Source organism: Roseateles sp., assembly GCF_039595295.1.
Taxonomy (GTDB): domain Bacteria; phylum Pseudomonadota; class Gammaproteobacteria; order Burkholderiales; family Burkholderiaceae_C; genus Roseateles.
This window is the reverse complement of record NZ_JBCNLU010000012.1, coordinates 1-113,992: the sequence shown is the minus strand read 5'-3', so window position 1 is coordinate 113,992 and position 113,992 is coordinate 1. Positions and strand designations below refer to the sequence as shown.

The following is a 113,992-nucleotide window of genomic DNA, read 5'->3' as shown; positions in this document are numbered from 1 at the left end:
CGCGCCGCCGCGCGCGCTGCGCGTCCAGCTCGGCGGCCTGCGCCAGGATGGCGGCGGACAGCGCGTTGATGGCCTCGGCGTCGTGGCTGAGCGCAGCGTAGAACTGGCGCTCCAGCAGCTCGCGCAGTGCGGCGTAACCGTGCAGATCGGCGGTCAGGCCGATGCTCAGCTGACGCAGCATCTCGACGGCGCTGCCGGTCGATGCGCGGCGACGCGGGGTCGTTGCGCTCAGGACTGCGCTCACGAGCGGCCTCCGTGGAAGCGCTGGATCAGCTGCGCGAGGCGATTCGCATCGAAGCGGATCTCGCCCTTGGCCAACGCGTCGCGCAGCGCGGCGACCTTGGTCTGGTCGACATCGGGCATCGCGGCCAGGTCGGCTTGCGCGGGCTTGAGCAGATCGGTTTCCAGCGCGGCCGCTTGCAGCGCGGGACTGGCGACACCGGCACCCGCGGCGACTGTGACGCGGTCGGTGGACTCGACCTGCGCGGTGGACGCGCCGGTCACGGGATTCAGCGGGCCGGAGGACGTGATCTTCATTCGTTCACCCTTGGATCTGGTACGCATGCGGGGCCTCTTCAGCGAGAGGCCGCCGGCGCGGCGGGCTGGGCCACGGAGGCTGTGTGAGGGGCGGCGTTCCTCGCGGCGGGCGGGATCGAGCCACGGATCTGGTCCGCCGGATCCAGCGCGGGATCGCGCAGACCGGCCGGCCCGTACAGCGCGGCGATGGACTGCGCCTGCGCGCTGGTCAGCAGCATCAGCTCGATGCGGCGGTTCACCGCCGCCGTCGGATGCAGCGCATCCAGCGGTGCGGCGTCGGCCATGCCGCTGACCTGCAGCACGCTGGACTCGGGCATGCCGCCGGCCAGCAGCTCATGACGAGCGGCCATGGCGCGGTGGCTGGACAGCGCCCAGTTGGTGAAGGCGCCGGGCCCTTTGTCCTGATACATCGTCGCGTCGGTGTGGCCGACGATCAGCAGCTGGTTGCGGATCTGAGCCAGCATCGGTCCCAGCTTGCGCAGCAGCGCGCGCAGCGGCGCGGCCGGTTGCGCGCTGCCGCGCTCGAACATGCCGCTGGCTTCGGTGTCGTGCAACTGCAGACGCAGGCCTTGCGGCGTGACCGCCGTGCGCAGGTGCCCCTGCAGGCCCTCTTCCGCGGCCAGGCCGGCGATGCGGCGCGCCAGCGATTGCAGCTGCTCGGGCGAGTCCAGGCTGGGCCGGCCGACGCGCGCATCGGTCGAGCCGTGCTGCGGATCGCCGGCGCTGGGGTCCTCGCTGCGAGCCGGCACCGGATGGCGCTCGATCATGCTGCCGCGCGAGCCCGCCGCCAGCGAGTTGGTCAGGCCCTGGCCGTCCTCGATCAGATTGGCGCCGGCGTTCTGCAGCACCACCTGCATGCGCTCCGAGTTGCGCGAGGCCAGCAACCACAGCACCAGGAACAGGCACAGCAGCGCCAGGCAGAAGTCGGCGAAGGCGACCTTCCACGCGCCGCCATGTCCCTCGTCCTCATGCCGCCGCGAGGACCGCTTGACGATGGTGGGATGCGCCTCGCCGCGAACGGCGCGGCCGCCTTGGGTCGCGAGTTCAGGCTGCACGGCGCTCTCCCTGATCGCCCGGACGGCGACGCGATCCGGCGTCGTCGCCGCTGTCGTTGAGCGCGTCGATCCAGCCCTCCAGCTGCGCAAAGCTGGGCTTGATGTTCAGCTGCACCAGGCGGCGGCCCGCATCGATGGCCAGCAGCGGCGGCTTGCCCGCCACGTGCGTGACCAGCACCACCTTGACCGATTCCAGCGAGGCCAGCTCGGCGTGCACCAGCTGCTTCATCATGTTGGAGACCGGGTCCATTACCCCGTAGCAGAAGAAGATGCCGATGAAGGTGCCGACCATCGCGGTCGCGACCATCACCGCGATCTCGCCGGTGCTGGCGCCTTCGGCGACATGGTTCATCGCCATCACGATGCCCAGCACCGCGGCCAGGATGCCGAAGCCCGGCATCGCCTCGGCGATCTTGTGCAGCGACTTGGAGGGCTGCATCAGCTCATCGTGGATGGCCTCGAGCTCCTGCTCCAGCACGCCCTCCAGCTCATGCGCGTTGATCTTGCCCATCGCCATCAGACGGAAGTTGTCGACGATGAAGTGCAGCAGCTTGCTGTTGTCCAGGATCAGCGGATAGCGCTGGAACAGCGGGCTCTCGTGCGGCGCCTCGACGTGCGCGTCCAGCGCCTTCAAGCCGCCCGCGGCGGCTTGCAGCAGCTCGTACATCAGCAGCAGCAGCTGGCGCTGGAACTCCTGGCCGTGGCTGTTGCGGCGCACCAGCTTGCGCAGCTGCAGCAGCATCTCCGACAGCACGTGGCCCGGGTTGCCCAGCACGATGGCGCCGACCGCGGCGCCCACGATGATCAGCAGCTCCACCGGCTGCCAGATCACCTTGAACGAGCCGCCGTGGATCATGAAGCCGCCAAAGACGCAGCCCAGCACGATGAGGATTCCGACGAGAGCTTGCATGTCCGTACTCCGGCCCTCAGGCCTGCTGCAGGAAGGCGCGCATCTTGGCGAGCGCCGCCTTGTTGATCTGGGAGACGCGCGCCTCGGTGAGATCGAGCACCGCGGCGATCTCCTTGAGGCTGGCGTCGAATTCGTAATAGAGCTGGATGACCTTCTGCTCGCGCTCGTTCAGCGCCGACAGCGCCTGCGCGATCGAGCGCGTCACCATCAGCTGCGCTTCCGGGCTGCGGTGGTCGCTGGGCAGCTGGGCCAGTTCCTCGACCAGCTCGTCGAAGCTGGCCAGCTCCTCGGCCACCTCGGCCTGCAGGAAGTCCTGGTACTGCTGCGGCGTCAGCTTCAGATGCGCCAGCACCTCGGCCTCGGCCGGCTCGCGGCCCAGTTGACGTGTGAGCGCGCGCAGCGCGTCGCGCTGGCGGTGGCTGTCCTGGCGCACCGTGCGCGGACGCCAGTCCTGCCGGCGCAGCTCATCCAGGATGGCGCCGCGCACGCGCAGCGCCGCGAAGGCGCCGAAGCCCGCGTCGGGCATCCCGTAGCGGCGCAGCGCCTCCAGCAAGCCCATCAGGCCGATCTGCTCCATGTCCTCGCGGTCCATCACCGCGCTGGCCTGCGCCGAGAGCTGTCGCACCACGCGCTTGACCAACGGCGCGTACTCGCGCAGCGTGCGCTGCTCGATGTCGGCGCCGGGTCCGGCGGTGGCGACGGCGCCCCATTCGGCGTAGGCGTGCTGCACGGTCGGGCTCCGCTTACTCGATGATCAGCTTGCCGATCAGCGCTTCGGCGAAAGGCGCCTCGCGCCGGTCCGCCGCGTAGCTCTCGGCATAGGCCTTGTTGAGCAGCTGAGCGAAGTCCTCGACGCTCATCGCCTGCGCCCCGTCGAGCGTGTAGGCCGATAGCGCCTTGACCGCCACCGTGCGCAGCAGCGGCAGGTGGTCCTTGGTGCGCTTCTCCTGGTCGGGCAAGGTCTTGAAGACGATGTCCACCGCCATGTAATGCGAGACCGCCGCCCCGTTGGGACCGCGCAGCATCACCAGCACCTTGTCCAGCGTCACGTACTTGTAGTCGGGCGCGGGCTTCTCGTCCTTGACCTCGACCTTGACGTCCTTGCCGTCCGCGCCCTTGGCGCCGGCCTTGTCATGCTGCATCCACCATACGGCGACACCAGCGCCGCCCGCGGCCAGCAGGGCCACCGCCGCGACGATGGCGATCAGCTTGGCTTTGCTCTTCATCGCGTGTTCCTCGTGTTGCCGGCCAGCGCGTCGGCGAAGGCCATCGCGCCGGCGCCGGACGACCCTGTCGTCCCGGCGTTGTCTTCATCGCCCAGGCCGCGGCCCGGCTGGCGTTGGCCCTCTCGCGGCTGCCCGCCGGCGTGCGACTGGCCCGATGCGCCGTCGCGGCCGCGACCGTCGCCGGCCGCCTGCGCGCCAGTCGCCACCTGCACCGACACCTCGCCCGCATGGCGCTGCACCAGCTCGTGGCGCAGCGGCTCGGCGATCTGGCGCAGCTGCTGGCGGACCTCGTCGTTGCTGGCGGTCAGCTGCACTTGCAGCGCGCCGCCTTGCTGACGGATGTCGATCTCGATGCGGCCCAGCTGCGGCGGCTCCAGGTGCAGGCGCGCGCTGTCGCTGCGCTGCGCGATCTGGAGTTGCAGACGATCGCCCAGCGCCTGCATCAGCGGCTGCTGCCAGGCGTCGCGCGAGCCCGGCAGGCTCAGCGTCGAGGCGGATGGAGCGGGCGTTCCAGTGCTCGTTCCGGCGGTCGGCGTCGGCGTCGACGAAGCCGACGGCGCCATCGCGGCCATCAGGTCGGCGCTCCAGCGCTGCAGGCCTTGCCAGGCGCCGTCGTCGCCGGCGGCCACGGTCGCGGGATTGAGGGCGGCGGCGGTCGACGAGGCGTCGGCCAAGGTCACGCCCTGCGCCTGCAATGACAACAGCCGCGCCGGATCGGTCGCCAGCGCGGACGCGGTCGAGGCCTGCCCCGTCGCGGCGCCGGACGGGCTCGAGCCGTCCCGCGTCGCCACCGGTGCCGGCGGCATGGCCGTCGGCAACAGCGTGGGCATCAGCATCGACATCAGCGCCGCGGGCGTCGATCCGGCCGGCAGTTGATCGTCGTCGGAAGTCCGGGCGGCGTCATGATCGCCCTCGGCGCCCGCGCCGACGATGCCGATCGCGGCGGACTCGCCCGCGGCGAGCGCGGTGTCGCGTCCCAGCAGCCCGTCCAGCGCGCGCATCAGCTCGGCGTCGAGGACATCGATGGCGTTCGCATCGCCCTGTTCATCGAGCTTGCCGGCGTTCTCGGCGTCCTTCGGGCTCATGGCACGCGCGGTCGCGGCCTCGTCGGCCGGCGCCATCAGGCGCGCGAACGGGCCCGCGTCCTTCGCGGACGTCTTGCCCGATCCGGCGTTGGCCGAGCTGTCGGTGGTGCTATTGCCGCTGGCCGGGGCGGCCTTCGCGTTGGCGGGCTTGGCCGCGGCGGCGTTCAGCACGTCGGCGGCTGCGGTGTTCGCCGCGGTCGCGCGCGGGGTCGTCGTCATCGTCATGCTTGCGCCTCCATGCCCCAGGCCTGGCTTTCCGCATAGGCGGACCAGCCCTGGCGCTGCTGCTGCATCTGGTCCAGGGTCTGGCGCACGCGTTCGAGCTCGCGCTCGCAGTCGCCGCGCACCTGCGCATGCAGGCGGCGCAGCTGTTGCAGCGCGCCGCGCTCGCCCGGGCTGAGCTGGGAGGTGTCCAGACCGCCCAGCAGCGTCGCCAGCTCGGCGTCGGTGCGGGCGACGGCCGTCCAGTTGCGCGCGCCGCAGGCTTCGCGCAGGCGCTCGCCCAGCATCTGCAGACGGGCGGTGACGGGAGAGGAAATCGGCATCGCGCGTCCCTCCTCAAGCGCCGCGGGCCAGCACGCCCTGCCAGCCGCCACGGATCTGCGTCAGCAGGGTGCGGACCTCGTCCACCGGCGCGATGTCCAGCTCCACGCCGGCGCGGTACAGCCGCTCGGCGCAGTAGTCGTAGAGCCGCGCCAGGTTGGCGACGACCTCGCCGCCGGCCTCCAGGTCGAGCGCGCTCGACAGGCCGTTGATGATCGCGACGCACTTCTCCAGGCTGGCCGCCTTGAGCTCGAAGCGGCGCGCCTCGATGTGGGCGCGGGCGCGGGCCAGCTCGTCGAGCAGGCCGTCCATCAGCACCAGCACCAGCTGGAGCGGCGAGGCCTGCGCGGTCTGCGCATGCAGGTTGACGGTCTGGTAGCTCTGGTAGGCGTCGTGACTCATCGGAGGGGACTCGTCTTCCCGGCTCTCAGGCCGAGACGGCGTCGAACATGCTGCTCGTCCCCGACAGTTGCGACTGCAGGTTCTGCAGCTGCGTGAACTGTTGGAGATAGCGCTGGTACGCCTGGTTGTATTGATCCGTCAGACGGGTCTGGCGGTCGGTGATGCTCTTCTGCTGCGCCTGCACCGTGGTCTGGCGCTGCTTGATCTGACCGCTGGAGCTGTTGGTCCAGCCGTCGGCCAGCTTGTCCAGCGCGCCCAGCACGCCCGACGAGTTGCTCAAGGCGGTGGAGCCCATCACCTTGTCCAGCGCGTCCGGCGTGGCGGCCAGCGCCTTGCTCAGCTTGGCGCTGTCCAGGCTGAGCGAGCCGTCGCGCGCGACGGACACGCCCAGCGTGCGCAGGTTGCTGCCGCCGTAATCGGCGCGCAGCAGGTTGCCGATGCGGTCGCGCATCGCGCGCACGCCGGCGTCGCTGGCGAAGGCGCCGTTGGCCGCGCCTTCCTTGCCGACCTGCGTCAGGCCGTCCAGCGTCTTCTCCAGCGTGTTGTAGGCGTCGATGAAGTTCTGCAGCTTGGTCGTGGTGGCGCTGTCGTCGCGGGCGACGGCCAGGGTCACCGGCGAGTCGCCGGTGGTCTGCGCCTTCTTCAGCGTGATGGTCACGCCCTGGATCGCGGTGACGGTGTTGCTGGCCTGCTGCAGCCGCACGCCGGTGCCCTGCGCGCCCAGCCACACGACCGCGTCCTGCGCGCCGACCAGCTCCTTGCGCTTGGACGTGTCGTCCAGCGCCGTCTTGAGCGGGCCGGACAGGCCGGAGGTGTCGATGGTCAGCTTGCCGCCCGCGCCGCTGACGCCGGAGGTCAGCATCAGCTGCGTCGCGCCGCCCACCGTCACGACCATGGCCGTGGCGTTGCCGCTGGCGGCGGTGTTGATGGCGCGCGCGATCTCGGTCTGCGACAGCGTGCCGTCGCCGTCGGCGTCGGCGCTGGCCAGATCGACGTTGAAGCTGGTCCCGTTGGCCAGCTGGATGGACATGCTGCCCGGGCCGGCCGGCACCGCCGGCAGGTCCTGGAAGGCGACCTGGTTGGTGGTGGCGAGCTGCTCGACGAACAGCGGCGTGCTGGTCGGCTGCGCGCCCGAGGCCGCCGTGGCCGTCATGTAGGACGTGTCGCTGGGCGTGGCGCTGTACTGCGTGACGCTCTGACCCGGCTTGGACGACAGCGCGGCCAGCGCGGTCTTGAAGGTGCTGAGCGCGCTCTGCAGCTGGGTCAGTCCGGTCGACGCGGCCTGGGCCGCCTTGGATTGGGCGTCCAGCAGCGCCTGCGCCGGCGCCGTGTAGGCGGTGGCCAGGCTGGTGGCGGTCGAGGTGGGATCGAAACTAGTGGCCATGACGGGCTCCTCCACGGATTCCAGGGTTGAGACTTCCCTGGTGGAAGACGACCGCCGCCGGCCGGGACTTAAACCGCGCGCGCTCAGCCATGGCGACCTCGCGTGGCCTTGAGCGCCGTCAGCGCGCCGAAGGCGCTCAGACCACCGAAGGCGCTGTCGTTGCGGGCGCCAGACGCCCCACCGCCGCCGACCTGGCTGGCGATCTCGTCCTGCCCCTTCTGCTCGCGGCGCGCCTGCTCGGTGCGGGCCTTGGCGTCGGCGCGCTCGACCAGCTGGCGCAGGGTCTCCTGCTTGCGCGCGGCGGCCAGGGTCTCGGCGCGGACGACTTCCAGCTCGGCCTGGCCGCGGGCCAGTTCCTCGCGCTGACGGTCGGCCCAGCCCAGCATGGCCTGCTTGTAGGCGGCGCTGTTCTGCGCCAGGCCCGGCAGCTGCGCGCCGGCCAGCGTGGCGTGGGCGCCCAGCGCCTCCAGGCGCTCGACCGTGCCCTGCACGCGGCGGCACAGCTGCTGCTGCGCGACCAGCTTGGCCTGCTGACGGTCCAGCTGCAGCTGCTGCAGCTCGGCCAGACGGCCCAGGCTGCGGCGCAGCGAATCCTTGTCGGCGCTCATGCCAGCAACTCCTTGAGTTGATCCAGGGTCCGCGCCAGCGGCGCGCCCTCGTGCGTGCCCTGGTGCAGGAACTGCTCGATGCGCGGCCACAGCGCGACGGCCCGATCGGTGGCCGGATCGGCGCCGGGCACGTAGGCGCCCAGCGGCATCAGCTCGCGCACCTGCTCGAAGCGCGCCATCAGCTGCTTGAGCTCGCGCGCCTGCTGTTGCTGAGGGCGGTCCGCCACCAGCGCCATGCAGCGGCTGATGGACTGGGCCACGTCGATGGCCGGATAGTGGCCGCGCTCGGCCAACGCCCGCGACAGCACGATGTGGCCGTCCAGGATGGCGCGCGCGGTGTCGACCACCGGATCCTGCTGGTCGTCGCCCTCGGCGAGCACGGTGTAGATGGCGCTCATGCTGCCCTCGCCCTCGCCGTTGCCGGCGCTCTCGACGAGTTCCGGCAGCAGGCTGAAGACCGACGGCGGATAGCCGCGGGTGGCGGGCGGCTCGCCCAGCGCGAGCGCGACCTCGCGCCGCGCCATCGCATAGCGGGTCAGCGAGTCCACCAGCAGCAGCACATGCTGGCCCTGGTCACGGTAATGGGCGGCGATGCTGTGGCACAGCTCGGTGGCGCGCAGACGCATCAGCGGCGACTCGTCGGCCGGGGCGACCACGACGACGGCGCGGGACAGGCCCTGGGCGCCCAGCGACAGGTCGATGAACTCGCGCACCTCGCGGCCGCGCTCGCCGATCAGACCGACGACGACCACGTCCGCGACGGTGTTGCGGGTGATCAGGCCCAGCAGCACGCTCTTGCCCACGCCGGAGCCGGCCATCAGGCCCACGCGTTGTCCGCGGCCCAGCGTCAGCAGGCCGTTGATCGCGCGCACGCCGACGTCCAGCGGCTCGTCGACCGGCTTCTTGCGCAGCGGATTGACCTTGGGCGGCACCATCTGCAGCGGCTGATCGCCGCTCAGGCGGCCGAGACCGTCGATGGGCTCGCCCAGTCCGTTGACGATGCGCCCCATCCACTGCGGACCGATCATCAGCGAGGACCGCTCCGGCGCCGGCAGCACGCGGGCGCCGGCGGCCAGGCCGTCGGGCTTCTTGAACGGCATCAGATAGGCGATCTGGTCGCGGAAGCCCACGACCTGCGCGGCCAGCCAGTCGCCGGTCGAGCCCTCGCCCTGCGCCTCGATCAGGCAGCGCTGACCGGTGCGCAGCACGCAGCCGGTCGCCTCCAGCAACAGGCCGGAGGCGCCGACCAGACGGCCGGTGGGCGTGGCCACCGGCACGTCGTCGAGCTCGACCCGGCGCAGGGCGTTGCTGATCACGGCGTGATCTCCCCGTCAGTAGCGGCCGCGGCACCGGCCATGTTGACGGCGTCGCCCAGTTCGGCGGGGTCAGGCCTTGCCTGACCGTCCAGCGTCGTCTCGGGCATCAGCTGGCCGCGGACCTGCGCCATCGTGGCGGCCAGGCGCTGACGGCAGCCGGCATCGGCCTCGCGACCGCCGGCGATGACGCGGCACTCGCCCGGATCCAGCGCGGCGTCGGCGCGCAGCGTCCATTCGCGGATGCGCTCCGGACCCAGCTCCAGCAGGCGCTGACGGTCCTCGGGATTCAGGAAGACCTCGACGCCGTCGTGCGACGGCGGCATCGAGGACAGGGTCTCGTCGACCAGCGCCATCAGCTGCGACGGACGCAGCGTCAGCTCGGCGCGGATGACCTGGCGCGCAACGCGCTCGACCAGCTCCACCACCTCGCGGCGCATCGCCGATTGATAGTCCTGCTGCAGCTGGCAGAGATGGCTGAGCAGCGTGTCGACGGCGGCGACCGGGCTGGTCAGCAGCACCTTGGCGTCCTCGCGGCCGGCGGCCAACCCCTGCGCATGACCGGCCGCCTCGGCGGCGGCGCGGGCCTCGTCGGTGCCGGTGCGCAGCCCGCTCGCATAGCCTTCCTCGTAGCCCTTGGCCAGGCCCTCCTGGAAGCCCTGCGCCAGGCTGGCCTGCAGCTGCGCGCCGGCCTGCCCGTCCAGGGCGGCCGAGGCGCGGCCGACTTGCGCCAGCGGCGGGAAGCGATGCGGGCGCGTGGTCTTCATTCGACGACGTCCTCGGCGAACAGCTGCACCTGGATCTCGCCCGCGTCGGCCAAGGCCTTGACCTGGGCCATGATCTCGCCGCGCGCCTGCTCGACGCGGCTCAGCGGCATGGGGCCGCCGCGACGCATCAGGTCCTCGAAGCTCTGCGCCTGACGGCGCGGCATCGCGGCCAGCAGCGCATCGCGCACCGGCGGCTCGGCGCCCTTGAGCGCGACCGCCCACAGCTCGATCGGCACCTCCTCGATGAGGCGGGTGAGCGTGGCCTCGCTCTGGCGCGAGAGCATGAAGAACTCGTACATCGAAGTCTCGATCTCGGCGACCACCGCGGCGTCGTGCGCGCGCAGCAGCTCCACCATCTCTTGGCGCTGGCCGGGCAGACGGTTCAGGATCTCGGCGACCTGCTTGACGCCCTCGACCGCGGCGCCCTGCTGGCCCAGACCGGACAGGCAACGCTCGACCAGCTCCTCGAGCTCGGCCAGCAGCTCGGCGTCGACCTCCGACAGCCGGGCCATCTGCAGCAGCACGCGATCGCGGCCGCCGGCGGCGTTCTCGGGCAGCGCGGCCAGCACCTCGCTGGCCAGCGTGCTGGGCAGGAAGGCCAGGAACACGGCCTGCATGCGCTGGTGCTCATGGCTGATCTGCTCGGCCAGCCACTTGGGCGAGGCCCATTGCAGGCGCTGCATCTTGGGACGGATGGCGTCCCCATAGATGCTGTTGAGCACGCTGGACGCGATCTGGCCGCCCAAGGCCAGGTCCAGCGAGCGCTTGAGGTAGCTGCGCGACGCGCCGTGCACGCCGCTCTGCTCGCGGTAATCGTCGAAGAAGCCTTGCAGGGCCGTCTTCACCCAATCGACCTTGATGCCCGACAGGCGCGACATCACTTGCGTGACGTCCAGCAGCTCCTCGCGCGACAGGCAGCGCAGCACCGCGGCCGCGGGCTCCTCGCCCATGCTCAGCAGCACGATGGCGGCCCGTTCCACCGGACTCAGCGACGCGGCGCTGCCGGGCGGAATGAAATCACTCGCTTCGGCCATTTTTCTTCTGCACCCATTGCTTGACGACTTCCGCCACCCGCTCCGGCTCCTTGGCCGCGAGCACCTTCAGGTGGTCCACCAGCACGTCGACCGGCGATCCCGGCGGCGGCAGCTCAAAGTTCTCCAGCAGCGGCGTCACGGCCGAGCCGGATTGCGGTGCCGTGGCGGCCAGGCCGGGAAGACCCGGCAGGCCCAGCGCAGGACCGCTGTCGGCGCCCAGCACGCCGGCCGTCGCGGACGACCCGGCCGCTGCGCCGCCGCTGCCCGGCAGCGGCTCCAGCGGTGTGATCTCGGGCTGGCCCGGACGACGCTCGGCCACGCGCGGCGCGCCGGCCTTCGCGGCCTTGGCGCCGCCCATGCCCATCGCTTGCTGGCCCATGCGCAGCAGCGGACGCGCCAGCAGGAAGTAGCCCAGCGCCGCGGCCAGCGCGTACACGCCCCAGCCGCCGAACTCGACGAGGTTGTCGCGCTGCTGGTACCAGGGCTCGGCCACCGGCGCCTGCGGGAAGGCCAGCGTGGAGACGCTCAGCTTGTCGCCGCGCGTGGTGTTCATGCCCAGGCCGCCGTTGAGCAGACGCTCGATCTTGGCGATGTCGGCGGGCGCCCAGTCCTTGGCGCCGCCGGGCGCGGCGGCGGTGTTCAGCAGCACCGCGACGCTCAGCCGCTCCAGACGGCCGCGGCTCTTCTTCACCTGCGTGATGCTGCGGTCGTAGGCGTACTGGCGGGTGGACGCGTTCTTGCGCGCGGTGTTGCTGTTGCCCGCGCCGTTGGGATCCTCGCCCTGCGCGGCCGATGCGGCGGCGGCGGCCAGCGCGGCCGGCGGGCGGTTGCTCAACGAGCCCGGCACGCCCAGCGCGATGCGCTCGCGGTCCTGCTCCTCGCGCATGGCCTCGTTGGTCAGCTTGGGCGCGTCGCCGTACTGCTCGCGGGTTTCCTGCACGCGGTCGTTGTTGACCTCGGCGGTGACGCTGAGGCGATAGTTCTGCTCGCCCAGCACCGGGGCCAGCAGCTCATGCACATTGCGGCGGACCTCGTCCTGGATGCGGCGCTGCGCCTCGTTGCCCTGCGCGCCGCCGTCGAAGCCCTCGCTCATGTCGACGCGCGCCGACAGCAGATTGCCCTGCTGATCGACGAGGCTCACGCGGGCGGGATCCAGATTGGCCACCGATCCGGCGACCAGGTTGATCGCTGCGGCGATCTGCTCGTTGCCCAGCGTGCGGCCCGGTTTGAGCGTCAGCACCACCGAGGCCGAGCTCTTCTGCCCGTCGTTCAGGACGAAAGAGCTGCTCTTGGCGATGGACAGGTGCACGCGGGCCGACTCGACGGCGTCCAGCGCCATCATGCTTTGCGCGAGCTCGCCCTCCAGGCCGCGACGGAAGCGCACGTCCTGCACGAACTGGCTCACGCCCAGCGGGTCGTTCTTGTCCATCAGCTCCAGGCCGGCGGGCAGCTTGGCGACCACGCCCTTGGCGGCGAGCAGCATGCGCGCGCGACCCAGCTCGGCATCGGGCACCAGCACCTGACCGCTGTCGGGATGCAGGCGATAGCCGATGTGCTCGGCGTCGAGCACGGCCAGCACGTCGGCGGTGGGCACGTGCTCGCGCTGACCGAAGACCGGCTTGTAGCCGGCCTGGTCGCGCCACAGCAGCGTGAGCACCAGCGCGGTGACGACGGCGGCCAGCACCAGCAGCGGCGCGGCGCCGCGCAGTCCGGCACCGGCGGCCGGCGCGGCGTTGCCCAGGCCGCTGAGCAAGCCGCCCAGGCGGCGTCGCCAGGCGGGCTGCTCGGCGTTGCCGGCGGAGAGGGTCTGCAGATCGTTCATGGTCCTGGCGGCCTCAGAGCTGCAGCTTGATCAGCTCGTCCACGGCGCCGACGACCTTGTTCCGCACCTGCATCAGCATGGAGAAGGACAAGCCCGCTTCCTGGCTGGCCAGCATGGCGCCGACCAGGTCGTCGCTCTCGCCGCGCTCGACCGCCTCCATGCGCGCCGCGGCGGCCTGGTCGCGGTCGTCCACGCGCCGCAGCATCTGCTCGAAAGCAGGCATGGATGGGTTATCGCCCACGCCATGCGACAGCGACTGCGCATCACGCTGCAGGCGTACAGCGTCCTGGTTCAGCAGCGATTCCATGGCCGACTGGCCGATGGCCGAATTGAGCGTCGTGACCGACATTCCCTGGCTCCCGAGCGTTGACTGGTACGCCATTGGTTTTCACCAACGGCGCCTGGTGGGCTTGGATCGGACTGCTCCGATCACTCTTTCGGCGGGCCCCCATCACTTCTCGTCAATGGTTCATAACCCGCGCGCAACCCGCGCTTGATTCATCGATCCCCAAAAGGTCTGGAGATTTATCGCGGACTCGAATGTCGCCGCTTTATTTGACGCGTCCGTGTGACACGTATTTTGTATGCGACATATTCGGCGCTATTTACAGACAGTTTCAACCATGGACATTCAGGCGAAAGAATCCCCTCGCGCCGAGTTTTCAAATGCTCGGCAGCGATACCAACGCGGATTCAACGCGCGAATGTCAGGAAACCCCTGGGGCGCCGCGGCTGCGCAGCCGCGCGGAACCCCGGGCGCCATCCAGGTCGGACGGCACCAGCCGGATCAGGGGATGAAGAACTGTCGGTGAATGAGCATGTCCGTCCTCTCTCTCGCAAGTGTCTTGCTGATAAACGGGCAGCACCTCGGCGGCAGCCGAGCAGGTCACAACAGGCCCGGGTGGGGCCTGGCAGGCGAGCGCCTAAGAACCGCGCGTCACGCGGTCCACAGACTCAGGTCTGGCAACCCCGCTATCGTGATCCGGCGCGCTCTATCGAGAAGCGCCGAAAGGTAGACCGGAGGCTTTGCGACCCCGGCTTTCGCTCGGGTGTGCCCTGATGTGTCGGACTGTAGACCTTGTGTTCGTCCGCAACAAGAACCAATTGTGCACTGCGTCAAGACGCATTTAGCCAGCGTGAAGAAGTTCACGATGTGCAGCACCAAACCCGACGCCATTCGGACGCCCTGCGCCCGATCTGTATCGGTACTGATAAATATGAAAAATAAAATACCTGCGCTTCGCCAGGGTATGGCGACCCGTTTCGGTGCGGGCTTAAATCGCCTCCTCGGTGCACGTGCGAATCGCGGCAGCTTGTTTGTGATTTATTCCTGCAAGCGCTAACGTACACGTTTCCAACGCTGGTCGAAATCGCCATCGATTCCTAGAATCTGATGGTTATGGATTAATCCACCGGATTCACGGATGACCACCCAGTCCCGCCCCACTTCGGCACCTCGGCCCGCCGCGCTCGACACGCGCAGCCTGGGTCGTCCGGTGCATCTGCTGCCCCAGGTCGCGCAAGGTCTGCGCGAGGCGCTGCAGCGCGCGCTGGTCCAGCCGTGGAACCGCCGGTATCACAGCCGCTATGAACTGCAGGCGCTGACGCTGCGTCCCTTCGCGGCCGATCAGGACGCCACGCCCGCCACCGGCGCGGCGCCCCGATGGCTGCGCGCCAACGGTCCCGCCGGCCCGCTGGGCTGCCGCATCGACCGTCCGCTGGTGCTGGCGCTGATGGCGCGCCGCCTGGGACTGGGCGCGGACACCGCGCTCGCCACCGCCGACACGCCGCCCACCGCCACCGAGGACCGCCTGCTGCATCTGCTGGCCGGCCAGTTCGCGAGCCTGAGTCTGCAATGGCTGGCGCAAGCCGCCTTGCCCGACGACGCGGCCGCGCAAGACCTGACTCCGCTGGCCGATCTGCCGGCCTTGCAGTCCGGTCCCCTGCCCCCGATGAGCGACGCCTGGGCGATCACGGTGGCCATGCGCGACCTGACGCCCGCGATGCCGGCGCCGCTGCCCGCGAACGCGTCCTACAAGCAGGACGCCGACGGCGCCTATGAACAGGCGGATCCGGACGCGGCGGCCGAGCCCGCCCCGGCCGCGCCGACGCCCGCGCAAGACATGACCCTCAGCTTGATCCTGGACGGCGCCTATCTGCAGCCCTTGCTGCGCCGGTTGTCCGGCCAGCACCGCCCGGCGCGCGCGGCCTCGGCCGTGGGCGCGCCGCCGCTGGACCGCCGCCTGACGCTGACGCTGCAGGCGCGGCTGCTGGAACGCGAGCTCGACCTGGGCACCGTGCTGGACTTGGTGCCCGGCGCGCTGATCCCGATTCGCCTGGCCGACGCGACCGTGATGGTGCAGGGCTCGGCGCTGATGAGCGCGGCCGTGGCCGAGCACCAGGGCAAGTTGTGCCTGACCTCTTTCCAAGACCTGGAGTGATTGATGATGAGCGATACCGATCTGATCGCGGGCCTGCTGGATGAACCGGTGCAGGACCTGCCGGTGATCGAGCCCAAGCCGGCCGGTCGCGACCTGCCCGCGCTGATGCGCAAGATCCCGGTCACGCTGACGCTGGAAGTCGGCGAGGCGCGCCTGTCGCTGCACGACCTGGCGCAGCTGCAGGCCGACAGCGTGGTCGAGCTGGACACCCTGGCCGGCGCCCCCCTGGTCATCAAGGTCAACGGCACGGCCATCGGCCATGCGGAAGTCGTGGTCAGCGGCGACAGCCACGCGCTGCGCGTGCTGGACATCGACGGCCTGGACCTGGACCGGCTGGGCTCATGAACGCGTTGACCGCCGCCGGGCCGCGTCATGACGCCGACTCGCGCGACGCTCGGTCGCGCTCGACCGGCTCGCGCGTCACGATGCGTCTGGCGGCGCTCGCGCTGCCGGTGATGCTGGCGGCGGCCTCGGGCCCCGCGCAGGCGGCGATCCGCATTGCCGGCGCGGGCGCGGGCGGCGGCGACTTCACGCTGAAGACGCAGGTCCTGGTCATCATGACCCTGCTCGGGCTGCTGCCCGTGCTGGTGCTGATGATGACCAGCTTCACCCGCTTCGTGATCGTGCTGTCGCTGCTGCGGCAGGCGCTCGGTCTGCAGCAGGGCCTGCCGAATCGGCTGGTGACCGGCGTGGCGCTGATCCTGACCATCCTGGTGATGAAGCCCATCGGCACGCAGATCTGGGAGCAGGCCATGCAGCCCTACGACGCCGACAAGATCACGCTGGTGCAGGCGCTGCAGATCGCGGAGAAGCCGATCTCGCGCTTCATGCTGGCGCAGACCAGCAAGAGCGCCCTCGCCCAGATCGCGCAGCTGGCCGGTGAGACGAACGTCGCCAAGCCCGAGGAGCACAGCTTCCCGGTGAAGCTGGCGGCCTTCACGCTGTCGGAGCTCAAGACCGCGTTCCAGATCGGCTGCATGCTCTTCATCCCCTTCCTGGTGATCGACCTGGTCGTGTCCTCGGTGCTGATGGCGATGGGGATGATGATGCTGTCGCCGCTGGTGATTTCGCTGCCGCTGAAGCTGCTGCTCTTCGTGCTGGTCGACGGCTGGACGCTGACGGTGAACACGCTGGTGTCCAGCGTGCGCGGGGTGGCGGGATGACGCCGGAGATCGCCACCGACCTGATCGGCGAGAGCCTGCACCTGACCATGCTGCTGGTGCTGGTGCTGGTGCTCCCCGGGCTGATCATGGGTCTGCTGGTCGCGCTGTTCCAGGCCGCGACGCAGATTAACGAGCAGACGCTGGCGTTCCTGCCCCGCTTGATGGTGACCCTGCTGGTGCTGGGCGTGGCGGGCCGCTGGATGGTGGCGCTGCTGATGGACTTCTGCGTCTCGATCTTCGAGCGCGCGGCGCAGCTGGTCAGCTAGGACCCCATCGTGGAGATCGACTTCAGCCAGCTGACGCTCTGGCTCAGCGCGCTGTGGTGGCCCTTCTGCCGCGTCATCGCGATGCTGGCCGCGGCCCCCACCATCGGCGATGCCGGCATGCCGGTGTCCGCGCGCGTGCTGCTGTCGCTGGTGCTGGCGGTGGTGCTGATGCCGGTGTCGCAATCGACCGCGCTGCACATCCCGATCTTCTCGATGCAAGGCGTGCTCGCCGCGGCCGAGCAGGCGCTGCTGGGCCTGGCGATGGGCCTGACCTTCCATCTGGCGATGGCCGTCATCGGCGTGCTGGGCTTTCTGCTGTCCTCGCAGCTGGGCCTCGCGATGGCGGTGCTGAACGACCCGATCAACGGCAGCTCCTCCGACGTCGTCGGCGCGCTGCTGAACGTGCTGTGCGTGCTGGCCTTCTTCTCGATGGACGGCCATCTGCTGTTCACCGCGGTGCTCGGTGAAAGCTTCCGCGCCTGGCCCATCGGCGCGGGACTGTCGATGCTCACGCTGCAGAACCTGGCCTACAACCTCGCCTGGGTGTTCTCCGCCGCCCTGCTGCTGGCGCTGCCGGTGGTGGCCGCGACGCTGGTGGTGCAGCTGGGCATGGGCTTTCTCAACCGCGTGGCGCCGGCGCTGAACCTGTTCTCGCTGGGCTACTCGCTGGTGACGCTGTTCGGGCTGTTCATGCTCACGCAGGTGCTGGCGCATGTGCCCGAGCACTATCTGCGCATGACGCAGCAGCTGCTGCGCATGCTGGAGCAAGGCATGCGCGGCGTGCCCGAGATCGGAGGCGCCCGTGGCTGAGTCCGACACCGCCGACAAGACCGAGAAGCCCTCGGAGCAGAAGCTGCGCAAGGCGCGCGAGCAGGGCCAGGTCGCACGCAGCAAGGACCTCGGCGCGGCCATCGGGCTCTTCGCCGGGTTGAAGCTGCTGACCCTGGTCGCGCCGATGTACCTCGAGGACTTCGGGCGGCTGTTCCGCCTCGCGCTGGCGCCGATGGACGGCCCCGATGCGTTGGCCAGCCTGGACGGCCTGTGGGGCGAGGCCGCGCTGGAGTCGCTCTGGCTGCTGGTCAAGCTGCTGCTGCCGCTGCTGGCGCTGCCGGCGGCGGTGATCGTCGCGACGCAGCTGGGCGGCGGCATCGTGTTCACGACCAGCCTTTGGGCGCCCAAGTTCTCGCGCCTGAACCCGATGTCCAACCTGGGCCGCTTCTTCACGACCAAGCATTACAGCGAGCTTGCCGCGACGCTGCTCAAGACCTGCGGCGTGCTGGGCGTGCTGTATTGGGTGACGACGCGTTTCGCCTCGCAGTACGTGCAGCTGCAGGCCATGAGCCTGCCCGACGCGCTGTCGCAGGCCGCGGGGCTGGTGATGGATGCGCTGCTCACGCTGGCGGCGGTACTGATGGCTTATGCGCTGGTGGACGTGCCGCTGCAGCGCCTGTTCTTCATGCGCCAGCAGCGCATGAGCAAGCAGGAAGTCAAAGAGGAATACAAGCAGAACGAAGGCCGTCCCGAGGTCCGCCAGCGCATCCGCCAGCTGCAGCAGCAGCTGGCCAAGCGCAGCATCCGCAAGGCGGTGCCGGAGGCGGACGTGGTCATCGTCAACCCCGAGCATTACGCCGTCGCGCTGCGCTACGACAGCGCCAAGGCCGAGGCGCCCTACGTCGTCGCCAAGGGCGTGGACGAGATGGCGCTGTACATCCGCTCGCTCGCGCGCGAGCACCGCGTGCAGCTGCTGGAGCTGCCGCCGCTGGCGCGCGCGCTCTACAACACGTCTCAGGTGCAGCAGCAGATTCCCGCCTCGCTGTACCAGGCGGTGGCGCAGGTGCTGAGCTACGTCATGCAGCTGAAGGCCTTCCGCGCCGGCCGCCGTCCGACTGAACCGAGCCTGGCGGCGGAGCTGCCGGTGCCGCGACATCTCTCCGATCCGGAGTCCCCATGAAGCCCAAGACCCCCTCTTCCACGACCCCGGCCGGATCCGGGCTGGCGCGCCTGGGCGCGCAGCTGCGCGATCTGCGCGTGGCGGCGCCGCTGTTCCTGCTGGCGATCCTGGCGATGGTGATCCTGCCGCTGCCGCCGGTGCTGCTGGACGTGCTGTTCACCTTCAACATCGTGCTGGCGCTGGTGGTGATCCTGGTCAGCGTGAACAGCAAGCGGCCGCTGGACTTTTCGATCTTCCCCAGCGTGATCCTGGCGACGACGCTGATGCGCCTGTCGCTGAACGTCGCGTCGACGCGGGTGGTGCTGCTGCACGGCCATGAGGGCACGCATGCCGCGGGCAAGGTGATCGAGGCCTTCGGCAACGTGGTCATCGGCGGCAACTTCATCGTCGGTCTGGTGGTCTTCGTGATCCTGATGGTGGTGAACTTCATCGTCGTCACCAAGGGCGCGGAGCGGATCTCGGAGGTGTCGGCGCGCTTCACGCTGGACGCGCTGCCGGGCAAGCAGATGGCGATCGACGCCGACCTCAACGCCGGCCTGATCAATCAGGAGCAGGCGCAGAAGCGGCGGCAGGAGGTCGGGACCGAGGCGGACTTCTACGGCGCGATGGACGGCGCGAGCAAGTTCGTGCGCGGCGACGCGATCGCGTCCATCCTGATCCTGATCATCAACCTGGTGGGCGGCGTCGCGATCGGCGCCTTCATGCACGACGTCAGCCTGGGCGAAGCGATTCGCCAGTACGGGTTGCTGACGATCGGCGACGGGCTGGTCGCGCAGATCCCGGCCCTGCTGCTGTCGGCGGCCGCGGCCATCATCGTGACGCGGGTCAGCGACTCGGGCGAGTTCGAGCAACAGGTCAGCGAGCAGATGCTGGCCTCGCCGCAAGTGCTGTACAGCGCGGCGGGCGTGATGCTGGTGCTGGCGCTGATCCCCGGCATGCCGTGGATGGCCTTCAGCGCCTTCGCGGTGGCGCTGGCGTATGCGGCGTGGCGCATGGGCGAGCGCGCGAATCAGCGCGTCAAGCCGGCCGCGCCGCTGGAGGGCGCGCTGATCGCGGCGGCGCCGCCGGAGATCGACTGGCGCGCGCTGCCGGTCGTCGAGGCGGTGTCGGTGACGCTGGGCTACAAGCTGGTGAGCCTGATCGATCCGGCGCAGGGCGAGCCGCTGCGCACGCGGGTGCGAGGCATGCGGCAGTCGATGAGCGAGACGCTGGGCGTGCTGCTGCCGACGCTGTCGGTGCGGGACGATCTGTCGCTGAAGCCGAATCAGTATTCGATCTCGCTGAGCGGCGCCATCGTGGCGCAGGCGGAGGTCTATCCGGATCGGCTGATGGCGATCGCCTCGGGCCAGGTTTGGGGCGATCTGGACGGGATCCCCGGCTTCGACCCGGCGTATGCGATGCCGGTCACCTGGATCGAGCCGGAGCACAAGGCGCATGCGCTGGGGTTGGGGTATCAGGTCGTCGATGTGGCGAGCGTGGTGGCGACGCACGTGTCCAAGGTGCTGCGCGAGCAGATGCCGGAGCTGCTGAAGTTCGACGATGTCTCGGCGCTGCTGGAGCGCTTGAACGCGATCGCGCCCAAGCTGGGCGGCGCGCTGGACAAGGCGTTCACGCATGCGCAGCTGTTGAAGGTGCTGCGGTTGCTGCTGACGGAAGGCGTGGCGGTGAAGGACATTCAGACGATCGCGTCGACCTTGGTGGAGAACGCGGAGGCGACGAAGGATCCGGTGCTGCTGGCGGCGGAAGTGCGCTGCGCGTTGAAGCGGCAGATCGTGGCGCAGTTGCAGGGACCGCAGGGGGCGCTGGGCGCGCTGAAGGTGTTCAACCTGGGGAGCGAGCTGGAGAACCATCTGTTGAATGCGCTGAATCAGGCGCGTGCCGGTGGGGCGAAGGTCCAGCTGGACAGCTATCCGGTGGATCCGCAGCTGCTGTCGCAGTTGCAGCAGCACATGCCGGGGGCGAGGGATCAGATGAAGTCGCTGGGGACGGCGCCGGCGCTGCTGGTGATGCCGCAGGTGCGGCCGCTGCTGGCAAGGTATGCGCGGCTCTTCGCGCCGGGGCTGGCGGTGCTGTCGTACAACGAGGTGCCGGATCAGAAGGAGATCGCGGTGGTGGGGACGCTGGGATAAGCGCTCGGTCCCTCATGGCCCCTCGCCCGCTTCGCGGGAGAGGGCGGGGGGAGAGGGTCTCCGCAGGCCGCGGAGCGTCAATCGCAGGCAGCCAGGGGCAAGAGACGCTCCAGGTCCCCTTGAAGCGCTTCGTTCCCGCTGGATGCCTTGCCTTCGCGCCCCCCAGGCCTAGAGTCCAGCATGGCTCTCGCTCTCTCCCTGCAGCGGGAGCCAGGGAGAGCCCCATGAAGCGAGTCCTGAACATCGCCGCGTTCGTGCTGCTGATGCTGATCGGCCTGATGGCCACGCGTCCGGCGCACGCGGTCTCGGCGGTCACAGGCACGGTCAGCTACGACCCGGTGACCAAGCTCTACACCTACACCTACACCATCGATGCCAGTGTGCTCTCGTCGATCGGGCATGTGAGCTTCGCGATCCGGCAGAACGTCCAGATCAACTGGTCGGGGCCGCTGCCTACCACCTGGGGTCAGCCCGACGACTTCAACTTCGCGATCCTGTCCGGCGGCGGTGCGCCCGGACCGGTCGGGCTCTCGGGCTCGTACTGGGGATGGACCAGCTCCTTCCCGTACGGCGTGTACGACGAGGACCTCGTGTTCTGGTTCTCGACGACCCGCGGCGTGAGCACGGACACGGCCAACAACTTTTACCTGTTCTCGGGCGGCTACACCGGCGGCCCGCCCGGCTACGAGGGATTCGTGGACTTCGGGAACATCGTCGCGCCGGCGCTGGTCAACATCGAGGCGCCGCCGGGGATCGTGCCGGAGCCGGGCACGGCGCTGCTGTGGGCGATGGGGCTGCTGCCGGTGATGTGGGCGGTGGGGAGGAGGCGGGTGGGTTGAGGCCTCTGCTCAGCAGCCTTCCGTGAGCGCTCCAAGCGATAGCGCGCCGATCGGATGAGCTGTTCGTAAGAGAACGCCTGTCTACGGCAAGCATTGACGGGTCCGCTCACCATGAGCGACTCGCCCCTCAGATGCCGCGGCACGGAGTACCCGACGACGAACGCCGTGAACGTTGGGAGCGCGCGCAATGCCGCGCGCTCGCTCACTTCGCGAGCGTCCTCCCACACCTGGCGCAGGTCTTCCTGGTCAATCTCCAATCGCTCCACCTTGGTCGCGACCATCAGCACGTCCCGTCCGTCCGACATGCCAGATCCCGTCCGACATGGAAGCTCAATCGAGGTGATCGAGTACGACATGTTGGAGAGAAGTGCCAGGTCTTGACGATCATTTCGATCGACGGATGTCGCAGGCAGCATCCGATCCCGCAGGACACCGTGAGCAGCGGCCCAAAGGTCCTCGTGGGCCTGATATCCCGAACCCTCATATAGCGACCCGAACAGCCATCGGGACTGGGTCACCAATAGGTCGAGCTGCCGACGCTCGTCGCTTCCACGCTCTTCCAACAACTGCTCCATCGCCGAGACAACGCGAAGCCGATGCTCCAACTCTTCGCGCAGACAAGACGACTCTCGCTCCCTGCATCTTGCGAGCAGTCGCTCGACGGGATCTTGTTTCGCGACGAGGGTTGCGTCTTCGGATTCGGCGGTGTGGGTCAAGGCGATGCACTCCGTTGGTCCCTCCAGCTCGACGATCGCTCCGGACAGGGCGCTAGGATGCTGCGCTCACGCCAGCCGTCTGCCAGCCCTCCTGGATCTCTTATCGACACGGAGTTGACGATGCGCAAACCCTCCCGCGCCCTGCCCTTCCTCTTTGCCGGCGCGATGCTGGTTTCCGGCGCCGTTCATGCGGCGCCGACCGAGACCCGCGACCTCAAGCAAGAGGAAAGCAATCGCGCGTTGGTGGTCGACTTCTACGACCGCTTCTTCAACAAGCACGAGGTCGGCGCAGCGAGCGTCGTGGCCGACAGCTACAAGCAGCACAACCCCGAGGTGCCCGACGGCAAGGCGCCTTTCGTCTCCTACTTCAGCGGCTTCTTCAAGCAGCACCCGAAGACGAGTTCTCGGATCGTGAGGACGGCCACCTCCGGCGACCTGGTCTATCTGCACGTGCACTTCCGCGCGGAGCCGAGTGATCGCGGCTCCGCGGTGGTCGACATCTTCCGCGTCGAGAAGGGTCGGATCGTGGAGCACTGGGACGTCGTGCAGGACGTGCCGGAGAAGGCGGCGAATGGGAACACGATGTTCTGATTGCCGGCCGGGCCCATTGCCCTCCGCCTTAGCAAAGCGTGCCTGATTTTCGCTACGCCTTGCGCCTTCGCCCCGTCAATGCCTTGTTCCGCGAGGCAACAGATCGTCGCGCTGCATAGCTCGATTCAGGCGCGAGGGAGCATTGAAGATTGACCGTAGGGTGGCCATTCCTGCCGCCTTCAATGAATCAAGACCTTGTCGATCGAGGCGACAGCTGGATTTAGCGCGGTCCCGGCAGGTCTTGATTCGCATGGGGCAGCTGGCGTCGCGCGCACTCTTCAGGTTGCGGAGTTAATTCGGGTTCGTTTGCGCCTCCGCGCAAACACTTGTCGTCCCCGCGACACCGCGCGACCCCTCGATAGGTAGATACCCGAAGTCATACGACTTCTCCTTGAATCGCGGCATTGGTATCGCTACCATCAATTCCGATTGGTACCGCTACCAACACGTTCACCGCCACGATTCCTCCCGGAGACAAGTCCCGCCATGACCTCGCCCCAAGACCTCAAGACCACCATCTCCCACGGCCTGCTGTCCTTCCCGCTGACCGACTTCGACAGCCAGCTGAACTTCGCCCCCAAGGCCTACGCCGACCGCCTCGAATGGCTGATGCCCTACGGCGCCACCGCCCTCTTCGCCGCCGGCGGCACCGGCGAGTTCTTCTCGCTCGAGCCCAAGGAATACAGCGAGATCATCAAGGTCGCCGTCGAGACCTGCAAAGGCAAGATGCCCATCATCGCGGGCGCCGGCGGCCCCACCCGCGTCGCCATCCAATACGCGCAGGAGGCCGAGCGCCTCGGCGCCCAAGGCGTGCTGCTGCTGCCGCACTACCTGACCGAAGCCTCCCAAGAGGGCCTCGTCGCCCACGTCCAGGCCGTGTGCAAGAGCGTCAAGTTCGGCGTCATCGTCTACAACCGCGGCGCCTGCCGCCTGACGCCCGAATCGCTGCTCAAGCTGGCCGACACCTGCCCCAACCTGATCGGCTTCAAGGACGGCATCGGCGACATCGAATCCTTCGTCTCCATCCGCCAGCAACTGGGCGACCGCTTCAGCTATCTGGGCGGCCTGCCCACCGCCGAAGTCTTCGCCGGCGCCTACCGCGCCATGGGCTGCCCGGTGTACTCGTCGGCCGTCTTCAACTTCATCCCGAAGACCGCCATCGACTTCTACAACGCCCACGCCGCCGGCGACACCGCCACCACCGACCGCCTGATCCAGGAGTTCTTCCTGCCCTACATCGCCCTGCGCAACAAGGGCCACGGCTACGCGGTCTCCATCGTCAAGGCCGGCGCCACCCTGATCGGCCACACCGCCGGTCCGGTCCGCCCGCCCCTGTCCGACCTCAAGCCCGCCGAAGTCGACGAGCTGGGCGCGCTGATCTCCAAGCTTGGCCCGCAGTAAGCGCCCCGAGACGCAAGACGAGAGAGCAGTCCATGTTCAAGAACCTGATCAACGGCGAGTGGGTCGAAGGCCCGCGCGTTTCCCGCAACATCAACCCCAGCGACACGCGCGACGTGGTCGGCGAGTACGCCCAGGCCGACGTGGCCCAGACCCGCGACGCCATCGCCGCCGCGCGCGCCGCCTTCGGCAAGTGGAGCCTGTCCACGCCGCAGCAGCGCTTCGACATCCTCGACGCCGCCGGCAACGAAGTGCTGGCCCGCCGCGCCGAGCTCGGCGACCTGCTCGCCCGCGAAGAGGGCAAGACCCTGCCCGAAGCGATCGGCGAGGTGGTGCGCGCCGGCAACATCTTCAAGTTCTTCGCCGGCGAGGCGCTGCGCGTCGGCGGCGAGACGATCCCGTCCGTGCGCCCCGGCGTCGGCGTCGAGGTCACCCGCGAGCCCATCGGCGTCGTCGGCCTGATCACGCCCTGGAACTTCCCCATCGCCATCCCGACCTGGAAGCTCGCGCCCGCGCTGGCCTTCGGCAACACCGTCGTGCTCAAGCCGGCCGATCTGGTGCCGGGTTCCGCCTGGGCCCTGGCCGACATCCTCAAGCGCGCCGGCCTGCCGGACGGCGTGCTCAACCTGGTGATGGGACGCGGCTCCGAAGTCGGCGCCGAGTTGCTCGAGAACCGCGGCGTCGACGCGATCAGCTTCACCGGCAGCGTCGGCACCGGCCAGCGCGTCGCGGCCGCCGCCGTCGCGCGCGGCGCCAAGTTCCAGCTGGAGATGGGCGGCAAGAACCCGTTCGTGGTGCTGGACGACGCCGACCTGGACGTGGCCGTCGCGGCCGCCGTCAACAGCGGTTTCTTCTCCACCGGCCAGCGCTGCACCGCCTCCTCGCGCCTGATCGTGACCGAAGGCATCCACGACCGCTTCATCGACGCGGTCGTCGCCAAGATGAAGACGCTCAAGGTGGACGACGCCCGCAAGGCCGGCACCGACATCGGCCCCGTGGTCGACGAGCGCCAGCTGGCTCAGGACCTGGAGTACATCGCCATCGCCAAGGCCGAGGGCGCGACCCTGGCCGCCGGCGGCGAGGCGCTGCCGACCAACGCGGCGGGCGCGCCCGGCTTCTATCTGACGCCGGCGCTGTTCACCGAGACCGCGGCCTCCATGCGCATCAACCAGGAAGAGGTCTTCGGCCCCGTGGTCAGCGTGATCCGCGCCAAGGACTACGACGAAGCGCTGGCCCTGGCCAACGACACGCCCTTCGGCCTGGCCACCGGCATCGCCACCACCTCGCTCAAGCACGCGACGCACTTCAAGCGCCACGCGCAGGCCGGCATGGTGATGGTCAACCTGCCAACCGCGGGCGTCGATTACCACGTGCCTTTCGGCGGCCGCAAGTCGTCCAGCTACGGCCCGCGCGAGCAAGGCCGCCATGCCGCCGAGTTCTACACGACGGTGAAAACCGCCTACACCCAGGCGTGATGTAGACCTGATGCAGAACTGACCACGAGTCCGATCGCGCGCATCATCCGGGTCCAGTCCCGGCTCAAGAGGCGCGACGGACACGACGGGCCATGGGGCGCCTGTCGTTCGCTGACATGGAAGCCGGCTGGAGATCTCCGAATGCGGAGTCTCCCAAGAGACCGGCCCTCGAATCCGATCCGGAGACAACATGCAGTTATCCCTTTCCTCCTCCGCCGCCGGGACCGCCGGCCGCGTGCGCTACGGCGTGCTGGCGATGATCTTCATCGTCACGGTCCTGAACTACGCCGACCGCGCCACGGTCGGCGTCGCCGGCCCCGTCCTGTCCAAGGAACTGGGCATCGACGCGGTCCAGATGGGTTTCATCTTCTCGGCCTTCAGCTGGTCCTACGTGCTGGGCCAGTTGCCCGGCGGCTGGCTGCTGGACAAGTTCGGCGCCAGGCAGGTCTATGCCTGGAGCATCCTGCTGTGGTCGCTGTTCACGCTGCTGCAGGGCTCGGTCCATTACATGGGCATGGATTCGATGCTCTTCGGTCTGCCGCTGGCGGTGAGCGCGCTCTTCCTGATGCGCCTGCTGGTCGGTCTGGCCGAGTCCCCCTCCTTCCCCGCCAACGGCCGCATGGTCGCCGCCTGGTTCCCGGTGAAGGAACGCGGCACCGCGTCCGCCATCTTCAACTCGGCGCAGTACTTCGCCACCGTGCTGTTCGCGCCCATCATGGCTTGGATCGTCCATGCCATCGGCTGGTCCGAGGTCTTCTACTTCATGGGCGGCCTGGGCATCGTGATGAGCGTCATCTGGATGCGCACCATGCACAACAGCCCGGCCGATCATCCCGGCATCTCGGCCGCCGAGCGCGAGCACATCGAGGCCGGCGGCGCGCTGCTGTCGGGCAATGCGAAGTCCGGCAAGGCGGACAAGAAGGACTCGGGTCCCCAGCTCGCGTATCTGAAGCAGCTGCTGGGCAACCGCATGATGCTGGGCGTCTACATCGCGCAGTACTGCGTGAACGTCCTGACCTACTTCTTCCTGACCTGGTTCCCGATCTATCTGGTCAAGGAACGCGGCATGTCGCTGCTCAACGCCGGCTTCGTCGCGGCGCTGCCCGCGATCTGCGGCTTCGCCGGCGGCGTGCTGGGCGGGGTGATCTCCGACTGGCTGCTGCGCCGCGGTCATTCGCTGACCTTCGCCCGCAAGGTGCCCATCGTCGTGGGCATGCTGCTGTCGACCTCGATGATCGCCTGCAACTACGTGGGCATCGAGGCCGTGGTGGTCGGCATCATGGCGCTGGCCTTCTTCGGCAAGGGCCTGGGCGCGCTGGGCTGGGCGGTGATGTCGGACACCTCGCCCAAGGAGATCGCGGGCCTGTCGGGCGCGCTGTTCAACACCTTCGGCAACGTGGCCGGCATCGTGACGCCCATCGTCATCGGCTACATCGTGCAGACGACGCACTCGTTCAACGGCGCGCTGGTCTTCGTCGGCGCGCACGCGCTGATCGCGGTGCTGAGCTATCTGCTCATCGTCGGCGAGATCAAGCGCGTCGTGCTCAAGCCCGTCTGAACGACCGTCGCTTGAAACGCGCGCAAGTCCTGACCCTCCCCAGGTTGATCCGACCCAGGAACCTCCCATGATTTCCTCCCCGCTGACCATTCAGATGCACGAGGCCGACAACGTGGCCATCGTCGCCAACGACGGCGGACTACCCGAGGGCACGGTGCTGCCCTCCGGTCTGGTGCTGCGCAACCACGTGCCGCAAGGCCACAAGGTGGCGCTGGTCGACCTGCCGGTCGACGCGGCCGTGCTCCGCTACAACGTGCCCATCGGCTATGCGCTGCAGGCCATCCCGGCCGGCAGCTGGGTGCACGAGCGCCTGCTGCGCATGCCGCCGGCGCGCGAGCTCGAAGGCCTGCCCATCGCCACGGTGAAGGCACCGGTGATGGCGCCGCTGGAGGGCTACACCTTCCAGGGCTACCGCAATGCCGACGGCTCGGTGGGCACGCGCAACATCCTGGCCATCACGCAGACGGTGCAATGCGTGTCGGGCCTGGTGGAGTTCGCCGTCGAGCGCATCAAGCAGGAGTTGCTGCCCAAGTACCCCAACGTCGACGACGTGGTCGCGCTGGAGCACAGCTACGGTTGCGGCGTCGCGATCGACGCGCCGGACGCGGTGATCCCGATCCGCACGGTGCGCAACATCAGCCTCAACCCCAACTTCGGCGGCGAGGTGATGGTGGTGAGCCTGGGCTGCGAGAAGCTGCAGCCCGAGCGCCTGATGCCGCCGGGCTCCATCCCGATCGCGGATCGGCGCGGCGAGCCCACAGTCGCCGATGCGGCCGTTGCCGGCGGTCTGGACGTCGTCTGCCTGCAGGACGCGCGGCATGTGGGCTTCATGTCGATGATCGAGTCGGTGATGCGGCAGGCCAAGGTCCATCTGGAGCGTCTGAACGCGCGCCGTCGCGAGACGGTGCCCGCGTCGGAGCTGGTGGTGGGCGTGCAGTGCGGCGGCAGCGACGCCTTCTCCGGCGTGACGGCCAATCCGGCGGTGGGCTTCTGCGCCGACCTGCTGGTGCGGGCGGGCGCGACGGTGATGTTCAGCGAGAACACCGAGGTGCGGGACGGCATCGCGCAGCTGACTGCACGCGCGGCCTCGCCGGAAGTCGCGGACGCGATGATCCGCGAGATGGCCTGGTACGACGAGTATCTGAAGCGCGGGAGCGTGGACCGCAGCGCCAACACCACGCCGGGCAACAAGAAGGGCGGCTTGTCCAACATCGTGGAGAAGGCGATGGGCTCGATCGTGAAGAGCGGCAGCTCGCCGATCTCGGGCGTGCTGTCACCGGGGGAGAAGCTGCGCCGCGATCAGCGCGGGCTGATCTATGCGGCCACGCCGGCGAGCGACTTCATCTGCGGCACCTTGCAGCTGGCCGCGGGGATGAACCTGCACGTCTTCACGACGGGCCGGGGCACGCCTTATGGCTTGGCGGAATGCCCGGTGATCAAGGTCGCGACGCGCAGCGATCTGGCGCGCCGCTGGCACGACCTGATGGACATCAACGCCGGCGAGATCGCCGACGGGGAGAAGAGCATCCAGGAGACGGGTTGGGAGATGTTCCGGATGATGCTGGACGTGGCCTCCGGGCGCCGCACCTGGGCCGAGCGACACGGGCTGCACAACGCGCTGGTGTTGTTCAATCCGGCGCCGGTGACTTGAGATCCTCTCCCCCGCCTCACCGCGCGTCCGTCACCTGCCTGAACGACAGATCCAGAATCTCCGCCACCAGCCCCAGCAACTGCGACGCGTCGTCGCTCGGCAGCAGCTCCGCCTCGGGCGCCCGCGCGTCATGCACGCTCAGCAGCGCATGAAACGGCGTGCACCCCAACGCGCCCGCCGGTAGGTTCTCCCCCAGATACCGATCGTCATACGGCGCCACCGGACGCTCGGTCAGATCGACCATGGTCCCCAGCATCCGCTGCACATTCCCGCGGTGATCCCGCGCCACCACCCGCCCGCGCGACAGCACCGTCCGATAGCCCGACCCATTGCTCCGCAGCCGGAAGCGCTGTTCATACATGTCGGTGAAGCCGTCGAAATGCGCGCGCAGCGTCAGCATCATCGGCTCGAGGTCCTCCGGATGGACGCGGCAACGCCAGAACGCCGTGCTGTCCGGCTGTTCCGGATGCGGAAAGCCCAGATGTTCTTTCCAACGCGGCGAGTAATGCACCAGCTCCAGCGGTGGATTCAGGTCCCAGACGCCGAAGGCGCCCTGCTCCACCGCCCCTCGCCAGCGCCGGACCTCGTGATGACGGATCCCCATGGCGGGTGATCTTGCGCCCGCCCCCTGGAGCGGGTCAATGTGGCCTTCCCCCGTGAACGGGGAATAGTGCCCGCGCCCGAATCCGGCAAGTGCCGCTCAACCCAGCGCCGCCACCAGTTCCGCCGCCGCGGTCAGCAGCGCCGGCTCCGACCGCATCGGCGGAAACGGATCCACCGGCACCCACAGCGGCTGACGCCGCCAGGTCAGCTTCCTCAGCCGGAAGCCCGCCCGCACCAGCGCCGCCAGCACCCGGGCCAGCTCGGCCCGCAGCGCCGTCAGCACCGGTTCCTGCTCGGCCAGCACCGTGATCGAGAGCCCGGCCCGCGAGCCCTCCAGCTGCAATCCGATCGCCTCGCCGCGCCAGCGCAACAGCAAGCTCAGCGCGGGTTCGTCCGGCGCGGAGCCTGCCCCCGCGAAGGGCGAAGCCCCCTCCTGCGGTGGATGCCGTTCAGACGGCGCGGCATGGGCCGGCATCGGCCGGTCCTGCCTCACCCAGTACGGCAGCGGCAGCAGCCACAGGGGCTCGCCGCTCGGACCGGTGGGCACCTGCCCATGCGCGAGCGCGATCGTCCAGGCCGAGACCAGCGCCGCCGGCGTGCGCAGCGTCGGCGCCTCCAGCATGGGCGCGCTCAGCAACTGACGGCGCCATTGCGCCAGGTCGGCGCGCAGCGCGGAGAGCTGCCCCCAGGCGCTGGGCGCGACGCCGCTCCCGGCCCCGCCGGCGGTCCCACCTGACGACCGGCGCTCCATCACCTCAAGCTCCAGCCGCGGCGACACCGTGCGCACGCGCAGCAGCAGCTGGTCGCCGGGTTGCAGGTCGTCGAGCGGCGGCTCGATCAGCGTCAGCACCTGGCCGCTGTCCAGCGACTCCAGACGCCAGCCGGCCTCGGGCGCGCCGGGCATGGGCCCGCCGGCAAGACGCAGCACGCTGCCCGGCAGCAGGCCCGGCAGGTCGCGCAGCACGGGTTGCAGCCGCGCCGTCGCGGTCACCGCGCCGACGGGGCCAACCGCGCCAATCGCTCCGATGCCGCTCGCACCGCCCGATGTCGATCCGGAAGTCGCCATGTCCGCATCCGCAGCCGGAGCTGCTCCGGCGGTCCGCCCAGCCCAGACGGCTCAGCGGACGAGATCCAAAAAGAGAAAGGCCGGACGTCGCCGCCCGGCCTTGCCGTGTCGATGTCCACCGGAGGCCCGGCGCGCTCGCGGCACGCGGGGATCCGATGTCGATCGCGGACGATCAGCCCAGCAGGGACATGACCAGGCCGGACATGCTGTTGGACTGCTTCAGCATGGCGGTGCCCGATTGCATCAGCATCTGCTTGGTGGTCATCGTGGACGACTCGGTCGCGTAGTCCGTGTCCATAATCCGGCCCTTGGCGGCGGCCGTGTTGGTGCTCATGTTCTGCAGGTTGTTGTAGACATGGTCCAGACGGTTGGCGGCGGCGCCCAGCGAGGCGCGCATTTCGCCGACCTTGTCGATCGCGGTGCCGATGGTGGTCAGCAGCGTGTTCGTGGTGGCCGACAGTTCGGTACCGGCGGCCGGGGTGGCGGCGTACTGGGTCGAGATCGCGGCCAGCGAGGTCGTCAGGGCGGTCAGCTGGGTGCTGGCGTTGACGGACATCGATTCGCCGGCGGAGGCGCCGATCTGGAAGTTCATCGCGGCGGACATCTTGCCCAGCGTGCCGTCGATGGTCGTGCCGTTCGAGAACAGCTGCGTGCCGCCGAAGGACGTGTTCTTGATGATGTTGGTCAGTTCGGTGCCCAGCGCGTCGTACTCGCCTTGCATGGCGGTCTTGTCGGTGGCGGTCGAGGAGGCCGAGAAGGCTTCGGTGGCCAGGTCCTTCATGCGCAGCAGGATGTTGCTGACTTCGTTCAGGGCGCCTTCACCGGTCTGCAGCATCGAGATGCCGTTCTGGGTGTTGCGCTGGGCCACGGCCATGCCGCGGGTCTGGGAGTCCAGACGGGTGGCGATCTGCAGGCCGGCGGCGTCGTCCATCGCGCTGTTGACGCGGAAGCCGGTGCCCAGGCGGGTCATCGAGGTGGCCAGGCTCTTCTGCGAAGAGCTCAGCGAGTTCTGGGTCGACAGGGCCGCGGCGTTGGTGTGCAGGCTCAACATGGTGTTTCGCTCCTAGAGAGAGGGGTCAAGCGCCATCGCGCTTCGTTGGTCGGGGCATTCAGCTGCCCTCCCACTCACAGGACGACCGGGGGCGGGAGCAACTTAAATGCGATCCGAAAATAATCCGGGCCGGATCGCGCGCAGGCCGCACATCGGGTTCCGAGCATTCGAGCTCTGAAGGCTTCGCACAGACGGGACGCTTCAATCCACTCGACAGCTATTGAAATCAAAGTGGGGATAGCCGATCGAGGGCAACCGCTTGGCCCAATCGTCGATCACGCGGTCGACGGGCACCGTGCGACCTCGCTTTTGTTGTTCCCCCGTCCCCCACTCCTTGATCTCCCGGCAAATCGCCTTCTGGTCCCGCGACGCCACCAGGGCCGCCAACATGACAGGAAGGAACTGCGACAGGTTCTTGTTCGCCTTGGTCCACTCGTAGAACTGCAGGTACTGCGGCCGAGCTGCTTCGTCAAAGGCCGGCGCGAATCCCATGCCACTTTCATCCGCATGCAGTGCATAGACGAAGGGGAAGTACAGAGGCCCCTTCAGTTCACTAGGAAACTGATCGCGCCGAGTCACCAAGGTTGTGATGCGATCCTGCGCATCGATAACAAGCGGCGACGCTTGATCGAACGCATCGAGCGCCGTGCTTTCGAGTCCGCCGGCGCCCAGCCGGAAGACGCGATAGGTGAAATGGCGGCCACCAAGATGACCGCACAGCACCACGTATCGATCGGCAAGCGAAGCCAGCGCCGGGACCTCGCCGCAACCCGGTTCGAGCGGAGACAACTCCTTGAGGATCTCGTCACGGCCTCCGGTCCGGCCTCGCGTCACTTGGATCACGGCCCTCGGCACGAAGTCGCCGGACATCCTCTCGCCCTTCGCACGCCACGGCGCGAAACGTACCTCGTACTCGCCGAGCTTCCCCACCGTTTCAGCGACCGCCACGGGGCCTTGAAGCAAGGTGAATGCCAGGAACGTAGCCCTGAAGACCATCTTGCAGTTTCGACCCGACAACAACTTCTGTTTCATGCGGAGACCTAGCTCTGAATCGATGCCGAAACGTCGGCATTTGTGATCGCCGGACTCTAGGCAAGTTGAAGAGCGTTGGCCTCGGTGTCGGCACCTAGCGAATTTGAGTCAGATGACTGACCGGTTGAATAAGAACCCCGACTTGAAAAGGCCACCCCAGAGTGATGTCGGAACGCAGAACGGGGGGCGGGCATGGCGTCGCCTATCGCGCCTCGTACATATACCGCCTCGTCAACGGCACCGGCGCCACGCCGCCGTCGCGCTTGCTGGCCAGGATCTGGTACAGGCCCAGCTCGCCGGTCTCGAACTCCAGCGCCGAGGCCGCCATGTACAGCCGCCAGATGCGGAAGTGCGCCTCGTCGACGTACTGCAGCGCCTGCTCGTGGTGCTCCTCCAGCTTCGCCACCCAGGCCCGCAGCGTGCGCGCGTAATGCATGCGCAGCCCCTCGACGTCATGGAGCTCGAACTGCTGCTGCTCCATCACCCGCATCACGTTGCTGGCGCGGTCCAGCTCGCCGTCCGGGAAGACGTAGCGGTTGATGAACTTCGAGGACAAGGCCTGCCCCCAGCCGTCCTCCTCATGGGTGATGCCGTGGTTCAGGAACAGCCCGCCCGGCTTGAGCAGCCGATGCACGCTGCCGAAGTAGGTCGGCAGGTTCTTGAGCCCGACGTGCTCGAACATGCCGACGCTGGAGATCTTGTCGAATTGGCCCGTCATGTCGCGGTAGTCGCACAGCCGCACCTCCACCTGCCCTTGCAGACCCGCCGTGGCGATGCGCTCCTTGGCCAGATCCAGCTGCCGTTGCGACAGGGTGATGCCCGTCGCCTTCACGCCGTAATGACGCGCCGCATGCATCACCAGCGCGCCCCAGCCGCAGCCCACGTCCAGCAGCTCCTCGCCCGGCTGCAGCCGCAGCTTGCGGCAGATGTGGTCCAGCTTGGACCACTGCGCCTGCGCCAGCCCGGTGTCCTCGGTCTCGTAATAGGCGCAGGAATAGACCATCGCCGGGTCCAGCCACAGCGCATAGAAGTCGTTGGACAGGTCGTAATGGAAGGCGATGGCGGCCTTGTTCTCGGCCCGCGTGTGGCCGCGCACCTGGCCCGAACGCAGCTCCGGATCGCTCGCGCCGGGCGGGGGCGCCAGCAGCCGCACCGCCAGCCGCAGCCGGTCGCTCCAGGACAGCGTCAGCTCCGGCAGATGGTCCTTGAGCTGCAGCGCGGCGAAGAAATCGCCCTCGACGTCGATCTGCTGGGTGAAGTAAGCCTCCGCGAATCGCAGCGGGTCACGGCCCAGCAGCAGCTTGCGCAGCGCCGCCGGCTCATTGAGCACCAGGGTGAATGCTGGCGCGACGCCGCGCGACGCCTCCCGGCCCAGCTCGGTCTGCCAGCCGCCGAGCCGCAATCCCATGCTGCCGGGGTAGGCGGAGAACAGCCGCTGCAGCAGCGCCAGGCCGGACGGCGGCAACGGGGGCACGCCCGCAGCGCTGGCGATCGCCTCGGCGGCACGGGCGGCCGACGACGACGTGGGGGACAACAGTTCCTGATCCATGCACTTCCTCATCCGGAGAAGGTCGAAAGCATGTGGGTCGGAAGCGCCGCAGGGTCAGTTCTTGCCCCGCTCGGCGGCGACGGGCCCTGACCGGGCGCGGGCGGCCCGGGGTCGTGCGCCCATATTAGCCATGCCTCCTTCCCTTTGGGGATGCCACCCCACCGGCCCCGCCCGGACAGGGGACTTTGGGCGAGGCTCGCATCGCCCCTCCCCGGGAAGCCGTTGCTCGCTCGCACGGCTGCCCCAAACGAGTCATCACAGGGCAGCCCGCTCGCGCCACAATCGCCCCGATCCGGCCTCGCGAACAGTCCGTGAAGGACGCGCGAAGGGGCCGCGAACAAAAAGCCAAGGAGTAGCCATGCCTCACGCGTTTGCCAACACCCTCGCCAGCTTCAAGACCGCGTCCGGAACGACCGGCAAGTACTACTCGCTGCCCCAGCTGGCGGCGAAGTTCCCGAACGTGAACCGGTTGCCGGTGTCGATCCGGCTGGTGCTGGAATCGGTGCTGCGCAACTGCGACGGCAAGCGCGTCACCGCCGAGCACGTCGAGCAGCTCGCCAACTGGCAGCCCAACGCCCCGCGCAACGAGGAGATCCCCTTCGTCGTCGCCCGCGTGGTGCTGCAGGACTTCACCGGCGTCCCGCTGCTGGCCGATCTGGCCGCGATGCGCGACGTCGCCCTGAAGCAGGGCAAGGATCCCAAGACCATCGAGCCGCTGGTCCCCGTGGATCTGGTCGTCGACCACTCGGTCATGATCGATTACTTCGGCGACAAGAAAGCGCTGGACCTGAACATGAAGCTCGAGTTCCAGCGCAACCGCGAGCGCTACGAGTTCATGAAGTGGGGCATGCAGGCCTTCGACACCTTCGGCGTCGTGCCGCCCGGGTTCGGCATCGTCCACCAGGTCAACCTGGAATACCTGGCCCGCGGCGTGCACAAGACCTCCGGGGCCGACCCGGTCTACTACCCCGACACCTTGGTGGGCACCGACAGCCACACCACGATGATCAACGGCGTGGGCGTGGTCGGCTGGGGCGTGGGCGGTATCGAGGCCGAGGCCGGCATGCTGGGCCAGCCGGTCTACTTCCTGACGCCGGACGTGGTCGGCTTCGAGCTGACCGGCCGCCTGCGCGAAGGGGTCACCGCCACCGACCTGGTGCTGACGGTGACCGAGATCCTGCGCAAGGCGAAGGTGGTGGGCAAGTTCGTCGAGTTCTACGGCGAGGGTACGGAGTCGCTGTCCGTCCCGGACCGCGCCACCATCGGCAACATGGCGCCCGAGTACGGCGCCACGATGGGCTTCTTCCCCGTCGACGAACGCACCATCGACTACTTCAAGGGCACCGGCCGCACACAGGCGGAGATCGAGGCCTTCGAGTCGTATTTCCGCGCGCAAGGCCTGTTCGGCGTCCCCAAGGGCGGCGACATCCGATACAGCCAGGTCGTTTCGCTGGATCTGGGCGCGGTCGTCCCCTCGCTGGCCGGCCCCAAGCGCCCTCAGGACCGCATCGTCATCACCGATCTGGCCAAGACCTTCACCTCGCTGTACAGCAAGCCGGTGACCGAGAACGGTTTCAATCAGCCGGCCGAGAAGCTCGCGAAGCAGTTCCCGCTGGGTGGCGCGCAGCAGGGCCTGTCCATCGCGAACGGCGACGTGCTGATCGCCGCCATCACCTCCTGCACCAACACCTCCAATCCCAGCGTCCTGCTGGCGGCCGGTCTGCTGGCCAAGAAGGCGGTGGAGGCGGGGCTGAAGGTCCAGCCGCACATCAAGACCTCGCTGGCGCCCGGCTCGCGCATCGTCACCGAGTACCTGGAGAAGGCCGGCCTGCTCCCGTATCTGGAGAAGCTGGGCTTCACCGTCGCCGCCTACGGCTGCACGACCTGCATCGGCAACGCCGGCGACCTGACGCCCGAGATCAACGAGGCCATCACCAGCAACGACCTGATCTGCGCGGCGGTGCTGTCGGGCAACCGCAACTTCGAGGCCCGCATCCATCCCAACATCAAGGCCAACTTCCTGGCCAGCCCCCCGCTGGTCGTGGCCTACGCGATCGCCGGCAACGTCACCCGCGACCTGATGACCGAGCCCGTCGGCCACGGCAAGGGCGGCAAGGCGGTCTACCTGGGCGACATCTGGCCCACCAGCGACGAGATCAACGCGCTGCTCAAGCTGGCGCTCAATCCGGACGCCTTCCGCGCCAACTACGGCAAGGTCAAGGCCGAGCCGGGCAAGCTGTGGGAGAAGATCAAGGGCGTCACCGGCCAGGTCTACGAATGGCCGACCAGCACCTACATCGCGCAGCCGCCCTTCTTCGGCGGTTTCACGCAGATCCCCGAGGCCCAGGAAGCCGGCGTCAAGGGCGCCCGCGTGATGGCGCTGTTCGGGGACTCGATCACCACCGACCACATCTCCCCGGCCGGCGCGATCAAGGAAGCCTCGCCTGCAGGCTCGTACCTGAAGGCGCAGGGCGTGCTCAAGCCCGACTTCAACAGCTACGGCTCGCGCCGCGGCAACCATGAAGTCATGATGCGCGGCACCTTCGCCAACGTCCGGATCAAGAATTTGATGATCCCGGCCAAGCCCGACGGCGCGCGGGAGGAAGGCGGGCTGACCCTGTTCCAGCCCAGCGGCGAGAAGCGCTTCATCTACGACGCGGCCATGGACTACATCGCGGCCGGCATCCCGACGGTGATCTTCGCCGGCGAGGAGTACGGCACCGGCTCCAGCCGCGACTGGGCGGCCAAGGGCACGCAGTTGCTGGGCATCAAGGCCGTGGTGGCCAAGAGCTTCGAGCGCATCCACCGCTCCAACCTGGTCGGCATGGGCGTGCTGCCCCTGCAGTTCCGCGCCGGCGACAGCTGGGAGTCGCTGGGCCTGACCGGTCGCGAGCTGATCGACATCGAGCTGGGCGACGAGATCAAGCCGCAGTCCGAGGCGACGCTCGTGATCCGCGCCGAGGGCGCCGCCGAGCGCCGCGTCCCGCTGATCCTGCGCATCGACACCCCGATCGAGGTCGAGTACTACCGCCACGGCGGCATCCTGCCCTACGTGCTGCGGCAGCTGCTGGCGGCCTGAGGCCGCGAACGGCCGGTATCAGCAGATATCGGCTCGCCTGAAACGACAAGGGCGCTGACTTCGCGGTCAGCGCCCTTGTTCATTCAGCCGGATCGATGCCTTGGATCGATGCCTTGGATCGATTACTTGGTCGTGCCGGTGGTGTTGTTGGTCGTGGTCGCCTTCTTGGGGGCCGTCTTGGCGGCCGGCTTCGGCGCGGCCTTCGGGGCGGCGCCCTGGGCCTTGCCGTCGACTTCCTGCGACGCGGCGGTGGTGCCGCCCTGCACACCCAGTCGGCCGCCGGCGCCCAGGCCGCCCTTGACCGTCTGCGCCTTGTAGTTGCGCAGCGCCTTGACCATCTGGTTGTACGAGTCGGCGAAGGCGGTCACGATGACCTTGCCCGCCGGGGTCTTGCCGTAGGCACCGCCCGCGACGGCGGCGTTGCCGAAGAAGCTGGCGCCGCCGATGCCGAAGTCGAAGTTCTTGGCCGTACCTTCGGCCGCGGAGATCTGCACGCCCGAGCGGTTGTCCACCAGCAGCAGCGTGGTCGAGGCCTCGTTCTGGCTGATGTTGGCCGCCACCGCGGTCAGCAGGCCGATCGCGCCGGTGCCGATGCCGCCGCCACCGCCGCCGGTCTTGCCGGCGAACTGGATCTCGGGGCTCATCGTGTAGTCGGCGGCGACCATCTGACCTTGGCCGAAGTTGCTGCCGGCACGGGTCTCGCCGGACTGCATCAGGGCGCGTTCACGCTCCATGTTGGCGAAGGCGCGGCCGCGCTCGACGATGACGAAGCAGTTGGACTGCTGGACCATCAGGCGCAGCACCGGCAGGGTGGAGCCCAGCTGGCGCTCGCGCAGCTGCGCCCACCACGGGGCGTTCGTGTCCTCGAAGATGGCCAGCGTGCCCAGGGTCTCGTCGCAATGCTCGAGCTGGCTGTTCTTGTTCTCGGCCGTCGCGCCGCCGGCTGCGCCGGAGACGGTGCCCTTGTTCTCGCCCATGGTCGGCGCGGTGGCCAAGCAACCCGCCAGCAGCAGCGGGGACAGCAGGAGAGCGGACTTCAGCGCGGAGCTGGCAAGACGAGCGGGAGTGGCAAGCATGGAATCCTCCAGTTTTTATCGGAACGGGCGAGAGAAGCCGGGCCGGTCAGGGAGATGGCGGCACGGCCGGGGGAGCGGGTCGTCAAGGGCGCCAGGTCGTGGGAGAAGCCTGGGACGGGCGCGAGATTCGGTGCGGACGCTGTCGGCCGAGGGGTCGGCTTGGACGGCTCGATGGCCTCAATCGGCGGGCGTCGCCGGGGCGACGCCGTAATAGCCGCCGACCGGCTGGCCGTGCGGGTTGCCGATCCAGACGTTGGTGCCGAAGACGTCGGCACAGCCGCCCCAGGCGATTTCCAGCGCGCGGGGGTCTTCGTTGCGGGTCTGCGCGTAGAGCGAGACGGTGCTGTCGGAGGGGCCGATCGTGTAACAGACGCGGGCCCACACGGCGCGCGGGGCGGCGGAGATGACGGAAGCGGAACCTTCCGTGTCGCCATCGGAGGCCTTGGCGACCCACTTGGTGCCCCGGGTCGGACCGGGGTTGTACGTGAAAACGTACGGGACTTGGGCGATCGCGGCGATCGACGCGGCGAGCAGTCCGGCTGCCATCAGGCCTCTGGCCATCATTTTTTACTCCCCCTGCATGATTCTGTGATCAAAGGATGGCGCGGATTGTTCTGTGGCGCATCGGAAAAAGCGAGGCCCCCATCGTGGTGGATTCCCGGGAACCCTAGACGGAGGGATGGCGCGCGGGGCGCTCTTGAGGCTGCCGGGCGCGCTGGCCGCACAAGACACCGTACGGCATGACCTGACCCCGCGATCGCGAGGAACGATGCGGGTCGGCGAAGATCGCCGTGAGGGCCGATGGACACGGGGCCGACGCGGCCGGCCGAGCATCGCGGGGGGGCGGAAAAGAGCCCTGCTCACGTCGGGGCCATACCCGGCGCGCTCAGCGCACCGGGCTGTCCCCGACGGGGATGACTTTGGTCATGAAGTGTTGCGGAGAGGTCTCACTCGATCCCCAAATCCAGCCCCCGCTCCTTCGCGAAGAGCTTGAGCGCGGGCATCAGCGCGCCGATCTTCTCGGCCACCGCGTCGCGCACCGTGTCCACCACGACCTGCGTCTGGCGCTCGATCTCGATGTGGACCTGCGCGCCCACGCCCTTCTCGCCGAAGGTCGTCATCCGCAGGGTCTCGGGGATCAGCCAGACCTCGAACCAACCCGAGCCATCGGCCTCGCGGCCGGCCTCGGCCACGGTCAGGCTCGCGCCGTTCACCGCGATGTAGCCCTTGGCGAAGATGTAGCGCATCCAGGGGGCCGGGACGGCGAAGCGGATCACGTGGTTGTTGGCCGGCTGGCGCAGCGAGGCGATGGTCGCCATGAAATCCACATGGCCCGACAGCGGATGGCCGCCGATCTCCGCGCCGTCCTTGGCCGCGCGCTCGACGTTGATACGGCCGCCCTGCCCCAGCCCGCCCAGCGTGGTCAGGTTCAGGCTCTGCTGCATGACGTCGAAGTCGGCCTGGGTGTCGCCCTTGAGCGCGGTGACCGTCAGGCACACGCCGTCGCAGGCGACGCTCGCGCCGATCTCCAGGTCCTTGCAGAAGCCCTCGGGGAAGTCCAGCGTGAAGCTGCGCAGCCCCTCCTTGTCCGTGATCCGCGCGACGCTCGCGATGCCTTGGACGATGCCGGTGAACATGATGCGATCCTCCTGACGATCAGACGTGCGACGCGAACAGCTCGGGCGAGAAGCCCAGCGACAGCCGGCCGTCCGCCCACTCGACCACCGGGCGCTTGATCACGCTCGGTTGCTGGACCATCAGAGCCGCGGCGCTGGCGGCGTCGGTCACGCCGGCCTTGGTCGCGTCGTCCAGCTTGCGCCAGGTCGTGCCGGCGCGGTTCAGCACCTTGTCCCAGCCCAGCGCATTCATCCAGCCCGGCAGCTTGGCCGCGGGCACGCCCTGCTTCTTGTAATCGTGGAACTGGTAGGCGAGACCTTGCTCGTCGAGCCACGTGCGGGCGCGCTTCACGGTGTCGCAGTTCGGGATGCCGTAGACGGTGATCATGGGAGTCGGGACAGAGTCAGGGACAGCGGGGAACGAAGGCGGCACGCTACCATGAAGACGATGATCCCCTGGCTTGACGACGACTCTCTGGACTTCCCGCCGACGCGGCGCGCGCTGGGCCCGCGCAGCGACGCGCCGGGGCTGCTGGCCGCGGGCGGCGATCTGCGGCCCGCACGGCTGCGCGCGGCCTACGCCCACGGCATCTTCCCCTGGTACGGCGAGGGCCAACCCATCCTCTGGTGGACCACCGACCCGCGCATGGTGCTGCGCACCGAGGACTTCAGGCTGTCGCGCTCGCTGCGCAAGACGATCGCGAAGTTCATCCGCACGCCCGGCTGCGAGATCCGCGTCGACACCGCCACCGAGACCGTGCTGCGCGCCTGCGCCAGCACGCCGCGCGACGGCCAGGACGGGACCTGGATCGTCCAAGAGATGCAGCAGGCCTATCTGCAGCTCGCGCGGGAGGGGACCGTCCACAGCGTCGAGACCTGGATGGACGGCGAGCTCGCCGGCGGGCTGTACGGCGTCAACCTGGGCCGGATGTTCTTCGGCGAGTCCATGTTCATGCGCAGGACCGACGCTTCCAAGATCGCGCTGGCCGCGCTGATCTGCCTGTGCCGGGAGTTCGGCATCCCCTGGATCGACTGCCAGCAGCAGACGGCGCACCTGGCCTCCCTGGGCGCGGCGCCCGTCACGCGGACCACGTTCGAGGCCCATCTGGCCGCGCACACGGGCCTGCAGGCGCCCGGGGATTGGACCTATCATCCGCGCCTATGGGCCCACCTGGGCCTCACCGAACACGCCGACCCACCGTGACGCATCCCAAGGAACTCCCGCTGGCCGAGCTGCAGTTCTATGCGACCGCGCCCTACCCCTGCAGCTATCTGAGCGACCGCCAAGCGCGCTCGCAGGTCGCCACGCCCAGCCACCTCATCCACGCCGACGCCTATTCGAGCCTGGTCTCCGCGGGCTTCCGCCGCAGCGGCATGTTCACGTACAGGCCCTATTGCGACGGCTGCAAGGCCTGCGTGCCCATGCGCATCCCGGTGGCGGAGTTCCGCCCCAACCGCAGCCAGCGCCGTGCCTGGACCCAGCACGCCGACTTGCAAGCCCGCGTCATGCGCCTGGGCTACAGCGACGAGCATTACCAGCTCTATCTGCGCTACCAGGCCGGCCGGCATTCCGGCGGAGGCATGGACCACGACAGCGTCGACCAGTACACGCAGTTCCTGCTGCAGAGCCGCGTCAACTCGCGCCTGGTCGAGTTCCGCGACGCGGCCGGCGCGCTGAAGATGGTCTCCATCCTGGACATCCTGGGCGACGGGCTGTCGGCGGTCTATACGTTTTACGAGCCCGAGGCCGACGCCAGCTACGGCACCTTCAACGTGCTGTGGCAGTTGCGCCAGACGGCGGACCTCGGGCTGCCGAATCTCTACCTGGGCTACTGGATCGCGCAGAGCGACAAGATGGCCTACAAGGCCCGCTTCATGCCCCATGAACTGCTCCGGGAGGGGCAGTGGCAGCGCGTCTCGCGCTGAGAGTTGAGAGCTGAGCCGTCAATGCCCTCGATGAGCGGTCGAGCGCTCATCGCCCCCCTTCGCTGATGGCTCTCAAGCCCATCGCCGCCGTGCCCATCGACCCGTGAACCCGGTCACGTCGTGCGAACCGGCTTCGCCGCGCGATCCAAGCGACTTCCCACTCAGGCCGCTTCTTCGACTCGACCTCTGTCCGGGAGCGACCCATGGCCTTCCTCCGCGCCGCCGCCGCGACTGCCGCCGGCTCTTGTCTCCAAATCCGTCTCAGCCTGCACGTCGCCCGTTCGCCCCGCTGGTCCAAGGCCGCGATGCTGGTCGCGCTGGCGGGCAGCCTGGGCGTCCAGATCGCGGCACCCGCGCGCGCCACCTCGATCACGCCGCTGGTGCCGCTGGCGCAGATGCAGCAAGAGCACTGGCAGCTCGATCTCCGGCCCGCGCCCGCCGAGCCCGATCAGGCGCTGCAGCTGCGCAGCCTGCCGCCGCTGATCCATCGCCTGCCCGGCCTGTCGGGCCGTCCCCACAAGCTGGCGTCCATGCCGGACACCAGCCTGCCGCCGCTTGGCCGCGTGCCCGCCGACACCTTCGCCGCCGCGCTGCGGTGTGGCGCGCAGGCGCCTCGCCCGGAGTTCCAACTCGCGCTGAAGACACAGATCGGCGGATCGCAACTGGCCGTCTCCCCCGCCAGCAAAGGCCTGCGGTTTCGCCTGACTCGCTGGTTCTGAGCGCTCCGCGCCCCTCGATGGAACGCCCCGGGCGCGCGCCCGCGGGCAATCACTGGTCCCACATTGGTTTTCTCTACACCGCGTCGTCGTTCGACAGAGAAAACCTCCTCTTGGCCATCACTGACGCCAGTTGACGCCCAGGACGACATCATTACGGCCAGTTACTCGATGTCCGAGGGTTAACCTGAATGATTCATACGCTAGTGGTATCTACATTGCATACCACTATGAGATCACTGGCGGTATCGATCTCCTAGCCGCAGCGGGCGACCGCCGGCCGGCGCCAGTCCCCCGTGACGGCCCCCCCGGACGGAGGACACGACCCGCGGACAGCACGTCGAATGCGAGGAGTGACTTCCATGCCTGCACGCGCCCTTCCCCGGACCGCCCGCGGCGCTCCATGCGCCGATCGCGCCGATCGCACCCCAAGCGCTGCACGCGCCGCAAGTGCTCGCGCCGCCGCTTCCACCGCAGTGTCGTTCGCCCCCGAATGGCCGGCGTGACGCGCTCGCGTCCGGCCACCTTGGCCGGCTGACGCCTGTTCGGCCTCACGCCGATCAGCGCCACCGGCGCCTTTTCTTCCCTTCGAGCCCCCACCCCGTCGCGCTGCGCCGCAGCCGCGATGCGGCCTCGCTCATCCCGACTAGAGCCACAACATTTCAAGGAGACCCCATGAGAGCTCGTCCCGAGACGCATCGCGCCTGGCTGCCCCTGCCTCGCTCGTTCCCCTCGCTGCCATCGCTGCCGACCTTGCTGCCGCTGGTTCTGCCCGTCGCGCTGGCGATGGCGGGCGGCTCGGCGGCCGCGTACGACTGCACCGGCGTCGCTGACTGGAACGCCGCGACGGCCTACGGCGGCGCGTCTGTCGTCAAGCAGAACGGCACGGCCTATCAGGCCAAGTGGTGGACCCAGAACAATGCGCCGGCGACGAACTCCGGTCAGTGGGACGTGTGGAAGGTGCTGGGCGCCTGCGACACCGGCGGCGGTGGCGGCACGAATCAGGCGCCGACGGTCGCCCTGACGGCGCCCTCGGCGAGCGCCAGTCCCACGGCGGGTGACGTGGTCACACTGTCGGCCACCGCGGCGGACAGCGACGGCACGATCGCCAAGGTCGGCTTCTACGTGAATGGGGCGCTGGTCGCCGAGGACAGCACCGCGCCCTTCAGCGTGAACTGGACGGCCGGGGCCGGCGTGGTCGACATCACCGCGCGCGCCACCGACGACAAGGGCGCCGTCACCACCAGCGCCGCCGTGCGCATCACCGTGCAAGGCCAGGTCACCGGCGACGAGCGCTGCCGCCCCGAGGGCCTGATCACCACGGCCGGCACCGCGCCCGCCTACTGCAAGGTCTACGACGAGCAGGGCCGCGAGAAGATGGGCGCCGACAAGCCGCGCCGGATCATCGGTTACTTCACCAGCTGGCGCACCGGCAAAACCGGTCAGCCGGCCTTCCTCGCGCACCAGATCCCGTGGTCGCAGGTCACGCACATCAACTACGCGTTCGCGCATGTGGACGCGGCCAACAAGCTCTCCGTCGGCAACACCGCCGACGCCGCCAATCCCGCCACCGGCCTGACCTGGCCCGGCATCGCGGGCGCGGAGATGGATCCGGCCTATGCCTACAAGGGCCACTTCAATCTGCTGAACAAGCTCAAGAAGCAATACCCCAGCGTGAAGACGCTGATCTCCGTCGGCGGCTGGGCCGAGACGGGCGGCTTCTACACGATGACGACCAACGGCGACGGCTCGGCCAACACCGCCGGCATCAACGCCTTCGCGGACTCGGCCGTGGCCTTCCTGCGCCAGTACGGCTTCGACGGCGTGGACATCGACTACGAGTACCCCACCAGCATGAAGGACGCCGGCAACCCGGTGGACTTCGCCATCAGCAATGCGCGCCGCGCCGCGCTGATGAAGAACTACGTCGTGCTGATGCGCACGCTGCGCGCCAAGCTCGACGCGGCCAGCCAGACCGATCAGCGTCATTACCTGCTCACGATCGCGGCCCCCTCCTCCGGCTATCTGCTGCGCGGGATGGAGGCCTTCCAGGTTACGCAATACCTGGACTACGTGAACATCATGAGCTACGACCTGCACGGCGCCTGGAACCAGTTCGTCGGGCCGAACGCGGCGCTCTTCGACGACGGCAAGGACGCGGAGCTCACGGCCTGGAATTACTACTCGAGCAGCCAGTACGCGCGCATCGGCTACCTCAACACCGATTGGGCCTATCACTACTTCCGCGGCGCGATGCCGGCGGGCCGCATCAACATCGGCGTGCCCTACTACACCCGCGGCTGGCAGGGCGTGAGCGGCGGCACCAGCGGCCTGTGGGGCCAGGCCGCGCTGCCCGACCAGAGCAAGTGCCCGGCCGGCACCGGCGGCGGCACGGTGCAGAAGTGCGGCAACGGCGCGGTCGGCATCGACAACCTGTGGCACGACCTGGACGTGTCCAGCAAGGAGGTGCCCGCCGGCTCCAACCCGCTGTGGCACACGATGAACCTGGCCTCGGGTCGCGCGGGCAGCTACCTGGCCGCCTACGGCCTGAATCCGGCGAGCAATCCCGCCGATCAGCTCACCGGGACCTACGTCCGCAACTACGACGCGACCCTGGTCGCGCCCTGGCTGTGGAACGCGCAGAAGAAGGTGTTCCTCAGCATCGAGGACGAGCAGTCCCTGGGCGTGAAGGCGCAGTACGTCGCGGATCGCGGCATCGGCGGCGTGATGTTCTGGGAGTTCGCCGGCGATTACGCCTTCGACAGCGCTCGCAACGAGTACTTCATCGGCAACACGCTGACCGCGCTGCTCTACAACAAGCTCAAGACCGCGCCGGCCTACGGCAACCGACTGACGTCCGCGACGCTGCCGGCCGAGACGCTGGACATCGGCTTCGCGCTGGCCGGCTTCGCGCTGGGCGACAGCAACTACCCGATCACGCCCAAGCTCACGCTGACCAACAACAGCACGCTGACGCTGCCCGGCGGAACCGAGTTCCAGTTCGACGTCCCCACCGCCATTCCCTCGACCGTGACGGACCAGAGCGGCTTCGGCCTGGCGGTGATCAGCAACGGCTCGAATCCGTCGGGCAACAACGTCGGCGGGCTGAAGAGCGACTTCCATCGCGCCAGCTTCAAGCTGCCGAGCTGGCAAAGCCTGGCCCCCGGCGCCAGCGTCACGCTGACCGTCAACTATTACCTGCCCATGCCCATGCCCAGCAACTGGACCGTGAGCTTCAACGGTCGCAGCTATGCGCTGGCGCAGGAGGCGCGCCGCGGCGGCGTGCCCGCCTCGGCGGCATCGACGGCGGCCAAGGCCTCGACCGCCAAGTCGTCCGCGACGACGACCGTCCGCAAGTGATCCCAGTGAATCCAAGGACCTCCCACCCACCAACCCCGAAACCCAGGAGCTCGACATGACGAACCGATTGGCTCGCCTGCGCTGGATCGCGCTGGCCGCCGCAATGACGGCCGGCAGCGCCCACGCCTACGACTGCAGCGCCGTGCCCGAATGGAGCGCATCGGCGGTCTACACCGCCAACATGCTCGCCAAGCAGAACAACACGGCCTTCCAGGCCAAGTGGTGGACGCAGAACAACTCGCCCGCGACCAACTCGGGCCAGTGGGACGTGTGGAAGTCGCTCGGCGCCTGCGACGGCGGCGGCGGCGCCGACACCACGCCCCCTTCAGTGCCGGCCGGCCTGAGCGCCAGCGGCGCCACCACCAGCAGCATCACGCTGAGCTGGTCCGCATCGACCGACGCGGGCAGCGGCGTCGCCAACTACGAGCTGCTGCGCGGCGGCATGCTGGTGGCCTCGCCCACCGCGACGACCTACACCGACGGCGGCCTGAGCGCGGCCACCTCCTACAGCTACCAGGTCCGTGCGAAGGACAAGGCGGGCAATGTCTCGGCGCTGAGCACCGCGCTGCTGACCAGCACCGCCAGCGGCAGCTGCGCCACGGCCCCGAGCACGCCGGCCGGATTGAGCGCGCCGTCCAAGACCTCGACCAGCGTGAACCTGAGCTGGAACGCCGTCGCCGCCGGTCCGAACTGCACGGTGCAGTACCGCGTGAACCAGGGCGCGACGCAGGTGTCGCAAGGCGCGGCCACCAGCGCCAGCGTCGCCAACCTGACGCCCGACACCAGCTACAGCTTCACGGTGAGCGCCTTCAACCAGGCGGGCAGCTCGCAGCCCTCGGCCCCGATCACGGTGAAGACCGATGCGCAGGGCACGGGCGGCGACAAGGTGGTGCTGGGCTACTTCGCGCAGTGGGGCATCTACGGCCGCAACTATCACGTGAAGAACATCGACACCAGCGGCTCGGCGGCCAACCTCACGCACATCAACTACGCCTTCGGCAACGTGCGCAACAACCGCTGCGAAGTGGGCAAGGTGATCCCGAGCAACGAGACCACCGGGGAAGGCGGCGACGCCTTCGCGGATTACAGCAAGGCCTACGGCGCGGACCTGAGCGTCGACGGCAAGGCCGACACCTGGGATCAGCCGCTGCGCGGCAGCTGGAACCAGCTCAAGAAGCTCAAGGCCAAGTATCCGAAGCTGAAGGTGCTGATCTCGCTGGGCGGCTGGACCTGGTCGCGGGGATTCTCCAGCGCGGCGCGTCCTGAGAACCGCGTGGCCTTCGTGCAGAGCTGCGTGGACGCCTACATCAAGGGCAATTTGCCGGTCTCGGACGGCGCGGGCGGCGCGGGCGCGGCGCTGGGCGTGTTCGACGGCATCGACTTGGACTGGGAGTATCCCAACGCCTGTGGCCTGGCGTGCGGTCAGCCGGAGGACCGGGAGAACTTCACCGCGCTGCTGGCGGAGTTCCGCAAGCAGCTGGACGCGGTGCGCCCCGGGCTGCTGCTGTCGATCGCGTCGGGCGCGGGGGTCGACAAGATCCGCCAGTACGACCCGGACAAGGTGCATCCGTACCTGGACTTCATCAACGTCATGACCTACGACTTCCACGGCGGTTGGGACACGATCACCGGCTTCCACTCGGCGCTGTACGCGCCGGCCAATGATCCGTCCACCGGCGACGTGAAGAAGTACAACACCAACGACGCGATGCAGGCCTTCCTGGACAAGGGGGTGCCGGCGAAGAAGCTCAACGTGGGCATCGGCTTCTACGGCCGGGGTTGGACCAACGTGCCCAACGTCAACAACGGGCTGTACCAGAGCGGCACGCCGGCGCCGGGGACCTACGAGGCGGGCAATGAGGACTACAAGGTCCTGAAGAACCTGCAGGGCTACACCAGCCGCGTCGACGACGTGAGCAAGGCGCAGTGGATCTTCAACGGCTCGACCTTCTGGAGCTTCGACACGCCGGCGACCATCGCCATCAAGATGGCCTACGTGAAGTCCAAGGGCTTCGGCGGCGCCTTCTTCTGGGAGTTCTCCGGCGATGATCCGCAAGGCTCGCTGGCCAAGGCGGTCGGTACCGGGCTGAAGTGATCGCGCCATCACCCGACGAGGGCGGCTGATCCGCCCTTGCCTGCAGGCCTCGCGTTCGGGATCTCCGGCGCGAGGCCTTCTTCATTCCGGCGCGATCAGCGGCCAGCGCCCGAGCGCCACATGCGTCGACCGGCCCTGCAGGCTGTCGATCAGGTGGAAGTCGCTCGCGTCCCAGCCGGGAACGAAGAAGGGTTGGGGCTCGATGGGCGTGTTGTCGTAGAAGAGCGTGAGGTGCGGGGTGAAGTGCGGATCGATGCGCAGACCTGCGGCGTGCAGACGCTGACCGAGCGCGGCCCGCATGGCACGGACGGCATCGAGGCAGGCGCCGCCGCTGAGCACCAGTGGCAGGTTGCGCGGTTTGCGGCGGAAGCTGAGCAGCTCGTCGAAGTCAACCCGGGTCGGCTCGTGACGCAGCGCCTTGGCGGCGGACTCCGCGAGCGTCCGCACCTCGGCCATCGCGCCGGCCTGCTCGGCCACGGCGTCGTCGTACCAGCCGAGGTGATGCAGCGTCACGTGCAGACGCTCGGTTCGCGGCGGACGTACGCGCAACCCGAAGTTCAGCGCGATCTGATCGGAGACCTCGCTCAAACGCTGCGCCGTCGCGAGATCGGGTCGCAGGCAGAAGAAGAGCGCGTGGACGGTCACGAGGGGGTTCCGGATCAGGCGATCGAATGATCCGGAGGATAACGGCCGCGCTGCGGACAGGGCGACTCATCCAAGGAATCGCCGCTGTCAAAACATGGCACCTCGCGCGTGATCTGCACTCGTGTGGGCCGTGGTCATGGGGGAACGTGAGACCAAGAATGACAGCCTCTCAACCCAAGGAGGCCGCCATGCCTGCACCAACTGCCGAGCTCTCGCCGCGCCATCGCATTGAACTCCCCAAGGAGCTACGCAGCTCCTTGAACTGGAAACCCGGTCAGAAGCTGATGCTGGTCCAGCACAAGAACGGGGTCTTCGTCAGCCCGCTGATCTCCCCCGACGAAGTCTTCGGGATCGGCAAAGGCGCCAACACGGAGAGCTATCGTGATCGATCGGATCGGTACTAGCAGTCCGCCCGACGACGCTTCGGCGGCACAGTTCGTGGTCGACACGTCTGCATGGATCGAGTGGATCGCGGACTCTGACCTTGGCCGACTTTTCTCCCCGCGCCTGGCACGGCCCGAGCAATGTATCGTCCCGAAGATTGTTCAGCTCGAGCTGTCAAAGTGGGCTCGGCGCGAGTTGAGCGAAGAGCAGCACGACCGCATTCTTCAGCTGATGCAGCGCTGTCAAATTGAGCTCCTCGATAGCGAAACCGCTCTGCTGGCCGCCTCAGCCAACGCGGCGTACAAGCTGGCCACCGCTGACGCCGTCATCTATGCGACTGCCCTGCGCCTCGGTGTCCAGGTGCTCACTTGCGATGCTCATTTCAAGGAACTGCCAGCGGTGGTCTTCCATCCGAAATGTCCAGCACCCCGGCGGAGTCTGCCGGCAGCTTGTGAGCCACACGGGCATTGGGATGGCTGGCCCAAGTCAAGGCCCGCCGCCTTGTCCATGTCGAGCTCCGTGATCTGATCTCCAAACGCAAACAAGGGGCCCATGGGCCCCTTGTTCATTTCATCGCGACAGCGATGCTCATTCCCACTCGATCGTCGCGGGCGGCTTGCTCGACACGTCGTAGGTGACGCGGTTGATGCCGCGCACCTCGTTGATGATGCGGCCCGAGCAGCGCTTGAGCAGGCTGTAGGGCAGCTCCGCCCAGTCGGCCGTCATGAAGTCGCTGGTCTGCACCGCCCGCAGCGCCACCACGTAGTCGTAGGTCCGGCCGTCGCCCATCACGCCCACGCTCTTCACCGGCAGGAACACGGTGAAGGCCTGGCTGGTCAGCTCGTACCAGGTCTTGCCCGTCGCCTCGTCGCGGGTGTTGCGCAGTTCCTCGATGAAGATCGCATCGGCGCGGCGCAGCAGGTCCGCGTACTCCTTCTTGACCTCGCCCAGGATGCGAACGCCCAGGCCCGGTCCCGGGAACGGATGGCGGTAGACCATCTCCGGCGGCAGCCCCAGCGCCACGCCCAGCTCGCGGACCTCGTCCTTGAACAGCTCGCGCAGCGGCTCCAGCAGCTTCAGACCCAGCTGCTCCGGCAGCCCGCCCACGTTGTGGTGGCTCTTGATCGTCGTGGCCTTCTTGGTCTTGGTGCCACCGCTCTCCACCACGTCCGGGTAGATCGTGCCCTGCGCCAGGAAGGTCGCACCCTTGTGCCCTTGGCCGCTGCTCTTGAGCTTCTCGGCTTCCGCCTTGAACACGTCGACGAACAGGCCGCCGATGATCTTGCGCTTGCGCTCCGGATCGGTCACACCGGCCAGCTGGCCCAGGAAGAGATCGCTCGCGTCGACGCGGATCACCTTCGCGTGCAGCTTGCCCTCGAACATGTCCATCACCATGTCGCCCTCGTTCAGGCGCAGCAGGCCGTGATCGACGAAGACGCAGGTCAGCTGGTCACCAATCGCGCGATGGATCAGCGCCGCGGCCACCGACGAATCGACGCCGCCGGACAGGCCCAGGATGACTTCCTCATCGCCGACTTGCTCGCGGATCTTGGCAACGGCCTCGTCGATGTAGTTGCCCATGATCCAGTCGCCCTGGCAGCCGCCGATCTCGCGCACGAAGCGCGTGATGATGGCCGCGCCCTGCAGCGTGTGCGTCACCTCGGGGTGGAACTGGAAGGCGTAGTAGCCCTTGCCCTCGTTCGCCATGCCGGCGATCGGGCAGCTCGGCGTCGAGGCCATCAGCGTGAAGCCCGGCGGCAGCGCGGTGACCTTGTCGCCGTGGCTCATCCAGACCTTGAGCATGCCGTGGCCTTCGGGCGTGCCGAAGTCCTGGATGCCGTCCAGCAGCTTGGTATGGCCGTGCGCGCGGACCTCGGCGTAGCCGAACTCGCGGTGGTCGCTCCACTCGACCTTGCCGCCCAGCTGCACTGCCATGGTCTGCATGCCGTAGCAGATGCCCAGCACCGGCACGCCCAGGTCCCACACCGCCTGGGGAGCGCGCAGCTCATGGTCCTCGTAGGTCGATGCGTGGCTGCCGGACAGGATGATCGCCTTGGGCGCGAACGAACGGATGAAGTCGTCGCTGACGTCGTTGGGATGGATCTCGCAATAGACGTGGGCCTCGCGCACGCGCCGCGCGATCAGCTGCGTCACCTGGGAACCGAAATCGAGGATGAGGACTTTGTCGTGCATGGTCTTGTCTTGCGGATGCTTGGAGATCGGGAATCAGGTCGGCGGGAATCAGGTCGCCGGAAGTCAGGTCGCGGCTTCGGCCTCGGCTTTGGCCTGGGCTGTTGCACTGGGCTGGGCCGGCGCGTGGAAATGACGCCACGCGAAGAACAGCGACACCAGCTGCAGCAGGGCGCAGAGGTAGAACGGGGCGCCCAGGCGCCAGTCGGTTTTCGGGAGCTCGGCCACCAGCGCCATCAGGCCCAGGCCGCAGATCGGGGAGATCACCGCCATCAGGCTGTTGATCGCGGCCACCGCACCCATGGTCTCGCCCTGCGTGCGCGCGTCGGCGGAGTTGGAAATCAGGCCCTGCATCGCAGGCGTGGAGGCGATGCCGGCGATGTTCAGGAAGATCGCGCCCACCATCATCCAGGCCTCGGTCGACAGGCCCCAGACCAAGTTGGTCAGCACCGACGTGGCCAGGCCGATCAGCACCAGCTTGCGCGCGCCCAGCCAGCGCATCAGCGGCTGCAGCAGCACGCCCTGCACGATCACCGACATCAGGCCGACGACGAACAGCGACAGGCCGTTCTCGCGCGGGCCCCAGCCGAATTTGTGCTGGTTGTAGAGGACCCAGCTGGTCTGGATGACGAGCTGCGCCAGGCCCGAACAGGCGATCACGTAGATCAGCGGCCCCACGCCTTGCAGCTTGCGCAGGCGGCCCAGCGCCGCGACCGGGTTGGCCTTGCGCCAGTCGAAGGGGCGACGATGCTCGGGCGCCAGCGACTCGGGCAGCACGAAGAAGCCGTAGAGCCAGTTCAGCAGGGCCAGCGTGCCGGCGACGTAGAACGGCAGGTGCAGGTCGATGCTGCCCAGCAGCCCGCCCATCACCGGGCCCAGGATGAAGCCCATGCCGAAGGCCGCGCCCAGCATGCCGAAGCGCTTGGCGCGGTCGGCGGGCGGGGTGATGTCGGCGACATAGGCGTTGGCGACGGCGGCATTGGCCTGCATCGCGCCGGAGAACAGCCGGACCACGACCAGCATCCAGAGCGCGTCCGCCATCGCGGTGACGAAGAAGCTCAGCGCCAGGCCACTGAAGCCGATCAGCATCACCTTGCGGCGGCCAAAGCGGTCCGACAGGCCGCCCAGGATCGGGCTGCCGAAGAAGTTGGCGATGCCGAAGGCGAACGCCACGGCGAGTTGCGCCAGCGTGTGCTGGGTCTCGCTCTGCGTGAAGGTGCCTACCAGCGGGGGGAGCACCGGAATGATCAGACCGATCGACACCATGTCGATCAGCACCGCGATCAGGATGAACGACATGGCGGCCTTGCGGCCGCCATGTGCGTTCGGGATGGCGACGGCCTCAGGGCCGCCGCCGGTCTTCGCCGAGTCGGACAAGAGACTCACTCCAGACGGTAGTTGGGCGCTTCCTTCGTGATCTGCACGTCGTGGACGTGGCTCTCGCGAATGCCGGCCGAGGTGATCTCGACGAACTCGGCCTTGTCATGCATGTCGCTGATGCTGCCGCAACCGCAGTAGCCCATCGCCGCCCGCACGCCGCCCGCCATCTGGTGGACGATCGCGACCATCGAGCCCTTGTAGGGGACGCGACCTTCGATGCCCTCGGGGACCAGCTTGTCCGCGTTGGGGTTGGTGGTCTCGTCGTTCTCCTGGAAGTAGCGGTCGGCCGAGCCGGCCTTCATCGCGCCGATCGAGCCCATGCCGCGGTAGCTCTTGTAGCTGCGGCCCTGGTACAGGATCACTTCGCCCGGCGCTTCCTCGGTGCCGGCGAACATGCCGCCCATCATCACCGTGCTCGCGCCGGCCGCGATGGCCTTGGCGATGTCGCCCGAGTAGCGGATGCCGCCGTCCGCGATCAGCGGAACGCCGGTGCCCTTGAGCGCCGTGGCGACGAAGTCGATCGCGGCGATCTGCGGGACGCCGACGCCGGCGACGATGCGGGTGGTGCAGATCGAGCCCGGGCCGATGCCGACCTTGACCGCGTCCGCGCCGGCTTCCACCAGCGCCAGCGCCGCGGCGCCGGTGGCGATGTTGCCGCCGATGACCTGGACCTGCGGATAGTTCTTCTTGACCCAGCGCACGCGCTCGATCACGCCGGAGCTGTGGCCGTGGGCGGTGTCGACGACGATCGCGTCCACGCCGGCCTTGACCAGCAGGTCCACGCGCTCTTCCGTGCCATCGCCCACGCCGACCGCGGCGCCGACGCGCAGCTTGCCGTGGTCGTCACGGGCCGCGTTGGGGAAGTTGGTCTGCTTGGTGATGTCCTTGACGGTCATCAGGCCGCGCAGCTCGAACGCGTCGTTGACCACCAGCACGCGCTCGAGCTTGTGCTTGTGCATCAGCGCCTTGCCTTCGCTCAGCGAGGCGCCCTCGGAGACCGTGATCAGCCGCTCGGCCGGGGTCATGATCTCGGACACCGGGGCGTCCATGCGGGTCTCGAAGCGCAGGTCACGGCCGGTGACGATGCCGATGACCTTCTTGCCGTCCAGCACCGGAAAGCCCGAGATGCCGTGCTGCTCGCTGAGCTGCTTGACCTGTCGCACCGTGGTCGAGGCGGTGATGGTGATCGGGTCACGCAACACGCCGGACTCGTAACGCTTCACGCGGGCGACTTCAAAAGCCTGCTGCTGGGGGGTGAGGTTCTTGTGGACGATGCCGATGCCGCCCTCCTGCGCGATCGCGATCGCCAGACGGGCTTCGGTCACGGTGTCCATGGCGGCGGACACGAGGGGGAGGTTCAGTCGAATGCCACGCGTGAACTGCGTGGACAGGCTGGTGTCGCGCGGCAACACCTGGGAGAACGCCGGCACCAGCAACACGTCGTCGAAGGTGAGCGCTTTTCCGAGTAGGCGCATGAGGGAAGCTCCAGACGCAAAGGCGCATTATAGAGAGGCCGAGCGCTACACTCGCCGACGCCGGTAAATCCCACCGCAAAAAAGAGTCTTCCCCCCGCCATGACGCTTCATCGATTCCCGCGCCTCACGACCGGCTTGCTGTGCGCGTTCGCACTGCTGGCGCTGAGCCCGTCGGCGCAGGCGCAATGGAAATGGCGCGACGCCGACGGCCGTGTCCAGTACAGCGATCGCCCGCCCCCGCCCAGCGTGACCGACAAGGACATCCTGCAGCGCCCGTCCAACACCTCGCGTCCGATGGCCTCGCCCGCGGCGACCGCGGCGACGGGCTCCTCGGCTCCCGCCTCGGGCGCTTCCGCGCCGGGCCGGGCCGCGAGCGAGGCGTCCTCGCGCGAAAAGATCGAGCGCGAGCGCAAGGCCGCCGAGGAGAAGCAGCGCAGCGAGGCGATGGCCGAGAACTGCCGCAACGCGCAGAACCGCATGCGCGTGCTGGAGTCCGGCGTGCGTCTGCGCAGCGGCACGCAAGCCGGCGAGTCCCAGCCGATGACCGACCAGATGCGCCAGGACGAGATCCGCCAGATGCAGAGCGTCATCAGCGCCAACTGCAAGTAAGGCCGGCGCCACCCCGCTGAAACGACACGGCGACCTTTCGGTCGCCGTTCTTCATGGGGATGCCGGTGGACCGCGCGGCCTCAGGCCTTGCGGCCCAGCGGCCGGTGTCGCGTGACGATGCGCCTGCCGGTGTCCTTGTAGCGCTGGCGCCGCGCCTCCTTCGGGTCGACGGTCAGCGGCCGGTAGACCTCCACGCGATCGAGCTCGCGCAGCGGCGTGTCCAGCGGCTTGACGCGGCCCCAGATGCCGGCCTTCAGCCTGTCGATGGCCGACGGCTCGAACCACTGGCTCGCCAGCAGCGCCTGCCGCAGCGTACTGCCGGCGGGCAGGCTCAGGCGCTGCTCTCGCAGCTCACCGGCGGCCGGGCTCCAGAAGATCTCGATGACCAGCGGGACGGCCCCCGCGGCCGGCATCGACACCGCGGACGCGTCAAGCTCAGCGCGGTCCATAAACCTGCTCCGCCCGCTTCACGAAGGTGTCGACGAAGGTGTTGGCGATGCGGTCGAAGACCGGGCTGACCACGGCCTCCAGCGCGAAGCTGGAGAACGCATAGCGGAGCTCGAACTCGATCTTGCAGGCTTGCGGCTCGGCGCCGGGCGGGGTGCCGGGTCGGTTCAGCGGCAGGAACTGCCAGTCGCCGTCCAGCATGGAGAACGGGCCGTCGACCAGCTGCATGCGCACGCGGCGGTCGGTCTCGTGGCTGTTGCGGGTCGTGAACGCGTGGCGCAGGCCGGCGTAGGAGAGCGACAGCTTGGCCGTCATGCCATCGTCGTGGCGCTCCAGGACCTCCGCGGCGGAGCACCAGGGCAGGAACTCCGGGTAGCGCTCGACATGGGTGACCAGCTCGTACATCTCCCGCGGGGAATACCAGAGGAGGACTGTCTTGCGGACTTGCTTCATGGGGCTTCTTAGAATGGCGGGATTGTAGGCGGCCCGTTCGACCCCATCTGGTCGATCGCATCGCCGTCATCCGGGCGACGCTCGCACGAGTTCGACGAGCCCGCCCCACGCAGAAGAACACCGCACGCCATGTCCATCGCAGAAAACCGCCGCGCCCGATTCGAGTACCACATCGAGGAGCAGTACGAGGCCGGCCTGGTCCTGGAGGGCTGGGAGGTCAAGGCCATCCGCGCCGGCCAGGTGCAGCTTCCGGACGGCTACGTCGTGATCCGGGACGGCGAGCTGTTTCTCATCGGCTGCCGCATCAATCCGCTGCGCACCGCGTCGACCCATGTGCATCCGCAGGCGGACCGTACGAAGAAGCTCTTGATGAGCCGCGCCGACATTCGCCGGCTGATCGGCAAGGTGGAGCAGCGCGGCTTCACGCTGATCCCGCTGGACCTGCATTACAAGGGCGGCCGGGTGAAGGCGCAGATCGCGCTGGCCAAGGGCAAGGCGCAGCACGACAAGCGCGAGACCGAGAAGAAACGCGATTGGGAACGCGAGAAGGGCCGCCTGATGCGACACAAGGTCTCCGGGCCGGCGAAGGACTGACGCCTCCATATTCTTCCACCGCTCACGTGCGGGCCCGACTCACGGGTCTTTCAGCACGTGGAGCCATGAATGTCCTTCCCCCTGGGAGCCGGCCCTTCCCTGCCGGCCCCGCCCTGGGACGCGAGCCTGGACGGCTCATTCGACGACTCGTCCCTCCCCATCGACCCCGAGCAGGCGATGCACCTGTTGCGACGCCAACGGCAACTCGGCGCCGCCGAGGAGGCGGTGAGCCCCGCCGGACTGTGGTCCGGACGCACGACGTACACCCGCTCGCCGAGCGCCAGTTCGTCAGAGGATGGCGACGCTGACGACCTGGCCGCAGCGGCACGCTCGCCCCGTGGGCTTCCCCGCTACGTGCCCATGCCGCGAGCCGCGGTCCGGCACCCACCGGCGCCGACGCATGCCCGCATCCGCTCACTGCCCGATGAGGCCTCGAGCCTGCTGAGTCAACATCGCTTGAACGAGTCCGCAGCCGCGGTGCGGAGAGTCGAGCGCTCACTGCCCGACGAGCCCTCGAGCCTGCTGAGTCAGCATCGCTTGAACGAGCCCGCAGCCGCGGTGCAAAGAGTCGCGCGCTCGCTTCCGATCGGCTCGGATGGCAGTCTGGAGGTCCTGGTCCGGCTGCGGGCGATCGCTGCTCACTTGGCGGGAACTCCCGCAGAGGACCATGAGCGTCGCGCGCTCGCCCTGGCCTTGCTGAGCCGAGGCATGGTTTCGCACATGACGCAGATGAACCATGCGGAAGCGCATCGCATGCAATTCTCGGCCGCCTCCACCGATCACGGTGTCCAAGCGCGTGCCGCCTGGATGCGGCAAGACGCGGCCCAAAGCACGGTGAACGCCGTCTACATGTCGCTCCTGAGCCGGTTGTCGAACCAAGGCGTGCTGAGCCGCGAAGAGGTCTGGCGCGCCGTGATTGCGCCGCCGCGTCACGCCTTCCTGCCCAGTTACCTGTGCCGCACCGCCAGAACGCTCGCCGAGCGGCCTCCGCAACCTAGTCCGCACCAGCCCGACGCCATCGACATGCGTTATGCCTACGCATTCACGGAGCTCCTTCGCGCGGTTCTGCCGATGCCGACAGGGCCGGACGACCGGAGCAACTTCTTCCGGCTGGGCGGATCGAAGGACCCGGCTCGAAAGGGGGCCTCTCCGGGTCCGTTCTTCGAGAACCTGCTCGTGCTCCGGAGTCCGATCGGGCACGCTCCCCTGGCCTTCGTTTGCCGTGCGCTCCAGGAACTGGGCGCCGGCTTCGACCCGCCTCGGAAGTCTTGCATCCCTGCCCCCGCCTGCCTGGGAAGGACGTCCATGGATTGGGAGAAGCGTTTCGACGCCGCACTCGGCAGCGCGGGCGGATCGCCCGCCCCACGGCTGGCGCCGCCGGTGCCGGGACTCGGACAGCGACATGGCTACCAATGTCTGAGCGAAGATCTGGCTCGCACGCTCGATTTCGTCAGCACTCGACAGCGATGGGGTTTGCAGGACCTGGTGGCGAAGTCACCCGACTCCGACATCCTGTGGTGGGAAGAGAACCGGACCCGCCAAGCGGACACGCGGTGACGGCCACTCAGGACAGTCGCGACAACGCCTGCTCGATGTCGGCGCGCAGGTCCTCGACGTCCTCCAGACCGATCGCGAAGCGGACCAGCTGGCCGCCCTCCTCCGGCGTCCACGGCAGCCCCAGCGAACGGCTGCGGCTGAGGTCGTAGGGCACGACCAGGCTCATCGGCCCGGCCCACGAGTAGCCGATCCCGAAACACCGCAGCGCGTCGACGAAGGCGTCGACGCGTCGCTGCTCGTACTCGGGCTTGAACACGACCGAGAACAGACAGCCCGCCGCGTCCGGGCTCACCTGGCGCCAGAAGGCGTGACCGGGCGAGTTCTCCATCGCCGGATGCAGCACCCGCGCGACCTCTGGCCGGCCCTGCATCCATCGCGCCAGCACTCGCGTCGCCGCGTCCTGCGCGCGATAGCGCAGCGCGATGCTGGGCAGACCGCGCAGCACCATCTCGACGTCGTTCTGGCCCAGGCCGTAGCCGAGGAACTCGTGCATCTCGACCAGCCGGCGATGCAGCGCGAGGTCGCGCGTGCAGACCGCGCCCATCAGCAGATCGGCGCCGCCCGACGGGAACTTGGTCAGCGCATGCATCGCGATGTCGGCGCCCAGGCCCGGCGCCAGCGCAGGCGCGACCTCGAAGGAGTTGAAGGCAAGACCGCCGCCCCAGGTGTCGTCGATCGCGGTCAGCACGCCGCGGGCGCGGCAGGCCCGGATCAGGCCGATCAGATCGGGGAACTCCAGTGTGATGGATCCTGCGGCCTCCAGCCACACGAGCTTGGTCCGTTCCGACAGCATGGCCTCGAAGGCCGCGGCGTCGAGCGGATCGTAGAAGCGATGCGTGATGCCGAGCCGGCTCAGCAGGCCGGCGGTGACGTAGCGGTTCTGGCCGTAGACGTTGTCGGGCAGCAGCACCTCGTCGCCGGGCTGCAGGAAGGCCATGCTGGTCAGCGTCACCGCCGACACGCCGCTGGGCGTGAGCACGCAGTGCTCGGCATGCTCGAGCGTCGCGATGCGTGCGGCCAACGTGTAGGTGGTCGGCGTCCCGGGCAGGCCGTAGCGATAGCTGATGCCGTCGCGCGGCCGCGGCGCGTGCAACTCGGCGGTGTCCTTGAAGAGCACCGTCGAGGCCTTCATTACCGGCACGGGCACGGCGTCCCAGCCCGCAGGCGCGCGGAATGGATGGTGGATCAGGTCGGTGGCGATGCCGCGCTGGGTCACGGGAGTTCCTCGAGATCTTGGGGTCGAGCGATTCTCCGCCACGACGATCTGTTGGAGTTCAGGAACTAGTGCGGCAGCACGCCGCTGCGCATTGATGCGGCGACCGTCGCCCGGCCCGCGACCGGCGTCGGCATCGCGCCGGCCTTCGATTCAGGCGATCACTTGCATCCGGGCGATGCGGGATATGCGGCGATGGCCGACGCCATCGACCTCCAGCAGCTGCTGGGCGAGTGACAGCCAGCGATCAGATCGGAAGCGCGATCAGGTCGTGGCCTTCGGCGCCGACGATGCGGGCGCGGGTGAACTCACCCACGCGCAGCTGCTTGCTGGCCTTCTCGGGCGGCAGCAGGCGCACGGTGCCGTCGATCTCCGGCGCGTCCGCATACGAGCGGCCGACGCCGCCCTTGCGGCCCAGCGCGGGCGCGGAGTCGACCAGCACCTGCATGGTCGCGCCGATGCGGCTTTGCAGCTTGGCGATCGAGACTTCCTCGGCCACAGCCATGAAGCGAGCGCGGCGTTCCTCGCGCACTTCATCGGGCAGCGCGCCGTCCAGCGCGTTGGCCGGGGCGCCTTCGATCGGCGAATAGGCGAAGCAGCCGGCGCGATCGATCTTGGCTTCGCGCATGAAGTCGAGCAGGTACCGGAACTCGGCCTCGGTCTCGCCGGGGAAGCCGGCAATGAAGGTCGAGCGAATGACCAACTCGGGGCAGATCTCGCGCCAGCGCAGGATGCGCTCGAGGTTCTTCTCGCCGTTGGCCGGGCGCTTCATGCGCTTCTGCACATCGGGATGGGCGTGCTGGAACGGGACGTCGAGGTACGGGAGGATGAGGCCCTCGGCCATCATCGGGACGATCTCGTCGACGTGCGGATAGGGATAGACGTAATGCAGACGCACCCAGGCGCCATAGGGCTTGGCGATCTCGCCGAGTTGGGCGACCAGGTCGAACATGCGGGTCTTGACCGGCTTGCCGTCCCAGAAGCCGGTCCGGTACTTGATGTCGACGCCGTAGGCCGAGGTGTCCTGGCTGATGACCAGGAGTTCCTTGACGCCGGAATCGAACAGGGCCTTGGCTTCCGACAGCACGTCGCCGATGGGGCGGGAGACCAGGTCGCCGCGCATGCTCGGGATGATGCAGAAGCTGCAGCGGTGGTTGCAGCCCTCGGAGATCTTCAGATAGGCGTAATGCTTGGGCGTCAGCTTGATGCCGGCCACGCCGCGGGCCTCGGGGACGAGGTCGATGAAGGGGTCGTGCGGCTTGGGGACGTGGGTGTGGACGGCGTCCATCACTTCCTGCGTCGCATGCGGGCCGGTGACGGCCAGGACGCTGGGGTGGATCTCGCGGACCATGTTGTCGGAGCTCGCGCCCGCCTTGGCGCCGAGGCAGCCGGTGACGATGACCTTGCCGTTCTCGGCCAGCGCCTCGCCGATGGTGTCCAGCGATTCCTTCACCGCGTCGTCGATGAAGCCGCAGGTGTTGACGATCACCAGGTCCGCGCCGGCGAAGGTCTTGGAGGTCTCGTAGCCCTCGGCACGCAGCTGCGTGAGGATCAGCTCGGAGTCAGTGAGGGCCTTCGGACAGCCGAGGCTGACGAAGCCGATCTTCGGAGCAGCGGCCTGCTTGCCGGCGGAGGGGTCGTAAGTCGTTGATTCCATTTAAATTCCGCCGGGAGATCTGGCTGAGAGCTGGGGCGGTATTGTAATGCGCACCGCCCGATTGGGCCTATTCGCGACGCGAGAGCAGGTCCGCGGAAGCGGAACTTCCTCTCGCGGCCGAGCTGTCCGCCCTGCCGGCCCGCGGAGAAGGGATGACCACTCTGGCAGTCGCAAGATCGGCGGTCAGCACGCGATAGAGGCCGGTGACAAGAGCTGGAACGCACGGCATCGCGATCAAGTGACGGCATGTCGATTGCTCCGTTTCCAGATCGGAACTGGAGATCCCCATGCACCTCGAAGGCTCCTGCCACTGCGGCAGCGTCCGCTTCACCGTCGAGTCGACGGAGCCGGTCCCGTTCATGCGCTGCTACTGCTCGATCTGCCGCAAGACGGCGGGCACCGGCGGCTACGCGATCAACCTTGGCGCCGATCATCGGACCTTCAAGCTTCTGACGGGCAAGCGCCATCTGCGCGTCTACCGCGCCGTCATCGACGGCAAGGAGAGCACCGGCCAGCGCCACTTCTGCGGCCGCTGCGGCACGGCGCTCTGGCTCTACGACGAGACCTGGCCCGATCTCATCCACCCGCATGCCGGCGCCATCGATACGCCGCTCCCCATCCCGCCTCAGAACGTGCACGGGCTGCTGGACTCGAAGGCGCCATGGGTGCTGGTGGAGGGGAAGCCGGAGGATCCGCGCTTCGCGCATTACCCGGATGAATCGCTCGCCGAATGGCATCGGCGGCATGGGCTGTAGCGGCACTCTCGCAAGATCGGGGAGCGGCGCCTCACGCGCCCTCCCCGGTGCCGTCACTTCTTCGTCGGCCCGGGCGGGAAGCCGGGAACCCCGGGGAAGATGTTCCCGGCGCTCTGGAATTGCTCCTGCATCTGCAGGAACAGGTTCTTGGACTGCTCCAGATAGTTGCCCATCAGGCCCTGCATCATCGGCGCCTGACCGCTCATGAACTGCGCCCACAGCTGCGGATCGAAACCGCCGCTCTTGGTCGGATCCGCGAAGCGCGCCTGCATCTCGCCGAAGGCCTGCAGGTTCTTCTCCAGATAGGCACCCGCCAGGCCCTGCATCGCATGGCCGTAGAAGCGGATGATCTGCGCCAGCAGCGGCGTCGAGAACATCGGCATCCCGCCCATCTCCTCCTCCAGAATGATCTGCAGCAGGATCGAGCGCGTCAGCTCGTCGCCGGACTTGGCGTCGCGGACCTCGAACTCCAGCCCCTCCAGCACCATCTTCTTGACGTCCGCCAAGGTGATGTAGCTGCTGGTCTGCGTGTCGTAGAGCCGGCGGTTCGGATACTTCTTGAGCACCCGCGGACCCTTGGGTCGCGCGGGGTCTTCGCTGCCGGGGGCGGTCTTGCCGCGTCGGGCCGTCACCATGCTGTCTCCTCTGAGGGTCTTGAAACCCATTCTAGGAGGCCCCCGACAAGCCCCCCGCCGGGTGCTTTCCCTCGCTGTGCGGGAGGCGGACCAAGCCCGGCCCCGGCCCGGCAGGGGTGCCCACCGGCATCGCCGACAGCGCGGCCACCGGGGAGACCCTCGTGGGAGAAGACCCTCTCCCCCGCCCTCTCCCGCAAGCGGGCGAGGGAGTCAGACCGAGCGACTTGGGGGGACCGGAGACGGTCCAGGCACCTCATGGACGATCCAGGGTCCTCATGGACGATCCAGGGTCCTCATGGACGATCCAGGGTCCTTATGGACGATCCAGGGACCTCATGGACGATCCAGGGGCGACGTGGACGGTCGAGGGGCAGTCGGGGAGACGATCGAATCAGGTGCTGGCGCGTTGCACCAGCTCGAAGCCGATGTCGATGGCGCGGCGTTCGACCGGGCCGTCGGCGCGGTCGAGGATGAAGCGCGCGGCCTGGCGACCGATGGCGAAGCCGTCGATGCGGACCGTGGTCAGCGCCGGCTCCAGATCGCGGGCCAGCGCGAGATCGCCGAAACCGACGATGGCGAGGTCCTCAGGTACACGCAGGCCGCGGGCCTGGGCCTCGATCAGCACGCCCAGCGCCAGCGAGTCGGAACTGCAGAACACGGCATCCACCCCGCCCGGGCGCTCCAGCAGATCGCACAGGCCGCGGCGGCCGCTGCCCAGCGTCGTCGGCGTGGCCACGGCCGCAACCGGCACCTCCTCGACGCCCAGGGCTCGGGCCTGCTCCTGGAAGGCGCGGAAGCGGCGCAGCGCCCGCTCGTCGCTGCCGGACACGCCGGCCGGACGGCGCCGGCCGCGCTCATGCAGGAAGCTCGCAACCTTGCGGCCCACCTCCACATGCGAGAAGCCCACCAGCATGTCGATCGGATCGTCGCTCTGGTCCCAGGTCTCGACCACCGGCACGCCGGAGGCGCGCAACCGCGTGCGGGTCTGCTCCGAGTGGCTGGTGCCGGTCAGCACCAGGCCGTCGGGGCGGCGGCCGATCATCGCGTCCAGCCAGGCCTCCTCGCGGGCGTTGTCGTAGCCGGTCTGACCCAGCAGCACCTGATAGCCGGCCTCGAACAGCGCTTCCGTCAGGCTCTGCACCGTGTCCAGGAAGACCGGACCGGCGATGGTCGGCACGGCCAGACCGACCATGCGGCTCTTCATCGACGACAGCGCGCCCGCCAGCAGGTTGGGCACATAGCCGGTCTTGCGCACGGCCTCGGTGACGCGCTCGCGCACCTCGGGCGAGACTTGGTTGGGCGTGTTGATCGCTCGCGACGCGGTGATGGGCGCGACGCCCGCGATCAGGGCGACGTCTCGCAGCGTCACGGCACCGCTGCCCTTGCGGCGGCGGGGACGAGGGAAGGATTCGTTCTCCGACATGGGCGCCGATCATAGGCGCGGGGTCGCACCATGACGAAGGTCTGCGCCCACGAGGGCCGCCCTCCCCTGCTCGCCGCCGCGAAGGCCGACAGCGCTGCGAGCGCGCCGCCGCACAGCGTGCGCCGACTCGGCCGCGCCCGGGTCACGACGCGGAGGCTGGCGCCGGCTCCACCGGGCAGCAGACCTCCACATGCCGGCGCACGCGCTCGAAGGCGGCGCGCGCAGCGACCTCGGCGCGCTCGATCTGGGCGGACGTCAGCGGCACGGCGTCGAGCTGCGCGACGAATTCCTTCCAGCTCATCGCGCGGCCTCCGGGCAACGGCGCCAGATGCCGCGCGCCGCGCGTCGCGTCCAGGCCCAGCGCGGCGGCCGCCTTGAACAGGAAGGCGGCGCCGAGGTTGGAGCCCTCTTCCACGTAGAGCCAGCCCAGCGCGGTGGGCAGGTCCAGTGCCGCGCCAGTGGGGAGCTCGACCGGCTCGTAGCCGGTCGGCACCGCCTGGCCGAGGTCGCCCAGATCCGCGATCACGGCGGAGAGCCGCTGGCGATCGCTCAGGCCGGGCAGCAGGCGCTCCAGCGCCGCATCGCCGAACAGCGGCGCGACATCGCGATGGAATCGGACCTGCACCTGCAGGAAGGCGGCATAGCGCGCCAGCGACGAGAACGGCTGGAAGGCCATGATGCGATGGTCCAGGCCCTCATGGGCGCTGCGCGTGGCGGCCTTGAGCCGCTGGCTCAGCGGCAGGGTCGAGACGTCGATGGATTCGGGGTTCTCGGTGGTCATGGCGGCGGTAGGCAAGGATCGATCCTGGGGTGAAGGGTCGTGCGGGATGCTGCTGCGGTTGTCACGGTACTCGTGGCTGAGCGTAGGGTCAGGCCTTGCTCGCGCAGGCGGGGCATGGCGAACGTGCCGCCCTGGGCGTTATGGGTCTGGGCGGCGCCGATCAGAGCCAGCCGGGATCAGTAGAGGACGAGGACGCTCGGCAGGCGCGAGGCTCCGTCGCGCCCCAATGCAAAAAGCCCGCATGAAGCGGGCTTTTGCAAGAGTTGGTTCCGAGGAACCTCCTACCGTTTGGTAGGCGCGATTGGATTCGAACCAACGACCCCCACCATGTCAAGGTGGTGCTCTAACCAACTGAGCTACGCGCCTGAAGATCTCGGCCAGCGGTGGTCAATCCACTGGTCCGGTAAACAAATCGCCCGCTTGAATCGGGCGATCTGCTGAAGTAAGTCCCGAGGGACTTGCCTACCAAATTTGGTAGGCGCGATTGGATTCGAACCAACGACCCCCACCATGTCAAGGTGGTGCTCTAACCAACTGAGCTACGCGCCTAAGGAAGCCTCGCAGTATAGACCGGATTCGGAGCGTCTTCCATCAATCGGCCCGAAATTGAGCGATAAACGCACGACGCTGATTCAACGGCGCCGCGCGCTCCTCACGCCCGACAGCTGAGACAGCGCCACCAGCGTCTGCTGCAGCCGCTGCGCGTCGCTGACCTCCACGGTGAAATTCATCCGCGACAGATCGCTGCGCGCCGGCTTGCCCTTGCCGCTCTGCTGGTTGACCGAGATCACATGGAGCTTGTCCTTGGCGAACAGCTCCAGCACGTCCCGCAGCAGGCCCGGCCGGTCGGCGGCCTCGACGACCAGATCGACCGGATACTGCGCCGCCTTGCCCTGCCGATCCGCGGCGGGCTCGCCCCAGGCGACGGCGATGACGCGCTCCGGCGCGGTCTTGGCCATCTGGCGCAGGTTGGAGCAATCCGAACGGTGGATGGCCACGCCCTTGCCGCGCGTCACGTAGCCCGCGATCACGTCCGGCGGTGCCGGACGGCAGCAGCGCGCCAGGCTGGTCAGCAGCGAGTCCACGCCCACCACCAGCACGCCGCCCTTGGGCGTGCGGCCCTCGGCGGCCGGACTGCGGGTGTGCTTCTGAACCAGCAGCTCCTCCTCGTCCGCTTCGGGCACCGGGGGGCGCAGCAGCGTCTCGATGTTGCGCAGCGAGTACTCGTCCTTGCCCACCACCTCGAACAGCGCGTCCGCGCTCTTGAAGCCCAGGCGAGCGGCCAGGTCGTCGAGCTTGATCGCCGTCTTGCCCTCGCGCTGCAGCAGCTTCTCGACCAGCTCGCGGCCCTTGGCGATGGTGTGGGTCTGCACCTGCGCGTTGAACCAGGCGCGGACCTTGGCCTTGCTGCGCGGGCTCTGCAGATAGCCGAGTTCCGCATTGAGCCAGTCCAGCGAGGGACCGCCCTCCTTCAGCGCGACGATCTCCACCGTCTGACCGCTCTTGAGCGGCGTGTTCAGCGGGACCATCTGGCCGTCGACCTTGGCGCCGCGGCAGCGGTGGCCCAGGTCGGTGTGCAGCGCATAGGCGAAGTCCACCGCGGTCGCGCCGGCGCACAACTCGACCACGTTGGCCTGCGGCGTGAAGACGTAGATGCGGTCGTCGAAAGCGGGACCGCTTTCGGTAACGTAGTCGCGCTCCCAGGCGAGCAGCTGTCGCAGCACCGCCTTGCGGGCCTGCGCGACCTGCTCCTCGAACTCGCCCGCCGCGGTGACGCCGGCATAGCCCTTGGTCCCCGCCTCCTTGTAGGCCCAGTGCGCGGCCACGCCGTGCTCGGCGTGCTCGTGCATGGCGCGGGTGCGGATCTGAACCTCCATCGGCCGACCGTCCGCCGCGATCACCACCGTGTGCAGCGACTGGTAGCCGTTGGGCTTGGGTCGGGCGATGTAGTCGTCGAACTCGCCGTCGACCGGCGAGTAGAGCTCGTGCAGCCGCGCCAGCACCGCGTAGCAGTCGGCCACCTCGGCCACCACCACGCGCAACGCGCGCAGGTCGAAGACGCGCTCCAGCGTCAGGCCCTTGCCGCGCATCTTCTTCCAGATGCTGTAGAGATGCTTGGGCCGGCCCTGCACCTGCGCGGCGATGCCTTGCGACTGGAGCTCGCGCTCCAGCGTCGCGCGCACCGACTCGACCGACTGCTCGCGCTCGACGCGCTTCTCGTGCAGCCCCTTGGCGAGCTGGTGATACTGCTCCGGCTCCAGGAAGCGGAAGGCCAGATCCTCGAGTTCCCACTTGATCTGCCAGATGCCCAGCCGATTGGCCAGCGGCGCGAAGACCTGCAGCGACTCGGCCGCCAGATCGCGCGGGCACGGCGTCTTGCTCGCCGCGAACCAGCGCAGCGTCTGCAGCCGCGACGCCAGGCGCAGCAGCACCACGCGCAGATCGCGCGAAAACGCCAGCAGCATCTTGCGCACCAGCTCGGTCTGCTCCTGCTTGCGCTGGTCCTCGACCTTGGCCTCACGCGCGGCGCGCTGGATCTGCACCAGGCGGCGCGTATGGCTGACCAGGCTGGCGTCGCTCTCGCCGAAGGCCTTGGCGACGATCTCCTCGGGCTTGTTCAGGTAGTCGCCGGCATAAACCAGATACGAGGCGGCCTGCATGGACGGGGCCGCGCCCACGCCCGCCAGGATCGCCGCGACGCCGTCGGCATGCGCCAGCGCGAGCTCGCCGGTGCCCAGCAGATGGTCCGCCAGCAGCGGCTCCGCGAATGCGCGCGCGCGGCGCACCGGATCGGTCTTCTCTTCGGTCTGCGGTTGGGCGCTGGGAAGCCGGCTCGGCAGATCGCCGTCGAGCAGCGCCACGATGGGCGCCGCGGGTTCCGGGCGCAGACCCAGTTCGGTCTTCATACTTCTCTCATTCCAGTCCCGGCGCGGCGCCCGTCGCCCCTTGCGCGCGCGCCGCCGGACGTCATCCGCGGTCGAGGAATCGCTCGACCACCTCGATCTGTTGGGGCTGCACCAGGGTCGGCGCATGGCCGACGCCGGGGAACTCGTGCAGCTCGGCGCGGGGGCCGCGCTGGGTCATCTGCTCCGCCGTCGCGCGGGTGAGCAGGTCCGAGTCGCCGCCGCGCAGCAGCAGCGTGGGCACCCGCACCGCGTCATAGGCGGCCCACAGCTGCGCCTCGCCGGCCTTGGCCAGCTCGGGCGTCAGACCGGCCAGGCCCTGGCCGATGCGCGGGTCGTAATGCAGCCGGCAGCGGTCGCCGTCGGGCTTGAACATCGCGCGCGACAGCGCCAGCCATTGCTCGTCCGTGTGCGGGCCGAAGCCCTGCGAGACGCTGCGCAGATAGTCGGCGCCCTGCTGGCAGTTCTCGAACTGCGGCGCGCGCCCGACATAGCCGGCGATGCGCTGCAGCGCGGCGAACTCGATCGCGGGGCCGACGTCGTTGAGGATCAATCGGCGAATGGGGCTGGCCGGCATGGCGGCCAGCGCCAGACCGATGAGGCCGCCCATCGACGTCCCCAGCCAGTCCACCTGGGCCACGCCCACGCGCGCCAGCAGCGCGACCATGTCCGAGACGTATTGCGGGAGCTGATAGTTGCGCGGATCGCCGAGCCAATCGGACTCGCCACGGCCGACCACGTCCGGGCAGATGACGCGATAGCGGTCGCTCAGACGCTGCGCCAGCACGTCGAAGTCGCGGCCTTGCCGTGACAGGCCGTGCACGCAGACCAGCACCCGCGGGTTGTCGCTGCGCCCCCACTCCCAATACGCCACCTGGTGCAAGCCGCAGGGGCTCAACGCCTGGAGTTTTTTCAACAACGGTTCAGCCATCGCTCGTATCCTTTGCACCCATCCTAACAACCCTGAAGAGGACCTCGCATGTTGAAAGGAAAGACGGCGCTCGTCACCGGCTCGACCAGCGGCATCGGATTGGGGATTGCCCTGACCCTGGCCGAGCAAGGCGCCAACATCGTGCTCAACGGCTTCGGCGACCACGAAGGCCCCAAGGCCCAGATCGAGGCGCTGGGCGTCAAGGTCGGCTATCACGGCGCCGACATGAGCAAGCCGGCCGAGATCGAGGCCATGATGAGCTACATCGACCAGGACTTCGGCGGCTGCGACATCCTGGTCAACAACGCCGGCATCCAATTCGTCGCCAACGTCGACGAGTTCCCCGCCGACCGCTGGGACGCGATCATCGCGATCAATCTGAGCTCGGCCTTCCACACCATGCGGCTGGCGCTCCCGGGCATGAAGAAGAAGGGTTGGGGTCGCGTCATCAACATCGCCTCGACGCACGGCTTGGTGGCTTCGGCCGGCAAGTCGGCCTATGTGGCGGCCAAGCATGGGCTGGTCGGCCTGACCAAGGCGGCGGCGCTGGAGACCGCCCAGCTCCCCGTGACCGTCAACGCCATCTGCCCGGGCTGGGTGCTGACGCCGCTGGTGCAGAAGCAGATCGACACCCGCGCCCAGAACGAGAAGCTCGATCCCGCCGAGGCCAAGCGCCAGTTGCTGGCCGAGAAGCAACCCTCGCTGCAGTTCACGACGCCGGAGGAACTGGGCGCGCTGGCGGTGTTCCTGTGCTCGGACGCGGCGATCAACGTGCGCGGCCAGGCCTGGGCCATGGACGGCGGCTGGACGGCACAGTGATCACAGGCTGATCGCGCCAAGAGCGCATCCTGATCCTTCTGGATCACGCCCATGAAGAACGCCCGGTCATGCCGGGCGTTGTCGTTCATGCGAGGCGCGGGATCAGCGCGTCATCACCACGTTGCCGCTGACGTTCACCGTCACCGTGGCCTTGCCGGCTTCGACCGGCAGGGCCTCGTCCGCGCCGGCAGACATGCCCACGGCCTTGAAGCGCGGCGCGGCCTGCATCAGCATCGGCTGATCGGCGTTCACGCTGACCTCGCCGATCCGGTAGTTCGCGTAGCCGAACTGCTGGGCGTAGCTCGCGGCCTTGGCCTTGTAGGCCGAGATCGCCTGCGACACCACGTCGCCTTCGGCCTTCTCACGGGCCTCGCGCGACAGCCCGTAGCTGACGTTGGCGATGGCCAGCGTCTGGATCTTGCCGCTCAGGCGCGAGATCGACTCCATGTCGCGGCCCTGCACCAGCAGCTCGACGCTGCCCTGCCAGCCCGTGATCTGCGGCGAGCCCGAGTTGGTCTTGCTGTTGCCGTAGCGCGGATAGACGGACAGGTTGCCCGCCTGCAGCTCGACCTGGCCGGGCTTGGCGATCTTGCGGGCTTCGGCCAGCGCGGCGTCCAGCGCGGTCTTGAGCTCGTTCTGCACCGCCGTGGCGTCCTTGCCTTCGCGCGTCGTCGAGAAGCGCAGCTGCAGCAGATCGCGGGGGACTTCGGTGGTGGCGGAGGCGCTCAGGTTGAGCAGATCGGTTCGGGGGGCTTCCGCCTGCGCGGCGGCGGGGACCAGGGCCACGGCGCCGGCGGCCAGCAGGACGCGGGTGAGCGCCTTGGTCTTGGAAGTTCGGATCATCAGGGTTCCTCCGTAGTTGTGCCTGGGGGCGGCCAGCATAACGGCTGAGCATTCGTTCACGGTTGACCCTTGTCGTGCACCGTTCGTGTGCGTTTTGTGAAGACCTTGTAGAGCGTCCGTGCGCCTGTTACAAAAGATGTAACCAACCCGTAAGGACTGCTGCATCCAGCAAAACCGGGGAAAAACTGCCCTTAAAGTCCCGCTGTTACAAATTCAGGAGTGGCCTCGCCATGCAAAGCCCAACCCGCCCCAACCGCATCCTGGTCGTGGACGACGACGCCCGCATCCGCGACCTGCTGCGCCGGTACCTGGCGCAGGAAGGCTTCGAAGTCCTGCTGGCCGAGGACAGCAAGGCGCTGAACAAGCAGCTGACCCGCGAGACGGTCGATCTGATCGTCCTGGACCTGATGCTCCCGGGCGAGGACGGTCTGTCGATCTGCCGCCGCCTACGCGCCGCCGGCGACAGCACCCCCATCATCATGCTGACCGCCAAGGTCGAGGAAGTGGACCGCATCGTCGGGCTCGAAGTGGGCGCCGACGACTACCTGGCCAAGCCCTTCAATCCGCGCGAACTGCTGGCCCGCATCAACGCGGTGCTGCGCCGCCGTCCCCCGCCGGAAGCGCCGGGCGCCCCGTCCAAGGAACCGATGACGGTCCAGTTCGGCCCCTTCGAGTTCGACCTGGCGCTTCGCCGCTTGGCCAAGAACGGCGAGCCGGTCCCATTGACCACGGGCGAGTTCTCCATGCTCAAGGCCCTGGTGCGTCACCCGCGCCAGCCGCTGTCGCGCGACAAGCTGGCCATGCTGGCCCGCGGCCGCGAGTTCGAGCCCTTCGACCGCAGCCTGGACGTCCAGGTCTCGCGCCTGCGCAAGCTGCTGGAGGAAGACCCGGCGCAACCGCGCTTCATCCAGACCGTGTGGGGCGTGGGTTACGTGTTCGTGCCCGACGAGGCGGCCTGATCCCGTGACGCCGCCCCGTCTGGCGCTCAACCTGTTCTGGCGCACCTTCGCGCTGCTGGCCTTGCTGCTGGCCGCGGGTGTGCTGGCTTGGCAGCAGACCTTCAAGGCCCTGGAGGCCGAGCCCAAGGCGCTGGAGGCCGCCCAGCAGCTGGCCGGTCTGGTCAACCTGTCGCGCGTGGCGCTGTCCAGCACCGACGCGATCAACCGCGTGGCGGTGGTCAAGTCGCTGGCGCGCAGCGAGGCGGTGCAAGTCGAGGTGGCCGAGGCCACCGACCGCTGGCTCCCGTATGAGAACAGCCCCTTCGCGCAGCGCCTGCGCAAGGAGCTCGTGTCGCGTCTGGGGCCGCAGACGGTGCTGGCCAGCGGGCTCAACGGCGTGCCGGGCCTGTGGGTCCGCTTCGACGTCGGCCCGGACCAGTTCTGGCTGCAGACCAATCCGGCGCCGCTGTCGACCAGCTTCTCCAGCAACTGGTGGTGGATCGCGATCGCGCTGGGTGCGTCGCTGCTGGGCGCGGCGGCGATCGCGCGGCTGATCAACCAGCCGCTGCGCGAGCTGTCCATCGCCGCCAGCCGCATCCGCGAGGGCGAGTACGACTCGCGCCTGGACGAGAGCACCCTGACCAGCGAGATCCGCGAGGTCAACATGGGCTTCAACCGGATGGCGCGCGAGCTGGCCAAGATGGAAGAGGACCGCAGCGTGATGCTGGCGGGCATCTCCCACGATCTGCGCACGCCGCTGGCGCGGCTGCGGCTCGAGGCGGAGATGAGCGTCAACGACGAGCAGGCGCGGACCTACATCGCGCAGGACATCGACCAGCTCGACGCGATCATCAACAAGTTCATGGACTACGCGCGGCCCAGCGAGCTGCAGCTGCAGGCGCTGAACCTGCGCGAGCTGGTGGAGCGCGAGGCGCAGGGCTTCCGCGATCCGCAGCAGATCCAGATCTCGGTGCGCTTCTCGGCAGCGCTGCGGATCTGGACGGATCCGACGGAGTTCGGCCGCATCCTGCTGAACCTGTTCGAGAACGCGCGCCGTTATGGCCGCTTCGAGGACGAGCCGGCGCGGGTGGAAGTCGTGGCCGAGGCCGACAGCGCCTGGGTGCTGCTGACGGTGCGGGACCACGGTCCGGGCGTGCCGCCGGACAAGCTGGCCAAGCTGACCACGCCCTTCTATCGCGGCGACAGCGCGCGGACCGCGGCCAACGGCGCGGGCCTGGGGCTGGCGATCGTGGAGAAGTCGGTGCAGCGGCTGGGCGCGCAGCTGCGGTTGGCGAATGCGGATGACAGCGGGTTTGTGGCGCAGTTGAGGCTCAAGCGGGCGAGTGTCTGAGCGGCCGCGCGGGACCGGGGTCCTGCGACGCGCCCACCCTCACCCGCTTGCGCGACAACGCCCGCCTTACCCCCTCGCCCGCTTGCGGGAGAGGGCTCGCGTGGCCCCCTCGCCCGCTTGCGGGAGAGGGCGGGGGAGAGGGTCTTCGGGCTCTGGCGTAGTGCAGCGTTCCCACCCTCTCCCCTGCCCTCTCCCGCCCCGCGGGAGAGGGAGTCATTCGGAGAGGGAGTCAGTCGGAGAGCGAGTACCTGAAAGAGGGAGTCATCCACGGACTCACGTGGCTCGACCCCTCATTCAAGAGTCGGCATGCTGCCGCACGAGCAGGCAGACCGCACGCGCCTCGATGGCCTTCCCCTCGCCGACCGGCCCCATCTTCTCCGCCGTCTTGGCCTTCACATTGATCTGATCGATCGCCACGCCCAGCACATCCGACAAGCGACGCCGCATCGCGTCGATGTGCGGCGCCATCTTGGGCGCCTGCGCGACGATGGTCGTGTCGATGTTCCCGATCACCCAGCCCTTGCCCTGCACGCGGCGATAAGCCTCGTCCAGCAGCACCATCGAATCGGCGCCCTTGAACTCGGCCGCCGTGTCGGGGAAGAGCTTGCCGATGTCGCCCAGCGCCGCGGCGCCCAGCAGCGCGTCGGTGATGGCGTGCGCCAGCGCGTCGGCGTCGGAATGGCCCAGCAGGCCGTGCGTGTGCGGGATGGTCACGCCGCCCAGGATCAGCGGGCGGCCCTCGACGAGCTGGTGCGTGTCCCAGCCCTCGCCGATGCGGATGTTGAAGTTCATGGACGCTGCGGTCTCTCGGTCGTCGTTTTCGGAAGCTCGGTCAAGCTCACTGCGCGCGCGGATGCGTCACCACCAGCGGTCCGCCGCGGGTCACGATCATCGTGTGCTCGAACTGCGCGGAAAGATTGCCCTTCACGCCGGACAGGGTCCAGCCGTCGGCCTCCTCGTCCACCCAGCGGCTCTTGGTCGAGAGGAAAGGCTCGATGGTGATGACCATGCCCTCTTCCAGGATGCGCGTGTCGCCGGCGTCGTAGTAGCCGGGGATGGTCTTGGGCTCCTCGTGCAGCGAGCGGCCCACGCCGTGGCTGCACAGGTTCTCGATGATCTTGAACTTGTGGGCCTTGGCGACGCGCTCGATCGCATGGCCGATACGGTTCAGGCGGGCACCGGGCTTGACCTCCTTCATCGCCTGCTCCAACGCGTATTGCGCGGCGAAGACCAGCTGGGTCTTGGTCGGCGAGGTCGGCGGGACGATGCGCGTGCCGCCGGTGTCGGCGAAGTAGCCGCCCAGCTCGGCCGACACGTCCACGTTGACCACGTCACCCTTCTGGATCACGCGGCTGCCGGGGATACCGTGGGCGGCCTGCTCGTTGATGCTGATGCAGGTGGCGCCGGGGAAGTCGTACATGACGCGCGGCGCGGACTTGGCGCCGAATTCCTCGAGCCAGCGCGCGCCCATGTCGTCCAGCTCGCCCGTGCTCATGCCGGGCCGGATCGCGTCCAGCATGCGGCGCAGCACGGTGGCCACGGCCTCGCCGGCCTGCTTCAGGCCCTGGATGTCGTCGTCGGATTCGATGGTCATGCGCGGCTCCTCAACAGGCGTTCGGCGAGCGCGAAGTCCGCCGGATAGGTGACTTTGAAATTCTCGATCGAGGCTTCGACCAGCCTGGGCGCATGGCCCAGCGCCTCGATGGCGCTGGCCTCGTCGGTGATGCCGTCCAGCGGTCCGGCCAGCGCCGGCGCGAGCAGGCCCAGCCGGAACATCTGCGGCGTCTGCGCGGCCCATTTGCCGCGGCGGTCCACGGTCGCGGCCACGCGCGGTCCCGCGCCCTCGGCCACGGCGGCGTCCTTGAGCGTGTCCGCCACCGGCAGCGCGAGCAGCCCGCCCACCTCATCGTCATCGCAGGCGTCGATCAGCGCATCGACCCACTCGGGACGTAGCAGGCAGCGGGCGGCGTCGTGGACCAGCACCCAATCGTGCGGCTGAGCGCCGCGCTCGCGCAGCGCGCGCAAGCCGGCGGCGACCGAGTCGGCCCGCGTGGCACCGCCCTCGCGCGCGATCCAGCCGCGCTCGCCGGCGAAGCCGGGCACGGCATCCTCGAACTGGTCGTCGTCGGGCGAGAGCACGACCAGCGTGGCCTCGATGCGCGCGACTTGCGAGAGCGCGTCCAGCGTGTGGGCGATCAGGGCGCGGCCGGCCAACGGCACGTATTGCTTGGGGCGATCGGCGCCGGAGCGGCTGCCGACGCCGGCGGCCGGCACCAGCGCGTAGCAGCGCGGCGTCAGGCCGATCGGAAAGGAAGTCATGGGGCGCGATTGTAGGGAGGGCGATCGGCGAAAATCGGCGCCTTCCGCGATCGCCCTGCCCGCCCACCGTGTTCTCCATCGCCGACATCAAACACCGCCTGACCGCCCTGGGCGCCAACGACGCCCACGCCGGGCGCGTGCTGCGGCATTGGGTGCAGGCGCGGCCGCTGACGCAGGGCCGGCGCCAGCTGGAGCACTACCTGCCGCTGGCGGTGCGCGAGGCGCTGCCCGCGCTGATGGACGAGCTGCACGGCCTGGCCACGCTGGTCGAGCGCCATCCCGGCGAGGACGGCTCGGCGCGGCTGCTGGTCAGGCTCATCGATGGTCAGACGGTGGAGAGCGTGCTGCTCCCACGCGACGGACTGTGCGTGTCCAGCCAGGTCGGTTGCGCGGTGGGATGCCGCTTCTGCATGACCGGCAAGGACGGGTTGCTGCGGCAGGTCAGCAGCGCCGAGATCGTCGCGCAAGTGGCGCTGGCGCGGCACGAGCGCGCGGTCAAGAAGGTCGTCTTCATGGGCATGGGCGAGCCCTCGCACAACCTGGAAGCGGTGATGGAGGCAATCGAACTGTTGGGGCTCGAAGGGAACATCGGTCACAAGAATCTGGTGTTCTCGACGGTCGGCGATCCGCGCGCTTTCGAGCGACTGGCGCAGGGGCCGGTGAAGCCGGCGCTGGCCTTGTCGCTGCACACGAGCAAGCCCGAGCTGCGACGCGATCTGCTGCCGCGCGCGCCGCGCCTGACGCCGCGCGAGATCGTCGAGGCCGGCGAGCGCTATGCGCGGGCCAGCGGCTATCCGATCCAGTACCAGTGGACGCTCATCGAGGGCGTCAACGACGGCGAGGACGAGATGGACGGCATCGTCGAGTTGCTCAAGGGCAAGTACGGCGTGCTGAACATGATTCCCTACAACAGCGTGCCGGAGCTCCCGTTCGTGCGACCTGACTGGGACAAGGCGCGCGCGATCGCACGGCGGCTGCATGAGCGTGGGGTGCTGACCAAGCTGAGGGACTCGGCGGGGCAGGACGTGGACGGCGGCTGCGGGCAGCTGCGGGCGAGGAGCCTGGAGGTCTCGCCCGCGTCGATGCGCGAGACCCGCGGCGCGTCGAGATCGATCCCGATCACGCCGGCGGGCTGAGCCTCAGCGTGGTGGTCGCGCGTCGGCCGGGAGGCGGATGCCGCGCAGCTTGACCGACGGCGGGGACGACGCGGGCGGCGGATCGGCTGCGTCGTCGCAGATGGCGCGGGGATCCGCCTCACGGCGTTCCTCGCAGGCGATCGCGGCCAGGGCGCCCGAGGGCAGCGCGATGCGGTCGGGCGTGACCGGGGAGGGATCGGGTCTGGGCTTCACGTCGGGTGTGGGCGTCGGTTGCGGATCAGGGCCAGGCCGCGGCGTCGGCTTCACCGCGGGCACCAGGGGCTCCATCTTCGGAAAGATCGTCGCGGTACGCCGCCTCAGCCCTTCCGGGCTGTCATCGTGAATGACCTGCAGCTCTTGCTTCTCATCGCCGTGATAGCCGGTCAAAAAGACCCTCGCGGAGACGAGGCGCTCACCGGGATCGGCACTGTCGAAATCGAAGGTCGGGATCAGGCGCAGGTTGCTGCCGCCGTAGAGGTGCACGCCATTGATCTCGAGACCATCAAACTCGGAACGGGTCGATCCGTCGAAGGTCTTGTCTCTGGCATCGAAGGCCACGCGCAAGGGCGTCTGGATTGACAGGCGTGGCACTTTGATTCGCTCGAGGTACAGGTAGCCATCTGTCGAGAAGGTCAACCGACCCGATGCCTCGGGCTTGGCCTCGATGTCTCCTTCCGCGTAGAAGTTGTATTCTCTCCGAAGTATCTTGACGTCGGAGCCGACATTCAGCCATTGAGCAAGTTGCTCGGACGACAGGGTGCCTGACCTAACGGGCTCGCCGACCTGGTAGACGACCTCTGACAAGAGCAAGGACGCACCGGGTCGGATCTCACCTTTCAGATCCCATTCGACGTCCGTCCCCGCCAACTCGATCCGCCCTCGCCCCTTTGACTCGACCACGCCGTCGATCACGTCGCGCTTCCCGCCGAACACCGCCACCTCGCCGTCGTTCGCGGAGGTCGTCCCGGTGTGCCTCACCTCCCGCCTTTCGCCGTCGACCTGCGCGATCTTTCCCTGGCCATCGATCGTCATCCGGCCGGTGCTGGCCACATGGATCGCACCTTCCGGCGCGGTGACCTGTCCAGCCTGCGTCAGCACTCCCGGCGCGGCGAGCGTGGCCACCCCGCCCTTGGCGATCTTGATCTCGCCATGATTCGCCACTTCCGCCGAGCCGCTTCCCGACAAGGCCAGCGTCGTGGGAGCGCGCATCAGCGCGTCGTCGGGGGCCGTCATCGCCGCCGCGACCAGCCCGCCGACATCCACCTTCGAGGTCGATCCGAACGTGATGCCGTTCGGATTGAGCAGATAGACCCGGCCATCGGCGCGCAGACTGCCGTCAATGACCGACGGTCGGGCGCTCGTGACGCGGTTGACGGCCAGCCAGTCCGGCCGGTCCTGCTTGAACACCACCGAATGATCCTTGGCGATGTCGAAGGACAGCCAGTCCATCCACAGGTAGGGCGTCTTCTGCGTGATGGTCGTCGTGTTCGGCGAAGACGCGATCGCGCGATCGCCAACACCGCTTGGTGTCTCGCCCATGACGGGTAGAGGGCTGGGAAGGATCCGCGCCGTCGTGATCGACTCGGGATCGACGGTCACCTTCAGCGGCGCCTCGGCGTCCCCGTTGAATCCCTTGATCGCGAAGTGCGGCGATACGACGCGTTTCTCACCGACCTCGGCGCTGTCGTAGCGATAGCGCTTGAGCAGGGACAGGTTGCTGCCGTCTTGGATCTCGATGCCGCTGAAAGTCAGTTCCTCGGGCTCGGCGACCCGGTCCGAGTTGTAGACCTTGTCTTTCGCCTGGAACTTGAGAGCCAGGGGCACCTCGACCGCAAGCGACTTGGCGCTCACGCTCGACAAGGTCAGCGGCCTACCGGCAATCAGCCGTGTCCCGCCGCCGGGAGTGGCGATGGATGTTCCCTTATCCATCTCGATCTCGCCCTCTGTCGACCGGATCAGGAGATCCCCGTTCCTCAGCTGCAGATTGGCATTCAGACGTACGCCGAGATCACCGTCCAGCGTCAAGCGACTTCGATCCGTTCCGATGGCTTGAATCGGTGCGTTCACCAGCAACGAGTTAGCCGATGAAACGATCTGGACATCTGCCCCGGCATTCAGCCAAGAGTCGATCGATCTCGAAGCTAACGTCGAGCTTTGGTCCGCGTTGGCGGCGTCAACGATCGACCACGTATAGGAGCTAAATTTGATCCCTTTCCCCGGCCGCACATGGGCATCGAACCAGCCCCCATAGGGCGCATCGAAGATCAGATCTCCGCCTTCGCCAACGTCTATCAGACCGGAGCCTCGAAGGTGTTGAGGCGCGTTGTCCTTGAGCGTCAACGTTCCGCCCGGCGTCCGTGTCCGCCCGGTGTGCAACAACTCGCCAGGGCCACCGCTGAGTCTGTCCGACATTGCACGCCCTTGGGCAGTCATCTCGACCGTTCCCGAGCGGACCAACCTCACGGCCCCTCGCTTCGCGTCGATCCAACCCACCTGCTGCACCCATGCGGGCCCGGTCAAGGTGGCCACGCCGCCCTCCGCGACGCGGATCAAGCCTTCATTCACCACACGCGCGGTTTCCGAGGTGCTCTTCAGCATCCACGGTTGCGTCGCGTCCTTCGCCTGAGCGTCCGCCAGCGCGAATCCCGCGGCCACCAAACCGCCGACATTCACCTCGGCCGTCCTGCTGAAGAGCACACCCTCCGGGTTGAACAGGAACACCCGCCCATTGGCATCGATACGCCCGTGGATCCGACTGCCTTCCGTGTCGTTGATCCGATTCACCGCGAGGGCCTGCGAGTCCTTCTGAACGAACTTCACCGCGTGCCCTTCGGCCACGTTGAAGGACTTCCAGTCCAGCACCGCATAGTCGTCCCGCTGCGTGATCGTCAGCGTCTTGTCCACCGGTGCGCCGACGGTGACGTCGCCGACCAGCGTCTTCTCGAGTTGGGGGAGGTCGATGCGCTGGCGGGCAAAGTGGGAGCCTGGCATCTCGATGGTCGCCGTGGCGTTCCTGTTGGGTGGAAGATGCCCTGCCGTGTCCACTACGCTTCCAAGCCAATCCTTGAACTCGATCTTGGGAGTGGCTGATTGCAGGCCCGGCTGGAGATCGTTGAACTCGAACGCCAGTCGAAGCGTGCTGTCATCGGTGAACCGCACGCGGCTGAAGCGTGCGCCATCCCCCACTGCGCGGCGAGTGCCGTCATACGCCTTTCGCTTGAGCTGGTAGTAGCCAATCCCGGATATCCCGGAGATATTCAGGTCATGGGTCCTGATGTTCCCCAATGCCAAGACATGTTCGTTGTGGATGAAAACCTTACCGCCGAACGCATAGACTGCGGCGCCCTTCTCCATACGCACGGAGCCTCCGCTCTCTCGGGTGGCATCCGCCTCAAGCACCACGTCCGCCCCTGAGGCACGCACGCTGCTCCCGGCGCGCAGGTTCACCTCCCCGCCGACCAGCCGCGCCACCCCACCCTCGCGCACGACGATCAAGCCTGAATGCTCGATGTCGCCGGTCGCGCCCTTGCGCGTCAGTTCCGGCTCCCGCTCGCCCGCCATCTGCTCATCCGCGAGCCTCACCCCTGCCGCCACCAAGCCGCCCACATCGACCTTGGCCTCCGATCCGAACACCACCCCATTCGGATTCACCAGATAGACCTGCCCGTTCGCGGTGAGCGATCCGTCGATCTGACTCCGCGTCGTCCCCGTCACCCGATTGACGATGAACGCCTCCCGATTCGGCTGCTCGATGCGCACCGCGTGGTCCTTGCCGATGTCGAAGCTCTTCCAATCCACCTTGGCGGCCTGCGTGGTCTGCCGGATCGTCATCGTGTTGCCGACGACCTCCGGCACCGCCTGGCCATGCATCACGACGTGTCCTTGCGGCAAGGCCGCCAGCGCCGGCCCCGCCAGCGTCAACAGACCGGCCAAGGCCATCGCCGCCGACAATCCCAGCGTCCGCGCGCTGATACGCCCCTGTCCCCGAATGCTTCGGATGTCCATGCTCATGCTCTCCTGCCGCGCCTCACAGCGCATCGCTCACGCTGACCCGTTCTTTCCCGCCCACCCAAGCGCCGTCGATCCGCGACCGGATCAAGGCGCGTGCTTGGGGGATGGGTTGCTTTCGTTCAGGCGGATCTCACGGCTCCGCACGACGACCGGCCGATCCCGCGGCCCGTCGGACAGACGCTGCTCGCAGAGACGTCCCGGCGGTTGACGCTCGTCGCGATCGACGATGCAGCCGCCGTCGACGGCGAGCGATCCCCGCTTCGCCGCGCGCAGGGGCGTGGCGGGGATTACGTGGGCCTTCTGCTTCTCATCCGGGACACCGGGCACCACTGGCTCCGGCCCTGGGCCGGGCGTCCCATCCGGATCCGGCATCGGACCGGGATCCACCTTCGGAAAGATCGTCGCGGTGCGCCGCCTCAGCCCTTCCGGGCTGTCATCGTGAATGACCTGCAGCTCTTGCTTCTCATCGCCGTGATAGCCGGTCAAAAAGACCCTCGCGGAGACGAGGCGCTCTCCGGGGTCGGCGCTGTCGAAATCGAAGGTCGGGATCAGGCGCAGGTTGCTGCCGTCGCGGAGGCGCACGCCATTGATCTCGAGGCCATCAAACTCGGAACGGGTCGATCCGTCGAAGGTCTTGTCTCTGGCATCGAAGGCCACGCGCAAGGGCGTCTGGATTGTCAAACGTGGCACTTTGATTCGGGCGAGATCCAGGGAGCCTTCTGCCGAGAAGGTCAATCGACCCGAAGCATCAGGCTTGGTCTCGATGTCGTCGTCCATGACAATGCCAAATGTCGGCCGGAACTCCACGTCGGAGCCGGCATTCAGCCATTGAGCAAGTTGCTCGGATGACACGATGCCTGAACTGACGCGCTGGCCAACCCGGTAGACGACCTCCGACAGGAGCATGCCTTCACCCGGCAGGATCTCACCCTTCAGATCCCATAAAGGAGCAAGCGTCCCCGCCAACTCGATCCGCCCCCGTCCCTTCGCCTCTACAACGCCGTCGATCACATCATCCTGTCCGCCGTAGATCGCCACCTCGCCGTCGTTCGCGGAGGTCGTCCCGGCGTGCCTCACCTCCAGCCTTTCGCCGTCGACCTGCGCGATCTTTCCCTGGCCATCGATTGTCATCCGCTCGGTGCTGGCCACATGGATCGCACCTTCTGGGGCGGTGACCTGCCCAGCCTGCGTCAGCACACCCGGCGCGGCGAGCGTGGCTACCCCGCCTTTGGCGATCTTGATCTCGCCATGATTCGCCACTTCCGCCGAGCCGCTTCCCGACAAGGCCAGCGGCGTGGGAGCGCGCATCAGCGCGTCGTCGGGGGCCGTCATCGCCGCCGCGACCAGCCCGCCGACATCCACCTTCGAGGTCGATCCAAACGTGATGCCGTTCGGATTGAGCAGATAGACCCGGCCATCGGCGCGCAGACTGCCGTCAATGACCGACGGTCTGGCGCTCGTGACGCGATTGACGGCCAGCCAGTCCGGCCGGTCCTGCTTGAACACCACCGAATGATCCTTGGCGATGTCGAACGACAGCCAGTCCATCCACAGGTAGGGCGTCTTCTGCGTGATGGTCGTCGTGTTCGGCGAAGACGCGATCGCGCGATCGCCAATACCGCTTGGTGTCTCGCCCATGACGGGTAGAGGGCTGGGAAGGATCCGCGCCGTCGTGATCGACTCGGGATCGACGGTCACCTTCAGCGGCGCCTCGACGTCCCCGTTGAAGCCCTTGATCGCGAAGTGCGGCGATACGACGCGTTTCTCACCGACCTCGGCGCTGTCGTAGCGATAGCGCTTGAGCAGGGACAGGTTGCTGCCGTCGTGGATCTCGATGCCGCTGAAAGTCAGTTCCTCGGGCTCGGCGACCCGGTCCGAGTTGTAGACCTTGTCTTTCGCCTGGAACTTGAGAGCCAGGGGCACCTCGACCGCAAGCGACTTGGCGCTCACGCTGGACAAGGTCAGCGGCCCACCGGCAATCAGCCGTGTCCCGCCGCCGGGAGTGGCGATGGATGTTCCCTTATCCATCTCGATCAGGTCGTCCGTCGACCTCAATGTCAGACTGCCGCGACGCAGTCTGATGTTCTTGTGCAGGTGCAATCCGCCGCCGACGTTGTGGATGGTGAGACTGCTGTCTTCGGTTCCATCGGCGCTGATGTCGTCGTTGATCCCCGAGACCACGCCCGTATGCTCGATCCGAACCTGACTTCCCACGTCCAGCCATGAGGCGACGCGCCGACCGGAGATCTCGCCATCCTCTGCAGACTCGGGCGACACGGTCCAAAGTCCTTGCAGATCGATCTGTCGTCCTGGCCGAAGCTGGCCCTCGATCCGCGCCGTTTGCTTCGCGATGATCTGCAGCGCTCCTTGACCGATGACCTCGATGGCCCCTGACAGCAACAGCTGAACTGGACATCGGCCATCGCGATCAATGGGGCCATTGAGGTTGTTGGGCGACCAGTCCCACAAGCGAATGTTCCCGCCCTCGATCGCGCGCGTGCGACCGCGATGCAAGGTGCCGTCCTGGGTCGTGGCGAGGACGGACGGTTCGATCGATCCCCCCGCTCGCGTCACCTTGAACGCCCCAGCCCGGATGAGACTTGCGGTGCCACCGACCATGTCGATGACGCCGTCCTGTCGGAGGCCTGCCGGACTCGCGAGCGTCGCGTCCCCCCCTCTGACATTGAGCCGACCTTCATTGACTACGCTCGCCGTGGTCGACTGACTGCTCAAGGCCCACGCTTCCCGCGAGTACGGCACTTGTTCGTTGCTCAGCGCGAATCCCGCGGCCACCAACCCGCCGACATTCACCTCGGCCGTCCTGCTGAAGAGCACACCCTCCGGGTTGAACAGGAACACCCGCCCATTGGCATCGATACGCCCGTGGATCCGACTGCCTTCCGTGTCGTTGATCCGATTCACCGCGAGGGCCTGCGAGTCCTTCTGAACGAACTTCACCGCGTGCCCTTCGGCCACGTTGAAGGACTTCCAGTCCAGCACCGCATAGTCGTCCCGCTGCGTGATCGTCAGCGTCTTGTCCACCGGTGCGCCGACGGTGACGTCGCCGACCAGCGTCTTCTCGAGTTGGGGGAGGTCGATGCGCTGGCGGGCAAAGTGGGAGCCTGGCATCTCGATGGTCGCCGTGGCGTTCCTGTTGGGTGGAAGATGCCCTGCCGTGTCCACTACGCTTCCAAGCCAATCCTTGAACTCGATCTTGGGAGTGGCTGATTGCAGGCCCGGCTGGAGATCGTTGAACTCGAACGCCAGTCGAAGCGTGCTGTCATCGGTGAACCGCACGCGGCTGAAGCGTGCGCCATCCCCCACTGCGCGGCGAGTGCCGTCATACGCCTTTCGCTTGAGCTGGTAGTAGCCAATCCCGGATATCCCGGAGATATTCAGGTCATGGGTCCTGATGTTCCCCAATGCCAAGACATGTTCGTTGTGGATGAAAACCTTACCGCCGAACGCATAGACTGCGGCGCCCTTCTCCATACGCACGGAGCCTCCGCTCTCTCGGGTGGCATCCGCCTCAAGCACCACGTCCGCCCCTGAGGCACGCACGCTGCTCCCGGCGCGCAGGTTCACCTCCCCGCCGACCAGCCGCGCCACCCCACCCTCGCGCACGACGATCAAGCCTGAATGCTCGATGTCGCCGGTCGCGCCCTTGCGCGTCAGTTGCGGCTCCCGCTCGCCCGCCATCTGCTCATCCGCGAGCCTCACCCCCGCCGCCACCAAGCCCCCCACGTCGACCTTGGCCTCCGACCCGAACACCACCCCATTCGGATTCACCAGATAGACCCGCCCGTTCGCGGTCAGCGATCCGTCGATCTGACTCCGCGTCGTTCCCGTCACCCGATTGACGATGAACGCCTCCCGATTCGGCTGCTCGATGCGCACCGCGTGGTCCTTGCCGATGTCGAAGCTCTTCCAATCGAGCTTGGCCGCTTGCGAGGTCTGCCTGATCGTCATCGTGTTGCCGACGGTCTCCGGAACGACCTGCCCGGCCCTCACCTCATGGCCTTGCGGCAATGACGCCAACGCCGGCCCCGCCAGCGTCAGCAGGCCCGCCGCCGCCATCGCCGCGACCAATCCCCGCGTCCGCGCGCTTACGCGCCCCTGTCCTCGGCTGTTTCGAATGTCCATGCTCATGCTCTCCCGCGGCGCTTCACAGCGCATAACTCACGCTGACCCACACCTGCGGCGCCCGTCCCCTCGGATCCGAGGTCGACCGCCGCTGCTCCGCCGTTCCCAGCCGCCATCCCGCCGTGCCTTCCGCGCTCCAGGCGCCATGCCGCCAGCGTAGCCCTACCCCCGCGCCCGCCAAGGTCCGCCCAACACGCGCCGCTGCCGCGGCCTTGCCGGTCTCCCACGACGTATGGTTGAACCGCACCCGGCCCACGTCCATGAAACCGAAGGGTTCCAGCGCCCGCCAGCGATAGCGCAGCTCCGCCTGCGCCAGCGCGCCGTGATCCCCGGAGGTCTCGCCCAGCGGCCAAGCCCGCACGCTGCGCGCGCCGCCCAGCGAGAACTTGCGCGACGCATCCAGGTTCTTGTCCGCCATCTGCCCGCTCCCGCGCAGCATCAGCCCCCAGGCGTCCCATTGCTTGAGCAGCGACGCGTCGACGGACAGCACCAGGTACTCCCCCGCCGCGCGCACCGTCGCGGCGTCGAAACGCGCGGCCGACGCGTCCTTCAAGCGCACGTCGCCCATCTCCATCCACACACTGCCCCAGGCCGCCATGCCGGCCGTCGGATACAGCACGGCCTGCAAGCCCGTCGTCACGGCGAACGCTTCACGCCGGTCCATCAGCGCCACCGCGGTCTGCCGGTGCTGCATGCGGCGCGCCTCCGCGCCAATCTGCCAGCTCAACGACCCCGGTCCGCGGGTGTTGAAAGGCACGGTGAAGGTCAGACCCGCCGCGTCGACCTGGCCCTGGACGCCCAGACGGGTGAACTCGCCGCCCAGCTCGTAATGGTGGTGACTGGCCGACAGCGAGGCCCGCGTGCCGCGCCGTCCGACCGGCACCTGATACGCGGCCGCGCCCTCCCAGCCCTTGCCGCTGTTGCGCCCGCCGCTCGCCGTCAACCGGTCCCCGAAGAGCAGCAGCCCGTTCGCATGGCCCGCGGCGCTCGCTCGCACCGCGCCCGCATGGCGGTTGCCATGGTTGTCCGCCCGCAGATCCAGCGCCCACCGGCGCGACTGCTCGACGGTGAGGTCCACGTCGCCCTCGCCGGTCTTGTCGCCAGGGCCCAGACCCGCGCTCACCGTCACGCCCGGCAGTCGTGAGACCGCCTGCACCTGGCGCTGGAGCTCGTCGCCGATGGGGCGTCCGGGCTTGAGGTCGTCGAACCATGCCGACGCCTCCTCGGCCATGCCGCCGCGCAGATCCACGCGGCCATAGCGACCTTCCACGACGACCAGACGCACCGTCTCGTCCGTCGGATGCCTCGCCGCCACGAAGACGCGGGCGAAGGGGCGGCCCGCCGCGCGCACCTGCGCCTGGACCGATCGGGCAATCGCCTCCAGCGCGCCGGAATCGCGCCGATCAGCTTGTGCGTCGAGCGCGGTTTGCCATTGCTCGGTCAAGGCTTGTGCGTCGAGCACGGTGACGCCCTCAATGCGCAGACGCGGCGCGGGTCCGGTCTGCGGCGACGGCGCTGCCGCAGAGGACGCGCCACTGACGGACGCCGCGTGTCCCGGCGGGGCAGCGACGGCCTGGACGGACATCAAGGCCCAGAGCGTCAGACCGGCGGCGGCGATGGCCGCCGCGCCGTCAGGAGTCGCTCGGCGAGCTCGGAAAACGTGGGAGGCCGGAGGGCGGCAAGACGTAGGTCGTTTCATTGTCTTCACGTGAATGCGGGGTCAGGAGGAGATGCGGTCATTCTTCGGGCCGGCCGTGTCCAGGCCAATGACCGACATGTCGCGGGTGCCAGGTCGCATCCGGCCGATCGAGGTGGCGCGCCGACAGGCAGGCACCAGGAACCGCCGCGGCGGTTCGGGGACAGGTCTTGCCTGCCCGCCGAGGCGTTGCCGCGTCGTCGGTCCGCGGCCGGATCAACGCGTGTGCTGGGGAGGTCTGGCGCTGTCTTCGATCGGGCGAGATTCCCGGATCACCACGGTGGCCGCCCGATCCGGCGGTCCGTCGGTCCGGCGCGTCTCGCAGAGGCGTCCCGGGGGCCGATGCCCGTCGTGATCGAGGATGCATCCGCTGTCGACGGCGGGAGATGCCCGATTCGCCGCACGCAAGGGCGTGGCGGCGATCACGTGGACCTTCGGCGTCACGTCAGGATCAGGCGTCTTGCGATCGGGTGGCGGCACCGGTCTCGGCGTCGGCAACTCGCCGTCGATCCGGCCGTTCTCGATGAGGATCGGCGAGCTCGTGGTGTAGTTGCCACCGTCCGGCCCCTCGAAGCGCACGCCGTGCACCGTGATCGTCTTGGCCGTGCCCGGCGTGGGATCGTCGAACTCCGCGCCGTCATGCGCGATCGTCACCGCGTCCCCAGGCAAGGGTTCTTGCGCCAGGGTCAAGTCCACCTGCGCCGCAAGGCCCCCGTCATAAGCCTTCGGCCTTGCGGTCGCACGCACTTCCAGCGTCCGGGGCCGGATGTCCGCGACCGTCCGCCAGCCTCGATAGGTCCGGACGACGGTGTCCCCGATGATTTGCTCGGCACGGTTGAGCGGCAGATCCGCGCGCGCGTCGCCGTTGAACCCGGTCAGCCATGCGCGGGCCGTAGCCGCCTTGTTCTGTCCGGCGCGCTTGTCTTCGAACTTCGCTTCAATGCCCTTGGCCAGGTTGCTCTCGGGAAGCAGGGTCAACCGGCTCAGCTCCCCACGCTCGACGCGTGCCTCGACGCCTCCGTCGTAGTCCTTGTCCGCCACCTTCAGCCCGGAGATCTCGACGCCTTGGGAATGGACTTTCAGCGTCTGCGCTTTGATCACTCCCAAGGTCAGCGAGCCCGAGCCGGACTCGCGATTGGGTGCGGGAGACTCGAAGCTCACTGTCGACCTCGGTGCCTCGATCGCCGCGCCTGACGCCATCACCACATCGCCCAGCACCCCCGGCCCGCTCGGCTCACGCAGAAGCAGACCGATGTCGCCCGCCGCTCGGGTGATCGACGCGTTCAAGGCGATGTCGCTGGCGGTCAGGGTCAAGCTTCCCGAGTCCTTCGCAGTCGTCGTGACGGGTTGGTTCACGGCGATCCGGCCCGCGGCGATCAGACTCACCGATCGCCTGTGATCCAGCCATTCGGCCAGGTCCGCTCCCGACAGGTAGTTCGGGGCGCGGCCCCCTTCGTCCGGCGCCTGATCGCCCCTCCTGGCCGGCCGCGCTCCAAGAATCCACTCGCGAGCCCCCAGGGTCAGGGCCTCGCGCTGCCCCTTTCCAAAATGGGCGCCGGGCAGGACGAGCGTCCCGGAACGGGCGATCACCTCCAGTTCGCCGGCACGCCCATGGTCCGGCGCTGCTTTCGCCTCCAGACCGACGTGAGGCCCCAGCGTCATGCCCGCGCGTGAACTTGAGTCCAGAAGAATCTTCCCGCCGAAGCCATCGCCACCGAAGCCGACATCGCCTGTCGCATTCGCGCTGAGGGTGACCCGCCCCCTCAGACTCATCGGCGATGTTTGCATGGCATCCGTCGCGATCAGCTTCACCAGTGCATGGCGTGCGCTGCGCGTGCCATTCGCGCGGATCCATCCCTCATTCATCGACAGCGTCGTGCCCTGCGCCAAGAAGCTGCCGCCGTTCGCGCCGCTGACGTCGGCTCGCATGCCGTCCGCCGTGATCGGCCCCCTACCGGCCATGATCTGAATCTTCCCGCCGTCGCCATCCGCCCCGCCTTGCGCGCTCAATGTCGCCATCGTTTTCACGCCCCGCACGCCGTCGATCTCGATGGTTCCGCCGCGGCGCTCCTTGCTGTCCGCCGTGGCCGAGCCATTCAAGGTCACCGAGCTGCCTTTCAGGCGGATCCTTCCGCCGCTCGCCTTCTCGGCGTCCACGAGCAGGGTCGCCGAGCTGACAAGTTCCTCCTGCGCCTCGATGTCGATGGTGCCGGGCGCGATCGTGTCCGGAGCAGCGAGATCGACGCGTACGCCGCCGCTCAGCGCCACCTTGCCGCCGCGCACCCAGAGCGTCCCTCCCGGCGATCGGATGTTGCTGTCGATGTGGACGTCGCCGCCGCGCAGCAATGCCACGCCGCCCTCCTTGATCCGGATCTGCCCCTCGAGCCGGATCTCGCCGTTGCCGTGAGGCTGTCGCCTCATCGCCTCCTCGGTCATCGCGGCCCAGCCTTCACCCGCCTCCTGTCTCGCCGTGGAAATCGCCAGCCCTCCCACGTGGATCCGTGCGTCCTCGCCGATGAGCACGCCCTGCTCGTTGAGCAGAAACACCTTGCCGTTGGCGTTCATCCCGCCCTCGATGCGGCTGGCTTCGCCGCTGGTGACGCGGTTGACCATCAACGCGTCCGACGAGGGCTGGACAAACTCGACCTTCGACTCCTTGCCGATATCAAACCGGCGCCACTCCATCGCGGCCGTCTGGCTGGACTGGGTGATGACGAGCTTGTCGCCCGAGGGCGCACCGACCACGGCGTCACCGGACACCAGCCGGGCCCCTTCCGGAAAGGCTCTCGCCGCGAGTGGCGCGGGCTTGGTCTGCGCGCTCGCGTCCAGGCAGGCCAGCAGGACGGCAGCGGCCAGCGCGTGCAGGGCGGTGCCGAGGATCGGGCGACGTCGGCCGCCGCGGACTTGAGGGAGGAAATGAAGATGCACGGGGCGCTCGAAGAAAAGAAATGGAATCCGCGATTCTTCGAAGACCCCGGCTGCGCCTCAATGACCGAGCCCCGCCAATCGCGGCCCGTCACCGACCCGGTTGCGACGTCCCGCCCCTCCAAAGAGCCAGGAACTCGCCACCGGGTACGCCGACTGCTCCAAACCCCGGGCGTTCCTCGGCCTTCCCTCGCGCCCGGGCGTTCATCTGCTGTCACGGCCTGACGCCGCGGCCTCCCTACAATTCCCCTCGGCCCCTCCCCGGGGCTGTCCTCATTTGTGCGCCATGCAGCTGTCCTCGATCTCCCCCGGCAAACGCTTCACCCTGCCCCGCCCCACCGGCTCCGCCGACGCGCTGCTGCTGTCCCGCTTCGCGCGCCAGCAGGCCGCCGCGGGCCGCCTCACGCTGGTCGTCACCGCCGAGCCGGGCGACACCCAGCGCCTGGAGGACGAGCTCAAGTTCTTCGCGCCCGAGTTGCGCGTGGCCGTCTTCCCGGACTGGGAGACCCTGCCCTATGACAGCTTCAGCCCGCACCAGGACCTGATCTCCGAGCGCCTGGCCACGCTCTGGCGGCTGCAACAGGCCGGCGGCGGCAAGACCGTCGCCGAGCGCGACCTGGACATCGTGCTGCTGCCCGCCACCACCGCGCTCACGCGCCTGGCGCCGCCCGCGTTCCTGGCCGCGACGACCTTCAACTTCCGCCAGAAGCAGCGCCTGGACGAGTCCGGCCTGAAGCAGCAGCTCACGCTGGGCGGCTACCAGCACGTCAGCCAGGTCGTTTCTCCCGGCGAGTACGCGGTGCGCGGCGGCCTGATCGACCTCTATCCGATGGGCTCGCCCGTGCCCTACCGCGTCGACCTGTTCGGCGACGAGGTGGACTCCATCCGCGTCTTCGATCCGGACTCGCAGCGCTCGCTGTATCCGGTGCCGGAAGTGCGTCTGCTGCCGGGTCGCGAGTTCCCCATGGACGAAGCCTCGCGCAAAGCCTTCCGCGCGCGCTGGCGCGAGAAGATGGACGGCGACCCGACCAAGTCGCGCATCTACAAGGACATCGACACCGGCCTGGCCACCGGCGGCATCGAGTACTACCTGCCGCTGTTCTTCGACCAGGTCGCCAGCATCTTCGACTACCTGCCCGCCGAGGCCGGCCTGGTGCTGCATGGGGAGGTCGACGACGCGCTGCAGCGCTTCTGGACCGACACCCGCGAGCGCCACCGCTTCCTGCAGCACGATCCGGACCGCCCCATCCTGCCGCCCGAGGAGATCTTCCTGCGGCCCGAGGACTTCTTCACCGCCACGCACCGCCATGCGGTGCTGTCGGTGCGCGGCGCCGACGCGGTCGACTACGCGCGCCCGCTGCCCGACGTCAGCGTCGAGCGCGGCGCGCAGGAGCCGCTCGCGCGTCTGGCCGCGCATCTGAAGGACACGAAGTTCCGCGTGCTGCTGCTGGCCGAGAGCGAAGGCCGCCGCGAGAGCCTGCTGGAGCTGCTGCGCGACAACAAGATCGATCCGCCGTCGGTGAAGGATCTGGCCGAGTTCGAGGCCCAGCGCGACGAGCGCTTCGCGATCACCGCGGCCCCGCTGGCCGCGGGCTTCTTCTGGAACGAGCCGGACGAGGGCCGCCAGATCCAGCTGTTCACCGAGACCGAGCTGTTCGCGACCACGCCCACGACGCGCCGACGCCGCAAGCAGGAGCAGGTCAGCGACGTGAACGCGCTGATCAAGGACCTGTCCGAGCTCAAGATCGGCGATCCGGTGGTGCATACCAATCACGGCATCGGCCGCTACCTGGGCTTGATCAACATCGACCTGGGCGACGGCCCCAGCGAGTTCCTGCACCTGGAGTACGCCGACAAGGCCACGCTCTACGTCCCCGTCGCGCAGCTGCATCTGATCAGCCGCTACACCGGCGTCAGCGCGGAAGAGGCGCCGCTGCACAAGCTGGGTTCGGGCCAGTGGGACAAGGCCAAGCGCAAGGCCGCCGAGCAGGTCCGCGACACCGCCGCCGAGCTGCTCAACCTCTACGCCCGCCGCGCCGCGCGCGAGGGCCACGCCTTCCGCTACTCGCCGCACGACTACGAGGCCTTCGCCGCCAGCTTCGGCTTCGAGGAAACGCCCGACCAGCGCGCCGCGATTCACGCCGTCATCCAGGACATGATCAGCCCCAAACCCATGGACCGGCTGGTCTGCGGCGACGTGGGCTTCGGCAAGACCGAAGTCGCGCTACGCGCCGCCTTCGTCGCGGTGATGGGCGGCAAGCAGGTCGCGCTGCTGGCGCCCACCACGCTGCTGGCCGAGCAGCATTACCAGAACATCGCCGACCGCTTCGGTCGCTGGCCGGTCAAGGTCGCGGAGATGAGCCGCTTCCGCTCCGCCAAGGAGATCAAGGCGGCGATGGAGGGCCTGGCCGACGGCTCCATCGACATCGTCATCGGCACGCACAAGCTGCTCTCCAGCGACGTCAAGTTCAAGCGCCTGGGCCTGCTGGTCATCGACGAGGAGCACCGTTTCGGCGTGCGCCACAAGGAGGCGATGAAGGCCATGCGCGCCGAGGTCGACGTGCTGACGTTGACCGCCACGCCCATCCCGCGCACGCTGGGCATGGCGCTGGAGGGTCTGCGCGACCTGAGCGTCATCGCCACCGCGCCGCAGCGGCGCCTGGCGATCAAGACCTTCGTGCGCAGCGAGACCAGCGGCACCATCCGCGAGGCGGTGCTGCGCGAGCTCAAGCGCGGCGGCCAGGTCTATTTCCTGCACAACGAGGTCGAGACCATCGAGAACCGCCGCATGAAGCTCGAGGAGCTGCTGCCCGAGGCGCGCATCGTCGTCGCCCACGGCCAGATGCCCGAGCGCGAGCTGGAACGCGTGATGCGCGAGTTCGTCGGCGGCAAGCACAACCTGCTGCTGTGCTCGACCATCATCGAGACCGGCATCGACGTGCCCAGCGCCAACACCATCGTCATCAGCCGCGCCGACAAATTCGGTCTGGCGCAGCTGCATCAGTTGCGCGGCCGGGTCGGACGCTCGCACCATCAGGCCTATGCGTACCTGATGGTCCCGGACGTCGAGGGCCTGACCAAGCAGGCCGCGCAGCGCCTGGACGCGATCCAGGCGATGGAGGAGCTGGGCTCGGGCTTCTATCTCGCGATGCACGACCTGGAGATCCGCGGCGCCGGCGAGGTGCTGGGCGAGCACCAGAGCGGCAACATGATGGAGGTCGGCTTCCAGCTCTACAACGAGATGCTGTCCGAGGCGGTGCGCTCGCTCAAGGCCGGCCGCGAGCCGGATCTGCTCAGCCCGCTGTCGGCCACGACCGAGATCAACCTGCACGCGCCCGCGCTGCTGCCCGACGCCTACTGCGGCGACGTGCATCAGCGGCTGTCGCTGTACAAGCGGCTCGCGACGGCGGACCGCGCCGAGCAGATCGACGCGATGCTGGAGGAGATCACCGACCGCTTCGGCAAGCTGCCGGCGCAAGGCCAGACGCTGTTCGACACGCACCGGCTGCGGGTGCTGGCCAAGCCCTATGGCGTGATGAAGATCGACGCCGCGCCCAGCGTCATCAACATCAACTTCCGGCCCAACCCGCCCATCGATCCGATGCGCGTGATCGAGCTGGTGCAGAAGAACCGCAACATCAAACTCGTGGGCAACGAGAAGCTGCGCATCGACAAGGCGCTGACCGATCCGAAGGACCGGGCGCACGCGGTGCGCGAGGTGCTGCGGCTGCTGGGCACGCCGGTCTCGCGGCCGTGAATCGACGCGACGGTTGGCGGCGTGTGGCCGCGCCACTCGTTCTCGCTGACTTGAACTGCTGGAAGATGACCAGCAGCTCCACGACTTCAGGTCAGTGCGCGGGCGGGAACACCTTCCTAGACTGACGGGCATCGAAGTTTCTGGAGTGATTCGATGCCCCATGTGATTGTCGACTTGAGGAATGTGCCCCTGCCCGCCCATGTCCGGGAGATGAGCGAGGACGAGGACGACGGCTTCTACGAGATGATGGTGGCGGAGCGGGAGGCGCGACATCGCGGCTTGGAGAACCTGCCTCGTTGCCTGGCCTGCCCCCACCTGCCGAAGAACGAGGTCGAGCCCGACCTGGACGATTTCTCTCTCACCCTGATCGAGATGCGGCGCCATCGACGCGTGGCCTGCCATGCCCAAGGCGATTGCGACGACTGCCCCTATCTGCCCGAGAACTACGGCAAGCCGGTCCGCTTCCGGGTGATGGGCGTGGACGATTGGGGCGACAACGTCGCCGCCGAGCAGATTCGTCTCGCGCGATTCCATGAGTGGGAGGCTCGCCATGGCGCCGACTAAACCGCTCTTCATGTTGGACTCCAACATCCTCAGCGCGCTGGTCGAGCCCGAGGGGACGCCGCGGCGCGAGCTCTGCGAACAACGCCTGGCGCAGCTCGACGGCGACCTCGCGATCAGCGTCGTCGTCGACGCGGAAGCCCGAGCGGGATTCCGCAAGAGCCTGTCGATCCGCAAGGAAGCTCGATTCCTCGAGCTCAAGCGGCGCATGCGTGTCGAGTACATCGACCGGGACCTCGAGATCGCGGAGATCTACGCCATCGAGCGAGCCGCGCTTCTGCGCGCGGGGCTCCCCCTTTCCGAACTCGACACCTTCATCGTCGCCCATGCGATCGCGCTCGGCGCCACCCTGGTGAGCAATGATCGGTCGATGTCGCGCGTGGAACGGCTGAAGCTGGAGAACTGGCTGTTGCCGGCGCCCACGCGATCGCGGCTCCCCCCCGGTGCGGCCGAGCCGATGGCCGTCTATGCGGCGGGGCTGCGCCCCTGGACAGCGAGGGCCCCTCAAGCGCCGGGTGTCTGGATGACACATGCCGATATGGCCTCCTACGCGCATGCGCATGCACGATGAAGCGCCTCCCGGCGAGTGCGCTAAGCTCCCGCCCGTCCCCGGCGGTCGATCATCTTCAGCGCCGTCGGGGGCATTCGCTTCCCCCTCTCCGCCCCAAGGCGCCGCCCGCATGACCACCTCGCCGTCCTCCTCGTCGAACGAATCCTCGACTCCGCCGTCTCCACCGTCCCCGCTCGTCCTCCAAGGCTTCACGCCGCCGCTGTCCCTGCGCGACTTCAAACTCGCCGCCTTCGACATGGACTCGACGCTGATTTCGATCGAGTGCATCGACGAGATCGCCGCCGCCGCGGGGCGCAAGGACGAGGTCGCCGCGATCACCGAGGCCGCGATGCGCGGCGAGATCACCGATTTCAAGGACAGCCTGCGCCGCCGGCTGGCGCTGCTGAAGGGCGTGGGCGAGGACGCGCTGGCGCAGGTGCTGCGCGACCGTCTGCGCTTCAACCCGGGCGCGCGCGAGCTCTGCGCCGCGCTCAAGGCGGCCGGGCTGAAGCTGGTGCTGGTGTCGGGCGGCTTCACCTACTTCACGCGCTTCGTCGCGGCGGAACTGGGCATGGACTTCGTCCGCAGCAATGCGCTGGAGATCATCGACGGCCGGCTCACCGGCGGTCTGGTGATGCAGGACTGGGGCGACATCTGCGACGGCGAGGAAAAGCGCAAGATGATGCTGGCCTGCGCCGAGCGCATCGGCGCCACGCCCGCCCAGTGCATCGCCGTCGGCGACGGCGCCAACGACCTGCCGATGATGGGCGCCGCCGGCCTGTCGGTGGCCTACCACGCCAAGCCCAAGGTTCGCGAGCAGGCCATGGTCGCCATCAACGAAGGCGGCCTGGACCGTTTGCTCGAAATCCTGCGCTGAGACGCCCGGCTCGGGCGACATCTTCGCCGCGGGCCTCGTTCACGGTCTTGTAGCCGCGCGCCATCCCTGCCATGCTGATCGGGTTGACAGGGAGCAGCGATGCGAGAACAGCACGCGACGAGAACGGACGAACAGGCGTCCATCGACCATCTGCAGCGCGATGTGCTGGAGGCGGTGGCCCTGGGCAGACCGCTGGCCGCGGTCATGGACCTGCTGTGCCGCGGCGTGGAAGCGCTGGCGCCGGAGGTGCTCTGCTCGGTGTTGGCGGTCACGCCCGAGGGCGTCGTCCATCCGCTGGCCGCCCCCAGCCTGCCCACGGCCTACAGCGCCGCGCTGGACGGACTGCGGATCGGACCGGAAGTGGGCTCCTGCGGCACGGCGGCCTGGCGGCGCGAGGCGGTCGAGGTCACCGACATCGCCGACGACCCGCTCTGGCGCGACTTCCGCGATCTGGCCCTGGGCCACGGTCTGGCCGCCTGCTGGTCCACGCCCATCCTCACCGGCCATGACCAGGTGGTGGCGACCTTCGCGCTTTACTACCGTGAGCCGCGCGGCGCCGCCCCCTTTCACCGCCAGATGGTGCAGGCCTGCGCGCAGCTGTGCCAGATCGCCTTCATGCACGACCGCCACCAGCGCGAGATCGAGCGTCTGGCCTACTTCGACGGCGTCACCGGCCTGCCCAATCGCACCCTGCTGACGGACCGCGCCCGCCAGACCCTGCTGCTGGCCGGCCGCGCGGAAGCGCCCGTGGCGCTGCTGCTGCTGGACATCGACCGCTTCAAGACGGTCAACGACTCGCTCGGTCATGCGGTCGGCGACCAGGTGCTGCAGCACATCTCCGCGCGGCTGCTCCATGTGCTGCGTGACAGCGACACCCTGGCCCGCATCGGCGGCGACGAGTTCGTCGTCCTGCTGCCCGGCTGCGTGGCCGACGACGCGATGACCGTCGCCAACAAGCTGCGCGCGGCATTGGAGGCCCCCATCCCGCTGGATGGAAGCCACGCCCGCGTGCAGCTGACCTCCAGCATCGGCGTCTGCGCCTTCCCCCGCGACGGCACCGACCTTGATCAGCTGCTGAAGAACGCGGACATCGCGATGTACGAGGCCAAGCGCGCCGGCCGCGACTGCGCGCGCTTCTTCCTGCATGCGATGAACCAGGCCTTGGACGAGCGCTTGAACATCGAGACGGCGCTGCGACACGCGCTCTCGAACCAGCTGCTGCAGTTGCATTACCAGCCCAAGGTGCGGGTCGCCGATGGGCAGCTGGTGGGGGTGGAGGCGCTGCTGCGCTGGCAGGACGCGGAGCGCGGCTGGGTGCCGCCCGACCGCTTCATTCCGGTGGCCGAGGAGAGCGGCCTGATCAACGCGCTCGACGCCTGGGTGCTGGAGCAGGGGTGCGCGCAGCTGGCGCGCTGGCGCGCCGCGGGCGTCGAGGTGCCCACGCTGTCGGTCAACGTCTCCCCGCAGCGTTTCCATCAGGACGATGTCGCGGCCCATGCGCGCGCGGTGCTGGCCCGCTACAGCCTGGCGGCGCAAGACCTGACCCTGGAGGTCACCGAACGCCTGATGCTGGACGACACCAGTCGTCCGCGGGAGCAGCTGCAGCAGCTCAACGAGATGGGCGTGGGGGTGTCGGTCGACGACTTCGGCACCGGATATTCCAGCCTCAGCTACCTGAAGCGGCTGCCGGTGACCGAGCTCAAGCTCGACAAGAGTTTCGTGCGGGACCTGGAGCAAGACGCCGACGACCGCGCGCTGTCGAGCGCGGTCATCGGGATCGGGCGCTCGCTGGGGCTCAGCGTGGTCGCCGAGGGCGTGGAGACCGAGGGCCAGCGCGAGATCCTGCTGGGCATGGGCTGCGAGGCGGCGCAGGGATGGCTCTTCGGCAGGCCGATGGCGGCGGAATTCCTGGCGGAGTGGATACGGAGTCGATAAACCCGATCGCGCGGACCATCGACCGGGAGGAACGGATCACATGATCCGGGGACTGACCATCCCCTGTCTCCCCCAAGCCTCGCGAAGCAACTCATGGCGTCCATACCCTCCCCGTCTTCCCAGAACTCCTTGCCGTTGCTGCCCTCCTCGCCCCCTCCGGACGGGCCGCCTGCCGAGGACGCCTCGGCGGTCCCTCGAGAGGCCCTTGACGCGGATGCGCTGTCGGTGCTCAACGCGCTCTGGGATCCCATCGACGGGCAGGTGGACTTGCGCGACTGCTCTCCGGACGCGCTCAGCAAATTGATGCCATCGACGCTGTGCATTTGCAAGGAGGCCCGCTTCGTCGCTGTGCCGTCGCACTGTCCCGTCACGACGATCCACACGCTGCTGGTGGGACTGCCTTCGCTGGAGGCCTTGTTCACCTGGGATCCAGGGGAGTCGCAGCCCATCCGGTTGGTGCTCGGCCTTCACCTGAAGCTGATCATGGGGGACGTGGCCACCTTGTCTCGCACGATCGGTCCGAACGATGTACAACGCGTCGCTTGCCACGATCCTCGGTTGCCGATGGAGAAACTGTGCGTCCAGGCGCGCGACGTCGCATCGCGGCAGCGGCCGTCGCCTCCATGGACGCCATGTCCGGAGGACGGTTCACCGGTCTGGGAACTCCGTCAGCGACCGCTGTCCACCCTCCTCAACGCCCAAGTGTCCGCGACGCGCAATGCCGCGACGCGCAATGACGCCGTGGGCTATCGCCTCGCCACCTGGCAGCAAACCGAGCCGGCCAACTCCCGCCCCTCGTCGCCTGGGGCGAGCGTCGAAGCGCCGGTACTCCGGTCCGGCCGGCCTGGCCGGGCTGGCCGCGTTCGCAGCGCCGTTGGCTCCCTGTTGGCACGACTGCCCGCGTCGCTGCTTCGGCGGTAGAAGTCGGTATGAGCCGGTCGCGGCGCCTCAGCCAGCCGGATGCACCGGCCGCGGCGTGACGACGATGCCGTCCTCGTCCGCATAGAGCCAATCGCCAGGGCGGATCCAGACGCCCTCGATCTGCACCGGCACATCGGCCAGGCCCTGCTCGCGGCGCTCGGTCGGCATCGGGACATGGCCCAGCGCGAAGAGACCCACCGAGGCCGCGCGCAGTTCCTCAAGGTCGCGCACCGCGCCGTGGATCAGCAAGCCGGCCCAGCCGTTCCTCGCCGCGCTCACGGCCAAGTTGCCGCCCACCAGCGATCGCCGGAGCGAGCCGCCGCCGTCGACCACCAGCACGCGTCCCGCGCCGAAGCTCTCCACCGCCGCCTTCACCAGGGAGTTGTCGTCCAGGCAACGCACCGTCGCCACCGGTCCGGCGAAGCGCGGGAACGCGCCATAGCCGCGATACAGCGAGCCCGGCAGCCAGCGGGTGTCCCCGCTGCTGTCGGACTTGAGCGAATCGCACAGGTCGCAGGTGGAGAAGCGGATCGCGGGATTCGGACTCGTCATCAGGGGACTCCTGGAGCGTCGGATCAGAGGGGGGCCTGCACCTCGATGCGCTGCCCGTTGAACTCGACCACCTGACCGGCGCGGATCTTGGCGGTCTTGCGCAGCTCGACCTGGCCGTCGACGCGGACCTGGCCCTCTGAGACGAAGTGCCGCGCCTCGCCGCCGCTGCCGGTCAGCGCGGTGGCCTTGAGCAGCTTGTCGAGTTCAATGTAGTCGCCGCGCAGGGCGAAGGGAATCACGGGTGCAGACATGGGCGGATTGTCCGTCAGCCGGCGAGCCGCTTGCGCGCCGCCTCGCGGATGCCGGTCAGCGTGGCGCGGCTCGTCGACACGTCGGCGGACAGCTTCAGATGCAGCAGCGTCGGCAGCTGCGTCGCGACGGCCTGACGCAGCGCGGGTTCGACCTCTTCGGTGCGCTCGGCGCTGAAAGCCTGCCAGCCGAAGGCCCGCGCCATCGCGGCGAAGTCCGGGTTGTGCAGGTCGCTGCCGCTGACGCGGCCGGGGTACTCGCGCTCCTGGTGCATGCGGATGGTGCCGTAGGTGCCGTTGTCGACGACCACGCAGATCAGCCGCCGCGCGCCATGGGCCATCGCGGTGGCCATCTCCTGGCCGGTCATCAGGAAGTCGCCGTCTCCGGCGATGTTCACCACCCAGCGGTCTTGCTGAAGCAGACTGGCCGCGACCGCCGCCGGAAAGCCGTACCCCATCGCGCCGCTGGTGGGCGCGAGCTGGCTGCGCCCGCCCTGGTGCAGCGCGGTGTAGCGGTGGAAGCGATGCAGCCAGCCACTGTAGTTGCCGGCGCCATTGGTGAAGACGGTCTCCGCCGGCAGCAGCCGGTCGAACGTGCGGATCACCTCGGTCATGTCCATCGGCGACACGGGCTGTGCCTGCTGATTGCGCTGATAGTCCGCATGGGCCTCGCGGGTCCAGTCCAGCCAACCGAGCTCCTGCGCGCCGCCCGGCGGGCGCAACTGCTGCAGCGCCAGGGCGGCGGTGCTCATGCTGGACTGGATCATCTGGTCGGCGGCGTAGACGCGGCCCAGTTCCTCCGGCCCGGCGTGGATGTGGACCAGTTGCTGCGACGGGCGCGGCGCCTTCAGCAGCGTGTAGCCGCCGGTGGTCATCTCGCCCAGGCGCGGGCCGATGGCGATGATCAGATCCGCCTCGGACACGCGCTTGGCCAGCGCGGGATTGATGCCGATGCCGACGTCGCCGGCATACAGCGGATCACGGTTGTCGTACAGATCCTGGAAGCGGAAGGCGCAACCCACGGGAAGTTGCCACGCATGGGCAAAGTCCTGCAGCGCGGCCGTGGACTCGGCCGTCCAGCCGCCGCCTCCAGCGATGACGAAGGGCCGCTGTGCGGCCTCGAGCCGGGCCTGCAGCTCGACCAGATCCGATGGCGCCGGCCAGGCCACCGCGGGTTTCGCGCGCGGCAGCACCGGCGCCTCGGTCAACTCGGTGAGCATGTCCTCCGGCAACACCAGCACCACCGGCCCCGGCCGGCCCTGCATCGCGGTGTGGAAGGCGCGGGCGACGTACTCGGGCAGGCGGTCGGCGTCCTGGATCTCGCCGACCCACTTCGCCATGCCCAGCGTGCCGGGTCCGAACATCTGGCGGTAGTCGACCTCCTGGAAGGCTTCGCGATCGCGTTGATCACTGGCCACCTGGCCGATGAACAGGATCATCGGCGTGGAGTCCTGAAACGCCGTGTGCAGGCCGATGCTGGCGTTGGTCGCGCCAGGCCCGCGGGTCACGAAGCAGATACCCGGCCGGCCGCTGAGCTTGCCCTGAGCCTCGGCCATGAACGAAGCGCCGCCTTCCTGGCGGCAGGCGATGAAGCGGATGCGCTCGCGGTGCTCATGGAAGCCGTCGAGGACGGCGAGGAACGATTCCCCGGGGACGCCAAACACCGTGTCGACGCCCTGCTCGATCAGGGCTTCGACGAGGACGTGGCCGGCGGAACGCGCGCCGGCTCGCTGAGGGCTGCTGTTCATGGCGGACGACTGTAGCGAGCGCATCCGTTCACGCAAGCGGGATGCGCCCAGGGTCAAGTCTTGCGCACCACGCTCGCCGCCCCGATGCCCATCAGCAGCGCGAGCGACGCGCCCCAGAACACGCCGTTGCTCCAGTGCCGGTCCATCATCGCGCCGAAGATGGGCGCGGCCGTCGCGAAGCCCACGTCCAGCCCTGAGTACACCGTCCCGTACACGCGCCCCGTCGCCCCCGGCGGCGCCGCGCGCTTGATCAGCATGTCGCGCGAAGGCCCCGCCAGACCGGTACCGAAACCGGCCGTCGCGGCCGCCACCAGGGCCAGGCTCGCGGGCAGCCAACCGGTGGCGGTGAGCGCCAGCAGCGCCGCCGCGGCCGCCATCGCGCAGGCGATGTTGCGCTCCAGGTTCTGCGACTTCGCCACCAGGAAGCCGCCGACGATCATCCCCGCCGCGCCCGCCAGCATGTAGCCGGTCACCACGAAGGCGGTGCTCGCCAGGCCCAGCCCGTACATCGCCGACAGCGCCGGCGACGAGAAGCTCTGGATCGCGCTCAGCGCCGCGGTCGTGAAGAAGAAGAACGAGAAGCACAGCCACACCGAGGGCAGCTTGAGGAAGGCCATCGGATGCTCGTCCACCGCCGCCTTGGCCGCACCGGCCTTCTCATGACCCCAGGCCCCCTGCCGGTCGTCGATCGCGTCGCGCTTGAACGCCAGCAGCGCGATCACCAGCAGCGCCCACATCGCCGTGGCCGCATAGCCGTAACGCCAGTTCCCGGTGGTCTCGTGCACCGAGACCAGCAGCACCGGCGCCAGCGCCCAGCCCAGGTTGCCGGTGATGCCATGCACCGAGAACGCATGCCCCAGCCGCTGCTGCGACACGCGCTTGTTCAGGATGGTGAAGTCCACCGGGTGGAAGGGCGAGTTGCCCAGCCCCGCCAGCGCCGCCGCCAGCGCCAGCCCGGTGAAGCCCTGCGCGCTCCCCGCCGCCAGCGAGGCCAGCACGAAACAGCTCAGCGCCACGAACAGCACCGGCCGCGCGCCGGTCTTGTCGACCAGGAAGCCCGACAGCGCCTGCCCTACGCCCGAGATGACGAAGAAGATCGTCACCAGCAGCCCCAGCTCCGAGTAGCTCAGGCCGAATTCCCGCATGAAGACGGGGAACAGCGGCGGCAGCAGCATGTGGAAGAAGTGGGAGGTGCCGTGGGCCAGACCGATCAGGCTGATGGTCTGGATGTCTCGCTTGGCGCTCTGCTCGGCGCTGAGCCCGAGGGCGGCGCCGGTGGCGGTGGTGGTGGCGGTGTTCATGGCCGACATGGTGACAGGGCCGCCGCGACGGAATTACGATAGCCGGACAACTTCTGTCGAGTTTCAGCCATGACCCGCCCACCCGCCTCACGTGCCAGCGTGCCGCCGCTGGATCCGCGCCGCTTCGCCCCCAGCGCGCAGCGGCCGGTGCGCGCCAAGTCCCGCAGCATGGCCGGCGACATGGACATCCAGGCCCACTTCCACGTCTGGGGCCAGCTGGTGTTCTCGGTGTCCGGCGTCGTGCGGGTGAGCACCGATCGGGCGACCTTCCTGGTGCCGCCCTCGCGCGCCGTGTGGATCCCCGCCGGCGTGGTGCACGCCGTCACCGCGGTGGAGCGCTGCGAGCTGCGCACCCTCTACCTGCTGACGCCGCCCGACGATGCCGAGATCTGGCATGAGAACCGGGTGCTGGAGGTCTCGCCGCTGCTGCGCGAGCTGGTCGTGCAGCTGGCCCGCGACGAGATCGAGCCCGGCGACCCGGTCTCCGATCGCGAGGTCTGGATCGGCAAGCTCATCCTGGACGAGATCCACCGCGCCCGCAGCCTGCAGCTGGGCGTGGCGCTGCCGGCGGACAAGCGGCTGCGCCGGCTCTGCGAGGCGGTGCTGGCCGAGCCCATGCGTCACGCCACCCTGGACGACTGGGCGGCCGAGGTCGGCGCCAGCGCGCGCACCGTGTCGCGGCTGTTCCGGCAGGAGCTGGGCAGCAGCTATGCCCAATGGCGGCAGCAGGCGCTGCTGGCCGAGGCGCTGCGGCTGGCGGCGCAGAAGAAGCCCATGCAGCTGATCGCCGCCGAGCTGGGCTATGCCAGCGCCAGCGCCTTCACCGCCATGGTCACCCGCACGGTGGGCATGCCGCCGAGCCGGTTTTTCGGCCAGGGCTGAAAGCGCCCCTGCCCGCCTCCCTACAATCCCGCCCCTATGGACCAGGTTCTCTACGACTTCGACCGCCAGGACGCGGAAGGCGCCACCTGCACCGCCCATGCCTGGGCCAAGGTGCCGGCGCCGCTGACCGCCGCCCAGCGCCACCAACTGAAGGCCCGCGCCGCCGAGCTGCTCAAGGCCAAGGGGGCCGTGCTGGTCGCCCATTACTACGTCGACGGCGACTTGCAGGACCTGGCCCAGGAGACCGGCGGCATCGTGTCGGACTCGCTGGAGATGGCGCGCTTCGGGCGCGATCACGCGGCGCAGACCCTGGTCGTCGCCGGCGTGAAGTTCATGGGCGAGAGCGCCAAGATCCTCAGCCCCGAGAAGCGCGTGCTGATGCCCGATCTGGACGCGACCTGCTCGCTGGACCTGGGCTGCCCGGCCGAGGACTTCAACGCCTTCTGCGACGCGAATCCCGATCGCACCGTGGTCGTCTACGCCAACACCAGCGCGGCGGTGAAGGCGCGCGCGGACTGGATGGTGACGAGTTCCTGCGCGCTGGAGATCGTGTCCGAGCTCAAGGCCCGCGGCGAGAAGATCCTGTGGGCGCCCGACCGCCACCTGGGCCGCTACATCCAGGAGCAGACCGGCGCCGACATGCTGATGTGGAACGGCGCCTGCATCGTCCACGACGAGTTCAAGGGCCTGGAGCTGGAGCTGCTGCGCAACGAGCATCCCGACGCGATGATCCTGGTCCATCCGGAATCGCCGGCCTCGGTCGTGGCGCAGGCGGACGTGGTGGGCTCGACCTCGGCGCTGATCAAGGCGGTGGTCGAGGGCAAGGCGCGTGAATACGTCGTCGCCACCGACAAGGGCATCCTGCATGCGATGCGACAGCTCGCGCCGGGCAAGGTGCTGATCGAGGCCCCCACCGCCGGCAACAGCGCCAGCTGCAAGAGCTGCGCGCACTGCCCATGGATGGCGATGAACGGCCTGCAAGGCATCGTCGATTGCCTGGAGCGCGGCACGGGCGAGATCCTCGTCGAGGAGCCGACCCGCGCCAAGGCGCTGTCGTGCATCGAGCGCATGCTGGACTTCACCGCGGCGCTCAAGGCGAAGAAAGCCGGCCAGGCCGCCGGCTCGATGGTGCCGGGCATCGGCGCGGCCTGAATCCCCACCCTCCGCCCCCGCGTGAACGAGTGTTCGCGGGGGCTTCTCATTTGCGCGTCCCGGGGCCTATGCTGTGCCCCATTCCCCGACATCCGCAGGACGACGCGCCATGGACTTCACCTCGCTCTACAACCATCACGAACGCGAAGTCTTCGCCGCGGTCATGGACACCGCCCCGCAGTTTCCCGAGATCCATCGCGACTCCGAGCTGCTGGCCGACGTGGCCTGTGTCGCGCTCAACCGCCTGCCGCCGCGCTACATCCGGCATGCGGTGGACTACTCGTTCTACCTGACCGAGCAGGAGCGGCTGGACGTCGACGCCGCGATCAAGGAAGCGGTCGGTTACGCCTTCAACTTCGTGCAGGCCCGCAGCGTGCTGCGCTCCAAGCAGCGCTGAGGGACGCCGAAGCGTCCCGCGCTCAGCGGGTCAGCGGGTATCGCCGTTGCGCACCAGCACCGTCGGCAGGCTGGCCGGCAGCGTCCGCGGATAGTCGCGGCTGTAATGCAGCCCGCGGCTCTCGTGCCGCAGCAGCGCCGAGCGCACGATCAGCTCCGCGCAATCGACCAGGTTGCGCAGCTCCAGCAGGTCGCGGCTGACGCGGAAGTTGGCGTAGTAGTCGTCGATCTCGGCGCGCAGCAGGTCGATGCGGTGCAGCGCGCGCTGCAGCCGCTTGGTCGTGCGCACGATGCCGACGTAGTTCCACATCAGCAGACGCAGCTCGTCCCAGTTGTGGGCGATGACGACCTGCTCGTCCGCGTCCTCGACCTGGCTCTCGTCCCAGCCCGGCAGCGGCGCCGCGTCCTGCGTCGGCTGCGACAGGATGTCGGTGGCGCAGGTGCGGCCCAGCACCACGCATTCCAGCAGCGAGTTGCTCGCCAGCCGGTTGGCGCCGTGCAAGCCCGAGTAGGCCGTCTCGCCCACCGTGTAGAGGCCCGGCAGATCGGCGCGGCCATGCAGGTCCGACACCACGCCGCCGCAGGTGAAATGCACGGCAGGCACGACCGGGATCGGCTGGCGCGCGATGTCGATGCCCAGCGCCAGGCAACGCGCGTGCACGGTCGGGAAGTGCTCCTTCAGGAAGTCCTCGCCCAGGTGCGTCGCGTCCAGCCAGACGTGGTCCAGGCCGTGCTTCTTCATCTCGAAGTCGATCGCGCGGGCGACGACATCACGCGGGGCCAGCTCCATGCGCTCGTCGTGCGCGGCCATGAAGCGCGTGCCGTCCGGCAGCTTCAGATGACCGCCCTCGCCGCGCAGCGCCTCGGTGATCAGGAAGCTGCGCTCCTGCGGGTGGTACAGGCAGGTGGGGTGGAACTGGATGAACTCCATGTTGGCGATGCGGCAGCCCGCGCGCCAAGCCATGGCGATGCCGTCGCCGGTGGAGGTGTCCGGATTGGTCGTGTAGCGATAGACCTTGCCCGCGCCGCCGGTGGCCATCACGACCGCGCGCGCGGCGATGGTCTCGACCCGGCCCGCGTCCATGTCCAGCGCGTACAGGCCGTAGCAGCGCGACTGCTCGTGGCGCTGCACATGGCGCGAGGTGATCAGATCCAGCGCCATCCAGCGCTCGCGCAGCTCGATGTTGGGATGCGCCTGGGCCTTGGTCAGCAGCGCGTCATGGATGGCCTTGCCGGTGGCGTCGGCCGCATGGGCGATGCGGCGCACCGCATGGCCGCCCTCGCGCGTCAGGTGCAGGCCCAGCGGGCCCTGCTCGTCCGGCGTGAACGGGACGCCCTGATCGACCAGCCAGCCCACCGCGTCGGCGCTGCGCTCGGCGATGAAGCGGGCGGCGATCTCGTCGACCAGCCCGGCGCCGGCGTCCTGCGTGTCGCGCACATGGCTCTCGATGCTGTCGTCAGACCCCAGCACGCCCACGATGCCGCCCTGCGCCCAGGCGGTGGCGGCCTCGTGCAGCTCGCGCTTGGCCAGCACGATGACCGGCACCTGCTCGGCCAGATGCAAGGCCACGGTCAATCCGGCCAGGCCGGCACCCACGATCACGACCGGGGCCCCGGTGGAAGGGCTCGTAGCGGTCCGCACAGCTGCTGTCATCGTCATCGCCTCGTCATCGAGGCGTCATCGCTTGGAAGTGGCGATTCTAAGGACGGACGTGAAGCGCTCGGTTCCGAACGGGTTCCATGCGGTCGCCCCGCGCATCAGGCGGGCGGCGGGACGGGTGGCGCATCGGCCGCGAGCGCCTTCAAGGCCTCGATCAGTTGCCCCTGTTCATGAGCCTTGTCGTAGAAGCCGTCAGCGCCGTGGCGCTCGCACAGCGCGCGATAGAAGTCCGGGTCGCGGCTGCTGAGCACGAACAGCTTGCCGGTGTAGCCCTCGCCGCGCGCGCGGCTCAACACATGCATGCCGGAGCCGCCCTGCAGATTGAGATCCACCAGCACCACGTCCGGCTTCAAGGCCGCGATCGCGGCGACCGCGTCATCCTCGCGGTCCGCATAACCGACGACGGTCACGAACTTGAGCTCGTCGAACAGCCGCAGGAACTGCTGGCGAATGAACTCCGAATCCTCCACGAGCAAGACCCGCATGCTCGTCCCTCCTCACCTGACCGGCCCCCGCCGGCGACGAGGCATTCTGGCGCGCGAGGCAATCACTCGTCGACGCCAGGGATGTCGAGATGGCAACGGGGCGTATCAACCGCCCCACGCCGGGCCTGCCATGCCCGCCTGTGCGACGACGCGTCGTGCGAGCCTCAGAGCAGCACGGCCGCGGCGGCCGTGCACACGCCGCCCACGCCGGCAGCGGAGGCCAGGAAGGTGACGTCGCGTCGCTCGCTGTCGCCCTTCCAGGCCATCAGGGCCACGGCGGCCAAAGTCGCGGTGAACAGGAGTCCGGCGATCACCGGCGTGCTGAGCCATTCCACGGTCGTTCCTCGATCCGATTGACGAATGGCCGCAGTGTGGGTGTCACGCGGCGCCCGGCCAAGGTCGACTTTCGAGCCCGGCGCTTCGGCTTTGACGACGCCGCCGCGGACAGCGGCGACGCCCATCCTCCTGCTCGATCAACCGCGCGTGACGGTCTTGGGTTCGAGGAAGGCCTCCAGGCCCGCGATACCGAACTCGCGCCCTTGCCCCGACTGCTTGACGCCGCCGAACGGCGCCAGCAGATCCGGCGCGACGCGGTTGATCAGCACCGTGCCCGCCTGCAAGCGCGCGGCCACGCGGGTGGCGCGGAAGCTGTCGGTCGAGAACACGTAGGCCTGCAGTCCGTAGGGCGAGTCGTTGGCGATCGCGACGGCCTCGTCCTCCGAGTCGACCGCGATGATCGACAGCACCGGGCCGAAGATTTCCTCGCGGGCGATGTCCATGTCGTTGCGGACGTCGGCGAAGACGGTGGGCCGCACGAACCAGCCGCGGCTCAAGCCTTGAGGGCGGCCCTCGCCGCCGGCGATCAGGGTCGCGCCCTGCTCGATGCCGCGACGGATGAAGTGCTGGATGCGGTCGAACTGCGCGCGGCCGACCATGGGCCCGATCATGGTCGCCGGATCGGCCGGATCGCCGACGCGCAGCGCCTCGACGGCGGCCTTCACTCGCTCGATCGCCTCGCCCATCCGGGCGCGCGGGACCAGCAGCCGCGTGCCGGCGACGCAGGCCTGGCCGCTGTTCATGAAGGCCGTGCCGATGGCCAGCGGGATCGCCGATGAGAGGTCCGCGTCGTCCAGCACCAGCGAGGCCGATTTGCCGGTCAGCGCCAGGCTCACCCGCTTCATCGTGTCCACCGCGGCGCGCGCGATCAGCTTGCCGGTGGGCGTCGAGCCCGTGAAGGAGAGCTTCGCCACGTCCGGATGCGTGCCCAGCTCCGCACCGGCGTCGATGCCGCGCCCGGTGATCACGTTGACGATCCCGGGCGGCAGGTCGGCCTGGTGCAGCGCGCGGGTGAAGACCTCGGCCTGCAGCGGGCTGAGCTCGCTGGGCTTGATGACGCTGGCGCAGCCGGCGGCGATCGCGGCGGACAGCTTGCTGGCCATGGTGCCGGCGGTCGCGTTCCAGGGCGCGAAGAGGCCGCTCACGCCGACCGGTTCCATCAGCAGCGTGGAGACGCCGTCCAATCCGGCCGGCCGCTCGAAGGCATAGGTGGGCAGCAAGCGCGCGGCGTCGCCGAAGCATTGCGCGGCGAAGTTGGCCACCCACTGCGAGCGGGCGACCGGGCCGCCGTACTCCTGGATGGTCGCGTCGCGGATCTCGTCGGCATGGGCCAGCATGGACACCTGCAGACGCTCGAGCAGCGCGATGCGCTCGGCCTTGGTCGTCTTGCCGAAGCCGGGCTGGGCCTGCTTGGCGGCGGCGATGGCGCGGCGCGCGTCCTCACGGTCGGCGAGCCGTGCGCGGCCGATGACTTCCTCGGTGGCGGGGCTGACGATGTCGACGACCTCCTCGCCCACGGTGGGGACGAAACGGCCGTCGATGTAGCTCTGGTCGACATTCCACATGATTCGCTTCCTTTGCACCGGCCGCGCCGGGAGGGTTGAGGGCCGATGTCAGCGGGAATGCCGCTCGGCCGGTGTCGCCAATGTAGGAAGCCGGCGCTCGCGCGATAAGCCATACAAAGGTAGATGCGTCGTCCCGAAAATCGAAACGGTAGGATGGCGTCCGTTCCGATCAGCGAAACGCGTCAACAACACGCAGCAACGAGGCCCGCCATGCAGAAGGACAGCCTGACCGAGTTCGAAGTGGTGCTCGCCGTCGCGCGGCGGCAGGGGTTCCGGCCAGCGGCGGTGGAGCTGGAGATGTCGACCTCCGCGGTGAGCAATGCAGTGGCGGGGCTGGAAGCGCGCATGGGCGTGCGGCTGTTCCATCGCACGACGCGCAGCGTGTCGCTGACCGAAGCGGGCCGCGCCTTCGTCGACCGCATCGCGCCGGCGGTGACGCAGATCCAGGAGGCGGTCGCGGCGGCCGGCGACCGCGCGGGTCCGCCGAGCGGGACGTTGCGGATCAACAGCTCGCTGGGCGCGGCGCTGATGGTGTTCCAGCCGGTGCTGGCGGAGTTCCTACGCCGCCATCCTGGCGTGACGCTGGACATCGTGACCGAGGGCCGGATGGTGGACATCGTCGCGGACGGCTTCGATGCGGGACTGCGGCTCGCGACGCAGGTGCCGCGCGACATGATCCGCGTGCAGATCGGCCGGCCGCTGCGGCTGACGGTGGTCGGGACACCGGACTACTTCGAGCGCCACGGAACGCCGCTCAAGCCGGCGGATCTGGCGCATCACGCCTGCCTGCGGGCGCGCATGCCCAGCGGGCTGCCCTCGCCCTGGGAGTTCCTGAAGAGCAAGCGCGCCAAGAGCGCGTCGTCGGTCTCGGTGGACGTGCCGGGGCCGATGGTGCTGGACTCGGCGCTGCTGATGCTGGAGGGTGCGCGGGCGGGACTGGGGCTCGCGCAGGTGGCGCAGTGGTACGTCGAAGCCGACGTGGCGGCCGGTCGGCTGGTCCGGGTGCTCGACGACTGGGCCGCGCCCTTGCCGGCGCTATGCCTGTACTACTCCGGGCATCGGCATGTCCCGGCGGGCTTGAGGGCGTTGATTGAGTTGATTCATGAGACCAAGGCTGGCTGAATGCGTTGACCGAGTGAAGTCCCCCCCAAGTCCCCTCACCTATTGCTCTCGGCGTTGAGTCCTCGATATTTGGCCCGGCCCGCCGCTGCCCTGAGCGCCTCCTGCAATTGAAGCGACCGTCGCAAGATCGCTTCGGAGTCGCGACGGCTGAATTGCCAATCGATCTCGTAGTCGGCGTCGTTTCGACGGTGGCGAAGGGATTCGAGCTCCATGGCGATGGAGCGGTCGCCCTGCTTGAGGAAGTACTCGGCGGTCAGCCGGTGGACCTCCGAGCTTCTGTTTCTCAAACCCGCGAGACGCCTCGCGATCAGAAAGACGCCGTAGTAGGCGCGGGAAGCGGAGCTCCGAGCACTGGCTTCATCGCGCTCCTGCAACAGCCGCCGAGCAACGGCCAGGAAGTCTCCGGGATCGAATGCGGTCATGATGTCTGCTCACTTGATCAGATGACGATCCTCGAAGGGCCCGGAGCGCGAGTAGACCAAGTAGCACGGCCACATCGCATCCAGATGCGGGATCGCCCACACCGACTCGTAGAACCGATCGTTGTCGGCGCCTTCGAGAACTTCCTCGTGCGTGAATCCCCAGACGCGGAAGACCAGCTTCGGGTTCTCGAACTCCGGGTCTTCAGAAGCGCGGATGCTGATCTGGCGTCCTTTGAAGAACTCGGCCAGATGCGCGTCGAAGCGCTCCCATGCCTCGCGGCTCAGCACCGGCTTCCGGCCGACGAACCAATCGATGATGTCGTCATAGTCCTCGGTGCCCCGCAGGACCTCCAGGTTGTAGGGCCACTCCGCCGGCGAGCAGAGCGAGTTGCAGGCATTGAAAAGATACGGCGCCTGCGATTTGCTGTGCACCCACACCGGCGCCGCAGTCTCCCAGTCCGCCGCCATCGCACCCTGCAAGACCGGGCTCAACGTCTTGCTCTCGTCGACTCTCTTCAACATCTGGACCCCTTTCGCTCACCGACACCCCGTCGATGCAAGGCGCCCATTCTCGAAATTCGTGCCTCGTCTGCCATGACTCAAAGCTGTGGTCGGCGGGGGAGTCGCGGAGGGCCATCCGAAGGGGGATTCCACCCCTGCCCCGCAGCCTCGCCCCCCATTCCCCCGATTGACATCCCCCGCGCGGGTGACGAAGCTCCCCCGTCATGGACTGGTTCTACGGCCCGATGGTGCAGATGCATGCGCTGCTCGCGTGGTGCAGCGTGGGGCTCTTCGTCGCCCGAGGGCTCGCCCATCAGTTCGGCGCGCAATGGGTGATGGACGAGCGCCTGCGCACGCTGGTCTTCAGCAGCCATCTGCTGATCGTCGTGTCGGGCATCTGCCTGTGGGGCGCGCTCCACCACGACCCGCGCTACGAGCCCTGGATGACGGCCAAGTTCATCGCGCTCGGGCTCTACTTCGCGATCGGCCATTGGGCGCTGGGCCGCGGAGAGTTCCGCGTCATCGGCTATCTGCTGGCGCTCCTCGCGCTGGGCTACGTGGCGGCGGTGTCGGTGACGCGCCAGGTCTTGCTCGGGTTCTGAGCCCACGCCGCGCGACCGCCTCGCGAGCCACGACGCGACTCGCGACGCGGTCTTGACGCCATCCGCGGAGGACGGGCGTAGCATCGCCCGATGACCTCGCCCTTCTCCTCCAAGCCCATCCACGAGGCCGCCCAGCGCGGCTACACCAGCGCTTCCGACAACTACCAGCGCGGCCGCCCCGAGTACCCCGAGGCGCTCACCGCCTGGATGAGCGGCACGCTGGGCGTGACGGCGGGATCGCGCGTCGTGGACCTGGGCGCGGGGACCGGCAAGTTCACCAAGCTGCTGGCGTGCACCGGCGCGGCGGTGACGGCCGTGGAGCCGGTCGACGCGATGCGGGCGCGGCTCTCGGAGAGTCTTCCCGGCGTGAGCGCCCTCGCCGGCTCCGCCGAGGCGATCCCGCTGGCGGACGAGTCCGTCGACCTCGTGATCTGTGCGCAGGCCTTCCACTGGTTCGCCAACGCCCAGGCGCTCGTCGAGATGCACCGCGTGCTGCGACCCGGCGGGCGGCTGGGGCTGGTCTGGAACGTGCGGGACGAGTCGCACGACTGGGTCGCCGCGATCACCGAGATCATCACGCCCTACGAGGGCGACGCGCCGCGCTTCTACACGGGCAAGTGGAAGCGGCCCTTCGAGGATCAGACGCTGTTCGGGCCGCTGACGCGGACGGTGTTCCCGCACAGCCATGTGGGCAGCTTCGATCAGGTGGTCATCGACCGCATCCTGTCGGTGAGCTTCATCGCGGCGCTGCCGCAGGCCGAGCAGCGCTCGATCGAGCAACGGTTGCGCGCGCTGCGGGATCGCTTCCCCGAGCTGCGAGCCGAGACCATCGCCTTCCCTTACGCGACCGAGGCCTGGCTGGCGGAGCGGCTCGGCGCCGCGTGATCACGTCAATCGCGCGCTGATCACGGGATGTAAGCCGGCGCGCGCGACACGGCGCAGCGCATGCCGGTGAGCCGACTCGCCAGGAAGGCGGACACGCGCATCGCGTAGTCCTCCGGGGCGTAGCTCGACAGGTCCACGTGCGCGGCGCCCGGGACCAGCCACAGCGACTTGGGCTCGAGCGCGGCGTCGAAGATGCGCCGCGTCTCGGCGGCGGTGGTGTGCCGGTCGTTGGCGCCGGAGATCATCAGCAGCGGCGCGTGCAGATCGGCGACGCGATCAATAGGCCGCAGCTGCTGCGTGGCGATGCCCAGCTGCATCGGGAACTGCGCCAGCAACAGCGGCGCGAGCGCCCCGCCCCATTCGCCCAGATGCAGCTTGAGGCGGTCCGAGACCGCCTCGTCGATGGTCGGGTACATGGACTCGAGGACGACGGCGTCCAGCGGCGGTCGGTCCTTGGCCAGCACCGTCGAGGCCGCGCCCAGCGACACGCCGATGACGGCGCGTCGCTCGCAAGGGGCGTGGCGATCGATGAAGTCCAGGGCGGCGATGACGGCTTCCGATTCACGCAGGCCGAAGGTGATGGCGGCGCCGCCGCTCTCGCCGTGGCTGGGGAGGTCGATCAGCAGCGTGCCGCGGCCCTGCCGATGCAGCCACAGCTCGCGCTGCAGCATCTGGCGGCGATCGCTGCGCAGACCGTGCAGCAGAAGCACGGCGCCTTGGCCGGGACGGCCCGGGCTCCACCAGCCGGAGACATGGACGTCATCGGCGGTGAGCAGCTCGATCTGGCGTGCCTGGAGGGCGGCGGGCGGGAGGCCGATGTCGCGGAAGGCGGGCGCGGCGAGTTGCTTCGCGGAGAACCAGAGGATCGCGAAAGCCGCCGCGACGAGCACGGCGAGCGCCGCCAGAAAGCGTACCGCTCGCCGCATCGATCAGCCGACCAGCTTCCAGCCGGATTGCCAGAGCTGGCGGACGGCGGCGGCGCACAGCGCGCGGCGGAGTTCGGCGGGACGTGCGCCGGGTCGGCCAGGCTGCGCCTTGCCCAGCCACTGCGGGCCGACCTCGCGGGACACGCGCGCCTGACCGTGGCGATCGGCGCGCAGCAGCGCGAGGCGCCAGGGCGCGTTGAGCTTGTCGGCTTGCGCCTCGTCGGCGAGGACGCCGATCCAGTCGTCGCCGTGGACGCGATGGGCGGCCTTGATCAGCTCGATGTCGGAGGGGAAGCGAGAGAACTCGGCGACGGGCTCGCCCCAGGGGTCGCGCAAGACGTGGGCGACGGGAGCGGCCGCGGTGGAAGCGCGAGCGAGACGACGGCGCGAGAGCAGCGAGTCGAACTGAGCGAGACGAGCGGACATGAAAAAACTCCGAGAGCCCACAGAGATCACCGGCGTTTGCCGGCCCGGGGGCAGTCGGAGCCGCAACGCTTTAGCCGCATTTGTTGATCGCCCGCAAGTAGTTGGTAAATCGGCGATGGCGCTGTCGGGTGGGAGCTGGTCCCGTCGAAGGCCGGAGCGGATTTAACCACAGGGGTGCTGGAGCAGTCCACGCCAGGCGGGCGGTGTTCGCGCGTGAGATGTGCGGTGGAGCACGGTCGGGGCGGTCTCGTCCGGAGGGCCTCGAAAGCTCGGCTAGAATCGTCCGCTGACGGGCCTCCTCGCATGGAAGCGCGGCCAACCGGGTCAGGTGGGGAACCAAGCAGCCCTAACCGTTGTGACCAGTGCCGAGGGTAAGGCTCGTCAACCTTCTTTCCTTTTCCCCAGTGTTCATGCGGGATCCCAGTGTTTATCGGGGTTCCAAGCATCCGACTGTGTACCGATGGTGTGTAACTTCAGGGTCCGCTCATGACGAAAGTGAGCGAAGACATGAAGCGAGCCACGGGGGTCCAAAAGCGGCCCGGTAGCACGTCCTGGCACTGGGGCATCAAAGTCCCAAGCGACCTCAAGCACCTCTACGCGGGCCAGTGGGCACATCGCTGCTCCCTTGAGACCGCCGACCTCCGCGACGCCAACACCAAGGCCGCAGGCCTTCGGGCAGAGTGGATGGACCGCTTCAAGCGCCAGCGCGAGGCTCGCGAGGCGAGCAAGCAAGCACCCGTGCCGGTGAAGCTCACTGCTGCGTTGATCAAGGAAGCGTGCGACCTTACGCGCGCGGCTCGCATGCGCTGCCTTGTCTGCACCTGAATTCGTCTTCGTCTTGCGTGGCATTCATGCTCCTTATCGACATGCTATGCCTCACACACGAATTTACTGACAGACCCGTTGATGACTGCAGCGCCTAGAACGCCGACGACACCAATCAACGCAACGGCTATTGCGATCCGCCCAGTGGGTGCAGACGACGTTGGAAGAGGTGTCGGATCTAGCGGTGGCACGGGCGCCTGAGGCGCACGTTTTCCTCGGTCCACCTCCACACTGATCTCTCCCAATGTTCGCGCGATGTCACGATCAAAAGCCGCACGGTCATCGCCGTCCACGATTCGAGATTCCTGTGGTTGGCGAATATATTGGTCGCGAGCTTGCGCGTCGGGAGAAGCGACAATTGATAAGGAAATTGGTTCCGGAGTCGTCCCGCAGCGAATGGGTTCAGAGGCGCTGTCAGACTATTTGCCGAGAGCTTCGTGTACTTGCGAAGGAAGTGGAAAAGTTGAGTTTGCCACTGCTTTTTGGAAATGGAGATTTCCCAGAAGCGGAACGATTCGTCGCCATTCAACCGGCTATCAATATTGATACATTTGTTGCCTTCATAAATATCTGCCAACGGTGTTTTGTAGAATCCATCGATCGATACGCTAAGACTGCTGGATTGAGCAACTATTTCTGGACAACGATCAAATCGACGTACCCGAACCTTTGGGAAGCTCTTCAGCGAATTAGGGTATATCGCAACAATGATTTGCACCTGGAGTTAAATCCGACCGTCCAAGCGGAGCTGGCGCGTTATCTCGATCAAGATCTGGAAGGGCGCCGTTTGACGCAAATCAAAGAGCCATGGTTCGCGCTTCAACAAGCGGTCCTTGACGAGTTGATGCTGAGCATTCAATACGAACTCGCTCGTCACAGTTAATTGCTGATACCATCGGCGCTGCGGACTCGGACTGTGTACCGACACGTCCACCTCATCGGCCAGAACCCCGATGAACACTGGGTTCTCGCCGTTCACCGGGGAGGGTAAGGCTCGTCAACCTCATTCAAGTGAAGAACCGCCGGGAGGCGGTTTTTTGCTTTCTGGCCCCGGTGAATGCCGACCGCGTCAGGCAGCAGATTCCCGCGCCGCTTCATCCGCGGGAAACAA

At 68.3% G+C, this 113,992-nt stretch carries 101 protein-coding genes, 2 tRNA genes, 1 other RNA gene and 1 riboswitch (1 of these 105 cut by a window edge); of the genes, 44 read left to right on the top strand and 60 right to left on the bottom strand.

Translation table 11 applies throughout. The features are described from left to right. The 16 genes from ABDW59_RS11660 to ABDW59_RS11585 form a co-directional block, all read right to left on the bottom strand. Window positions 1-244, bottom strand: the 5' portion of a protein-coding gene (locus ABDW59_RS11660; RefSeq protein WP_343629960.1) for a flagellar protein FlgN. Its footprint begins 230 nt before the window's first position; the window shows 244 of its 474 coding nt (coding positions 1-244); it begins with the start codon at window positions 242-244; its stop codon lies off the left edge, out of view. After that, window positions 241-537: a flagellar biosynthesis anti-sigma factor FlgM gene (gene flgM, locus ABDW59_RS11655; RefSeq protein ID WP_343629959.1), complete on the bottom strand. Its 297-nt coding sequence runs from the start codon at window positions 535-537 to the stop codon at window positions 241-243. Before flgM ends, ABDW59_RS11660 begins: the two co-directional genes overlap by 4 nt. 38 nt (window positions 538-575) lie before the next feature. Continuing rightward, a complete protein-coding gene (locus ABDW59_RS11650; protein ID WP_343629958.1) occupies window positions 576-1,592 on the bottom strand; it encodes a flagellar motor protein MotB in 1,017 nt (338 codons plus the stop codon). After that, window positions 1,582-2,502 carry a flagellar motor stator protein MotA gene (motA, locus tag ABDW59_RS11645; RefSeq protein ID WP_343629956.1) on the bottom strand — a complete coding sequence of 307 codons (921 nt, stop codon included), beginning with the start codon at window positions 2,500-2,502 and terminating at the stop codon, window positions 1,582-1,584. The genes ABDW59_RS11650 and motA overlap by 11 nt, the downstream gene beginning before the upstream one ends. A gap of 16 nt (window positions 2,503-2,518) precedes the next feature. Beyond that, a complete protein-coding gene (locus ABDW59_RS11640; protein ID WP_343629955.1) occupies window positions 2,519-3,232 on the bottom strand; it encodes a FliA/WhiG family RNA polymerase sigma factor in 714 nt (237 codons plus the stop codon). A 13-nt stretch (window positions 3,233-3,245) separates the two neighbouring features. Further along, window positions 3,246-3,728: a flagellar basal body protein gene (locus ABDW59_RS11635; RefSeq protein ID WP_343629953.1), complete on the bottom strand. Its 483-nt coding sequence runs from the start codon at window positions 3,726-3,728 to the stop codon at window positions 3,246-3,248. After that, on the bottom strand, window positions 3,725-5,038 hold the full coding sequence (locus tag ABDW59_RS11630; RefSeq protein WP_343629952.1) for a flagellar hook-length control protein FliK: 1,314 nt from the start codon (window positions 5,036-5,038) through the stop codon (window positions 3,725-3,727). The genes ABDW59_RS11635 and ABDW59_RS11630 overlap by 4 nt, the downstream gene beginning before the upstream one ends. Then, window positions 5,035-5,358: a hypothetical protein gene (locus tag ABDW59_RS11625; RefSeq protein ID WP_343629951.1), complete on the bottom strand. Its 324-nt coding sequence runs from the start codon at window positions 5,356-5,358 to the stop codon at window positions 5,035-5,037. The genes ABDW59_RS11630 and ABDW59_RS11625 overlap by 4 nt, the downstream gene beginning before the upstream one ends. Window positions 5,359-5,371: 13 nt before the next feature. After that, window positions 5,372-5,758 (bottom strand): flagellar export chaperone FliS, encoded by a 387-nt coding sequence (fliS, locus tag ABDW59_RS11620; protein ID WP_343629950.1) that lies wholly within the window; start codon window positions 5,756-5,758, stop codon window positions 5,372-5,374. A 25-nt stretch (window positions 5,759-5,783) separates the two neighbouring features. After that, complete coding sequence (gene fliD, locus ABDW59_RS11615) at window positions 5,784-7,142, bottom strand: flagellar filament capping protein FliD (RefSeq protein ID WP_343629949.1); 1,359 nt, start codon at window positions 7,140-7,142, stop codon at window positions 5,784-5,786. A gap of 83 nt (window positions 7,143-7,225) precedes the next feature. Then, window positions 7,226-7,750: a flagellar export protein FliJ gene (locus ABDW59_RS11610; RefSeq protein ID WP_343629948.1), complete on the bottom strand. Its 525-nt coding sequence runs from the start codon at window positions 7,748-7,750 to the stop codon at window positions 7,226-7,228. After that, on the bottom strand, window positions 7,747-9,066 hold the full coding sequence (gene fliI, locus ABDW59_RS11605) for a flagellar protein export ATPase FliI (protein WP_343629947.1): 1,320 nt from the start codon (window positions 9,064-9,066) through the stop codon (window positions 7,747-7,749). Before fliI ends, ABDW59_RS11610 begins: the two co-directional genes overlap by 4 nt. Further along, a complete protein-coding gene (gene fliH, locus ABDW59_RS11600; RefSeq protein ID WP_343629945.1) occupies window positions 9,063-9,830 on the bottom strand; it encodes a flagellar assembly protein FliH in 768 nt (255 codons plus the stop codon). The genes fliI and fliH overlap by 4 nt, the downstream gene beginning before the upstream one ends. Beyond that, complete coding sequence (locus tag ABDW59_RS11595) at window positions 9,827-10,864, bottom strand: FliG C-terminal domain-containing protein (protein WP_343629944.1); 1,038 nt, start codon at window positions 10,862-10,864, stop codon at window positions 9,827-9,829. Before ABDW59_RS11595 ends, fliH begins: the two co-directional genes overlap by 4 nt. After that, the gene (gene fliF / locus ABDW59_RS11590) at window positions 10,848-12,686 is read right to left on the bottom strand and encodes a flagellar basal-body MS-ring/collar protein FliF (RefSeq protein ID WP_343629943.1); all 1,839 of its coding nucleotides are present in this window, start codon (window positions 12,684-12,686) and stop codon (window positions 10,848-10,850) included. Before fliF ends, ABDW59_RS11595 begins: the two co-directional genes overlap by 17 nt. Before the next feature lie 13 nt (window positions 12,687-12,699). After that, window positions 12,700-13,035 (bottom strand): flagellar hook-basal body complex protein FliE, encoded by a 336-nt coding sequence (locus tag ABDW59_RS11585; protein ID WP_343629942.1) that lies wholly within the window; start codon window positions 13,033-13,035, stop codon window positions 12,700-12,702. 610 nt (window positions 13,036-13,645) lie between these two features. Next, a riboswitch (cyclic di-GMP riboswitch) is annotated at window positions 13,646-13,752 on the bottom strand. A gap of 358 nt (window positions 13,753-14,110) precedes the next feature. Here ABDW59_RS11585 and ABDW59_RS11580 point away from each other — a divergent pair. From ABDW59_RS11580 to garD, 13 genes are all read left to right on the top strand, one after another. Then, the gene (locus tag ABDW59_RS11580; RefSeq protein WP_343629941.1) at window positions 14,111-15,127 is read left to right on the top strand and encodes a hypothetical protein; all 1,017 of its coding nucleotides are present in this window, start codon (window positions 14,111-14,113) and stop codon (window positions 15,125-15,127) included. A gap of 3 nt (window positions 15,128-15,130) precedes the next feature. After that, a complete protein-coding gene (locus tag ABDW59_RS11575; RefSeq protein ID WP_343629940.1) occupies window positions 15,131-15,472 on the top strand; it encodes a FliM/FliN family flagellar motor switch protein in 342 nt (113 codons plus the stop codon). Window positions 15,473-15,552: 80 nt separating this feature from the next. Further along, window positions 15,553-16,290, top strand: coding sequence for a flagellar type III secretion system pore protein FliP (gene fliP, locus ABDW59_RS11570; RefSeq protein ID WP_343630010.1), 738 nt, complete (start codon window positions 15,553-15,555; stop codon window positions 16,288-16,290). After that, on the top strand, window positions 16,287-16,556 hold the full coding sequence (locus tag ABDW59_RS11565) for a flagellar biosynthetic protein FliQ (protein ID WP_343629939.1): 270 nt from the start codon (window positions 16,287-16,289) through the stop codon (window positions 16,554-16,556). Before fliP ends, ABDW59_RS11565 begins: the two co-directional genes overlap by 4 nt. A 9-nt stretch (window positions 16,557-16,565) precedes the next feature. Further along, window positions 16,566-17,366: a flagellar biosynthetic protein FliR gene (locus ABDW59_RS11560; RefSeq protein WP_343629938.1), complete on the top strand. Its 801-nt coding sequence runs from the start codon at window positions 16,566-16,568 to the stop codon at window positions 17,364-17,366. After that, window positions 17,359-18,507, top strand: a complete 1,149-nt coding sequence (locus ABDW59_RS11555; RefSeq protein ID WP_343629937.1) for a flagellar type III secretion system protein FlhB — start codon at window positions 17,359-17,361, stop codon at window positions 18,505-18,507. The genes ABDW59_RS11560 and ABDW59_RS11555 overlap by 8 nt, the downstream gene beginning before the upstream one ends. Next, window positions 18,504-20,636, top strand: coding sequence for a flagellar biosynthesis protein FlhA (gene flhA / locus ABDW59_RS11550; RefSeq protein ID WP_343629936.1), 2,133 nt, complete (start codon window positions 18,504-18,506; stop codon window positions 20,634-20,636). The genes ABDW59_RS11555 and flhA overlap by 4 nt, the downstream gene beginning before the upstream one ends. 224 nt (window positions 20,637-20,860) lie before the next feature. Continuing rightward, complete coding sequence (locus ABDW59_RS11545) at window positions 20,861-21,475, top strand: hypothetical protein (RefSeq protein WP_343629935.1); 615 nt, start codon at window positions 20,861-20,863, stop codon at window positions 21,473-21,475. An 881-nt stretch (window positions 21,476-22,356) separates the two neighbouring features. Next, window positions 22,357-22,782, top strand: a complete 426-nt coding sequence (locus ABDW59_RS11540; protein ID WP_343630008.1) for a nuclear transport factor 2 family protein — start codon at window positions 22,357-22,359, stop codon at window positions 22,780-22,782. Between the two features lie 486 nt (window positions 22,783-23,268). Next, window positions 23,269-24,183, top strand: a complete 915-nt coding sequence (kdgD, locus tag ABDW59_RS11535; protein WP_343629934.1) for a 5-dehydro-4-deoxyglucarate dehydratase — start codon at window positions 23,269-23,271, stop codon at window positions 24,181-24,183. Between the two features lie 32 nt (window positions 24,184-24,215). Then, entirely contained in the window at window positions 24,216-25,655 is a 1,440-nt protein-coding gene (locus ABDW59_RS11530; RefSeq protein WP_343629933.1) for an aldehyde dehydrogenase family protein, read from the top strand. A gap of 190 nt (window positions 25,656-25,845) precedes the next feature. After that, entirely contained in the window at window positions 25,846-27,213 is a 1,368-nt protein-coding gene (locus tag ABDW59_RS11525; protein ID WP_343629932.1) for an MFS transporter, read from the top strand. 67 nt (window positions 27,214-27,280) lie between these two features. Further along, the gene (gene garD / locus ABDW59_RS11520) at window positions 27,281-28,864 is read left to right on the top strand and encodes a galactarate dehydratase (RefSeq protein ID WP_343629930.1); all 1,584 of its coding nucleotides are present in this window, start codon (window positions 27,281-27,283) and stop codon (window positions 28,862-28,864) included. A gap of 16 nt (window positions 28,865-28,880) precedes the next feature. On the opposite strand, the gene ABDW59_RS11515 is transcribed toward garD, so the two are convergent. The 5 genes from ABDW59_RS11515 to ABDW59_RS11495 all read right to left on the bottom strand — a co-directional run bounded on the left by ABDW59_RS11515 (window position 28,881) and on the right by ABDW59_RS11495 (window position 34,165). Continuing rightward, window positions 28,881-29,468 (bottom strand): PAS domain-containing protein, encoded by a 588-nt coding sequence (locus ABDW59_RS11515; RefSeq protein ID WP_343629929.1) that lies wholly within the window; start codon window positions 29,466-29,468, stop codon window positions 28,881-28,883. Window positions 29,469-29,564: 96 nt separating this feature from the next. Then, on the bottom strand, window positions 29,565-30,533 hold the full coding sequence (locus ABDW59_RS11510) for a hypothetical protein (RefSeq protein WP_343629928.1): 969 nt from the start codon (window positions 30,531-30,533) through the stop codon (window positions 29,565-29,567). Between the two features lie 172 nt (window positions 30,534-30,705). Continuing rightward, window positions 30,706-31,584, bottom strand: a complete 879-nt coding sequence (locus ABDW59_RS11505) for a flagellin (protein ID WP_343629927.1) — start codon at window positions 31,582-31,584, stop codon at window positions 30,706-30,708. Between the two features lie 201 nt (window positions 31,585-31,785). After that, window positions 31,786-32,616, bottom strand: a complete 831-nt coding sequence (locus ABDW59_RS11500) for a hypothetical protein (protein ID WP_343629926.1) — start codon at window positions 32,614-32,616, stop codon at window positions 31,786-31,788. 202 nt (window positions 32,617-32,818) lie between these two features. Further along, a complete protein-coding gene (locus tag ABDW59_RS11495; protein WP_343629925.1) occupies window positions 32,819-34,165 on the bottom strand; it encodes a class I SAM-dependent methyltransferase in 1,347 nt (448 codons plus the stop codon). Window positions 34,166-34,523: 358 nt separating this feature from the next. Here ABDW59_RS11495 and acnA point away from each other — a divergent pair, with 358 nt between their 5' ends. Beyond that, entirely contained in the window at window positions 34,524-37,244 is a 2,721-nt protein-coding gene (gene acnA, locus ABDW59_RS11490; protein WP_343629924.1) for an aconitate hydratase AcnA, read from the top strand. Window positions 37,245-37,366: 122 nt separating this feature from the next. Here the strand turns inward: acnA and ABDW59_RS11485 are convergent, their stop codons facing one another. The 4 genes from ABDW59_RS11485 to ABDW59_RS11470 form a co-directional block, all read right to left on the bottom strand. Continuing rightward, window positions 37,367-38,320: a peptidoglycan-binding protein gene (locus ABDW59_RS11485; protein ID WP_343629923.1), complete on the bottom strand. Its 954-nt coding sequence runs from the start codon at window positions 38,318-38,320 to the stop codon at window positions 37,367-37,369. A gap of 177 nt (window positions 38,321-38,497) precedes the next feature. After that, entirely contained in the window at window positions 38,498-38,866 is a 369-nt protein-coding gene (locus ABDW59_RS11480) for a hypothetical protein (RefSeq protein WP_343629922.1), read from the bottom strand. 401 nt (window positions 38,867-39,267) lie between these two features. Next, on the bottom strand, window positions 39,268-39,957 hold the full coding sequence (locus ABDW59_RS11475; RefSeq protein WP_343629921.1) for a riboflavin synthase subunit alpha: 690 nt from the start codon (window positions 39,955-39,957) through the stop codon (window positions 39,268-39,270). Between the two features lie 19 nt (window positions 39,958-39,976). Further along, window positions 39,977-40,324, bottom strand: coding sequence for an ArsC family reductase (locus ABDW59_RS11470; RefSeq protein WP_343629919.1), 348 nt, complete (start codon window positions 40,322-40,324; stop codon window positions 39,977-39,979). A gap of 51 nt (window positions 40,325-40,375) precedes the next feature. Here ABDW59_RS11470 and aat point away from each other — a divergent pair, with 51 nt between their 5' ends. The 5 genes from aat (at window position 40,376) to ABDW59_RS11445 (ending at window position 48,033) form a co-directional block, all read left to right on the top strand. Next, window positions 40,376-41,140 carry a leucyl/phenylalanyl-tRNA--protein transferase gene (gene aat, locus ABDW59_RS11465; RefSeq protein WP_343629917.1) on the top strand — a complete coding sequence of 255 codons (765 nt, stop codon included), beginning with the start codon at window positions 40,376-40,378 and terminating at the stop codon, window positions 41,138-41,140. Beyond that, window positions 41,137-41,862: an arginyltransferase gene (locus ABDW59_RS11460; protein ID WP_343629915.1), complete on the top strand. Its 726-nt coding sequence runs from the start codon at window positions 41,137-41,139 to the stop codon at window positions 41,860-41,862. The genes aat and ABDW59_RS11460 overlap by 4 nt, the downstream gene beginning before the upstream one ends. A 203-nt stretch (window positions 41,863-42,065) precedes the next feature. Continuing rightward, window positions 42,066-42,581, top strand: coding sequence for a hypothetical protein (locus ABDW59_RS11455; protein ID WP_343629914.1), 516 nt, complete (start codon window positions 42,066-42,068; stop codon window positions 42,579-42,581). A 672-nt stretch (window positions 42,582-43,253) separates the two neighbouring features. Next, the gene (locus ABDW59_RS11450) at window positions 43,254-45,938 is read left to right on the top strand and encodes a glycosyl hydrolase family 18 protein (RefSeq protein ID WP_343629912.1); all 2,685 of its coding nucleotides are present in this window, start codon (window positions 43,254-43,256) and stop codon (window positions 45,936-45,938) included. A gap of 55 nt (window positions 45,939-45,993) precedes the next feature. Continuing rightward, window positions 45,994-48,033 carry a glycosyl hydrolase family 18 protein gene (locus ABDW59_RS11445; RefSeq protein WP_343629911.1) on the top strand — a complete coding sequence of 680 codons (2,040 nt, stop codon included), beginning with the start codon at window positions 45,994-45,996 and terminating at the stop codon, window positions 48,031-48,033. An 81-nt stretch (window positions 48,034-48,114) separates the two neighbouring features. Here ABDW59_RS11445 and ABDW59_RS11440 read toward each other — a convergent pair whose 3' ends face one another. After that, window positions 48,115-48,678, bottom strand: coding sequence for a 2'-5' RNA ligase family protein (locus ABDW59_RS11440; RefSeq protein WP_343629910.1), 564 nt, complete (start codon window positions 48,676-48,678; stop codon window positions 48,115-48,117). 188 nt (window positions 48,679-48,866) lie between these two features. On the opposite strand from ABDW59_RS11440, the gene ABDW59_RS11435 reads away from it, so the two are divergent. Continuing rightward, window positions 48,867-49,082 (top strand): AbrB/MazE/SpoVT family DNA-binding domain-containing protein, encoded by a 216-nt coding sequence (locus ABDW59_RS11435; protein WP_343629909.1) that lies wholly within the window; start codon window positions 48,867-48,869, stop codon window positions 49,080-49,082. Beyond that, window positions 49,060-49,590 carry a type II toxin-antitoxin system VapC family toxin gene (locus ABDW59_RS11430; RefSeq protein ID WP_343629908.1) on the top strand — a complete coding sequence of 177 codons (531 nt, stop codon included), beginning with the start codon at window positions 49,060-49,062 and terminating at the stop codon, window positions 49,588-49,590. Before ABDW59_RS11435 ends, ABDW59_RS11430 begins: the two co-directional genes overlap by 23 nt. A gap of 60 nt (window positions 49,591-49,650) precedes the next feature. Here the strand turns inward: ABDW59_RS11430 and guaA are convergent, their stop codons facing one another. From guaA to guaB, 3 genes are all read right to left on the bottom strand, one after another. After that, window positions 49,651-51,255, bottom strand: a complete 1,605-nt coding sequence (gene guaA, locus ABDW59_RS11425) for a glutamine-hydrolyzing GMP synthase (RefSeq protein ID WP_343629907.1) — start codon at window positions 51,253-51,255, stop codon at window positions 49,651-49,653. A gap of 63 nt (window positions 51,256-51,318) precedes the next feature. Continuing rightward, on the bottom strand, window positions 51,319-52,629 hold the full coding sequence (locus ABDW59_RS11420; protein ID WP_343629906.1) for an MFS transporter: 1,311 nt from the start codon (window positions 52,627-52,629) through the stop codon (window positions 51,319-51,321). A gap of 5 nt (window positions 52,630-52,634) precedes the next feature. Beyond that, window positions 52,635-54,107 carry an IMP dehydrogenase gene (guaB, locus tag ABDW59_RS11415; RefSeq protein ID WP_343629905.1) on the bottom strand — a complete coding sequence of 491 codons (1,473 nt, stop codon included), beginning with the start codon at window positions 54,105-54,107 and terminating at the stop codon, window positions 52,635-52,637. Window positions 54,108-54,206: 99 nt separating this feature from the next. On the opposite strand from guaB, the gene ABDW59_RS11410 reads away from it, so the two are divergent. After that, a complete protein-coding gene (locus ABDW59_RS11410; protein ID WP_343629903.1) occupies window positions 54,207-54,716 on the top strand; it encodes a DUF4124 domain-containing protein in 510 nt (169 codons plus the stop codon). An 80-nt stretch (window positions 54,717-54,796) separates the two neighbouring features. On the opposite strand, the gene ABDW59_RS11405 is transcribed toward ABDW59_RS11410, so the two are convergent. Continuing rightward, window positions 54,797-55,165, bottom strand: a complete 369-nt coding sequence (locus ABDW59_RS11405) for an RnfH family protein (protein ID WP_343629901.1) — start codon at window positions 55,163-55,165, stop codon at window positions 54,797-54,799. Continuing rightward, the gene (locus tag ABDW59_RS11400; RefSeq protein ID WP_343629900.1) at window positions 55,152-55,616 is read right to left on the bottom strand and encodes a type II toxin-antitoxin system RatA family toxin; all 465 of its coding nucleotides are present in this window, start codon (window positions 55,614-55,616) and stop codon (window positions 55,152-55,154) included. The genes ABDW59_RS11405 and ABDW59_RS11400 overlap by 14 nt, the downstream gene beginning before the upstream one ends. A gap of 21 nt (window positions 55,617-55,637) precedes the next feature. Between ABDW59_RS11400 and smpB the strand changes: the two genes are divergently transcribed. Both smpB and ABDW59_RS11390 read left to right on the top strand, forming a co-directional pair. Further along, complete coding sequence (gene smpB, locus ABDW59_RS11395; protein WP_343630006.1) at window positions 55,638-56,210, top strand: SsrA-binding protein SmpB; 573 nt, start codon at window positions 55,638-55,640, stop codon at window positions 56,208-56,210. Between the two features lie 69 nt (window positions 56,211-56,279). Further along, window positions 56,280-57,767: a hypothetical protein gene (locus ABDW59_RS11390; protein WP_343629899.1), complete on the top strand. Its 1,488-nt coding sequence runs from the start codon at window positions 56,280-56,282 to the stop codon at window positions 57,765-57,767. 7 nt (window positions 57,768-57,774) lie between these two features. On the opposite strand, the gene ABDW59_RS11385 is transcribed toward ABDW59_RS11390, so the two are convergent. Both ABDW59_RS11385 and rimO read right to left on the bottom strand, forming a co-directional pair. After that, the gene (locus ABDW59_RS11385; protein ID WP_343629898.1) at window positions 57,775-58,983 is read right to left on the bottom strand and encodes a PLP-dependent transferase; all 1,209 of its coding nucleotides are present in this window, start codon (window positions 58,981-58,983) and stop codon (window positions 57,775-57,777) included. A gap of 244 nt (window positions 58,984-59,227) precedes the next feature. After that, on the bottom strand, window positions 59,228-60,637 hold the full coding sequence (gene rimO, locus ABDW59_RS11380) for a 30S ribosomal protein S12 methylthiotransferase RimO (protein WP_343629897.1): 1,410 nt from the start codon (window positions 60,635-60,637) through the stop codon (window positions 59,228-59,230). 287 nt (window positions 60,638-60,924) lie between these two features. Between rimO and ABDW59_RS11375 the strand changes: the two genes are divergently transcribed. Next, window positions 60,925-61,392, top strand: a complete 468-nt coding sequence (locus tag ABDW59_RS11375; RefSeq protein ID WP_343629896.1) for a GFA family protein — start codon at window positions 60,925-60,927, stop codon at window positions 61,390-61,392. 53 nt (window positions 61,393-61,445) lie between these two features. Here ABDW59_RS11375 and phaR read toward each other — a convergent pair whose 3' ends face one another. From phaR to ABDW59_RS11340, 7 genes are all read right to left on the bottom strand, one after another. After that, window positions 61,446-62,027 (bottom strand): polyhydroxyalkanoate synthesis repressor PhaR, encoded by a 582-nt coding sequence (gene phaR, locus ABDW59_RS11370; protein ID WP_343629895.1) that lies wholly within the window; start codon window positions 62,025-62,027, stop codon window positions 61,446-61,448. 391 nt (window positions 62,028-62,418) lie between these two features. Next, on the bottom strand, window positions 62,419-63,450 hold the full coding sequence (locus ABDW59_RS11365) for a LacI family DNA-binding transcriptional regulator (RefSeq protein ID WP_343629894.1): 1,032 nt from the start codon (window positions 63,448-63,450) through the stop codon (window positions 62,419-62,421). A 142-nt stretch (window positions 63,451-63,592) separates the two neighbouring features. Next, window positions 63,593-64,246, bottom strand: a complete 654-nt coding sequence (locus tag ABDW59_RS11360; protein ID WP_343629892.1) for a biliverdin-producing heme oxygenase — start codon at window positions 64,244-64,246, stop codon at window positions 63,593-63,595. Window positions 64,247-64,520: 274 nt separating this feature from the next. Continuing rightward, window positions 64,521-64,597, bottom strand: a tRNA-Val gene (locus ABDW59_RS11355). A 106-nt stretch (window positions 64,598-64,703) separates the two neighbouring features. Further along, window positions 64,704-64,780 (bottom strand) — tRNA-Val (locus ABDW59_RS11350). Between the two features lie 83 nt (window positions 64,781-64,863). After that, on the bottom strand, window positions 64,864-67,137 hold the full coding sequence (locus tag ABDW59_RS11345) for a bifunctional (p)ppGpp synthetase/guanosine-3',5'-bis(diphosphate) 3'-pyrophosphohydrolase (RefSeq protein WP_343629889.1): 2,274 nt from the start codon (window positions 67,135-67,137) through the stop codon (window positions 64,864-64,866). A gap of 61 nt (window positions 67,138-67,198) precedes the next feature. Next, entirely contained in the window at window positions 67,199-68,065 is an 867-nt protein-coding gene (locus tag ABDW59_RS11340) for an alpha/beta hydrolase (protein ID WP_343629888.1), read from the bottom strand. 48 nt (window positions 68,066-68,113) lie between these two features. On the opposite strand from ABDW59_RS11340, the gene ABDW59_RS11335 reads away from it, so the two are divergent. Then, window positions 68,114-68,884: a 3-hydroxybutyrate dehydrogenase gene (locus tag ABDW59_RS11335; protein ID WP_343629886.1), complete on the top strand. Its 771-nt coding sequence runs from the start codon at window positions 68,114-68,116 to the stop codon at window positions 68,882-68,884. A gap of 102 nt (window positions 68,885-68,986) precedes the next feature. Here ABDW59_RS11335 and ABDW59_RS11330 read toward each other — a convergent pair whose 3' ends face one another. Continuing rightward, a complete protein-coding gene (locus tag ABDW59_RS11330) occupies window positions 68,987-69,727 on the bottom strand; it encodes an SIMPL domain-containing protein (protein WP_343629885.1) in 741 nt (246 codons plus the stop codon). 230 nt (window positions 69,728-69,957) lie between these two features. Here ABDW59_RS11330 and ompR point away from each other — a divergent pair, with 230 nt between their 5' ends. Together ompR and ABDW59_RS11320 are read left to right on the top strand one after the other, a co-directional pair. Then, entirely contained in the window at window positions 69,958-70,686 is a 729-nt protein-coding gene (gene ompR, locus ABDW59_RS11325; RefSeq protein ID WP_067067815.1) for a two-component system response regulator OmpR, read from the top strand. Window positions 70,687-70,690: 4 nt separating this feature from the next. Further along, a complete protein-coding gene (locus tag ABDW59_RS11320) occupies window positions 70,691-72,016 on the top strand; it encodes an ATP-binding protein (RefSeq protein ID WP_343629882.1) in 1,326 nt (441 codons plus the stop codon). 294 nt (window positions 72,017-72,310) lie between these two features. Here the strand turns inward: ABDW59_RS11320 and ispF are convergent, their stop codons facing one another. From ispF to ispD, 3 genes are read right to left on the bottom strand one after another with little or no spacing between them, the layout of a single operon-like run. Next, a complete protein-coding gene (gene ispF / locus ABDW59_RS11315) occupies window positions 72,311-72,808 on the bottom strand; it encodes a 2-C-methyl-D-erythritol 2,4-cyclodiphosphate synthase (protein ID WP_343629881.1) in 498 nt (165 codons plus the stop codon). A gap of 46 nt (window positions 72,809-72,854) precedes the next feature. Further along, window positions 72,855-73,610: a type I methionyl aminopeptidase gene (gene map, locus ABDW59_RS11310; RefSeq protein ID WP_343629879.1), complete on the bottom strand. Its 756-nt coding sequence runs from the start codon at window positions 73,608-73,610 to the stop codon at window positions 72,855-72,857. Then, window positions 73,607-74,335 carry a 2-C-methyl-D-erythritol 4-phosphate cytidylyltransferase gene (gene ispD / locus ABDW59_RS11305; protein ID WP_343629877.1) on the bottom strand — a complete coding sequence of 243 codons (729 nt, stop codon included), beginning with the start codon at window positions 74,333-74,335 and terminating at the stop codon, window positions 73,607-73,609. The genes map and ispD overlap by 4 nt, the downstream gene beginning before the upstream one ends. A gap of 68 nt (window positions 74,336-74,403) precedes the next feature. Between ispD and ABDW59_RS11300 the strand changes: the two genes are divergently transcribed. Next, complete coding sequence (locus tag ABDW59_RS11300; protein ID WP_343629875.1) at window positions 74,404-75,471, top strand: RNA methyltransferase; 1,068 nt, start codon at window positions 74,404-74,406, stop codon at window positions 75,469-75,471. A gap of 3 nt (window positions 75,472-75,474) precedes the next feature. On the opposite strand, the gene ABDW59_RS11295 is transcribed toward ABDW59_RS11300, so the two are convergent. The 4 genes from ABDW59_RS11295 to ABDW59_RS11280 form a co-directional block, all read right to left on the bottom strand. Continuing rightward, window positions 75,475-79,482 carry a filamentous hemagglutinin N-terminal domain-containing protein gene (locus ABDW59_RS11295; RefSeq protein WP_343629874.1) on the bottom strand — a complete coding sequence of 1,336 codons (4,008 nt, stop codon included), beginning with the start codon at window positions 79,480-79,482 and terminating at the stop codon, window positions 75,475-75,477. 84 nt (window positions 79,483-79,566) lie between these two features. Further along, on the bottom strand, window positions 79,567-83,625 hold the full coding sequence (locus tag ABDW59_RS11290; protein ID WP_343629872.1) for a filamentous hemagglutinin N-terminal domain-containing protein: 4,059 nt from the start codon (window positions 83,623-83,625) through the stop codon (window positions 79,567-79,569). Window positions 83,626-83,647: 22 nt separating this feature from the next. Then, window positions 83,648-85,087 carry a ShlB/FhaC/HecB family hemolysin secretion/activation protein gene (locus tag ABDW59_RS11285; protein ID WP_343629871.1) on the bottom strand — a complete coding sequence of 480 codons (1,440 nt, stop codon included), beginning with the start codon at window positions 85,085-85,087 and terminating at the stop codon, window positions 83,648-83,650. Window positions 85,088-85,537: 450 nt separating this feature from the next. Next, window positions 85,538-88,249 (bottom strand): filamentous hemagglutinin N-terminal domain-containing protein, encoded by a 2,712-nt coding sequence (locus tag ABDW59_RS11280; RefSeq protein WP_343629869.1) that lies wholly within the window; start codon window positions 88,247-88,249, stop codon window positions 85,538-85,540. A gap of 283 nt (window positions 88,250-88,532) precedes the next feature. Here ABDW59_RS11280 and mfd point away from each other — a divergent pair, with 283 nt between their 5' ends. From mfd to ABDW59_RS11250, 6 genes are all read left to right on the top strand, one after another. Further along, on the top strand, window positions 88,533-92,003 hold the full coding sequence (mfd, locus tag ABDW59_RS11275; protein ID WP_343629867.1) for a transcription-repair coupling factor: 3,471 nt from the start codon (window positions 88,533-88,535) through the stop codon (window positions 92,001-92,003). Window positions 92,004-92,156: 153 nt separating this feature from the next. Then, window positions 92,157-92,567, top strand: a complete 411-nt coding sequence (locus ABDW59_RS11270) for a hypothetical protein (RefSeq protein WP_343629866.1) — start codon at window positions 92,157-92,159, stop codon at window positions 92,565-92,567. Beyond that, window positions 92,554-93,135, top strand: coding sequence for a PIN domain-containing protein (locus ABDW59_RS11265; RefSeq protein ID WP_343629865.1), 582 nt, complete (start codon window positions 92,554-92,556; stop codon window positions 93,133-93,135). Before ABDW59_RS11270 ends, ABDW59_RS11265 begins: the two co-directional genes overlap by 14 nt. A gap of 109 nt (window positions 93,136-93,244) precedes the next feature. Beyond that, the gene (serB, locus tag ABDW59_RS11260) at window positions 93,245-93,991 is read left to right on the top strand and encodes a phosphoserine phosphatase SerB (RefSeq protein ID WP_343629864.1); all 747 of its coding nucleotides are present in this window, start codon (window positions 93,245-93,247) and stop codon (window positions 93,989-93,991) included. Between the two features lie 99 nt (window positions 93,992-94,090). Beyond that, window positions 94,091-95,926 carry an EAL domain-containing protein gene (locus ABDW59_RS11255; protein WP_343629863.1) on the top strand — a complete coding sequence of 612 codons (1,836 nt, stop codon included), beginning with the start codon at window positions 94,091-94,093 and terminating at the stop codon, window positions 95,924-95,926. 129 nt (window positions 95,927-96,055) lie between these two features. Beyond that, complete coding sequence (locus ABDW59_RS11250) at window positions 96,056-96,847, top strand: hypothetical protein (RefSeq protein ID WP_343629861.1); 792 nt, start codon at window positions 96,056-96,058, stop codon at window positions 96,845-96,847. Window positions 96,848-96,874: 27 nt separating this feature from the next. Here the strand turns inward: ABDW59_RS11250 and rraA are convergent, their stop codons facing one another. From rraA to ABDW59_RS11230, 4 genes are read right to left on the bottom strand one after another with little or no spacing between them, the layout of a single operon-like run. After that, complete coding sequence (rraA, locus tag ABDW59_RS11245; RefSeq protein ID WP_343629860.1) at window positions 96,875-97,399, bottom strand: ribonuclease E activity regulator RraA; 525 nt, start codon at window positions 97,397-97,399, stop codon at window positions 96,875-96,877. Window positions 97,400-97,422: 23 nt separating this feature from the next. After that, window positions 97,423-97,650, bottom strand: a complete 228-nt coding sequence (locus ABDW59_RS11240; protein WP_343629859.1) for an RNA-binding S4 domain-containing protein — start codon at window positions 97,648-97,650, stop codon at window positions 97,423-97,425. Window positions 97,651-97,664: 14 nt separating this feature from the next. After that, window positions 97,665-99,395, bottom strand: coding sequence for a thiamine pyrophosphate-binding protein (locus ABDW59_RS11235; protein ID WP_343629858.1), 1,731 nt, complete (start codon window positions 99,393-99,395; stop codon window positions 97,665-97,667). Window positions 99,396-99,448: 53 nt separating this feature from the next. Then, window positions 99,449-100,696, bottom strand: coding sequence for an MFS transporter (locus ABDW59_RS11230; protein ID WP_343629856.1), 1,248 nt, complete (start codon window positions 100,694-100,696; stop codon window positions 99,449-99,451). 69 nt (window positions 100,697-100,765) lie between these two features. On the opposite strand from ABDW59_RS11230, the gene ABDW59_RS11225 reads away from it, so the two are divergent. The 3 genes from ABDW59_RS11225 (at window position 100,766) to ABDW59_RS11215 (ending at window position 103,127) form a co-directional block, all read left to right on the top strand. After that, on the top strand, window positions 100,766-101,578 hold the full coding sequence (locus ABDW59_RS11225) for a helix-turn-helix transcriptional regulator (protein ID WP_343629855.1): 813 nt from the start codon (window positions 100,766-100,768) through the stop codon (window positions 101,576-101,578). Window positions 101,579-101,614: 36 nt separating this feature from the next. Continuing rightward, window positions 101,615-102,730: a quinolinate synthase NadA gene (gene nadA, locus ABDW59_RS11220; RefSeq protein WP_343629854.1), complete on the top strand. Its 1,116-nt coding sequence runs from the start codon at window positions 101,615-101,617 to the stop codon at window positions 102,728-102,730. A gap of 109 nt (window positions 102,731-102,839) precedes the next feature. Beyond that, a complete protein-coding gene (locus ABDW59_RS11215) occupies window positions 102,840-103,127 on the top strand; it encodes a late competence development ComFB family protein (RefSeq protein WP_343629853.1) in 288 nt (95 codons plus the stop codon). Window positions 103,128-103,157: 30 nt separating this feature from the next. Here the strand turns inward: ABDW59_RS11215 and nadB are convergent, their stop codons facing one another. From nadB to ABDW59_RS11195, 4 genes are all read right to left on the bottom strand, one after another. Further along, window positions 103,158-104,780, bottom strand: coding sequence for an L-aspartate oxidase (gene nadB / locus ABDW59_RS11210; RefSeq protein ID WP_343629852.1), 1,623 nt, complete (start codon window positions 104,778-104,780; stop codon window positions 103,158-103,160). Between the two features lie 104 nt (window positions 104,781-104,884). Then, window positions 104,885-105,271, bottom strand: coding sequence for a response regulator (locus ABDW59_RS11205; protein WP_343629851.1), 387 nt, complete (start codon window positions 105,269-105,271; stop codon window positions 104,885-104,887). Window positions 105,272-105,435: 164 nt separating this feature from the next. Continuing rightward, window positions 105,436-105,606, bottom strand: a complete 171-nt coding sequence (locus ABDW59_RS11200; protein WP_343629849.1) for a hypothetical protein — start codon at window positions 105,604-105,606, stop codon at window positions 105,436-105,438. Window positions 105,607-105,744: 138 nt separating this feature from the next. Continuing rightward, window positions 105,745-107,172: an aldehyde dehydrogenase family protein gene (locus tag ABDW59_RS11195; RefSeq protein WP_343629847.1), complete on the bottom strand. Its 1,428-nt coding sequence runs from the start codon at window positions 107,170-107,172 to the stop codon at window positions 105,745-105,747. 210 nt (window positions 107,173-107,382) lie between these two features. Here ABDW59_RS11195 and ABDW59_RS11190 point away from each other — a divergent pair, with 210 nt between their 5' ends. After that, window positions 107,383-108,294, top strand: a complete 912-nt coding sequence (locus ABDW59_RS11190) for a LysR family transcriptional regulator (protein ID WP_343629845.1) — start codon at window positions 107,383-107,385, stop codon at window positions 108,292-108,294. Window positions 108,295-108,329: 35 nt separating this feature from the next. On the opposite strand, the gene ABDW59_RS11185 is transcribed toward ABDW59_RS11190, so the two are convergent. Then, window positions 108,330-108,716, bottom strand: a complete 387-nt coding sequence (locus ABDW59_RS11185; RefSeq protein WP_343629844.1) for a hypothetical protein — start codon at window positions 108,714-108,716, stop codon at window positions 108,330-108,332. A 9-nt stretch (window positions 108,717-108,725) separates the two neighbouring features. Then, window positions 108,726-109,208: a hypothetical protein gene (locus ABDW59_RS11180; protein ID WP_343629843.1), complete on the bottom strand. Its 483-nt coding sequence runs from the start codon at window positions 109,206-109,208 to the stop codon at window positions 108,726-108,728. Between the two features lie 233 nt (window positions 109,209-109,441). On the opposite strand from ABDW59_RS11180, the gene ABDW59_RS11175 reads away from it, so the two are divergent. Both ABDW59_RS11175 and ABDW59_RS11170 read left to right on the top strand, forming a co-directional pair. Continuing rightward, complete coding sequence (locus tag ABDW59_RS11175) at window positions 109,442-109,819, top strand: SirB2 family protein (RefSeq protein ID WP_343629842.1); 378 nt, start codon at window positions 109,442-109,444, stop codon at window positions 109,817-109,819. 90 nt (window positions 109,820-109,909) lie between these two features. After that, window positions 109,910-110,704, top strand: a complete 795-nt coding sequence (locus ABDW59_RS11170; RefSeq protein WP_343629841.1) for a class I SAM-dependent methyltransferase — start codon at window positions 109,910-109,912, stop codon at window positions 110,702-110,704. A 20-nt stretch (window positions 110,705-110,724) separates the two neighbouring features. Here the strand turns inward: ABDW59_RS11170 and ABDW59_RS11165 are convergent, their stop codons facing one another. Further along, window positions 110,725-111,630 carry an alpha/beta hydrolase gene (locus ABDW59_RS11165; RefSeq protein ID WP_343629840.1) on the bottom strand — a complete coding sequence of 302 codons (906 nt, stop codon included), beginning with the start codon at window positions 111,628-111,630 and terminating at the stop codon, window positions 110,725-110,727. Window positions 111,631-111,633: 3 nt separating this feature from the next. After that, on the bottom strand, window positions 111,634-112,056 hold the full coding sequence (locus ABDW59_RS11160; protein ID WP_343629838.1) for a hypothetical protein: 423 nt from the start codon (window positions 112,054-112,056) through the stop codon (window positions 111,634-111,636). A gap of 288 nt (window positions 112,057-112,344) precedes the next feature. Here ABDW59_RS11160 and ffs point away from each other — a divergent pair. The 3 genes from ffs (at window position 112,345) to ABDW59_RS11145 (ending at window position 113,764) form a co-directional block, all read left to right on the top strand. Continuing rightward, window positions 112,345-112,442: signal recognition particle sRNA small type (gene ffs, locus ABDW59_RS11155), an RNA gene on the top strand. Window positions 112,443-112,542: 100 nt separating this feature from the next. After that, entirely contained in the window at window positions 112,543-112,881 is a 339-nt protein-coding gene (locus ABDW59_RS11150) for a DUF6538 domain-containing protein (RefSeq protein WP_343629836.1), read from the top strand. A 307-nt stretch (window positions 112,882-113,188) separates the two neighbouring features. Next, on the top strand, window positions 113,189-113,764 hold the full coding sequence (locus ABDW59_RS11145; RefSeq protein WP_343629835.1) for a hypothetical protein: 576 nt from the start codon (window positions 113,189-113,191) through the stop codon (window positions 113,762-113,764). The last annotated feature ends 228 nt before the right edge of the window (window positions 113,765-113,992 follow it).

Bases quoted from the DNA above. Each gene is read 5' to 3' on its own strand.
- ABDW59_RS11335 (WP_343629886.1), top strand. From the start codon at position 68,114: ATGTTGAAAGGAAAGACGGCGCTCGTCACCGGCTCGACCAGCGGCATC.
- ABDW59_RS11265 (WP_343629865.1), top strand. From the start codon at position 92,554: ATGGCGCCGACTAAACCGCTCTTCATGTTGGACTCCAACATCCTCAGC.
- flgM (WP_343629959.1), bottom strand. From the start codon at position 537: ATGAAGATCACGTCCTCCGGCCCGCTGAATCCCGTGACCGGCGCGTCC.
- ispF (WP_343629881.1), bottom strand. From the start codon at position 72,808: ATGAACTTCAACATCCGCATCGGCGAGGGCTGGGACACGCACCAGCTC.
- fliF (WP_343629943.1), bottom strand. From the start codon at position 12,686: ATGAACGATCTGCAGACCCTCTCCGCCGGCAACGCCGAGCAGCCCGCC.
- fliD (WP_343629949.1), bottom strand. From the start codon at position 7,142: ATGGCCACTAGTTTCGATCCCACCTCGACCGCCACCAGCCTGGCCACC.
- ABDW59_RS11175 (WP_343629842.1), top strand. From the start codon at position 109,442: ATGGACTGGTTCTACGGCCCGATGGTGCAGATGCATGCGCTGCTCGCG.
- nadA (WP_343629854.1), top strand. From the start codon at position 101,615: ATGGACCAGGTTCTCTACGACTTCGACCGCCAGGACGCGGAAGGCGCC.
- rraA (WP_343629860.1), bottom strand. From the start codon at position 97,399: ATGACGAGTCCGAATCCCGCGATCCGCTTCTCCACCTGCGACCTGTGC.
- ABDW59_RS11455 (WP_343629914.1), top strand. From the start codon at position 42,066: ATGGCCTTCCTCCGCGCCGCCGCCGCGACTGCCGCCGGCTCTTGTCTC.
- map (WP_343629879.1), bottom strand. From the start codon at position 73,610: ATGACCATCGAATCCGACGACGACATCCAGGGCCTGAAGCAGGCCGGC.
- ABDW59_RS11290 (WP_343629872.1), bottom strand. From the start codon at position 83,625: ATGGACATTCGAAACAGCCGAGGACAGGGGCGCGTAAGCGCGCGGACG.
- ABDW59_RS11500 (WP_343629926.1), bottom strand. From the start codon at position 32,616: ATGAAACAGAAGTTGTTGTCGGGTCGAAACTGCAAGATGGTCTTCAGG.
- ABDW59_RS11375 (WP_343629896.1), top strand. From the start codon at position 60,925: ATGCACCTCGAAGGCTCCTGCCACTGCGGCAGCGTCCGCTTCACCGTC.
- ABDW59_RS11495 (WP_343629925.1), bottom strand. From the start codon at position 34,165: ATGGATCAGGAACTGTTGTCCCCCACGTCGTCGTCGGCCGCCCGTGCC.
- ABDW59_RS11205 (WP_343629851.1), bottom strand. From the start codon at position 105,271: ATGCGGGTCTTGCTCGTGGAGGATTCGGAGTTCATTCGCCAGCAGTTC.
- ABDW59_RS11445 (WP_343629911.1), top strand. From the start codon at position 45,994: ATGACGAACCGATTGGCTCGCCTGCGCTGGATCGCGCTGGCCGCCGCA.
- ABDW59_RS11170 (WP_343629841.1), top strand. From the start codon at position 109,910: ATGACCTCGCCCTTCTCCTCCAAGCCCATCCACGAGGCCGCCCAGCGC.
- ABDW59_RS11630 (WP_343629952.1), bottom strand. From the start codon at position 5,038: ATGACGATGACGACGACCCCGCGCGCGACCGCGGCGAACACCGCAGCC.
- garD (WP_343629930.1), top strand. From the start codon at position 27,281: ATGATTTCCTCCCCGCTGACCATTCAGATGCACGAGGCCGACAACGTG.
- ABDW59_RS11470 (WP_343629919.1), bottom strand. From the start codon at position 40,324: ATGATCACCGTCTACGGCATCCCGAACTGCGACACCGTGAAGCGCGCC.
- ABDW59_RS11230 (WP_343629856.1), bottom strand. From the start codon at position 100,696: ATGAACACCGCCACCACCACCGCCACCGGCGCCGCCCTCGGGCTCAGC.
- ABDW59_RS11410 (WP_343629903.1), top strand. From the start codon at position 54,207: ATGACGCTTCATCGATTCCCGCGCCTCACGACCGGCTTGCTGTGCGCG.
- ABDW59_RS11545 (WP_343629935.1), top strand. From the start codon at position 20,861: ATGAAGCGAGTCCTGAACATCGCCGCGTTCGTGCTGCTGATGCTGATC.
- ABDW59_RS11450 (WP_343629912.1), top strand. From the start codon at position 43,254: ATGAGAGCTCGTCCCGAGACGCATCGCGCCTGGCTGCCCCTGCCTCGC.
- ABDW59_RS11150 (WP_343629836.1), top strand. From the start codon at position 112,543: ATGACGAAAGTGAGCGAAGACATGAAGCGAGCCACGGGGGTCCAAAAG.
- ABDW59_RS11595 (WP_343629944.1), bottom strand. From the start codon at position 10,864: ATGGCCGAAGCGAGTGATTTCATTCCGCCCGGCAGCGCCGCGTCGCTG.
- flhA (WP_343629936.1), top strand. From the start codon at position 18,504: ATGAAGCCCAAGACCCCCTCTTCCACGACCCCGGCCGGATCCGGGCTG.
- ABDW59_RS11575 (WP_343629940.1), top strand. From the start codon at position 15,131: ATGATGAGCGATACCGATCTGATCGCGGGCCTGCTGGATGAACCGGTG.
- ABDW59_RS11435 (WP_343629909.1), top strand. From the start codon at position 48,867: ATGCCTGCACCAACTGCCGAGCTCTCGCCGCGCCATCGCATTGAACTC.
- ABDW59_RS11480 (WP_343629922.1), bottom strand. From the start codon at position 38,866: ATGGCAGCCGGACTGCTCGCCGCGTCGATCGCCGCGATCGCCCAAGTC.
- ABDW59_RS11625 (WP_343629951.1), bottom strand. From the start codon at position 5,358: ATGCCGATTTCCTCTCCCGTCACCGCCCGTCTGCAGATGCTGGGCGAG.
- motA (WP_343629956.1), bottom strand. From the start codon at position 2,502: ATGCAAGCTCTCGTCGGAATCCTCATCGTGCTGGGCTGCGTCTTTGGC.
- serB (WP_343629864.1), top strand. From the start codon at position 93,245: ATGACCACCTCGCCGTCCTCCTCGTCGAACGAATCCTCGACTCCGCCG.
- fliH (WP_343629945.1), bottom strand. From the start codon at position 9,830: ATGAAGACCACGCGCCCGCATCGCTTCCCGCCGCTGGCGCAAGTCGGC.
- ABDW59_RS11255 (WP_343629863.1), top strand. From the start codon at position 94,091: ATGCGAGAACAGCACGCGACGAGAACGGACGAACAGGCGTCCATCGAC.
- ABDW59_RS11165 (WP_343629840.1), bottom strand. From the start codon at position 111,630: ATGCGGCGAGCGGTACGCTTTCTGGCGGCGCTCGCCGTGCTCGTCGCG.
- ABDW59_RS11515 (WP_343629929.1), bottom strand. From the start codon at position 29,468: ATGGGGATCCGTCATCACGAGGTCCGGCGCTGGCGAGGGGCGGTGGAG.
- ABDW59_RS11160 (WP_343629838.1), bottom strand. From the start codon at position 112,056: ATGTCCGCTCGTCTCGCTCAGTTCGACTCGCTGCTCTCGCGCCGTCGT.
- fliS (WP_343629950.1), bottom strand. From the start codon at position 5,758: ATGAGTCACGACGCCTACCAGAGCTACCAGACCGTCAACCTGCATGCG.
- ABDW59_RS11295 (WP_343629874.1), bottom strand. From the start codon at position 79,482: ATGAGCATGGACATCCGAAGCATTCGGGGACAGGGGCGTATCAGCGCG.
- ABDW59_RS11405 (WP_343629901.1), bottom strand. From the start codon at position 55,165: ATGGACCGCGCTGAGCTTGACGCGTCCGCGGTGTCGATGCCGGCCGCG.
- ABDW59_RS11635 (WP_343629953.1), bottom strand. From the start codon at position 3,728: ATGAAGAGCAAAGCCAAGCTGATCGCCATCGTCGCGGCGGTGGCCCTG.
- ABDW59_RS11340 (WP_343629888.1), bottom strand. From the start codon at position 68,065: ATGGCTGAACCGTTGTTGAAAAAACTCCAGGCGTTGAGCCCCTGCGGC.
- ABDW59_RS11485 (WP_343629923.1), bottom strand. From the start codon at position 38,320: ATGCTTGCCACTCCCGCTCGTCTTGCCAGCTCCGCGCTGAAGTCCGCT.
- ABDW59_RS11610 (WP_343629948.1), bottom strand. From the start codon at position 7,750: ATGAGCGCCGACAAGGATTCGCTGCGCCGCAGCCTGGGCCGTCTGGCC.
- nadB (WP_343629852.1), bottom strand. From the start codon at position 104,780: ATGACAGCAGCTGTGCGGACCGCTACGAGCCCTTCCACCGGGGCCCCG.
- ispD (WP_343629877.1), bottom strand. From the start codon at position 74,335: ATGACTTCCTTTCCGATCGGCCTGACGCCGCGCTGCTACGCGCTGGTG.
- ABDW59_RS11530 (WP_343629933.1), top strand. From the start codon at position 24,216: ATGTTCAAGAACCTGATCAACGGCGAGTGGGTCGAAGGCCCGCGCGTT.
- ABDW59_RS11190 (WP_343629845.1), top strand. From the start codon at position 107,383: ATGCAGAAGGACAGCCTGACCGAGTTCGAAGTGGTGCTCGCCGTCGCG.
- ABDW59_RS11240 (WP_343629859.1), bottom strand. From the start codon at position 97,650: ATGTCTGCACCCGTGATTCCCTTCGCCCTGCGCGGCGACTACATTGAA.
- ABDW59_RS11345 (WP_343629889.1), bottom strand. From the start codon at position 67,137: ATGAAGACCGAACTGGGTCTGCGCCCGGAACCCGCGGCGCCCATCGTG.
- fliP (WP_343630010.1), top strand. From the start codon at position 15,553: ATGCGTCTGGCGGCGCTCGCGCTGCCGGTGATGCTGGCGGCGGCCTCG.
- rimO (WP_343629897.1), bottom strand. From the start codon at position 60,637: ATGGAATCAACGACTTACGACCCCTCCGCCGGCAAGCAGGCCGCTGCT.
- aat (WP_343629917.1), top strand. From the start codon at position 40,376: ATGAAGACGATGATCCCCTGGCTTGACGACGACTCTCTGGACTTCCCG.
- ABDW59_RS11195 (WP_343629847.1), bottom strand. From the start codon at position 107,172: ATGTGGAATGTCGACCAGAGCTACATCGACGGCCGTTTCGTCCCCACC.
- ABDW59_RS11215 (WP_343629853.1), top strand. From the start codon at position 102,840: ATGGACTTCACCTCGCTCTACAACCATCACGAACGCGAAGTCTTCGCC.
- ABDW59_RS11565 (WP_343629939.1), top strand. From the start codon at position 16,287: ATGACGCCGGAGATCGCCACCGACCTGATCGGCGAGAGCCTGCACCTG.
- ABDW59_RS11330 (WP_343629885.1), bottom strand. From the start codon at position 69,727: ATGATCCGAACTTCCAAGACCAAGGCGCTCACCCGCGTCCTGCTGGCC.
- guaB (WP_343629905.1), bottom strand. From the start codon at position 54,107: ATGCGCCTACTCGGAAAAGCGCTCACCTTCGACGACGTGTTGCTGGTG.
- ABDW59_RS11525 (WP_343629932.1), top strand. From the start codon at position 25,846: ATGCAGTTATCCCTTTCCTCCTCCGCCGCCGGGACCGCCGGCCGCGTG.
- ABDW59_RS11510 (WP_343629928.1), bottom strand. From the start codon at position 30,533: ATGGCGACTTCCGGATCGACATCGGGCGGTGCGAGCGGCATCGGAGCG.
- phaR (WP_343629895.1), bottom strand. From the start codon at position 62,027: ATGGTGACGGCCCGACGCGGCAAGACCGCCCCCGGCAGCGAAGACCCC.
- ABDW59_RS11400 (WP_343629900.1), bottom strand. From the start codon at position 55,616: ATGAAGCAAGTCCGCAAGACAGTCCTCCTCTGGTATTCCCCGCGGGAG.
- ompR (WP_067067815.1), top strand. From the start codon at position 69,958: ATGCAAAGCCCAACCCGCCCCAACCGCATCCTGGTCGTGGACGACGAC.
- ABDW59_RS11475 (WP_343629921.1), bottom strand. From the start codon at position 39,957: ATGTTCACCGGCATCGTCCAAGGCATCGCGAGCGTCGCGCGGATCACG.
- ABDW59_RS11225 (WP_343629855.1), top strand. From the start codon at position 100,766: ATGACCCGCCCACCCGCCTCACGTGCCAGCGTGCCGCCGCTGGATCCG.
- ABDW59_RS11270 (WP_343629866.1), top strand. From the start codon at position 92,157: ATGCCCCATGTGATTGTCGACTTGAGGAATGTGCCCCTGCCCGCCCAT.
- guaA (WP_343629907.1), bottom strand. From the start codon at position 51,255: ATGCACGACAAAGTCCTCATCCTCGATTTCGGTTCCCAGGTGACGCAG.
- ABDW59_RS11540 (WP_343630008.1), top strand. From the start codon at position 22,357: ATGCTGGTTTCCGGCGCCGTTCATGCGGCGCCGACCGAGACCCGCGAC.
- ABDW59_RS11390 (WP_343629899.1), top strand. From the start codon at position 56,280: ATGTCCTTCCCCCTGGGAGCCGGCCCTTCCCTGCCGGCCCCGCCCTGG.
- ABDW59_RS11580 (WP_343629941.1), top strand. From the start codon at position 14,111: ATGACCACCCAGTCCCGCCCCACTTCGGCACCTCGGCCCGCCGCGCTC.
- ABDW59_RS11505 (WP_343629927.1), bottom strand. From the start codon at position 31,584: ATGTTGAGCCTGCACACCAACGCCGCGGCCCTGTCGACCCAGAACTCG.
- mfd (WP_343629867.1), top strand. From the start codon at position 88,533: ATGCAGCTGTCCTCGATCTCCCCCGGCAAACGCTTCACCCTGCCCCGC.
- ABDW59_RS11235 (WP_343629858.1), bottom strand. From the start codon at position 99,395: ATGAACAGCAGCCCTCAGCGAGCCGGCGCGCGTTCCGCCGGCCACGTC.
- acnA (WP_343629924.1), top strand. From the start codon at position 34,524: ATGCCTCACGCGTTTGCCAACACCCTCGCCAGCTTCAAGACCGCGTCC.
- kdgD (WP_343629934.1), top strand. From the start codon at position 23,269: ATGACCTCGCCCCAAGACCTCAAGACCACCATCTCCCACGGCCTGCTG.
- ABDW59_RS11185 (WP_343629844.1), bottom strand. From the start codon at position 108,716: ATGACCGCATTCGATCCCGGAGACTTCCTGGCCGTTGCTCGGCGGCTG.
- ABDW59_RS11585 (WP_343629942.1), bottom strand. From the start codon at position 13,035: ATGTCGGTCACGACGCTCAATTCGGCCATCGGCCAGTCGGCCATGGAA.
- ABDW59_RS11365 (WP_343629894.1), bottom strand. From the start codon at position 63,450: ATGTCGGAGAACGAATCCTTCCCTCGTCCCCGCCGCCGCAAGGGCAGC.